This is a genomic window from Martinezella sp. CNPSo 3964, assembly GCF_057784375.1.
The window spans coordinates 115344-230686 of record NZ_JBXSOW010000008.1; the positions used below are offsets into that span (position 1 = coordinate 115344).

The 115343-nt window shown below is 58.9% G+C and carries 86 protein-coding genes and 4 pseudogenes (2 of these 90 cut by a window edge); 36 read left to right on the forward strand and 54 right to left on the reverse strand.

Annotation, left to right across the window (positions count from 1 at the left end):
* The 3 genes in view from AC13Q5_RS23755 to AC13Q5_RS23765 are tightly spaced (at most 11 nt apart) and all read left to right on the forward strand, a layout consistent with a single transcriptional unit that may run on beyond the window.
* Nucleotides 1-916, forward strand: the 3' portion of a protein-coding gene (locus AC13Q5_RS23755) for a type I secretion system permease/ATPase (protein ID WP_488503364.1). The gene continues 800 nt to the left of window position 1, outside the view; the window shows 916 of its 1716 coding nt (coding positions 801-1716); its start codon lies beyond the left edge, outside the window; it ends in the stop codon at nucleotides 914-916.
* 11 nt (nucleotides 917-927) lie between these two features.
* Nucleotides 928-2373 (forward strand): HlyD family type I secretion periplasmic adaptor subunit, encoded by a 1446-nt coding sequence (locus AC13Q5_RS23760; RefSeq protein ID WP_488503365.1) that lies wholly within the window; start codon nucleotides 928-930, stop codon nucleotides 2371-2373.
* Nucleotides 2374-2380: 7 nt separating this feature from the next.
* Entirely contained in the window at nucleotides 2381-2659 is a 279-nt protein-coding gene (locus AC13Q5_RS23765) for a transposase (protein WP_075854542.1), read from the forward strand.
* Between the two features lie 321 nt (nucleotides 2660-2980).
* On the opposite strand, the gene AC13Q5_RS23770 is transcribed toward AC13Q5_RS23765, so the two are convergent.
* From AC13Q5_RS23770 to AC13Q5_RS23830, 13 genes are all read right to left on the reverse strand, one after another.
* Nucleotides 2981-4060: an ABC transporter ATP-binding protein gene (locus AC13Q5_RS23770; RefSeq protein WP_075854543.1), complete on the reverse strand. Its 1080-nt coding sequence runs from the start codon at nucleotides 4058-4060 to the stop codon at nucleotides 2981-2983.
* Nucleotides 4057-4857: an ABC transporter permease gene (locus tag AC13Q5_RS23775; RefSeq protein WP_488503366.1), complete on the reverse strand. Its 801-nt coding sequence runs from the start codon at nucleotides 4855-4857 to the stop codon at nucleotides 4057-4059. Before AC13Q5_RS23775 ends, AC13Q5_RS23770 begins: the two co-directional genes overlap by 4 nt.
* A gap of 1 nt (nucleotide 4858) precedes the next feature.
* Nucleotides 4859-5731 (reverse strand): ABC transporter permease, encoded by an 873-nt coding sequence (locus AC13Q5_RS23780; protein WP_075854545.1) that lies wholly within the window; start codon nucleotides 5729-5731, stop codon nucleotides 4859-4861.
* A gap of 114 nt (nucleotides 5732-5845) precedes the next feature.
* Nucleotides 5846-6856 carry an ABC transporter substrate-binding protein gene (locus tag AC13Q5_RS23785; RefSeq protein WP_075854546.1) on the reverse strand — a complete coding sequence of 337 codons (1011 nt, stop codon included), beginning with the start codon at nucleotides 6854-6856 and terminating at the stop codon, nucleotides 5846-5848.
* Between the two features lie 54 nt (nucleotides 6857-6910).
* Nucleotides 6911-7225, reverse strand: coding sequence for an NIPSNAP family protein (locus tag AC13Q5_RS23790; protein WP_075854547.1), 315 nt, complete (start codon nucleotides 7223-7225; stop codon nucleotides 6911-6913).
* A gap of 5 nt (nucleotides 7226-7230) precedes the next feature.
* The gene (locus tag AC13Q5_RS23795) at nucleotides 7231-8694 is read right to left on the reverse strand and encodes an aldehyde dehydrogenase (RefSeq protein ID WP_457879254.1); all 1464 of its coding nucleotides are present in this window, start codon (nucleotides 8692-8694) and stop codon (nucleotides 7231-7233) included.
* Nucleotides 8695-8699: 5 nt separating this feature from the next.
* Nucleotides 8700-9740, reverse strand: coding sequence for an LLM class flavin-dependent oxidoreductase (locus tag AC13Q5_RS23800; RefSeq protein WP_075854549.1), 1041 nt, complete (start codon nucleotides 9738-9740; stop codon nucleotides 8700-8702).
* Entirely contained in the window at nucleotides 9737-10672 is a 936-nt protein-coding gene (locus AC13Q5_RS23805; protein ID WP_488503367.1) for a flavin reductase family protein, read from the reverse strand. The genes AC13Q5_RS23800 and AC13Q5_RS23805 overlap by 4 nt, the downstream gene beginning before the upstream one ends.
* A complete protein-coding gene (locus tag AC13Q5_RS23810) occupies nucleotides 10669-11496 on the reverse strand; it encodes an alpha/beta fold hydrolase (protein WP_425298691.1) in 828 nt (275 codons plus the stop codon). The genes AC13Q5_RS23805 and AC13Q5_RS23810 overlap by 4 nt, the downstream gene beginning before the upstream one ends.
* A 33-nt stretch (nucleotides 11497-11529) precedes the next feature.
* Entirely contained in the window at nucleotides 11530-12132 is a 603-nt protein-coding gene (locus AC13Q5_RS23815; protein ID WP_488503368.1) for an amino acid synthesis family protein, read from the reverse strand.
* Nucleotides 12133-12481: 349 nt separating this feature from the next.
* Nucleotides 12482-13393, reverse strand: coding sequence for an agmatinase (locus AC13Q5_RS23820; protein ID WP_488503369.1), 912 nt, complete (start codon nucleotides 13391-13393; stop codon nucleotides 12482-12484).
* Nucleotides 13394-13413: 20 nt separating this feature from the next.
* Nucleotides 13414-14109, reverse strand: a complete 696-nt coding sequence (locus AC13Q5_RS23825) for a GntR family transcriptional regulator (RefSeq protein WP_075854554.1) — start codon at nucleotides 14107-14109, stop codon at nucleotides 13414-13416.
* Between the two features lie 86 nt (nucleotides 14110-14195).
* On the reverse strand, nucleotides 14196-14897 hold the full coding sequence (locus tag AC13Q5_RS23830) for an ArsR/SmtB family transcription factor (protein ID WP_488503370.1): 702 nt from the start codon (nucleotides 14895-14897) through the stop codon (nucleotides 14196-14198).
* A 129-nt stretch (nucleotides 14898-15026) separates the two neighbouring features.
* Between AC13Q5_RS23830 and AC13Q5_RS23835 the strand changes: the two genes are divergently transcribed.
* The 8 genes from AC13Q5_RS23835 to AC13Q5_RS23870 all read left to right on the forward strand — a co-directional run bounded on the left by AC13Q5_RS23835 (nucleotide 15027) and on the right by AC13Q5_RS23870 (nucleotide 24128).
* On the forward strand, nucleotides 15027-15824 hold the full coding sequence (locus tag AC13Q5_RS23835; protein WP_488503371.1) for a metallophosphoesterase family protein: 798 nt from the start codon (nucleotides 15027-15029) through the stop codon (nucleotides 15822-15824).
* 102 nt (nucleotides 15825-15926) lie between these two features.
* The gene (locus AC13Q5_RS23840; protein WP_488503523.1) at nucleotides 15927-16505 is read left to right on the forward strand and encodes a tyrosine phosphatase family protein; all 579 of its coding nucleotides are present in this window, start codon (nucleotides 15927-15929) and stop codon (nucleotides 16503-16505) included.
* A 349-nt stretch (nucleotides 16506-16854) separates the two neighbouring features.
* On the forward strand, nucleotides 16855-17919 hold the full coding sequence (locus AC13Q5_RS23845; RefSeq protein ID WP_488503372.1) for an ABC transporter substrate-binding protein: 1065 nt from the start codon (nucleotides 16855-16857) through the stop codon (nucleotides 17917-17919).
* 90 nt (nucleotides 17920-18009) lie between these two features.
* A complete protein-coding gene (locus tag AC13Q5_RS23850; RefSeq protein WP_488503373.1) occupies nucleotides 18010-19776 on the forward strand; it encodes an ABC transporter permease in 1767 nt (588 codons plus the stop codon).
* Nucleotides 19769-20830, forward strand: coding sequence for an ABC transporter ATP-binding protein (locus AC13Q5_RS23855; RefSeq protein WP_075854558.1), 1062 nt, complete (start codon nucleotides 19769-19771; stop codon nucleotides 20828-20830). Before AC13Q5_RS23850 ends, AC13Q5_RS23855 begins: the two co-directional genes overlap by 8 nt.
* A gap of 148 nt (nucleotides 20831-20978) precedes the next feature.
* A complete protein-coding gene (locus tag AC13Q5_RS23860; protein WP_075854559.1) occupies nucleotides 20979-21650 on the forward strand; it encodes a response regulator transcription factor in 672 nt (223 codons plus the stop codon).
* Complete coding sequence (locus AC13Q5_RS23865) at nucleotides 21640-23031, forward strand: sensor histidine kinase (RefSeq protein ID WP_488503374.1); 1392 nt, start codon at nucleotides 21640-21642, stop codon at nucleotides 23029-23031. The genes AC13Q5_RS23860 and AC13Q5_RS23865 overlap by 11 nt, the downstream gene beginning before the upstream one ends.
* Entirely contained in the window at nucleotides 23028-24128 is a 1101-nt protein-coding gene (locus tag AC13Q5_RS23870; RefSeq protein WP_488503375.1) for an ABC transporter substrate-binding protein, read from the forward strand. The genes AC13Q5_RS23865 and AC13Q5_RS23870 overlap by 4 nt, the downstream gene beginning before the upstream one ends.
* A gap of 60 nt (nucleotides 24129-24188) precedes the next feature.
* Here AC13Q5_RS23870 and AC13Q5_RS23875 read toward each other — a convergent pair whose 3' ends face one another.
* From AC13Q5_RS23875 to AC13Q5_RS23885, 3 genes are all read right to left on the reverse strand, one after another.
* Nucleotides 24189-27269, reverse strand: coding sequence for an efflux RND transporter permease subunit (locus AC13Q5_RS23875; RefSeq protein ID WP_488503376.1), 3081 nt, complete (start codon nucleotides 27267-27269; stop codon nucleotides 24189-24191).
* 9 nt (nucleotides 27270-27278) lie between these two features.
* The gene (locus AC13Q5_RS23880) at nucleotides 27279-28400 is read right to left on the reverse strand and encodes an efflux RND transporter periplasmic adaptor subunit (protein ID WP_488503377.1); all 1122 of its coding nucleotides are present in this window, start codon (nucleotides 28398-28400) and stop codon (nucleotides 27279-27281) included.
* Between the two features lie 517 nt (nucleotides 28401-28917).
* Nucleotides 28918-29391 carry a VOC family protein gene (locus tag AC13Q5_RS23885; protein ID WP_488503378.1) on the reverse strand — a complete coding sequence of 158 codons (474 nt, stop codon included), beginning with the start codon at nucleotides 29389-29391 and terminating at the stop codon, nucleotides 28918-28920.
* 233 nt (nucleotides 29392-29624) lie between these two features.
* Between AC13Q5_RS23885 and AC13Q5_RS23890 the strand changes: the two genes are divergently transcribed.
* The 4 genes and pseudogenes from AC13Q5_RS23890 (at nucleotide 29625) to AC13Q5_RS23905 (ending at nucleotide 31912) form a co-directional block, all read left to right on the forward strand.
* Nucleotides 29625-30170: a DEAD/DEAH box helicase family protein gene (locus tag AC13Q5_RS23890; RefSeq protein ID WP_488503379.1), complete on the forward strand. Its 546-nt coding sequence runs from the start codon at nucleotides 29625-29627 to the stop codon at nucleotides 30168-30170.
* Between the two features lie 64 nt (nucleotides 30171-30234).
* Nucleotides 30235-30408: pseudogene (locus AC13Q5_RS23895) on the forward strand (integrase core domain-containing protein); the annotation flags it as partial.
* A gap of 113 nt (nucleotides 30409-30521) precedes the next feature.
* Nucleotides 30522-30710, forward strand: a pseudogene (locus tag AC13Q5_RS23900) (DDE-type integrase/transposase/recombinase); the annotation flags it as partial.
* Between the two features lie 581 nt (nucleotides 30711-31291).
* Nucleotides 31292-31912, forward strand: a complete 621-nt coding sequence (locus tag AC13Q5_RS23905) for a GGDEF domain-containing protein (RefSeq protein ID WP_488503380.1) — start codon at nucleotides 31292-31294, stop codon at nucleotides 31910-31912.
* 278 nt (nucleotides 31913-32190) lie between these two features.
* Here the strand turns inward: AC13Q5_RS23905 and AC13Q5_RS23910 are convergent, their stop codons facing one another.
* Nucleotides 32191-32685, reverse strand: a complete 495-nt coding sequence (locus AC13Q5_RS23910; protein ID WP_075854567.1) for a histidine kinase — start codon at nucleotides 32683-32685, stop codon at nucleotides 32191-32193.
* Nucleotides 32686-32956: 271 nt separating this feature from the next.
* On the opposite strand from AC13Q5_RS23910, the pseudogene AC13Q5_RS23915 reads away from it, so the two are divergent.
* The 3 genes and pseudogenes from AC13Q5_RS23915 to AC13Q5_RS23925 all read left to right on the forward strand — a co-directional run.
* Nucleotides 32957-33189, forward strand: a pseudogene (locus AC13Q5_RS23915) (integrase core domain-containing protein); the annotation flags it as partial.
* 465 nt (nucleotides 33190-33654) lie between these two features.
* The gene (locus AC13Q5_RS23920) at nucleotides 33655-34887 is read left to right on the forward strand and encodes an HlyD family secretion protein (RefSeq protein ID WP_488503381.1); all 1233 of its coding nucleotides are present in this window, start codon (nucleotides 33655-33657) and stop codon (nucleotides 34885-34887) included.
* Nucleotides 34869-36863: a glycosyltransferase family 2 protein gene (locus tag AC13Q5_RS23925; RefSeq protein WP_488503382.1), complete on the forward strand. Its 1995-nt coding sequence runs from the start codon at nucleotides 34869-34871 to the stop codon at nucleotides 36861-36863. The genes AC13Q5_RS23920 and AC13Q5_RS23925 overlap by 19 nt, the downstream gene beginning before the upstream one ends.
* A gap of 391 nt (nucleotides 36864-37254) precedes the next feature.
* On the opposite strand, the gene AC13Q5_RS23930 is transcribed toward AC13Q5_RS23925, so the two are convergent.
* Nucleotides 37255-55182, reverse strand: a complete 17928-nt coding sequence (locus AC13Q5_RS23930) for a T1SS-143 repeat domain-containing protein (protein ID WP_488503383.1) — start codon at nucleotides 55180-55182, stop codon at nucleotides 37255-37257.
* Nucleotides 55183-55423: 241 nt separating this feature from the next.
* Between AC13Q5_RS23930 and AC13Q5_RS23935 the strand changes: the two genes are divergently transcribed.
* Complete coding sequence (locus AC13Q5_RS23935) at nucleotides 55424-56635, forward strand: type 1 periplasmic-binding domain-containing protein (protein WP_488503384.1); 1212 nt, start codon at nucleotides 55424-55426, stop codon at nucleotides 56633-56635.
* Nucleotides 56636-56892: 257 nt separating this feature from the next.
* Nucleotides 56893-57843, forward strand: a complete 951-nt coding sequence (locus tag AC13Q5_RS23940) for a transglutaminase-like cysteine peptidase (RefSeq protein ID WP_488503385.1) — start codon at nucleotides 56893-56895, stop codon at nucleotides 57841-57843.
* 60 nt (nucleotides 57844-57903) lie between these two features.
* Here AC13Q5_RS23940 and AC13Q5_RS23945 read toward each other — a convergent pair whose 3' ends face one another.
* From AC13Q5_RS23945 to AC13Q5_RS23965, 5 genes are all read right to left on the reverse strand, one after another.
* Entirely contained in the window at nucleotides 57904-58557 is a 654-nt protein-coding gene (locus AC13Q5_RS23945; protein ID WP_488503386.1) for a ribbon-helix-helix domain-containing protein, read from the reverse strand.
* An 8-nt stretch (nucleotides 58558-58565) separates the two neighbouring features.
* Complete coding sequence (locus tag AC13Q5_RS23950) at nucleotides 58566-59870, reverse strand: HlyD family type I secretion periplasmic adaptor subunit (RefSeq protein WP_488503387.1); 1305 nt, start codon at nucleotides 59868-59870, stop codon at nucleotides 58566-58568.
* The gene (locus tag AC13Q5_RS23955; protein ID WP_488503388.1) at nucleotides 59867-62020 is read right to left on the reverse strand and encodes a type I secretion system permease/ATPase; all 2154 of its coding nucleotides are present in this window, start codon (nucleotides 62018-62020) and stop codon (nucleotides 59867-59869) included. The genes AC13Q5_RS23950 and AC13Q5_RS23955 overlap by 4 nt, the downstream gene beginning before the upstream one ends.
* A 29-nt stretch (nucleotides 62021-62049) precedes the next feature.
* Nucleotides 62050-63444 carry a TolC family outer membrane protein gene (locus AC13Q5_RS23960; protein ID WP_488503389.1) on the reverse strand — a complete coding sequence of 465 codons (1395 nt, stop codon included), beginning with the start codon at nucleotides 63442-63444 and terminating at the stop codon, nucleotides 62050-62052.
* Nucleotides 63445-64521: 1077 nt separating this feature from the next.
* Nucleotides 64522-65928, reverse strand: coding sequence for an FAD/NAD(P)-binding protein (locus AC13Q5_RS23965; protein WP_457879277.1), 1407 nt, complete (start codon nucleotides 65926-65928; stop codon nucleotides 64522-64524).
* 323 nt (nucleotides 65929-66251) lie between these two features.
* Between AC13Q5_RS23965 and cysE the strand changes: the two genes are divergently transcribed.
* Nucleotides 66252-67100, forward strand: coding sequence for a serine O-acetyltransferase (cysE, locus tag AC13Q5_RS23970; RefSeq protein ID WP_488503390.1), 849 nt, complete (start codon nucleotides 66252-66254; stop codon nucleotides 67098-67100).
* A gap of 102 nt (nucleotides 67101-67202) precedes the next feature.
* Here the strand turns inward: cysE and AC13Q5_RS23975 are convergent, their stop codons facing one another.
* The 7 genes from AC13Q5_RS23975 to AC13Q5_RS24005 form a co-directional block, all read right to left on the reverse strand.
* Nucleotides 67203-67493 (reverse strand): HU family DNA-binding protein, encoded by a 291-nt coding sequence (locus AC13Q5_RS23975; protein ID WP_075854762.1) that lies wholly within the window; start codon nucleotides 67491-67493, stop codon nucleotides 67203-67205.
* Nucleotides 67494-67881: 388 nt separating this feature from the next.
* Nucleotides 67882-69240, reverse strand: coding sequence for an LLM class flavin-dependent oxidoreductase (locus AC13Q5_RS23980; RefSeq protein ID WP_488503391.1), 1359 nt, complete (start codon nucleotides 69238-69240; stop codon nucleotides 67882-67884).
* Nucleotides 69241-69259: 19 nt separating this feature from the next.
* Complete coding sequence (locus tag AC13Q5_RS23985; RefSeq protein ID WP_488503392.1) at nucleotides 69260-70498, reverse strand: SfnB family sulfur acquisition oxidoreductase; 1239 nt, start codon at nucleotides 70496-70498, stop codon at nucleotides 69260-69262.
* 11 nt (nucleotides 70499-70509) lie between these two features.
* Entirely contained in the window at nucleotides 70510-71769 is a 1260-nt protein-coding gene (locus tag AC13Q5_RS23990; protein ID WP_488503393.1) for an SfnB family sulfur acquisition oxidoreductase, read from the reverse strand.
* 29 nt (nucleotides 71770-71798) lie between these two features.
* Nucleotides 71799-72452: a methionine ABC transporter permease gene (locus AC13Q5_RS23995; RefSeq protein WP_457879282.1), complete on the reverse strand. Its 654-nt coding sequence runs from the start codon at nucleotides 72450-72452 to the stop codon at nucleotides 71799-71801.
* The gene (locus tag AC13Q5_RS24000; protein ID WP_488503394.1) at nucleotides 72433-73596 is read right to left on the reverse strand and encodes a methionine ABC transporter ATP-binding protein; all 1164 of its coding nucleotides are present in this window, start codon (nucleotides 73594-73596) and stop codon (nucleotides 72433-72435) included. Before AC13Q5_RS24000 ends, AC13Q5_RS23995 begins: the two co-directional genes overlap by 20 nt.
* Nucleotides 73584-74387: a MetQ/NlpA family ABC transporter substrate-binding protein gene (locus AC13Q5_RS24005; protein WP_488503395.1), complete on the reverse strand. Its 804-nt coding sequence runs from the start codon at nucleotides 74385-74387 to the stop codon at nucleotides 73584-73586. The genes AC13Q5_RS24000 and AC13Q5_RS24005 overlap by 13 nt, the downstream gene beginning before the upstream one ends.
* 532 nt (nucleotides 74388-74919) lie before the next feature.
* On the opposite strand from AC13Q5_RS24005, the gene AC13Q5_RS24010 reads away from it, so the two are divergent.
* Nucleotides 74920-75609, forward strand: coding sequence for a hypothetical protein (locus tag AC13Q5_RS24010; protein ID WP_488503396.1), 690 nt, complete (start codon nucleotides 74920-74922; stop codon nucleotides 75607-75609).
* 360 nt (nucleotides 75610-75969) lie between these two features.
* On the opposite strand, the gene AC13Q5_RS24015 is transcribed toward AC13Q5_RS24010, so the two are convergent.
* Together AC13Q5_RS24015 and AC13Q5_RS24020 are read right to left on the reverse strand one after the other, a co-directional pair.
* Nucleotides 75970-77223 (reverse strand): allantoate amidohydrolase, encoded by a 1254-nt coding sequence (locus tag AC13Q5_RS24015; protein WP_488503397.1) that lies wholly within the window; start codon nucleotides 77221-77223, stop codon nucleotides 75970-75972.
* Between the two features lie 152 nt (nucleotides 77224-77375).
* Complete coding sequence (locus AC13Q5_RS24020) at nucleotides 77376-77864, reverse strand: Lrp/AsnC family transcriptional regulator (RefSeq protein ID WP_075854587.1); 489 nt, start codon at nucleotides 77862-77864, stop codon at nucleotides 77376-77378.
* A 113-nt stretch (nucleotides 77865-77977) separates the two neighbouring features.
* Between AC13Q5_RS24020 and AC13Q5_RS24025 the strand changes: the two genes are divergently transcribed.
* The 9 genes from AC13Q5_RS24025 (at nucleotide 77978) to AC13Q5_RS24065 (ending at nucleotide 86777) form a co-directional block, all read left to right on the forward strand.
* Nucleotides 77978-79198: a diaminopropionate ammonia-lyase gene (locus tag AC13Q5_RS24025; RefSeq protein WP_488503398.1), complete on the forward strand. Its 1221-nt coding sequence runs from the start codon at nucleotides 77978-77980 to the stop codon at nucleotides 79196-79198.
* Entirely contained in the window at nucleotides 79195-80382 is a 1188-nt protein-coding gene (locus tag AC13Q5_RS24030; protein WP_488503399.1) for a M20 aminoacylase family protein, read from the forward strand. The genes AC13Q5_RS24025 and AC13Q5_RS24030 overlap by 4 nt, the downstream gene beginning before the upstream one ends.
* A 73-nt stretch (nucleotides 80383-80455) precedes the next feature.
* Complete coding sequence (locus AC13Q5_RS24035; RefSeq protein ID WP_488503524.1) at nucleotides 80456-81556, forward strand: branched-chain amino acid ABC transporter substrate-binding protein; 1101 nt, start codon at nucleotides 80456-80458, stop codon at nucleotides 81554-81556.
* 146 nt (nucleotides 81557-81702) lie between these two features.
* Nucleotides 81703-82605 carry a branched-chain amino acid ABC transporter permease gene (locus AC13Q5_RS24040; protein WP_075854765.1) on the forward strand — a complete coding sequence of 301 codons (903 nt, stop codon included), beginning with the start codon at nucleotides 81703-81705 and terminating at the stop codon, nucleotides 82603-82605.
* A gap of 4 nt (nucleotides 82606-82609) precedes the next feature.
* Entirely contained in the window at nucleotides 82610-84004 is a 1395-nt protein-coding gene (gene livM, locus AC13Q5_RS24045; protein ID WP_075854590.1) for a high-affinity branched-chain amino acid ABC transporter permease LivM, read from the forward strand.
* Nucleotides 84004-84849, forward strand: coding sequence for an ABC transporter ATP-binding protein (locus tag AC13Q5_RS24050; protein ID WP_488503400.1), 846 nt, complete (start codon nucleotides 84004-84006; stop codon nucleotides 84847-84849). Before livM ends, AC13Q5_RS24050 begins: the two co-directional genes overlap by 1 nt.
* The gene (locus AC13Q5_RS24055) at nucleotides 84849-85577 is read left to right on the forward strand and encodes an ABC transporter ATP-binding protein (protein ID WP_488503401.1); all 729 of its coding nucleotides are present in this window, start codon (nucleotides 84849-84851) and stop codon (nucleotides 85575-85577) included. The genes AC13Q5_RS24050 and AC13Q5_RS24055 overlap by 1 nt, the downstream gene beginning before the upstream one ends.
* A 21-nt stretch (nucleotides 85578-85598) precedes the next feature.
* Entirely contained in the window at nucleotides 85599-85952 is a 354-nt protein-coding gene (locus AC13Q5_RS24060; RefSeq protein ID WP_488503402.1) for a DUF6867 family protein, read from the forward strand.
* A 66-nt stretch (nucleotides 85953-86018) separates the two neighbouring features.
* Nucleotides 86019-86777, forward strand: coding sequence for a sulfite exporter TauE/SafE family protein (locus AC13Q5_RS24065; protein ID WP_488503403.1), 759 nt, complete (start codon nucleotides 86019-86021; stop codon nucleotides 86775-86777).
* A gap of 198 nt (nucleotides 86778-86975) precedes the next feature.
* Here AC13Q5_RS24065 and AC13Q5_RS24070 read toward each other — a convergent pair whose 3' ends face one another.
* The 11 genes from AC13Q5_RS24070 to AC13Q5_RS24120 all read right to left on the reverse strand — a co-directional run bounded on the left by AC13Q5_RS24070 (nucleotide 86976) and on the right by AC13Q5_RS24120 (nucleotide 97413).
* Nucleotides 86976-87731 carry an SDR family NAD(P)-dependent oxidoreductase gene (locus AC13Q5_RS24070; protein WP_488503404.1) on the reverse strand — a complete coding sequence of 252 codons (756 nt, stop codon included), beginning with the start codon at nucleotides 87729-87731 and terminating at the stop codon, nucleotides 86976-86978.
* Between the two features lie 15 nt (nucleotides 87732-87746).
* Nucleotides 87747-88505, reverse strand: coding sequence for an SDR family NAD(P)-dependent oxidoreductase (locus AC13Q5_RS24075; protein ID WP_488503405.1), 759 nt, complete (start codon nucleotides 88503-88505; stop codon nucleotides 87747-87749).
* Nucleotides 88506-88514: 9 nt separating this feature from the next.
* Nucleotides 88515-89549 carry a proline racemase family protein gene (locus tag AC13Q5_RS24080; protein WP_488503406.1) on the reverse strand — a complete coding sequence of 345 codons (1035 nt, stop codon included), beginning with the start codon at nucleotides 89547-89549 and terminating at the stop codon, nucleotides 88515-88517.
* 12 nt (nucleotides 89550-89561) lie between these two features.
* Nucleotides 89562-91037: an aldehyde dehydrogenase family protein gene (locus AC13Q5_RS24085; protein WP_488503407.1), complete on the reverse strand. Its 1476-nt coding sequence runs from the start codon at nucleotides 91035-91037 to the stop codon at nucleotides 89562-89564.
* Between the two features lie 34 nt (nucleotides 91038-91071).
* Complete coding sequence (locus AC13Q5_RS24090) at nucleotides 91072-92322, reverse strand: NAD(P)/FAD-dependent oxidoreductase (RefSeq protein WP_488503408.1); 1251 nt, start codon at nucleotides 92320-92322, stop codon at nucleotides 91072-91074.
* Between the two features lie 22 nt (nucleotides 92323-92344).
* Complete coding sequence (locus AC13Q5_RS24095) at nucleotides 92345-93379, reverse strand: proline racemase family protein (RefSeq protein ID WP_075854600.1); 1035 nt, start codon at nucleotides 93377-93379, stop codon at nucleotides 92345-92347.
* A 91-nt stretch (nucleotides 93380-93470) separates the two neighbouring features.
* On the reverse strand, nucleotides 93471-94349 hold the full coding sequence (locus AC13Q5_RS24100; protein ID WP_488503409.1) for a dihydrodipicolinate synthase family protein: 879 nt from the start codon (nucleotides 94347-94349) through the stop codon (nucleotides 93471-93473).
* A gap of 30 nt (nucleotides 94350-94379) precedes the next feature.
* Nucleotides 94380-95045 (reverse strand): amino acid ABC transporter permease, encoded by a 666-nt coding sequence (locus AC13Q5_RS24105; RefSeq protein WP_075854602.1) that lies wholly within the window; start codon nucleotides 95043-95045, stop codon nucleotides 94380-94382.
* A gap of 9 nt (nucleotides 95046-95054) precedes the next feature.
* Nucleotides 95055-95717, reverse strand: a complete 663-nt coding sequence (locus tag AC13Q5_RS24110; protein WP_075854603.1) for an amino acid ABC transporter permease — start codon at nucleotides 95715-95717, stop codon at nucleotides 95055-95057.
* Nucleotides 95714-96511 carry an amino acid ABC transporter ATP-binding protein gene (locus AC13Q5_RS24115; RefSeq protein WP_488503410.1) on the reverse strand — a complete coding sequence of 266 codons (798 nt, stop codon included), beginning with the start codon at nucleotides 96509-96511 and terminating at the stop codon, nucleotides 95714-95716. Before AC13Q5_RS24115 ends, AC13Q5_RS24110 begins: the two co-directional genes overlap by 4 nt.
* Nucleotides 96512-96579: 68 nt before the next feature.
* Complete coding sequence (locus tag AC13Q5_RS24120) at nucleotides 96580-97413, reverse strand: substrate-binding periplasmic protein (RefSeq protein WP_457879302.1); 834 nt, start codon at nucleotides 97411-97413, stop codon at nucleotides 96580-96582.
* Nucleotides 97414-97609: 196 nt separating this feature from the next.
* Between AC13Q5_RS24120 and AC13Q5_RS24125 the strand changes: the two genes are divergently transcribed.
* Both AC13Q5_RS24125 and AC13Q5_RS24130 read left to right on the forward strand, forming a co-directional pair.
* Nucleotides 97610-98329 carry a GntR family transcriptional regulator gene (locus AC13Q5_RS24125; RefSeq protein WP_457879303.1) on the forward strand — a complete coding sequence of 240 codons (720 nt, stop codon included), beginning with the start codon at nucleotides 97610-97612 and terminating at the stop codon, nucleotides 98327-98329.
* 9 nt (nucleotides 98330-98338) lie between these two features.
* Complete coding sequence (locus AC13Q5_RS24130) at nucleotides 98339-99124, forward strand: pyrroline-5-carboxylate reductase (RefSeq protein WP_488503411.1); 786 nt, start codon at nucleotides 98339-98341, stop codon at nucleotides 99122-99124.
* 283 nt (nucleotides 99125-99407) lie between these two features.
* Here AC13Q5_RS24130 and AC13Q5_RS24135 read toward each other — a convergent pair whose 3' ends face one another.
* The 3 genes from AC13Q5_RS24135 to AC13Q5_RS24145 form a co-directional block, all read right to left on the reverse strand.
* Nucleotides 99408-100241: a carbohydrate ABC transporter permease gene (locus tag AC13Q5_RS24135; RefSeq protein WP_488503412.1), complete on the reverse strand. Its 834-nt coding sequence runs from the start codon at nucleotides 100239-100241 to the stop codon at nucleotides 99408-99410.
* The gene (locus AC13Q5_RS24140) at nucleotides 100238-101134 is read right to left on the reverse strand and encodes a carbohydrate ABC transporter permease (protein WP_488503413.1); all 897 of its coding nucleotides are present in this window, start codon (nucleotides 101132-101134) and stop codon (nucleotides 100238-100240) included. The genes AC13Q5_RS24135 and AC13Q5_RS24140 overlap by 4 nt, the downstream gene beginning before the upstream one ends.
* Before the next feature lie 132 nt (nucleotides 101135-101266).
* Entirely contained in the window at nucleotides 101267-102601 is a 1335-nt protein-coding gene (locus AC13Q5_RS24145) for an extracellular solute-binding protein (protein WP_488503414.1), read from the reverse strand.
* 235 nt (nucleotides 102602-102836) lie between these two features.
* Between AC13Q5_RS24145 and AC13Q5_RS24150 the strand changes: the two genes are divergently transcribed.
* Nucleotides 102837-103460, forward strand: a complete 624-nt coding sequence (locus AC13Q5_RS24150) for a GNAT family N-acetyltransferase (RefSeq protein WP_488503415.1) — start codon at nucleotides 102837-102839, stop codon at nucleotides 103458-103460.
* Nucleotides 103461-103486: 26 nt separating this feature from the next.
* On the opposite strand, the gene AC13Q5_RS24155 is transcribed toward AC13Q5_RS24150, so the two are convergent.
* The gene (locus AC13Q5_RS24155) at nucleotides 103487-105241 is read right to left on the reverse strand and encodes a glucosidase family protein (RefSeq protein ID WP_488503525.1); all 1755 of its coding nucleotides are present in this window, start codon (nucleotides 105239-105241) and stop codon (nucleotides 103487-103489) included.
* Nucleotides 105242-105612: 371 nt separating this feature from the next.
* On the opposite strand from AC13Q5_RS24155, the gene AC13Q5_RS24160 reads away from it, so the two are divergent.
* A complete protein-coding gene (locus AC13Q5_RS24160) occupies nucleotides 105613-106788 on the forward strand; it encodes an ROK family transcriptional regulator (protein ID WP_075854612.1) in 1176 nt (391 codons plus the stop codon).
* Nucleotides 106789-107214: 426 nt separating this feature from the next.
* Here AC13Q5_RS24160 and acnA read toward each other — a convergent pair whose 3' ends face one another.
* Entirely contained in the window at nucleotides 107215-109860 is a 2646-nt protein-coding gene (acnA, locus tag AC13Q5_RS24165) for an aconitate hydratase AcnA (protein WP_488503416.1), read from the reverse strand.
* Nucleotides 109861-109876: 16 nt separating this feature from the next.
* Nucleotides 109877-111229: an MFS transporter gene (locus AC13Q5_RS24170; protein ID WP_488503417.1), complete on the reverse strand. Its 1353-nt coding sequence runs from the start codon at nucleotides 111227-111229 to the stop codon at nucleotides 109877-109879.
* Nucleotides 111230-111374: 145 nt separating this feature from the next.
* On the opposite strand from AC13Q5_RS24170, the gene AC13Q5_RS24175 reads away from it, so the two are divergent.
* Nucleotides 111375-112448 carry a lactonase family protein gene (locus tag AC13Q5_RS24175; protein WP_488503418.1) on the forward strand — a complete coding sequence of 358 codons (1074 nt, stop codon included), beginning with the start codon at nucleotides 111375-111377 and terminating at the stop codon, nucleotides 112446-112448.
* Here AC13Q5_RS24175 and AC13Q5_RS24180 read toward each other — a convergent pair.
* From AC13Q5_RS24180 to AC13Q5_RS24200, 5 genes and pseudogenes are all read right to left on the reverse strand, one after another.
* Nucleotides 112439-113323 carry a GntR family transcriptional regulator gene (locus AC13Q5_RS24180; RefSeq protein ID WP_488503419.1) on the reverse strand — a complete coding sequence of 295 codons (885 nt, stop codon included), beginning with the start codon at nucleotides 113321-113323 and terminating at the stop codon, nucleotides 112439-112441. The two genes, AC13Q5_RS24175 and AC13Q5_RS24180, sit on opposite strands and share 10 nt — an antisense overlap.
* An 88-nt stretch (nucleotides 113324-113411) precedes the next feature.
* Nucleotides 113412-113594: pseudogene (locus AC13Q5_RS24185) on the reverse strand (ABC transporter substrate-binding protein); the annotation flags it as partial.
* A 350-nt stretch (nucleotides 113595-113944) separates the two neighbouring features.
* Nucleotides 113945-114754 (reverse strand): IclR family transcriptional regulator, encoded by an 810-nt coding sequence (locus AC13Q5_RS24190; RefSeq protein ID WP_488503420.1) that lies wholly within the window; start codon nucleotides 114752-114754, stop codon nucleotides 113945-113947.
* Nucleotides 114755-114769: 15 nt separating this feature from the next.
* Nucleotides 114770-115159, reverse strand: coding sequence for a RidA family protein (locus tag AC13Q5_RS24195; protein ID WP_075854618.1), 390 nt, complete (start codon nucleotides 115157-115159; stop codon nucleotides 114770-114772).
* Nucleotides 115160-115177: 18 nt separating this feature from the next.
* On the reverse strand, nucleotides 115178-115343 hold the final stretch of the coding sequence (locus AC13Q5_RS24200) for an amino acid ABC transporter ATP-binding protein (RefSeq protein WP_075854619.1). 605 nt of this gene lie beyond the right edge of the window; 166 of the gene's 771 nt are visible here — the last part of the coding sequence; the start codon falls outside the window, past its right edge — the gene reads right to left on this strand; the stop codon is at nucleotides 115178-115180.

Below are 115343 nucleotides of genomic sequence, written 5' to 3' on the forward strand. Positions count from 1 at the left end.
AGTGCTCGCGAGCAACAGCAGCCCCGGCATCATCTTCGTTGCGAGCCTGCTGCTCGGGCGCGGGCTCGCGCCGATCGAAGGCGCGATAGGTGCATGGCGCTCCTTCACGTTTGCTCGCAATGCCTTCAATCGCCTGAACCGAATGCTGATCGCCGTTGCATCGGAACGCGATGCCCGAACGGTGCCGCAACCGGAACCCAATGGCCTTATTCTCGATAACGTCGGCTATATTCAGCCATTCGCCAACAGGCAGATATTGACTGGTATCACATTGCACCTGGCGCCTGGCGATTGCATCGCCCTCATCGGCCCGTCGGGATCAGGAAAATCGACGCTAGGTCGCGTCATAGCAGGCGTTGTGCAAGCAACAAGCGGCTGCGCTCTTCTTGGTGGGGTAGATATTTCGGCTCTGCGCCTTTGCGGAGGGACCCACCACGTCGGATATTTGCCGCAGGACATCGAGCTCTTCGGCGGAGCAATCAAGGATGTGATCGGCCGGCTGGATGGAGGAGATCCCGCCAAAGCAATCGATGCCGCGAAGCTGGTTGGATTGCACGAGGCGATCATGCGGCTGCCAAAGGGCTACGAGACCGATATCGGCGAAGGTGGAAGCCTGCTCCTTCGCGCTCAGCGTCAGCAGCTGGGACTGGCACGGGCGGCCTATGGGAATCCGTCCCTCATCGTTCTCGACGATCCGAACTCGAGCCTCGACTATGACGGCGAACGCATGCTGTACAAGGCGATTGAGCGCATGAAATCGAGGGGGATGACCGTTGTTATCATAACTCATCGGATGGGTATCCTGCCAGTTACCAACAAGATTGCCATTATGCGCAACGGGACTGTGGCTGCCTTCGGCGACAGTGAGCGGATTTACGAAACTCATCTTCAACCGCCATCTCGAACAGGAACATAGGGAGAGACACCATGACCTTTGTTCAACTGGACGCAACGCTGGCGAGATTTTCAAATTCATCAAGAGCGAGCCAGCGGTTCGCGGAACGATCGATTGCGACGCCCAAGCAACTGGCAGCCTACTCGCCGGTGCTCGGGTCGAAGCAGCGCGGACCCGCCCCCCCTTCGCCCATGCCGGGGCTCAGGGGCGTTATATGGACCGGGAACCTGTTGATCGGCGTCTTCATAGTCGGATTGGGAATCTGGTCGGTTCTGGCGCCGCTGAAAAGCGCAGCGGTCGCATCGGGCGTGATCGAACCGGAGTCCAGCCGCAAGACCATTCAGCACCTGGAAGGCGGCATCGTGCGACGGATACTCGTCAAAAATGGCGATGCGGTCACGGCCGGACAAGTCGTGATAGAACTCGACGACACGAAGTCCCGCTCGGAGCGTGACAGTATTCAAGGGCAACTTTGGGACGCCGAAGGAAGCCGCGCCCGCCTGCTTGCGGAGCAGACGGGCGCTGACCATATCGCCTTTCCGCAGGACCTCAGGGCGGCAATGGACAAAGATCCTTCGGTCGGTACAATTATAGCCGGACAACGGAAGATCTTCGAAGCGCGTCGCCAGGTCATGCAAGCGGAAGCTGGTATCACCAACGAGAAAATCGCGCAGGTGCGCCAGGAAATCGTCGGACTTGGCGCACAGAAGGTAGCACTGACCGACAGAGCGGCAATCTCGCAGCAGGAACTGGATCAGGTTACGGCCCTCAACGCCAAGGGATTGGAGCGAAAGAATACCGTTCTCAACCTCCAGCGGGAAAAAGCAGACCTTGCTGGCCAGCAGGGTCAGGTGGAGGCGCAGATTTCCCGCGCCTACCAGGTAATCAGCGAGGCACAGGCCGATCTTGCAAAGCTTGAAAGCGATCGGTTGAGCGAAGTCGCGCAAGGCATGCGCGACACGGAAAACCAGATCATGCAACTGCGCGAGCGTTTGTGGGCGATCGACGACCAGCTTTCAAGGACCGATATCCGCGCCCCCGAAGATGGAACGATCATGAACCTGCGCATCCACACGGCTGGCGGAGTGATCGGCGCGGGCGAGCCGCTCGTCGATCTTGTGCCACGCAACGATCGCCTCATCGTGTCGGCCCATGTGAGACCGGAAGACATCAATCTCGTCCGCGCGGGGCTTGAGGCGCAGGTTCACCTTCTTCCATACAATCAGCGGCGCGTTCCACTGCTGAAGGGCCAGGTCGAGTATGTGTCGGCGGACCGTCTCACCGATGCGCAGAGCGGCCAGCCCTACTTTGCCGCGACGATCCGTGTGACGGACGAGCGGTTGGCGAAAATGAGCGATGTCGAACTGGTCGCGGGCATGCCCGCACAGGCACTGATCGAAACGGGCAAAAGCAGCGTGGCGTTCTATGCCATCAGACCGCTCCTAGACAGTTTCCACAGAGCATTTCGTGAGGACTGAAGCGGTGATGGGCAAGAGAAAATTCGACGACGACCAGATTACCGGCATTCTGAAGGAGCACCAGGCTGGGGTGACGGTAGCGGATGTTTGCCACAAGCATGGCATCAGCGAACCGACCTTCTATCGCTGGCAATCCCTACAGTTTAGAAGCTCTGGTCTCGATACCAAAAGAATGAGAGCATTGGAGGAAGAGAACCAGAAGCTCAAGAAGCTTTTGGCCGAAGCCATGCTCTCGGCAGCAACGCTGAGCGAGATGCTGGCCAAGACATCGAATGGGCGAAACTAACCTCTAATCATAGGATGCGGTCACCTTCGGGCCTTATATACTAGGGCACGGCAGCATGTTTTTGGACACGTGCCTCCGAAATGAAAGGTAAAGGAAAACGGTTCAAAAGTAGCAAGCGCTGTCTCGCCCGTGCCTCAAGAAGCCGACAACGCTTGTTGCCTATGGTCTGTCTCTCCAGCAAAGTCAGCGAAGCGCTTGCCAACAGGGATCAAGTATCGACAGGAAACCGTGGCTGCTACCGCAACTTTGGGGCTATAGGGGCGAGACAATCGCAAGCGTGGCCAGAACGGCCTTCGTGCAGGTGCTCCTTTCCAAGTAGTGCTAGCAGAACACATGTGCGGCGTCGGGATCGAACTCCAGATGCACATTGTCGCCGCGGCTAAGGCCGGAGATTGCTTCGTGGCCGAAGGGTAGGCGCACGGACAGGGTTTCGCCAGCAGCGATCCGCGTCGTCACATGCACGTTGTTGCCAAGGAAAGTGATATCGTTGACCGTTGCACTGAGGCCCTTGCTCGCACCCGCTTGGCGCCCGAGCCGGATGCGCTCCGGCCGTAGCATCAATGCCGCTTTGCTGCCCGACGCCGGCCTGCCATGCACTGGAATGCTGTCGAAAACGGTCTTGTCGCCGAGCGAGATCGTCGCCTGACCATTGTCCGAGGACAGCAGATGACAGGAGATGAAATCGCTGTCACCGATGAATTCTGCCACGAAACGGGTGCGGGGATTGGCGTAGAGTTCCGGGCCTGTGCCGATCTGGTCGATGACGCCCTTGGAGAAAACGGCGATGCGGTCGGACAACCGCAATGCTTCCTCCTGATCGTGGGTCACGTAGAGGATCGTCACTTCCGTCTGCTGGTGGATTCTTTTGATCTCGTGCTGGATCTCCTCGCGCAGCTTCTTGTCGAGAGCCGACAGCGGCTCGTCCATCAAGAGCACCGGCGGATCATAGGCGAGCGCCCTTGCAAGGGCGACGCGCTGCTGCTGGCCGCCCGACATCTGCGCGGGCTTGCGATCCTCGAAGCCCTCCAGGCGAACGAGGCGCAGCATTTCCCTGACCCGGCTGTCGACCTCGGCCTTGGACTTGCGGCGGACCTTCAGCGGAAAGGCGATGTTCTCGCCGACAGTCAGATGCGGAAACAGCGTATAGCGCTGGAACACCATGCCGATATTGCGCTTGTGCGATGGTGTCGACAGCAACGTCTCGCCGTTCAGCAGAATATCGCCCTTGGTCGGATTTTCGAAGCCGGCGAGGATATAGAGCGTCGTGCTCTTGCCCGATCCGGAGGGACCGAGGAAGGTCAGGAACTCGCCACGCTTGACCTCGAGATTGACGTCGTGGACTGCGACGACGGGGCCATACTCCTTGCGGATACCTTTGATCTTCAGGAAAGATTCGCTCATGATTTCAGAACCTTGCGTACAATCGCGGCCAGCGTCATCAACGTGACCGTCAACAGAATGAGAAGCGTGGAGGCAGCGGCGACGACAGGGGTCAAATCCTGCCTGAGCGTTGCCCAGACCTTGACCGGCAGGGTCTGCAATGTCGGGCTCGCCATGAAGATCGCCACGACCACCTCGTCCCAGGATGTCAGGAAGGAGAAGACGGCGGCCGAGAACAATCCGTGGCTGATGGCAGGCAGCGTCACCCTGATCTTCGCCTCGAGCGGAGAGGCGCCGCAAAGCACGGCCGCATCCTCGATCGACTTGTCGAAGCCCTCGAGCGCGCCCGAGATCGACAGAATGGAAAAGGGCAGCGCCAGCACAAGGTGGGACACCACGAAGCCGATCAAGGTGCCTCCAAGGCCAATTCGCAGGAAGAAGGCATAGAGCGCCACGGCGAAGACGACGACCGGGAGGATCATCGGCGTCAGGAACAGCGCCTTCAGCGCATCGCGAAACATGAACTTTCCGCGCACGAGGCCGAAGGAGGTCACCAGGCCGAGCAGCACCGAAAGCACGGTCACAATTAATGCGATCTTGAAGCTGGTCCAGGCGGAGGCCAGCCATTGCGGATCGGAAAGCAGCTCCACGTACCAGCGCCATGTCCAGCCCGGCGGCGGAAAGATCAGCCATTGCGACGAACCGAACGACAAGGCCGCGATGAAGAGGATCGGCATCAGCAGAAAAGCCGCCGTCAGGACCGTGATGACGAGCAGCACATATTTCCACCAGCCGAGGCGGTCGAAATTCAGCAGCATCTCAGCGCCCTCCCGTGCTCTGAACGCCGAAGAACCGCAGTTGCACGGCATAGAGCGTCAGCGTGACGACGAGCAGGACGAAGGCGGCGGCCCCGCCCATGCCCCAATTGACGAGCGACTGCACGAACTGCGCGATGAGTTCGGCGAGCATCATGTTCGCCGTGCCACCAAGCAGCGATGGCGTGACGTAGTAACCGAGCGACATGACGAACACCATCAGTGCACCTGCCATCATGCCAGGTGCCGCAAGGGGTATCAGAATGCGGGTCAGGCATTGCAGACGGCTGGCGCCGCACAGCGCTGCCGCCTGCAGCACGGCCGGGTCGATCTTCCTGATGACGCCGTAGAGCGGCAGGATGATAAAGGGCAGCATGATATAGGTCATGCCGATCGTGACGCCGGTGAGGTTGTTGACCAGCGCGAGCGGCTTGTCGATCAGGCCCATGCCGACGAGGATCTTGTTGATCAGTCCGGTGCGCTGCAAAAGCACCATCCAGGCATAGGTTCGCGCCAGCAGGTTGGTCCACATCGACAGCAGCAGGATCGCAAAGATCACCGAGGCCCATCGCGACGGCATGATCGCCAGCGTCCAGGCGACGGGAAAACCGATCAGGAGGGATATGATGGTGACGAGCCCCGACACGATGAAGGTGTTGGCAAAGATCTTGATATAGGTCGCGGAGCCCAACAGCTCGGCGTAATTGCCGAGGCCGAATGTCGGTTCCATCACGCTGCGCAGGAGCAGCGCGATGACCGGAAATATGAAAAAGATCGCCACGAAGGCGAAAGCCGGCGCCACCTGGGCAAAACCCGTAGGCCTTGCCGCCTTGCGCGCCGGTGCGGCCTCGTCCGCAACGTCCATATATGTCGACATGGCAATTCCTTCCCACCAGGGGCGCCGACGAGCAGCCTTGGCTGCAGCGACGCCCGGATCTCGCATTGCCCCGCCGCGGACCTCGATCCGCGGCGGCCCAGTTGCCTTAGGAGCTTACTTCGCCTGCCAGGCGTACCATCTCTTGCCGATCTCATCACGGTTCGCGGCCCAATAGCTCATATCGGCATTGACCTGGCTTGCCGTCTGCTGGTCGGGCAAAGTCTTGGCCGTCTCCGGATCCATCAGCTTCGCGGAGTCAACATTGATCGGTGCATATCCTGTCGCCTTCGCCATATCGGCCTGCGACTGCGCCGAGGTCGCGAGCGCGATGAACTTCATCGCCGTTTCCATGTTCGGGGCACCCTTGGGGATGACGAGGGAATCCGCCGCCGTAATGTTCTGGCTCCAGGACGTCTCCGTCTTGACGCCGCTATTGGCAAGCGCCGTCATGCGGCCGTTCCACAAGCTGCCGAAAGGTGCTTCGGCCGATGCCAGAAGCTGCTGCGACTGCGCGCCGCTCGACCACCAGACGATATCCGACTTGATCGTATCGAGCTTCTTGAAGGCGCGGTCGAGATCGAGCGGATAGAGCTTGTCGGCGGGAACGCCGTCGGCGAGCAGTGCGGCTTCGATCACGCCAGGCGCGGACCATTTGTAGAAGGTGCGCTTGCCGGGAAACTTCTTGGTGTCGAAGAGATCCGCCCAGGTCTTCGGGCAGGCGCTGACGGCATCGGCGTTGCATCCGATGACGAAGGAATAATAGAAGCTTCCGACCGAATAATCGCTGACGAAGCGCGGATCGAGCTTGGACTTGTCAATGACGGAAAAGTCGAGCTTTTCGAGCAGACCTGCCTTGCCGGCCTGCGCGGCATAATCGCCCTCGACGTCGACCACATCCCAGCTGACCTGACCGGCCTCGACCATGGCTTTCAGCTTGCCGTAGTCCGTCGGACCGTCCTGCATCACGCCGATACCGGTCTTTTCAGTGAACTGGTTGGCCCAGGCGACCTTCTGCGCATCCTGTGTGGTTCCTCCCCAGCTCGTGAAGACCATGGTGTCGGCCTTGGCGGGCATGGATGCGGCCATTATTGCGGCAAAGGCCGCGAGTGCAATTCTTGCTTTCATGTTCCCTTGTCCTTGTTTTTCAGTCTTTGAGGCATGCCTTATGCGGCCACCCGTTCACCCCAAGGGGGAGAAAGCGGCAGGCTTCATAATCTTGTTTTCCGCGACTTCGATCAGGTCGCGGATCTTCGGCAGGAAAGCCTGCCATTTGGGGTCCGCCGCCAGCCGCCCGCGCCGCGCTTCGCGGTCGTCGAGGCTTGTATAGGCCCAGATATGCACGATCTCGTTGATCACCCCGATCTCCGAATGGAAGTAGCCGACGAGGTTGCCGAGATGCGCCTTCTGGATGGCAATTCCTTCCTCCTCCACGACCTTCAGATATTGCGGGATGGTGCCGTTCTTCAGCCGGTAGGTGCGGATCTCGTAAAACATCGGTCTCACCTCATGACGAAGGGATCGGGGATCGGATCATCCGACGTCCGCAGCCAGATGGTCTTGGTGCGGGTATAGTCGAGAGCCGCCGCAAGACCGCCTTCCCTGCCGTGGCCGGAAAGTCCGAAACCGCCGAAGGGCGCGATCGGCGATACCGCGCGATAGGTGTTGACCCAGACGACGCCGGCGCGAATGCCCTTCATCAGGCGATGGGCGCGCGTGAGGTTCTGGGTGAAGACACCGGATGCCAGTCCGTAGCGGGTATCGTTTGCCAATCTCAGAGCTTCGGCTTCCGTCTCGAAGGAGACGACGGACAGGACAGGGCCGAAAAATTCCTCGGCGAGCGACGGCGAATTGACGCCATCGCAATCCAAGATCGTCGGCGGAAAATAGTAGCCGGCGCCGTCGGGCGTTTGCCCGCCAGTTATGAGCCGCGCGCCGCTTTTAATGGACTTCTCGACGAGAGCCGCGACATGATCCTGTTGGCGTTTCGTGGCGAGCGGTCCGACTTCGGTTGCCATGTCGAGCGGCGATCCAATGCGGATCGCCTCGGCCTTGCGCTTGAGGATCGACAGGAAGGTGTCCTTGACGCTGGCTTCGACGATCAGCCGCGAGCCGGCAACGCAGCTTTGGCCGGTCGCTGCGAAAATGCCGGCAACCTGCGCATTGGCGGCACTTTCGAGATCGGCATCGGCAAAGACGATAAAGGGCGACTTTCCCCCGAGCTCTAGGGATGTCGAGGCAAGGTTCTCGGCCGAATTGCGCACGACATGACGTGCCGTCTCCGGCCCGCCGGTAAAGGCGATATGCGCGACTTTCGGATGGCGCCCCAGCGTGGCGCCGCAGGACGGGCCGAACCCAGTGATGATGTTGACGACGCCGGCTGGAAAACCGGCTTCATGAACCAGGCGCGCAAATTCCAGAAGCGGCGCCGGCCCGTCTTCCGACGCTTTCACGACCATAGTGCAGCCTGCCGCAAGGGCCGGCCCGATCTTGACCGCGGACAGGAAGAGCTGACTGTTCCAGGGCACGACCATGGCGACGACGCCGACCGGCTCGCGACGCAGCCAGACATCCATGTCAGGCTTGTCGATCGGCAGATAGGAGCCCTCGATCTTGTCGGCGATGCCGGCATAGTAGCGATAATAGTCGGCGACATAGGCGATCTGCGCCGAGGTTTCGCGAATGATCTTGCCGGTGTCGCGCGTCTCCAGTTCCGCAAGCTTCTGCGCATTGGCCGCAACCAGGTCGGCGAGCTTATAGAGAAGCTTGCCGCGCTGCGTCGCCGTCATCTTCGACCACGGGCCTTCGTAGAGAGCCTTCTCGGCGGCATTGACGGCGCGGTCGACATCGGCCTCGCGCGCTTCCGGCATCTCCGCCCAGACGTCGCCGGTCGCGGGATCGATACTCTGGAAGCGGCCTTCCCCGTCCAGAAACTCACCGTCGATATAAGACTGGAAGCGCTGCATGACGTTCACTCCGCAAATGCCGGCATGACCTCGGCGATGAACCGTTCGAGCGAAGCTTTCTTGCGCTCGAACGACATGCCGGTGTCGATCCAGAAGGAATATTCGTCGTAGCCCATCGCCTCATAGGTCTTCAGCCGGGCAATCACGGTCGAGGCATCGCCGACGACATTATTGCTGCGCATGACCGCATCGGACAGCATGGCGTTGGCGCGGATATCTTCTTCGGGGATGCGCTCGATCAGGCCCTGATGGATCGGCTTCTCGTTCTTGAACCAGGCGAAGAAGTAATTGTAGTAGACGCTGAGCTCATGTGCGGCCCGTGCGATATCGTCCTCCGAGGAGCCGACATAGGTATGGCGCAGAAGCATGATCTTCGGCCGCTCGATATGCGCGTTCTTGGCGCAGGCATCGTTGAAGCGGCCCATCAGCGCCTCGACCTCGTCATCACCCTGCCAAAGCGGCGTCACCTGGACATTGCAGCCGTTGGCGACGGCAAATTCATGCGAATTCGGGTCGCGCGCCGCCACCCAGATCGGCGGATTCGGCTGCTGCAGCGGCTTCGGCGCCGAAGTCGTCGACGGGAATTTGAAGAACTCGCCCTCATGGGCGTAATCCCCCTGCCAGATACCTTTGACGGCCGGGATCAGCTCGCGCATGCGCTGGCCGGCTCCCCAGGCGTCGAGACCCGGCAGCAACCGTTCATATTCGAAAGAGTAGGCGCCGCGGGCAATGCCGATATCGAGCCTGCCGTCGCAGATGATGTCGGCCATGGCGGCTTCGCCGGCAAGCTTGATCGGATGCCAGAAAGGCGCGATCACCGTTCCCGTGCCCAATCTCGCCCGCGACGTGCGCCGCGCCAGATCGGCGATCGTGACGAAGGGATTGGGCGCGATGGTGAAATCCATCCCGTGATGCTCGCCCGTCCAGATCGCGTGCATGCCGCCCTTGTCGGCGATCTCGCAGAGCGCGACGAATTCCTCATAGAGGCTCTTATGGGTCTGGCTCGCGTCAAGGCGTTCCATATGGACGAAGAGAGAGAATTTCATGCCTGCACCGCCTTCCCGGAAACCGGCCGCACCATGCCGGAAGTCTCATCGCCAAAATAGACCCCGAAATTGCCGATCTGGCTTTCCAGCGCGAAGCGAGCGACGATGTCAGCCGTCGAGCTGGTCTTGAACTGTGCCGCCTTCAATGCATCAGGCTTGAGGAACCTGCCCTCGCGCGGCTCGCCCTGCGAGGCAAAGGCGCGATAGACGATGTGATGCTTGCCATCGCTCTTGCCTTCATAGACCGAGTAGAGAAAGCCGACCGTTACTGTCAGGCCGGTCAGCGCAGTCAGATACTGGCCAAGAATGTCGGCCGGGCTGCCCTCCCTGCCCTCGCAATTCGGAAGAGCAAGTACGTCCGTGCCAAGAAGCAGGATTTCGCCATCGCGCTCGACGACCGCGCCGAGCTCGATATTGCCTTCCGCAGCGGCAGAGACCGCCTTGCTCGCCAGGATCGGCGTGAAGTAGCCGCCGCGCGCATAGCCGAGACCATTGCGACCGCTATTGTCGAAGGAGACGATGCGCCCCATCAAAACGACGTGGTCGCCGGCTTCGATGACCTGTTCCATGGTGCATTCGAACCAGGCAGCGACATCGGAAAGGATCGGACAGCCATCCGCACCCGAATTCCACTCGACGGCGGCAAACCTGTCTTCGACGGGCCGCGCGAAGGTGTTGGAGACGGCCTTCTGTGTCTCCGACAGCACATTGATGGCAAAATGCTTGGTGCTCGTCATAGCCTCGAAATTGCGCGAGGTCTTTGCCAGACAGACAAGAAGAAGCGGCGGATCGAGCGACACCGACGTGAAGGAGTTTGCGGTAAAGCCGAGCGGCAGGCCCGCCCGATCGCGCGCCGTCACGACCGTGACGCCGGTCGGAAATGCGCCGAATGCGTCACGCAACGCCCTTGGATCGAAATCTTGTGTCGTCATCTTGCGTCCTCCCCGCATGAAAGCCACTCGGCGAGCAGCTCATTGACGATGTCTGGTGCCGTCAGGTTCACCATGTGGCGGTGACCCTCGACGATCCGCACCCAGCCTCTGGGTGCAGCGCTAGCCATCTGTTCGGCCATCAGCGGCGTCGAATTCGGATCGTCCGAACCCGTCAGGAACAGAGCAGGCGCCCCGATACCGGGCCAGCGATCCGCATAGGTCTCATCACCGCCGGCAAAAGCGGCATAGGCCGTGGCATAGCCCTGCGGATCGACAAGGCTCAGCCAGTTGCGGGTGAGCTCCCGCGCCACCGCGCTTTGGGCATCATCGCCAAACCAGCGCAGCAGCGGGCCTTCCTTGTCGACGCCGGCAAGCGGTATTGACGCTGCACGCGCAAGGACGGCCGCCTTGGCCTCGGGGTCGCGACGATAGACGCCGTTGAGATAGGCGATCCGCTCAATCCGTTCGCCGAAAGTGGCAGCCGCCCCTCCGGCGACAAGCGCACCCATCGAATGGCCGGCAACGTTGACCTTGCCGAGTTCCATCTCATCGAGGAAACCACCGAACCAGGCGACGAAGGCTTGCAGCGGACTTCCGGCAGGCAATGCGACGCTTTCGCCATGCCCAGGCATATCGACGGCTATGACGCGATGGCTTCCGGAAAATGCCTCGATCTGTGGCGTCCAGGCTTCAAGCCGCATGCCGACGCCATGGATGAGAACCAGCGGCTCGCCTTTGCCGACCTCATGATAGGCCGTGCCGCGCACTGTGTGTTTACGGAGCAAGCCTTCCGTCTTCAGATGATCGGGCTTGTTCTGGTCCATGGTTTCCATCGCCGGCATCCAGACATCCGATCCTTACACGCCGGCCGGATTGGAGACGTCTTGTCCCAGATCCTTGAGGTCCTGGTAACGATCGCCGATGCGATGATGCGGCCGACCGCCGACAGAGGCGCCAAGCGCCACGACGATCTCATCGGCGGCAGGCGCATCGGGAACCGAGGTCTGAATCGTCAGGTAATGCGAGCGGCGACCTTCATCGTTCTTGTCCATGAGCGGGATCATGATCGGCGCATTGGCAGGACCGCGCGTGTTGCAGAAGGCAAGATAGGACTTGGCGCCGACAGCATGGCGATAGTGATTGCCGAACCGAAGCGTGTGGATCAGCGCGGAGGCATGCTCGATTTCGCCATCCAGGCCAACGACTGCCGATTTTCCGTAGGCTTCGACCGCCTCACCCGATCCGACCGCGTCGATGATCATCTTGGTGAGCAATTCGCCGAGGACAGGCGCAGCAGCATGGATCTCGGACTTCAGATCCGCGACGAAGCCGCGACCAGCCCAAGGGTTTTTGACGATCGCACAGGCGGAGAAGAGCTTTAGCGGCGTGGCTGCCGCCTTTCCTCCTTCAACAAGCGTCGTTTCGATCTGCAGGACAGTTTTTCGGATCTGAAGGCTCATGGCTCTCTCTCATCTAAGATTAGATATGATGGTATGCCATAATACCAGACTGTCAAGCAGCTTTGAGCGACCGGACTGAAAAACCATGTCGCACCCCAAAAATAATCAGCTATAACAACGCCTTATTGACAGGAAACGACAAGCGCCCGCGAAAGCGATGCTTGCTCGCTGCATATCTTCAGCTGTCGATGTTCCGCTTTTGTATTAGTTATTATGGTATACCGTCACACTGAAGGTATGGGAGAGTCAACCCGCCTCGCCAGGCAAACGACAATTTGATGAGACATGTCATCGACATCATCCGGTGCCGTGCAAGTCGACCAGCCATCACGGCGGGAATTTGCCGGCTCTACCCCTGGCGGACGATGGCGCCGATCGCATTGACAACAATGCGCGCCGCGATGATGGCGGACAGGCCGTCGATGTCGGCAGGAGGATAGAACTCCACCAGATCGAAGCCCACAATATTAGCCCGCCGACCGAGACCCACAATCAGGTCGATGATCTGCGTATAGGTTAAGCCGCCGGGTGTCCGCGCCGCCACACCCGGCATAATGCCGGGATCGATGCTGTCGCAATCCAGCGTGACGACGACCCTTGCTCCCTCCGGAATATGCCGAAGAGCGGCTTCGACCCCTTGGGCGTGGATCTCGCGGGCCGTGACAAAGCGGCTGCCATAGCGCTGCGCCGCCTCGACGTCCGAAGGACGGGCACTGCCGACGCTTCGCAGGCCGACCTGCACCATTCCAGCCACATGCGGCATCTCGCTTGCCCGGCGCATCGGGCTTGAATAGCCATAGCGCTCGCCATGTAGCTCGTCGCGCCAATCGATATGGGCATCGATCTGCAAGATCCAGACCGGACCCTCATCCGCAAAACCGGCAATGAAGGGGATCGTGACGGAACAGTCGCCGCCAAGCAGGATCGGCACGGCCGGCAATGCCAGGACCTCGCGCATCTTCACCTCGATCCGGCTCCGGTTGCCGGCATTGTCATGCATGACGGTCTCAACGTTCCCCACGTCGACGCAGGAAATCGCCTTGCCGTCGAAGAGCGGGCCGCCGAGATCGAAATCCCAATGTTCGACAAGCCCGGCATCATCCTGGCTGGCGGCACGGATAGCACCGGCCGACAGGGCATAGCCGCTGCTGTCCTTGCCAGGATAGGTGCTGCCGTGGCCGGCACCAAAGATCACCACGCTCGGCAGGCGACCATCGTCAAGGCGGTCCGAAAAGCCGAGAAAGGAAGAGGAGGCGGTCATTTGGTTGCCTTGGCGAGAAATCAATCGATCGGCTGTCGCCCGGAAAGCACGGCCTGGGCAATGGCGCTTGCGCTGGTGACATGATCCATCGCCGCCTGATAGGCGCCATCGCCGTCGCCGCGCCTGATAGCATCGACGATACGCGCCATCTGGGCCGGCCCCTGGACATCGCGATTTTGCGTCTTGATCGTCATCGAGCGCAGGTGATTGATGCGCACGGTCAGAAGATTGACGACGCCCCAGGCCACATGGCGGTCGACCATGCTGAACAGTGTCTGGTAGAAGGAGGATGTGTGGGCGAGCACGCCAGCCATGTCCTTCTCGCGGTAGCTGTGCTTTATTTCTTCCAGCGACTTGTCGAGGGCATCGGCGATTGCGGGGTTGTTCTGCTCGGCGCAAAGCCGCGCCGCCATCCCTTCGAGCGCTGCGCGGATTTCGTAGATCTGCTTGGCTTCGTCATGATTGAGCTGAGCAACGATCGGCCCCTTGTTCGGAAGGTTGGCAACCAGACCCTCGGATTCGAGATGGCGTAGAACCTCGCGAACGATCGTGCGGCTGACGCCGAGCTGAGCGCAAAGATCGCGTTCGACCAGGCGGTCCCCCGGACGGAAATAGCCGTTGATGATTGCCTCTCGTACCTTGTCGAGCGCAAGCTCCCGCAACGTCTTGGTGGGACGCTCCACGCGAATTGCGGCGCCGTGCGCATCATCATTCATTTCCGCACCCTCGATCTTCGGATACCATAATATGGCCTACCAAAATCATCCATTGTCGAAATGAAGTCAATGCAGCAGAGCGGTCCTCAGAGCAAGGCCTGTTCGTGAATGCCGAGATGCTCCTTCAACACCTTCCAGCCTTTCGGCGTGACGTCAACGGCACGTGACGAGGGCGATCGCCGTATGCAGCCTTCCGCAAAGAGGAGGTTGGTCAAATGAACGCCAAGCGGTCCAGCAAGATGATGTTGCCGCTCCGTCCAATCGAGGCATTGCCGGGCAAGCCCGTAGCGCGTGGGTTTGATACTGGCCGTGTTCATGCCCATGCGGTCGAACCACTCTGCACCAGCCGCTGTGAGTTCGAACCTCTTCCTTTCGGCCGCAATAAGGAACCCCTTTTCCAACAATCCATGGGTTACGGCGATCCCGACGCGGCCAGCCAGATGATCGTAGCAGCAACGAGCGAATCGAAGCTTTTGCGCGTCCCGGGTCAGCGGCTTTCGTCGCACGGATTCCGCTGGGCCGATCGAAGCCAGGGTCTCAAGCACCAGCGCAACATGGGGACCGGCAAGACGATAGTAACGGTGCCGCCCTTCGGTTTCCACAGCCAGAAGCCCGCCGGCCAACAGCTTTCCGAGATGAGAACTGGCCGTCTGCGCCGTCACGCCGGCAGAATAGGCGAGCTCGCCGGCCGGTCGAGCCCGGCCATCGAGGAGCGCCGACAGCATGGCAACGCGCGCAGGATCGGCAATCAGAAAGGCAACGGCGGCTATATTCGGCTGGGTCGTCATGTCTAGGCCTCTTCATCGCAGGCAGCATCATAGCACCGAAATAGTTCGCATGTTTCGACACGCGTCGAAGCATTGGAGCAGGTTGCCGGCTTAGACTGGGCACACAAGCAATTGGTACGGAATATACCCATGACCAAAGAAATCCTCGCCTTTTTCACCGACACGCATCTCGGCCAGAAACTGGTCGCCAGGAGTGAAATTGCTGGCGACAAGATGGGCTATGAGGAGACGCCGCGAGAGCACGAGCATAACCTGCGCATGGTTCTCGACGACATCGCCGGCAAAGGCATTTCCAGGGTCGTCTTCGGCGGCGATATCGGCACGGCACATTCGGTCGACGGCTTTTTCGAACTCCTGCGCGATTATACCTTCGAAGTGTCGCTCATCCTCGGCAACCACGACACCTATGGCAATGTCGCGCCGTACTGCGACATGGGCGGCAATATCGTGGCAGGGAAACTGTGTTACTCGCGGCAAGATCCGCATCTGAAGCGGATTTTCCTCGATACGTCCGACAACGCCGTCGGCGACGGCCAGCGCAAGTGGCTCACCCGCGAACTAGAGAGTGTGAAGCGGGCCGCAATCTTCCTGCATCATCCGATCCTGCCGCTCGACACGCCGGTCGATCGAACCGGTGCCGCCTTACGCGATCGGGATGAGGTCAGAGCGCTTCTGATCGGCACTGATTGCGAGATATCGTTGTTCTGTGGCCACTACCACATGATCGACGAAGCCCGGGAAGCAAACATCCGGCAATATGTCTCGCCGGCGGTCTCCTATCAGATCGTCAAGCAATCCGCGCGTCTGGAGGCCGATGCAGGAACGTTCGGCTATCGCATTCTCGAGATGGATGAAAAAGAGATCAAAACGCAGGTCGTTCTGTTTTCAAAGACCCAGGCGACGCGGACATCTCGTGGCGCCATCTGACGGCCGCAAGGAGCAAAAGCACTTTCACTCCAGAGCGATGACACTATATCGTATTGAGGCGGTGCGGAATCGCCAGCTGATTTGAAGGATATGACAATGGGCATGCTTCTTTCTCCCGAACTCACGGTTTGCGGCATTGAGGAGCTGCCCGATCAACGGGTGCGAAACGTTACCCACGTGCTTTCCCTCCTCGATCCGGAACATCCCGAGCTCGATGTCTTCCACTCCTATGCCCGGCATCATCGCACGACGCTGCGCTTTCACGATATCATCGCGACGGCTCCAGGCCGCGTGATGCCGCAGCCGGAGCATGTCGACGCGATCCTGAAATTCGGCTCCGAGTTTCAGGCGCAACAAGATCCCGACGCTTCGAGCCATCTGCTGGTCCATTGCCATATGGGCGTATCGCGCTCGACGGCGGCCATGCTGTCGTTGATGGCGCAAGCAAACCCCGACGAATCCGCCGAAAGCCTGTTTGCCCGCCTTGTCGCCATCCGCCCGCAGGCCTGGCCGAACTCCCAGATGATCGGCTTTGCCGACGAGCAGCTCGGCAGGAAGGGCGATCTGAACGCGGCACTCGCCCGTCACTACGGCCGGCAGATCAAGGGGCGACCTGACTTTGTCGACTGGATGACGCGTCTCGGACGCCAGGCGGAACTGAATATGGCGATCCCTGCGTAAGGAGCACCTCTCCTACCTGAGGACTGGCCGCCGGCACGACGACCTCATTATACATCTTCTTCCACCGTGACAGTTCCCTGACAGGAATCGATGTCACCTTGGCTGCAATCTGTAGAGGACAGAGACGGTCGGCTCATGAGCCGGCTAGCCATTGGGGAGGAGATATCATGAAAACCGCGCTCGGTCGCGACTAGCGCCTGTCATCCGGCATCCATCGCCGGTCATCACCAGCCAATCATATCCTATTCACCGGCTTTCCGTCAGGAGGGCCGCGCCGTCGGAGCATGTCCTCAATTCGGGGATGCAGGCAGCAATCGAAATCATGCAGCAGTCAACGGGAGGAATTCAAATGTCACTGCTATTCAATAAATTCAGCATCGTAGCCGCGATCGCCATTGGCCTCAACGGCACGGCCTTGGCGGCAAGCGACGAGCTTGTGACCGCCGCCAAGAAGGAAGGCGTTATCGCCATCTACGCCGCGACCGATCTGTCGCAGGCCCAGGCGCTGCTCGATGCCTTCACGAAGAAATATCCCGGCATCCGCATCGACTACAACGATATCGGCACCAACGGCGTCTACAATCGCATCATTTCCGAAGCCGCTGCCGCACAAGTCGGCGGAGATCTCGTCTGGACGTCGGCGATGGACCAGACGGTGAAGCTTGCGGCGGATGGCTATCTCGCTTCCTATGCCTCGACGGAAATTGGCGCGCTGCCGAGCTGGGCCGTCTACGACAAGACGGTCTATGCCACCACGCTAGAGCCGATCGGCATGATCTACAACAAGCTCGCCCTGAAGGAGGATCAAGTTCCTCGCACCCGCGCGGCCCTGATCGAATTCCTTGGCAAGACGGATGTCGCCGGCAAGGTCGCGACCTTCGATCCGGAAAAGTCCGGCGTCGGCTTCATGATCCAGACGAACGACTCCAAGCAGCGCAGCGACTATTGGGATCTGGTTACGGCATTCGGCACCGCCAAGGGCAAGACCTATTCCTCGACAGGCTCCATGCGCGAAACGGTGGTTTCGGGCGAGAACGTGATCGCCTTCAATCTCATCGGCTCCTATGCGCTCGATTGGGTAAAGAGCGCTTCCAATCTCGGCGTCGCCTTCGGTCAGGATTATACGCCGGCCTTCTCGCGCGTCGCCGCCGTCATCAAGAACGCACCGCACCCCAATGCCTCGCAGCTCTTCCTCGATTTCATGCTGTCTCAGGAGGGCCAGAACGCCATCGCCTCGAAGGGCATGCCGTCGCTGCGCACCGATGTCGACCAGGGGTACAATATCAACACCATCAACGAACTGGTCGGCGGCAACCTCAAGCCCATCGCGCTCGATGACTCGCGCCTGGAGTTCATGGACCCCATGAAGCGCCTCGACTTCCTCAAGAAGTGGCGCGGATCGGTCAAGAGCTGACGCGACGCCCAATCACCTGAGAGCATTCTCGCAGCCCGAACAGAAGCGGGAATGCTCGAAAACAACCACCATCGAGAAGGAGGCGCGCCGATGTCGGCACCGTCGACACCCGTATCGACCCTGTCTCACGCCGGACGGCGATCGGTTCACGCGAACCAGACATTCACATCGATCCCGCAGCCGGCCAATGCCCTTGGCTTCCGGCGTATCGTCATCGGCCTGCTCGCCATCGTCGTGCTGGCGCCGATCGTCCTCATCATCTACCAGAGCCTGCTCGACGGGCCGTTCTTCGCGCCGAAGAGCAAGCTCTCGATAGAGGCCTATCGCTATATCCTGACCGACGAAATGTTCTACGACGCGCTCTGGAACACGGTCATCATGGCGGTCGGCATGGTGGCGATCGCGGTGCCGCTGGGCGCCGCACTCTCCTTCCTGCTGACGCGAACAGACGTCAAGTTCCGCAAGGCGCTCGAGGTCGTCGTCCTCGTGCCCATGTTCATTTCGGCAATCGTGCTTGCCTTCGGCTACACCGTTGCCGTCGGTCCCGCGGGCTTCCTCACCATGCTGTCACGCGACATCTTCGGGGCAGCACCTTGGAACCTCTACTCCCTGACGGGGATCGTCATCGTAACCGGGCTTGCGCACGTGCCGCATGTCTATCTCTACGTGTCGGCCGCCATGCGCAACCTGCCCTCCGATCTGGAGGAGGCTGCCCGATCGATGGGCTCGCCGATCTGGCGGGTCTGCCTCGACGTGACGCTGCCCATGGTTTTGCCAGCACTGGTCTTTGCTACCGCGCTGAACCTTTTGATCGGCTTTGAAATGTTCGGTGTCCCCTATGTCCTCGGCGACCCCAGCGGCATCATCGTTCTGACGACTTACGTCTACAAGCTCACGACGCTGTTCGGCGTGCCGACCTATCAGCTGATGGCCGTCGTCGTCGTGCTGCTCGTTCTCTTGACGCTGCCGCTCGTCTGGTATCAACGCCGCCTGCTGCGCCATAGCCGCCGCTATGCCGCGCTCGGAGGCAAGGGGCCGCGAACGACCGTGATGCGGCTTGGACCGACCGGCCAGATCGTCGCGCTGTCCTTCATCGGCTTCTGGCTCTTCGTCTCGGTCGCACTGCCGATCGGCGGCATCGTGCTGCGCGCCTTCGTCGATGCGTGGGGCCAGGGCGTCAATCCGCTGGCGCATCTGACGGTCGCGCATTTCGCGACGCTGATGGAGGTGCCGACGCTGTTTCGCGGCATCGTCAACACGGTCGTCCTTTCCGTCGTGGGCGGGGCGGCGGCCGTCGCGATCTACCTCCTGATCGGGCTTGCCGGACACCGCCACAGAGGCATGTCCAACACCGTGCTCGACTATATGGTGCTGCTGCCGCGCGCCATGCCGAGCCTGATTATCGGCCTTGCCTTCTTCTGGCTGTTCCTCTTCGTGCCCTTCCTCATTCCACTGAGAACGACGCTGATCAGCCTGTTTGCAGCCTATGTCATCGTCGGCCTTTCCTATGGGCTGCGCCTGCTGCAGGGCACGCTGATCCAGGTCAGCCCGGAGCTCGAAGAAGCAGCACGGACCACGGGCGCAACCATTGGCCGGAGCTGGCGCGACATTGTCATCCCGATCATTCGGCCCGGCCTCGTCGGCGCCTGGGCGCTCATCATGATCGTGTTCCTACGCGACTACGCCACCGGCATCTACCTGATGAGCGCCGGCACGGAGGTCATCGGCTCTCTCATGATGGCGCAGCTCCAGTCCGGCGCCATGGATACGATTGCCGCACTCGCCTTTGTCAGCATCCTTCTTACCGGCGGCGGCCTTGCCCTCGCCCTTCGTCTCGGAGCCAAGATCCATGACTGATCTCATCGTTCAAAACGTCCATAAATACCTCGGCGGTCTGCATATCCTTCAGGGTGCCTCGTTTACCGCCAATCGCGGATCGATCGTCTCGCTGCTCGGGGCTTCGGGCAGCGGCAAGACGACGCTGCTGCGCTGCATTGCCGGTCTCGAACAGCCCGAAGTCGGTCAGATCAAGATCGGCGGCTCGGTGGTCTTCGATGGCGACAAGCGCGTCACCGTCGCGCCGGAAAACCGCAATATCGGCCTGGTTTTCCAATCCTATGCCCTGTGGCCGCACCGCTCCGTCGCGGAAAATGTCGCCTATGGCCTGAAACTCAGGGGCGTCAACAAGGCTGATGCAGAAAAGCGCGTCCTCGACACGCTCGGCAAGATCGGCCTTGGCCACCTCGCCGAACGTTATCCGGATCAGCTTTCCGGCGGACAGCAGCAGCGCGTCGCCATCTGCCGCGCCCTCGTCTACGAGCCGAAGATCCTGCTCATGGACGAGCCTTTGTCCAATCTGGATGCGAAATTGCGCGAAGAAGCCCGCTACTGGATCCGCAAGCTCGTTCTCGATCTCGGTATTTGCGGCGTCCTCGTCACCCACGATCAAGCCGAAGCGCTGGCGGCTTCCGACAATATCCTGCTGCTGCGCAACGGAAAGGTGGCGCAGGAAGGCCCGCCGCAGGATATCTATTCAAAGCCCTCGAGCTTCTACGTCGCCGATTTCCTCGGTGCGAACAATGTTGCCGCGGGACGCATCAAACGCGATGGCCCTACAGCCAGCATTCATGGTAGCAACTGGCAGCTCGATGGCGTGATGATGGGGGATGGGGCGGAAAGCCAAGGCAAGGCCGTCATCCGTGTCGAGCAGGTGGCCGTTCACGACCAACCGGCACCGGGCCGTATCGAGATGCAGCTGGAGGCGTGCCTGTTCCTCGGTGACCGCTGGGAATACCGTCTGTCCTACGGCGATTTCAAGGCCAAGGCATTCGGCCCGAAGCTGATGGCGGCAGGCACGGTCTGGGCGGAGATCCCGCGCGAAAGCGTCTGGCTCTACCCGGAAGCGGCCTGAAGCAGTTCCAGGAAACATACGCAGCGGCTTTCCTGGAGCTGCATGAAAGCAAGAGAGAGCGGTTCGGAGTTCCACGAAGAACCGAACCGCTCGGAAAAGGGAGGAGCTTTGCATCAGGAATTCATGAGGATCGGGCAGGACGGTCGGCATGCGCATTCTGCTCGTTGAGGATACGCAGGATGTCGGCGAGGCAATCTGCCGTCGCTTTCAAGCTGTCGGCCATACGGTCGACTGGCAGACGAACGGCCGTGTGGCTGCCGAAATCCTGGCCTTCACGGACTATGATCTCGTCATCCTTGACGTCATGCTACCTGATCTCGACGGCTTCGAAATCCTAAAGGGGCTGAGGCGCGCCCGCGTGACGACACCCGTCCTCATGCTGACCGCGCGCTCCGAGGTCGATGATCGCGTCGGCGCCCTCGACCTCGGCGCCGACGACTATCTTGTCAAGCCTTTCGACTTTCGCGAGCTTGAAGCCCGAGCCAGGGTGCTGCTACGCAGACGGAGCGGCGACGCCACCAACCTCGTCACCTGCGGCGACATCGTGCTTGATCGCACCAGCCGCTCGGTGAAAGTCGGCAAGCGTGAGGTCCAGCTGAAGCGCAGGGAGATGACGCTACTGGAAATATTTGCTTCGCGGCCCGGGCGCGTGTTCAGCAAGCAAGAGCTGCTCGACCAGCTCTACGGTTTTGACGAGGCCGTCAGTGCCAATGCGATCGAGCTCTATGTCGGGCGGCTGCGCAAGAAGCTCGAAGGGGCAAAGGCGCGCATCGTCACGCTGCATGGCATCGGCTACCAGCTGGTCTCCGATGACGCTTGAACGCTCGCTTTTTGCCCGCCTGGCGGTCGTCATGTCGGTTCTTCTGACCGCCGGCGCGGCAGTGCTCATAACCACAAGCTGGTATTCCGCACGCACGGCGGCCGATGATGCCTACGACCGGGTACTGGTCGGCGCGGCATTGCAGATCGCGGATGGCCTCGCCGTTCAGGAAGGCGCGCTGATCGTCGACCTCAGAGCCTCGGCATTCGAAATGCTGGGGCTCGCCGACCGCGACCGCATCTTCTACCGCATCGTCGACCCCACGGGAAAGACGCTCACCGGACACCGCGATCTCGAAACGAAAATCGATCTTGCCACGGTTCACCGCGAGCCAATCTTGAGCTCCGGCCTTTATAAGGGCGAAGCGGTGCGCATCGCGGTCGTCGGACGCGCCCTCTCGGACCCGGCGGCCTCGGGCTGGGCACATGTGATCCTCGCCCAGACCGTCGAAGCTCGCCGGGCGCTGACACATGAGCTGACGCTTGGTGCAGCAATCACCATCATCATCATGTGCTTCCTGGCGCTCGTGGTGATGATCCTTTCCATCCGCCAAGCGCTGCGACCAGTCAACCAGCTGGGTGGAGCGCTGCGCCGGCGAGATCCGCAGGATCTCACGCCTCTTTCCGTATCGGTGCCGCGTGAACTCCGTCCCTTCGTCGGTTCCATCAACCATTTCATGGGCCGCCTCAACGAACGCGTCGTCCTGCTGCAGCGGTTCATCGCGGATGCAGCGCACCAGATACGGACGCCGTTGACGGCACTTACCGCTCAGCTCGACCTCTTGAACAATGACAAGCTGGACGAGGCGGACAGGCAGCATCTCGGCCGCGTGCAACAACGCACCGATGAGCTGGCGAGGCTGACCAATCAGTTGCTGAGCCATGCCATGGTCATCCACCGTGCCGAATCCGTGCAGCTCGAACCCGTCGACCTCAACGAAGTCGCCAGGCGCGCCTTTCGTGTGGCGGTACCGATCACGGTCGATCCGGATATCGTCGTCTCCTTCGAGGAGGCTGATGTCGAGCTTGCCGTCCTCGGTGATCCCGTCAGCCTGCGAGAGGCGATCGTCAACGTCATCGACAATGCCCTTCGCCACGGAACCCTTTCCAGGCTCGAAGTACGGGTGCGCGATGCCGGCCCCCTTGCCCATGTCGAGGTCGAGGACGACGGCCCGGGCATTCCCTCCGACGAATGGTCGCGCGTCACGCAGCGCTTCCAGACATCGAAAGCCGGCGAAGGAAGCGCCGGGCTTGGCTTTGCCATAGCATCGGAAGTCGCGGCCGCGCATGGCGGGGCGCTGCAGTTTCGCGCCAAGGAAGAGGATGCGCATGGCTTCACCGTCATCCTTGCCCTGCCACGCATTCACCGGGAGGGAAAATGAAAGCTCGACGCCTCCCCTTCTGGCTTGGTTTCGCGGCCCTCGCTCTTGCACCGACGCTCGCAATGGCCGTCGAGGGCACGTCAAAGCTCTTTCCAGCCGTCAATGGCGAAACGGCACGCCTGTCGATCCGTGGCGCGGCCGATCTCCAGGCCATGGAGCCATTGATTCAGGATTTTCAGGCGACGGCGCCGGATATTGCGATCGAATATTTCGACTATGTCACGAACGACCTTCATCAGAAGGCGGGTGTTGCCTGCGAGCAGAACGCGCCGCTTGGCGATCTGTGGCTTTCCTCCTCGCTCGATCAGCTCGTCAGCCTGGCCAATAATGGCTGTGCCTCGGCCTATCATTCATTGGAAACCGCCCAGGTACCCAAATGGGCCAATTGGCGCGACGAGGTCTTCGGCTTCACCTTCGAGCCGGCGGTCTTCGTCTACAATGCGCGCCACGTGCCGTCGAGCGACGTTCCGCGCACCCGCGCCGAGCTTGCCGATCTGCTGCGCCGCAGGCTCGACTATTATGGGGGTCGAGTGGGTACCTTCGACATCAGGACGTCAGGCGTCGGCTATCTCCTCGCCTTCAGCGATGCCCGCCAGGCGACCGCGACCTATGGCCGCCTTCTCGAAAGCATGAGCCGCGCCGACGTCAAGGTCAGCTGCTGCACCGGGACCATCCTGCAGGAGATCGCCAGCGGACGGATCTACCTCGCCTACAATATGATCGGGTCCTATTCCTATGCGGCTGCTCAGGCCAATCCCGATCTCAGAGTCGTCATTCCACGTGACTACACACTGATCCTGAGCCGCGGCGTGCTGATACCGAAGACTGCACAGCGGCCGGACCTTGCCCGGCGCTTTCTCGATTATCTCCTCTCCAAACGTGGGCAGGATGTGGCGCGGCGCAAGGCCTTTTTCTTTGCGGAGAAAGGCAATATCCCCGAAGGGGTCGATGGCCCGTCGACCCTCGGGGAGTTAAGCTTCGTTCAACCGATCCGTATCGGCCCCGCATTGCTTGCCGCACAGGACGAAGCGCAACGGCGTCGCTTCATAGACGACTGGAGCCACTCGATGCTGAACCAGCCGGCGTCATCACCCTGAGCAAGGAGGTGATGCTGGTTACCTACCCGATCATCGCAACGGCCTCGCCGGCCGGTACACTCAATGTGCAGGGGTCGGCTCTGCTTCTGTTTCACGCGCATCCTTCTTGTGATGGTCGGCTGCGAGCAGCATGTAGACTGCCGGCACGACGAAGAGCGTGAACAGCGTGCCGATGGCAAGCCCGGTCGCGATCACGAGGCCCATGTTGAAGCGGGCGGCAGCACCGGCGCCGGTCGCCAGGATCAGCGGCACGACGCCGAGAACCATGGCGCCCGTCGTCATCAGGATCGGCCGCAAGCGGATGCCGCAGGCGCCTTCGATCGCTTCGCGTTTGGTTTTCCCTTCGGCCTGCAGCGTGTTCGCCACTTCGACGATCAGAATACCGTGCTTGCTGATCAGTCCCATCAGCGTCACCAACCCGACTTGGGTGTAGATGTTCATCGTCGCGCCGCCGATGCCGAGGCTGATGAATGCGAGCGCGCCTGCGATAGACATCGGCACCGAGACGAGGATAATGAACGGATCTCGGAAGCTGTTGAACTGCGCCGAAAGCGCCAGGAACACGATGATCAGGGCAAGGGCAAACGTGGTCGCCATGCCACTCGATTCCTGCACGTATTGGCGCGACTGCCCGCCGTAATCGACCGAGTAGCCCTGCGGCAACGTCCGTGCCGCGATCGATTTCAACGTATTGAGCGCATCGCCGACGGCAACGCCCGGCGCCGGCACGCCGGAGATGGTGGCCGAGTTCAATTGCTGGAAGTGCGCGACCGAGCGCGGCGTGGCCTGGAGCTTCGCAGTGGCGATCGCCGAGAGGGGAATCTTGTTGCCGTTCACGTTTGCGATCGGATAGTTCATGATCTGATCGATGGTCTGGCGCGACCGTTGTTCTACCTGCGGGATCACCTGATACGAGCGGTTGTCGATACTGAAATAGTTGACATAGCCGCCACCCAGCATGGAGGCCAGCGCCGAACCGACATTGTTCATGGACAGCCCGAGAGCGGATGCCTTACTGCGGTCGATCTGGATCGAATATTGCGGATTATCGACGTAGAGATCCTTCGTCAGGAAGATGAACTCGCCCGACTTCTGTGCTTCCTGCAGGAAGGCGGTGGAGACCTCGTTGAGTTGTTCGAAACCGCTCGTGCTGCCGATGGCAAACTGCACCGGGAGGCCGCTGGCGCCAGGCAGAGGCGGTATCTGGAAGACCACGGACTGTCCGCCGGCGATCTTTGCCAGATCGGCCTGCACCAGCGGCTGCAGCTGATCTGCAGTTCTCGTGCGCTGATCCCACGGCTTCAGCACCATGCCCTCGAAGGACGTGCCCGGCACCTCGACCTGCAGGGTCTTGTCGGTCTCAGGGAAACTGCGGAAGATCTTGGTGACCTGGTTGGAATTGAGCAGCTTTTGCTGAAGCGTTGCATTGGGAGGGTTCGTCACCTGTGCGGCCAGGAAGCCCTGGTCTTCATTGGGCGCCAGTTCGGTCTTGGCGCTGGTGTAGAGGAAATAGATGCTGCCAAGCACGATGACGGCAAAGACCAGCGCCACCGGCACAGTGTTCAAGCTGCCATGCAGCATGCGCACATAGGGGCGATGGATTTCCGAAAAGCGGCGGTCGATGAAATCTGAGATACGCTCTTCCCAGCCGCTGCGATCGGTCAAATGCGGCTTCAGGATGCGCGAGCACATCATCGGCGTCAGCGTCAACGCGATGATCATGGACACAGTCACGGCGCCGACCAGCGTGAAGGCGAATTCCGTAAACAATGCGCCCGTCAGACCGCCCTGGAAACCGATCGGCACGTAGACGGCAATCAGCACCACCGTCATGGCCAGGATAGGCCCGACCAGCTCGTGCGCCGCGTCCAACGCCGCCCTCATCGGCGTCGATCCCTCTTCGATGTGACGGTTGACGTTCTCAACCACGATGATGGCATCGTCGACGACGAGGCCGATCGCCAAAACCAGGGCAAGCAGTGTCAGAAGATTGATAGAGAAGCCGAAGATCAGCATCATCGCGAAGGTGCCGACCAGCGATAGCGGTATGGCGACGACCGGAATGGCGACCGATCGCGGCGAACCGAGAAAGGCGAAGACCACGAAAATGACGATCAGGAGAGCCTCGACCAGACTCTTCACCACCTCATCGATCGACGTGGTGACGAAGGTGCTGGAATCGTAAACAATGTAACCTTCGAGACCCTGCGGCAATTGTTCCTGGATGCTCGGAAACACCGCGCGCACGCCGGCGATCACATCGAGCAGGTTGGCCGTCGGCGCGATCTGGATACCCATGAACACGCCGTCCTGCCCATCGAAGCCGATCTGGACATCGGGATTTTGAGATCCGAGGGCAACGGTCGCGACATCCTTCAGCCGCACGATCGTGCTGCCGATCTGCTTGACCACCATCTCCCTGAATTCGTCAGCCGAATGCAGGTCGGTCTGCGCCGTCAACACCGTCTGCGTCATCTGGCCACGCGTGGTGCCGATGCCTGAGATGTAGTTGTTGGCTCCGAGCGCGGTCCAGACATCACCGGCCGACAGGCCATAAGCGGCAAGCTTGTCCGGCTGCAGCCAGGCTCTCAAGGCAAAGGTCCGCGCGCCGAGGATTTCGGCCGTCTGGACACCATTGACCGCCTGCAATTTCGGCTGGACCACGCGCGTCAGATAGTCGGTGATCTGGTTGCTGGCCAGAACGTCGCTTCGGAAGCCGATATACATGGCGTCGATCGACTGGCCGATGGAAACCGTCATGATCGGCTGCTGCGTGCCCGTGGGCAGCTGATTGAGAACGGAGGATACCTTGGCGTTGATTTCCGTCATCGCCGCATCGGCGCTGTAGTTGAGCCGGAGGTTGACGGTGATCGTCGACGTGCCGCTGGTGCTCGTCGATGTCATGTAATCAATGCCGTTGGCCTGCGCGATGGCATTTTCGAGCGGCGTCGTGATGAAGCCGGCGATAACGTCAGGTGCCGCACCAGGATAGGTGGTCGTCACCGTGACGACCGCATTCTGCGTCTGCGGATACTGGCGCACGGTGAGCGAGCGGAACGACTGGTAGCCGATGACGATAATCAACGCGCTGACGACGAGAGCGAGAACGGGGCGTTTGATGAAGATATCGGTGATATTCATCGTCACACCTCAGTTGGGGTTTGCCGGGTTCGCGTTGGGATCGTTCGACGGCTGCACCTCGTTGTTGATTATGACAGGCGAGCCGTTGTTCAATTTCAGCTGGCCGGAGGTCACCACCACTTCGCCCGCGTTCAATCCCTTGGTCACGGCGATCTGGTCGCCGCGCGCCTGTCCCGTGCTGACGAACTTCTGATTGGCGACAAGCTGCGGCTTTCCATCCGCGCCATTGCCCTTGTCGGTCACCACATAGACGACATTGCCATAGGGATTGATGGTAACCGCAGTCTGAGGCAAGGAGATATACTCCTTCGGCTCCCCGACCACCACCGTTATATTGCCGAACATGCCGGGCAGCAGCTTGCGATCTGGATTGGGAAAGGTTGCCCGAATGGTGATATTACGGCTCTGGGTATCGACGAGCGGGCTGATGGCCGTGATCTTGCCGTCGAAAGTCCGGTTGCCGTAAGCATCGACCGTCGCCGTTACCGCCTGTCCGACCTTCAGCTGCGACAGGGCCTGCTGCGGCATCGAAAAATCGAACTGGATCGGATCGAGCGACTGCAACGTTACGACGGCGGTTCCCGCGGACAGATACTGACCGAGACTGACCAGCCTGATGCCGAGATGGCCATCGAAGGGGGCGCGGATCGAATATTGGTCGATCAATGCCTGCTGCGACGCGACCTGCGCCTGCGCCGCCTTCCAGGTCGCCAGATCGCTATCGACCTGGCTTTGCGCAATGGTGTTCGCCTTGATCAGCCTGGAATCACGATCATAGGCGATTTGAGCATTGGCCATCGTCGCCTTGTATTGATCCAGCGTCGCGATCTGCTGATCGGCAAGCAGCTGCACGATGAGATCACCCTTCTTGACGTCCTGGCCATCCTCGAAGCCGATCTTCTGGACGATGCCCTGGACCTGAGCCGAAAGATTGGCACCTTCGACGGCATTGAAGCTGCCGATCGATTGCAGCGTCGTCTGCCAGGGGCTCATCGCCGCGGTAATGGTCGAGATCGTCTGCGGTGGCGACTTGAGATTAGCCAGATAGGCCGCAATCATGCGGTTCTTGAATGCCTGGAAGCCGAAGATCCCGCCAAGGATCAGGCCTATGATGATCAGCATGATTATCATGCGTTTTATCATGAGTGGTAACTCTACTCTTCGGGAACTGGTCGGGAGAAATTCTGGCGGCGGCGCGACAGGATTTCACGGCAATCCTCTCAGAAACCCGCTGACGCCAAAGCGGTCGCAAGCACATGGTTGCCTGCAGCCAATCTCTGTACGGAAAGCGGCGATTATGGGGACTGGCAGGTTCGATCAGCCAAATTCCTTGGCGAAGACCCTCGCCAGGCAACGGAGCATTTCGCCCGCTGAAGACGGCGCTGACCTTGCAATGATTCCAGCTGGCGGCGTTCCGTGTGGCCATCCTCTGTAAACCTCACCAGTCAAACGCCATTGGCCTGCCTCTGCATTCGATCAAGGATAAGTTGTTATTATCCGATCCACAACAGCCGATTTCATATGCCTAAATGCATATTTAATGGAGTCTTGAATAAAAGCAATCATGGCTCCCATACGGTTGCCATCCCAAATCGCCGCAGCATCAGCAACCTTGATGCGATATGCGCCGGGCAAGCCGCTTCAGCCCTCAGCCATGCCGGGCCGCGTCGATCGCTGCCACATCGATCTTCTTCATGGTCATCATCGCATCGAAAGCGCGCTTTGCCTGATCGCCGCCCTCGCGAAGCGCATCCATCAGAATACGCGGCGTGATCTGCCAGGAGACACCCCATTTGTCCTTGCACCAGCCGCATTCGCTCTCCTGGCCGCCATTGCCGACAATGGCGTTCCAATAGCGATCCGTCTCTTCCTGATCCTCGGTGTAAATCTGAAACGAAAAGGCTTCGTTGTGTTTGAACACCGGGCCGCCGTTCAGGCCGACGCAAGAAATGCCCGCGACCGTGAACTCGACGACCAGCACATCGCCCTGCTTGCCCTCCGGATAGTTTCCCGGTGCGCGGATGGCGGCGCCCATCGCGCTGTCGAGAAAAGTCTCGACATAAAAATTGGCGGCGGCCTCTGCATCCTTGTCGTACCACAAGCAAATCGTGTTCTTTGCCATCCTCTGGTCCTCCTGCTCTCCGTTTCCCGTCTCTCTGAAATAGGCACCAGATCGCACTTCTCCACCCTCATCAGCGCCATTTCGGCTGGGCAATGACCGGCTTCTTGTCGTAGCCTCGACATCCGGCGGACCGTTGAAGGGTTCGGTCATGTCGCGATCGCGCTGCGAGAGATCATGGCAAGGCTGCGGAAAAACAGGCGTCTCTCCAGCCCGAAAACCGATTGGAGTTCACGATGCTAGTCAACATAAGCGGATGGCCAGGCGTTGGTAAGTTCACAACCGGCCGCGAATTGCAGGCGATTCTGGGCGGAAAGCTACTCGACAACCACACTATTTTGAATGTAGGGCGCGCTTTGGCCGAAGGCGGGACAGCGGAGTATTACGATTTAGTCCGTGCCGTCCGATCTGTCGCGTTCGCGGCAATTCTAAGACTACCGCCAGCTCTGCCCATCATTTTGACAAGCGTTGTTGCCCGCGGAGGATCGAACGGATTTCTCGAGGAAAACTGGCAAGCGATCATCGATCTCGCGCAAGCACGAAATTGCCCGCTCTTCTCCGTCACGCTGACATGCTCGCCCGTCGAGAATGTTCGCCGCATCGTCAGCGAAGATCGCGGCAGGCGCGGAAAAAGTCAAAAGGCGGCGATTTTAAATAGGCTTGTCGCCGAGCTCTCGCTTTTCGACGATGGGGCGACATATCGGACGAGCATCGATAACACGACCTCGTCCCCCCGGGAGACTGCGCAACACATTCAAGATTGGATTAAGACTTTCCAATAGGGTTTGTTGGTCATGATCGGCCAGCACGTTCAGCACGGCTCTCAGACGCCATGTCTGCCTGCCTCCCAGCTTCGAGCATGTCGATAATGGCAGCAAATTCATCTCGCAAGACTTGGATCTCTGGGCCTACCACAAGGGCATAGTGCTCGACTTCTCCCGACCGGGCAAGCCGACGGACAACAGCTACATCGAGTCATTCAATGGCAAGTTCTGCACCGAGTGTCTGAACGCTCACTGGCTCCATAACGCCACACCATAGCAACGCGATGGCGGATGACAACGCCCGCTTGAAGATGGAGGATCGATGCGGAGACTATGACGAGCTCCCCCCACACATGCGGTCTGGCTGCTGTGCTCAGCCTGCTGAAGAAGCAAAGCCTGGCTCCGAAGCGCATCGTCACTTACAAACTGCGCCCTTACGAAGCTGCAACGCGGGATGTGGTGCCTGCGATCAAACATCGATTACATAAGGGCCTGAACAATCATACGGAGAATTCTCATATATCACTTCGAGAATGAGAACGGATGATGCGGAGCTTCTGATCTGTCAGCGGTTTAGAACGTTTTGTCTCGGTCTTTTCAGCAGTTATAAACGAATCGCTCTTGATCGGAGTAGAACCTTCGGCACCGCCTGCGAGTGACTAATCCTCTGAATTGACAGCCTTCTGCCGAATCAATGCCGCTAGACAATCAGCGAATAAGCATCAAGTAATGACCCCGGACGCTGCAGCGAAAACAATTGCTTGTTGTGCCTGTCCGCATAGAGACCCCGTATCGACTCAGACGCTGAAGATAAAAAACGCCCAGGACCGTGAATCGAGACGGAGCACTGGAATTCTACAGCAATCCGAGCACCAAGCGCAGAAAACAGTTAATTCTTGAAAACAACGGTGCAAAGCAGCAAATTTTACAGGATTTCTTAAGCCGGTTTTTTCCGGCCGCTGTTTAGCTGACTCAGGATTAGGAACGGGTATGATTCCGATATGATTCTACAACAGCTGCATCCCTCCGCTACCATTTTCAAAGCCCTGCGGAGGGCTATGCTCGGCACGCTGTGCGCCATGGTCGGCTCCGTTGGTCTTTTACTCCTATTAAACCTGTTGATGCCGGATCGACCATTTTTGGTCGGATTTGTCGGGGCAGCACTCGTTTCCGCATTTGTGGCCTTTCCGCTGCTCTTTGCCTTGCAGCTCAACAACAGCGCCATCCGCAAGATGCAGGAAAACGTCACACAGGCGGCGCGCTACGACAGCGTGACGAAGACACTGAACGGCACCGCCTTTGCCGCAGCCGTCGAGCACTTTATCGACCGGCGCAAACATGCTGCCACCGATGCCGGCGGCATCGTCATCGCCGTCATCGTCGACACCTTCGACGACATCAGCCGCCGCTACGGGCCGCAATGGGCCGATACCGTGATGCAATCGCTTGCCTCGATCATCCAGTCCTCGGTTCGTCGCGACGATCTCGTGGCGCGGCTTGCCACCAACGAACTCGGCATCTTCCTGCCTGGCGCCACGATAGAGGACGCCCACGACATCGGCACCCGCATCCGCACGCGCCTCTCGGAGGCCACCTTCAGCGCCGACAGCGGGCCGCTTTCCGTCGCCATCCGCCTCGGCGGCATCTCCTTCGACGGCCCGGCCGACTTCAACCAACTCCGCCAGCTCGCCGACCAAATGGCCATCGAGCGCGGCGACGACAGCGACGAGATCCCGATCATCGTGCTGCCGGCCGCGTGAGGCTGGCGACTCTACCGTCGCGGCAGCAGCCTAGGCTTAAACGGCAAGACCCGTCTTTGATGCGGCGTCAAGGCAGCTAGGATTTCGGTTGGCCCTGTCGATCCGCCGAGGCTGATCAGACCTCGAAGGATGAGGTGTCGGTGTGGGGGTCTCGTTAAACAGCCCTGGAGACGGAAACCTCGCCGCCCAGCCGAGCCGGGCGGAAAGAAGGTCAAATCGGGGCTGAATTCAACAGCCCACGGGCAGCGGCGATAGGTTCACCGCTGCCACAAACTAGGTCACTCAACCGGCTTGATCGAGGCTACGATTGCCTTGACTTCGGCATCATGCTTGTCTTCTTCGCCCTTGTCTCCCCAGTACGTCACCACGAGAGCGTTGTCGGCGCTCACCTGGACGATGAGCAAGCCGACGCTGATTGGACCGTTTTCATCCTTACCATCCCACTCCAGGGTGGCCATCTGCATACCGTTGACCTCGGTGGCGGGCGTCTCCTTTTGAGTAGAGGGGTCGATCGTCACTTTGTTTTTTGCAAGAAAATCGATCGCACCGGTAACAACTTTCTCCATGGATTTGTCGCTGGCGACCTCGGCTGAAAGATAGACCGCAGAATCCTCCGAGGTTCCCTGGACGCCGCCGTCGGTTTCCTCCGGCTTCCAGCTATCTGGAATGGTGATACTTGCGACAGGCTTGTCACCAGGGAATGTCAAGGTCGCAGCGTGCGCCGTGAGAGGAGACGTTAATACAAGCAGGGCCAATGCGATGATTTTCTTCATGGTATAATCCTTAGAGCTTAAAACCGATATACAAAACGGCCATGAGACTTCTAAATACAACATGTTAAGATCGTGACTACCTGGCGAAAAAAGTAGCAATATTAAAGGGAACGTACCCAAAAAAATACGCTATTGTTACTAATTCTATTAGTTATACATCAATCTCTAGTAGCAGTTCGAACCTTCATACTCGGCAGTTGCACAAGGATAGTTGGGTCGCTGATGTTAAATTCCATATTAAATTCACACTATTTCGCTGCCTGACGAGCACGTCAGTTGCGAGTTGGACGGGATTGCCTTGAGGACCGGCTATCCTTGCACGATCGTGTCGGACAACACACGGAACTAACGTCGAACGTCATCCTCAAATGGCAGCAAGACCATGCTGGCGAGTGGCTTTACATTGCTCCGGGCAAGCCGATGCAAATCGGCTTTGTCGAGAGCCTCAACGAACGCTCGCGCGACGAATTTCTCAACGAGAGGCTCTTCGCCAGCTACCGCCATACGAGAGAGAGTATCAATGATGGCGCCATGATATGGCTTCCTTCCCTAAGAAATCTGGTGGATTGGCGCACTTTAGGGAAACAAAAGGCATGCTGATTGGGCGCGGCTACCGAAAATGGCCGCACGCCGGTATCTTTGGGCCTGCCCGGATAAAGGCAAGAGGCCTTAGGATCACAGCAACGCTGCCTGTATTTCTCGTCGCAAACTTGTCGCAGAACCGGTGGTTCGTAGCAGGTTTAGACGAAATCATCCCGATCATAGGGCTGGGGTCCCATTGATTTGACAGATCGGGAACAATCTGGGCGATCGCAAATGAGACATCATTGCGTCTTTTGTTAATATAAGCCAACGCTCACCCTTGCCTGCTAAATTTCGCCACGCTAAATTACGCAAGATTTAGTTGTATTTTGCCGACAGCAAGGTCGGTGCCCGATCACCGCTAATCCGATGGCCTTTTAAGCTGACATGATTTGGAATCATCGCATTACCCGTATCACTGTCGGCCTGCTGCTGCTGGCGCTCGCAATCGTGGTCTCCTTGCCGGCAATAACAGGCTATACAAGCCGGGATGGCACCGTCAACGCCCGCCTGGCACTCGTCAATGCTCCCATCGATGGCGTGATTTCAGGTGAGCCGGCAAAGGTGGGCACTCCTGTCAAAGCCGACGAAAATCTTGCAGAAATCAGCAATCCACGCGTGAATCGTGCGGTCCTGGCTTCACTCGAGGCTGCACGCAATACCGCCCATGATCGTGTTATCGCCCTGAAGAAGGAACGTGATGATCTTTCGCAGCTGCGTGAGCAACTGGGCAATCGATTGGAAATCTTCAAGCAGGCGACAATTTCGAATCTTGAGCGGGAAGTCGAGATCCTCCAAAAGAAAGTAGAAGTTTCACAGGCTCAGGATCTAGCCGCACAGGTGGATCTCGACCGCCGGAAAGAACTTGAAGCTAAGGGCATTCTCACACAAAGGATGGTCGACGCCGCACGCGCCGCTGGTGCGGCAACCGGTGGAGAGGTCGAGGTGAGCAATCTGACCGTCGATCAGTTGCAACAACGGTTGAATGCCGTCCGTCAGGGGATTTTCGTCTTCGGAGACGGTCAAAATGACGTGCCCTATTCTCGCCAGCGCCAGGACGAGGTTATCGTTCACATCAGCGATCTGAACACACGCATCGCCGAGAACGAAACACAGGCGGCAGAGACCGAAAAGCAGCTCACAGAAGAAGGTATCCGCGTTAGCAGCCTCGAATCCGCAACTGCGGTAGCGCCATTCGACGGCGTTGTTTGGAGCAGAAACATCGTGAACGGCTCCAATGTTGTGCTTAACAATGAGCTCATGCGAATTCTGGACTGCCGGGAGCTGTTCGTCGACATCCTTGTTCCCGAAGTTGATTATGACGAAATCTATCCCGGACTGGCCGCGCAGGTTCGGCTGCTTGGCCGCAGCGATGTTTTCAAAGGTTCGGTCGTTTCGGTAAAGGGCAGCTCGGCGGCCACAGAAACCGATTCATTTGCGGCCAGTCTGCCGATTACATCACAACGCAATGCCCGCATCAGGGTTCGTCTCGAACCTTCCTTCATGAATAGTGACTTCGAAAATTTCTGCCAAGTGGGACGTTCGGTCCAGGTCCGCTTTCCAAGGCATGGATTCGGCTTTTCGAATTGGGTCAAGAACCTGTGGTTCAGTATCTTCTAGCGCTCGCTCCGACTTTTCTCGTGATGGCCTTCTTTCTCCTGGGACCATTCAATTGGTCGCGCCATCATAGTTGGACGAGGACAGCCACCTGCGGGTTCGTCGCGGTCGTCGCATTGCGCTACATGCTTTGGCGGTTCACTCAAACCGTTCTTCCCTATCCGTATGGCGGAGCAAATTTCTATTGGGTCTGGCTCGTTTTTATCGTCGAGATATTGGCCTTCATCGACGTCATACTTTTTCTCGTGCTTATGAGCCGCTACGTCAATCGAAGCGCCGAAACCGACGAGCTTGGAAGCATCTTTTTTTCGCGTGACGAGTACGAGCTGCCGACAGTGGACGTCTTCATACCTACTTACAATGAGCCCCTCGACGTATTGGAACGAACAATCGTCGGCGCATTGTCGCTCGATTACCCAGCCGACAAACTCAAAGTCTACGTGCTCGACGACCAGCGTCGTGATTGGCACAAAACCTTTTGCGAACAGAAAAATGCCATTCATGTCACGCGCAGCAACAATGCTCACGCCAAAGCCGGCAACATGAATAATGGCCTGCAAGTCAGCTCGGGCGAATTCGTGGCTGTATTTGATGCCGATTTCGTGCCCTATAAGCACTTTCTTAGCCGAACATTGCCTTTCTTTTCCGACGAAAGCATCGGCATCGTCCAGACGCCCCAGCACTTTTTCAATGCCGATCCCGTCCAGACGAATCTGGGCCTTGAGAACATATGGCCGGACGAGCAGCGCCTGTTTTTCGACGAAATCGCGCCCAGCCGCGATGGGTGGGACGTCAGTTTCTGCTGCGGTTCATGTTCGATCGCCCGGCGGACGGCAATCGACGCGATCGGCGGCTTTCCGACAGAGTCCATCACAGAGGATCTGCTCACCACACTTTCCATGCTCAACAAAGGCTATAAGACGCGCTATTTGAACGAACGCCTGTCGATGGGGCTCGCTGCGGAAAACCTGACCGGCTATTTTGTGCAACGCGAACGATGGTGTCAGGGTGGCATTCAGACGCTCTACTTGCATAACGGCCCGTTGCGCGGCCCAGGACTGTCCGTGTTTCAGCGGATCATGTTCCTGCCGGCTTCATGGATAGTCCAGTATCTAGTTCGCGTGATGATCCTGGTCATCCCGATCGCCTATCTATGGTTCGGACTGCTACCACTTTATTTCACGGATATTGCTGACTACGTATCATACCAGGTTCCGCTGTTGACGGCCTATTTCCTTCTGATGCTTTGGATAACGCCAACACGATATTTGCCGATAATCTCGAGCGCCGTTGGAACCTTCGCCACTTTCCGAATGCTGCCGACCGTCGTGTCGAGTCTGATTAGACCATTCGGCAAGCCCTTCAGGGTGACGCCGAAGGGTAGCGGCAATCAGGCCAACCAATTCGACAAATATACATTTGCCTGGATCGCAACCTTGATCACGATCACGGCCCTCGGGCTGCTCATCGATATTGTCCCCGAGACCACGCAGATTCAGGCGCAATTTTCGCCAATCGCAGCTTTTTGGGCGGGCATCAACATTCTCGTTTTGGTCATCGCCTCTCTGATTTGCTTTGAGAAACCCCAACGATTGTTTCACGCCTTCAAGATGGATGAGCCGGCCGTGGTAGACGATATTCCTGGCCGGCTTGTCAGTCTGGCTCTTGATAAGGCGGTTGTCGCAGTCCCTTTCGACGCACGCTTCGAATCAAAATTGGTCTCCCTGCACCTTGAAGGCTTTGCGCCTTTCGACGCTGAACTGAAGCAGGTCACACAGCGGCGCGGAAGCATTAGCCGGGGCGGAGACAAGCAAGCCTACTATCTCCATCTTCATTTTGGCCTCGACGGTACCATTCGGGACGAAATGATCGTAAAGCTCTATACTGGAGAATATTCGCAGGACATTCACGACATCGACAAGGTCGCCGTATCGGTCAATCTGTTGCTACGCTCCTTTGGTCGAACACGGACATTCTAGTCGATATCGGCATCCAGTCGGCCCTGGCCGATGGTTCAAACGGATCCTTTATGAAATCGGGCTGCAGCACGTCGATCAGTTCCTTCGTGCCCTCGATAAGCGTTCGATTAACTTTACCGACGCCGATTGAAATTGGTGTTTCCAAGCATTCTCGTGTGGCTTTACCGTCGAACTGATGAATAGTTCATCGGAGCAATTGCCTGAATCATAGAAACCCGGACAGTCACACGACTCGGTAAAATAGCCGCCTGAAAGCCAATCTGACGAACGCCGCGATCAGGCATGCTTCCCGATCGACCCGTTGCCGGATCATCGCTGCAACGTCGACTTCAATGAAAAGCGGCGCCTTCAGGAAGCGCCGCTTCGAGATTTGGGTTCGGACAGAAAGCCGTCAGGCGCCAGCGGTCTGCGTATGGGTTGCCAGCTGCTCATCGTGGTTATTGAACAGCACATGCACGGCGTCGTGACCTGTCGGCGTGTAGTTCTGCAACGTGGCGACAACATGGGTTTCCGAACCGGTATTGACGCTGATCTTCGTCGAATTGGCTACGGTATCGACCTCGGCCGTCATCGACGCGACAGCGCTTGCCGCCGTCATGCCCGGATGTTCGCCAACCAGTGCGTTGAGCAAGTTCGAGACATCCAGCTTGTCGCCCTCTCCCTTCGGGCTGAAGTCGGTGATGACGTCGGCCATGTTGAGGTTGTGCAGGGCCTTGGCATCGAGAACGAAGGTATCCGCACCAGCGCCGCCGGTCATTGTATAACCGCCGCCACTCGTCAGCGTGTCGTTGCCGTCTGTCCCATAAAGGTGGCCGATCCCACTGAAGTCGATCTCGGCAGACGCACCGTCGTGACCCAGCGAGAAGTCACTGGCCGAATACTCGCCCGTAAGACCGACCGAGGCGGTATGGGTGCCATCGGTGACGGTCAGCACGCCGCCGGTCTTCGCCGCGTTCTCCGCATAGGAGAAGCTGGCGGTCGCGGCCGAGATGTCGCCGAACCGCAAGGCGTCGTTGCCGTCGAGGCCGGCGATCGTGCCGCTGAAGGCGGCGGCGTGGTCGATGGTGATCGTGGCCTGGGCGTCCTTGCCAAGCGTGATCGCCTCGTTGAACGAGCCGCCGATTTCAAGGTTGGCGTGGCCGGACAAGAGCACGGTGCCGGTGCCGCTGACATTGCCATCGAGATTGACGTCGCCGCCGTTCGCCCAGAGCAGGCCGTTATTGACGACATCGCTATGGATATGGAGACCACCCGTCCCGGTCGCCTCCAGCGTGCCGGTGTTGCTCACCGCATTGACGCCGGTGTCGATGACGAGCGCGTGGCTGCCGTCGGCAATGATCGTGCCCGCATTGACCAGCGTCAGGTGGCCGTCGCCGATCTGGCCGGCGCCGGAGATGGTGTTGTCGACATTCGTCAGCGTAACGTGGTCGCTGCTGCCGAAAATGACATTGGATGCGTTATCGGACAGCGTCACCGTGCCGCCACCGGTCAGCGTGAGACCTTGCTGGACGATTTCGAAGTCCGTCTCGCTGCCAGCCGAAGAGATATGGATGCTGCCGGTGTTGTCGAGCGTACCGCTGAATGGCATCAGCGCACCGTCGGCAACCACCATGTCTCCGGTATTGTGCGTTACAACCGCTTCGTTGAAGACGAAGTCGTCTGCGGTCAGCGCCGCGGCGCTGACACCTGCCAAGGTGATGGTCTCGCCATTGCCGAGCGTGATGACGGCATTGCCGGCGGCGTCACTGGACAGATGAGCCAGAACATCGGCGAAACTGTTGAAGCCCGCAAAGCCGATAAGGTCGATCTTGTCATGCGCCACATCGAAGTTGTGCACGACATCTTTGCCGATGGTGTTTGCAAAGACAAGCGTGTCGTTGCCGCTCGATGCGGTCAGCGTGTCATCGCCCGACCAGGCAAAGATCGGCGAACCCTTGGCATAGGCTTCGACGTTGTCGGCCACCGTGGCCATTCCCGTCGAGCCGTCGGCATTGGTCCAGGTCTCGGTGACCTGGAGAACCACCGCACCGGTTACGCCATCGGGCGAAGTCACCGTCAGCGAGGACGGATTGTTCGTCACCACGGTCCAGGTGCCGTCGGCGTTGTGTGTGCCTTCGCTGAGCACCCAGCCTGCCGGAAGGCCGGCGACGTTCACCGTGACCACGCCGACGTGGTGCGACGGATCTGCAAGCGCTAGGTTGATGGCCTCGCCGGAGGTGCCGGCAGGCATACCTGGGGGCTGCAGCGTGACGTTCGCGGAAGCTGATCCACCATCCCCGTCAGTGATGGTGAAATTGACAGTCCTGCTATCTACCGAATTCGCGGTCGATTTGTATTGAATGTCTTTTAGCAGTGCCGTTATCGCAGTGGGTGTAGCGCTATTCGAGGTGAATGCAATCGTCAGCGTCGAGTTACCATTGCTTAACGTGTAGGTGCCGATTTTCGTCCCGCCGTAATATATATTGCTTCCAATCACACTGATCTGACCTTGATTCGGAATGCTCAATTTGTCCGAAGCATCCGGCGCAGTAACGGTGAGAGTTCCACCATTAAAATTGGACGAGTCGGAGTCCGTGACAAGAGCACGCGGCGCCAGATTAACGGTGGTCTGCCTTGTGTAAGTCAACAGTTCATCGCTTCCGCTCGCTGCGGTATCCAGATCCAACACCGGCGCCACATTTACATGTGGAGCAACGGTGATCGTCGTCGTACTTACACTACTATCGATTGTTCCATCATTGACAGACCAGCTGATCGTCCTGGTGGCCGTGCTAGAACTCGTAGATGAGAACATCACGCTGTCCAAGACTGCTTGGTAATGCGCCAGTGTGTCGTTGCCCGTCAACGTCAGTACACCGGTTACAGCATTGTAGCTTGCAGTAATCGATGTTCCCGCTACGGTTGCTGTCAGTGTGTCACCGCTGATAAAGCCACCAGATACGGAAACCTTGGCCGATGCCAGTGTCGTATTGTCGACGTCATTTGTGGTCGTCGTGCTTGACAGCACTATCGCGGCATTTCCTGCATTATAGGAGGCTGTCGCGGCAACATTGCTCAGTGTCGGCGCATCATTTGTTCCATTCACCGTCACGACGACATCCTTGGTGACCGTTCCGCCGTGACCATCACTGAGTGTTAGAGTATAAGTCTGATTGATATGATCATTGGCGCCCAGTGATTGGATCGCACTATCGTTGACACTGAACGTCCAGTTAACCTTGTTATTCGTGTTGTCGACGCTAGCGGCAAACGTACCGTAGTAGCTACTGCCAGCAGGTGTCGCATAGCTAACCGTATGGGTATAAGATGCATGCGTATCCGTGAATGCGATCGACCCCGTCGTCGTCTCAATACCTGGTGTTCCGGAAACCGCCTTTACCGAGACATCGTCGATGTTGAACGAGCCGAACGGCTGATACGGAGACCAGAATTTAATCAAGGTGCTCGAGTTCGTTGCAACGAAGTTGATCGTATAGAGTACGTAGGGACTATTGCTGGAGTTAGAGTACGTATAGCTGATGGCCTGCGTTTGAGATCCTGTCGTGACATCGAAAATTGCCGCTGCCCCGCCGGGTAGGCTAGTGGCAAAATCCTGCATGTAGAAGCTGAGCTGATATGTCTGCCCAACAACCGTCGATATTGTCTGCGAAAGCGAGTTGATGGAACTGGTATTTGAGACAAGCATTGCTGACGTGGAATCAAGCCGGCCGCCATTCACATCGTAGACTGACCCGGTGAGTGACCAGTTGGTTGGATAGCTGTGATTTCCGGAGAAGTAATAATTCTGGAAATCACCATTCGTTATCAGCTCCGAACCCACGCTGTACGACGCATCCTCCGTCACCGACCCAGTCGTCGTTCCCGTGCCAAACACCGGCGGGTTATCGACGCCCGTAATCGTGACGGTGACGTTGTGCGGCGTTCCGTCGGCCGAGGTCACGGCCAAAGTATCAGTGAGCTTGGCGCCAGCCGTCAGCGCTTGAACCGCCGTGTCATTGTTGTTCAGCGCATAGGTCCAAGTTCCAGTCGCGGAACCATCATTGGTGAAGGTGAATGTCCCATGCGCGCCCGCGATCGAGTTTGAAGACGCGGTCGTGAAGGCGCTTTGGTTTGCATCGACGTCAGAGACAGTGATCGCGCCGCTGATCGGGGTCGTGCTGCCCTCCAGAATGCCTCCGGTATCGCCGGTAAATGTCGGCGCATCGTTGGTGCCGTTGATTGTCACATCGACCGTCTGAGTCGTGACGCCGCCATGGCCATCGCTTACCTGGACCGTAAAGACGTCATGCTTATGATCCGAAGCCGTCAGCGGATCGGCCTTCGACTGATCCAGGACATAGGTCCACTTGCCGGTCTGATCGACGCTCAGCGTGCCATAAGTACCAACCTCGGAACCGGCGCTGTTGGCGCTGTTCTTCGGATCGACAACCGACCAAGTTAAGGACGTATCGTCGACGTCATTCGCCGTCAGAGAGCCCGAAGCCGTGCCCGCACTCACGTCAACATTGACGCCGGCTTCCGAGACCGAACCGGTCGCCGCACCGCTGATCACCGGAGCATCGTTTGAGCCGAGGACGGTGATATTGACCTGCTGCGTCGCAACACCGCCATGGCCGTCCGCGACTCCGACCGTGAAGCTGTCGATCTTCTGATCGCCAAGCTGCAGCGAGTTGGCCGCCGTTTCGTTGATCGTGTAGGTCCACTTGCCGGTGCTCGCATCCATCTGCAGCGTGCCGTAGGTGCCCTGCATCGACGACACGGTCGTCTGGCCCGAAACGATCGACCAGGTCGCGGTATCGCCATGGTCGACATCGCTGCTTGCCATGACGCCCGAAACGGACGATGTCCCAACCGCGGGGCCGGTCGCATCCAGGCCCTGCTCGACGACCGAACCGGTCGTCTGGCTCGATGCCAGGATAACGGGGGCATCGTTGGTACCGGTAACCGTCAGCTCGTAAACCCCGGAGGTGACGCTGCCGTTGCGGTCCGTCACTTCGAAGGGAATGCTGATCTTGGCGATCTCGCCAGCGCCGAGCGCGTCAAAGGCCGTGCCCGGGCTTACCGTGATGGTCGAGCCATCGAAGCTCAGCTGCGGCATGCCGAGGGCAATACCCTGTGGGCCGGAGACCACGGCATGCGTGGTGTCGAAGGTGAGCGCACCCGTGGTGCCTTGACCGTCGGCGCCGTAGTTGAACTGGGCCGAGCCGAAGGTGAAGCTATGGGTATCGTTCTCGTTCATCGCATCGGCGATAACAGGCAGAGACGTTGCCGATGCGGCGGTCAGCGAGACATTAGCGAGATAGGTGCCGATGTTGTCGCTGGCAGTGCCGACTTCGACGAAGGAGATCGTGTTGTCGGTGCCATGTGCCGTCAGCGGCAGGGTGATGGTCGACAGAGGCCCGGCGCCAGGCGTCGGGTTCAGCGTATCGACCAGCTCTCCATTCCACCAGACCTGGACTGCTGCGGTGCCGTTGGCCGGCGTGCCATACTCGAAGCTTAGAACATAGCTTGCGCCATCGGTCAGACCGTGAACGGTCTGCGAAATCGCGATATTGCCCGGAGTAGCGCCGAGATCGACCATCGGCGCGCCATTAGACGAAGTGACATTCTCATAACCGCTGGCAATTTCTTCCAGGCGGACGCCGGTCTGGCCGGGCTCGGTGCCGGAAATCGTCCAGCCGGTGCCTTCCGTCGCCCAGGTGAAGCCGCCGCCATTCGTCCAGGCGGATGCCGTTGCATGGGCGAAATCGCCGTCGACCAGAAGGTTCGAGGCAACGGCATGACCAGCTGCGTCCTGCGCGCCGATGATGACCGGGAAGTCGTCGGAACCGTTGATCGTCACCGTCAGCGTCTGCGTGCTGGTGCCGCCGTGATTGTCGGTAATCGTGAAGGTGAACTTGTCGGTCAGCGTCTCGTTCGGAATGAGATGCTGCACGGCCGGATCGGCATTGTTCAGGACATAGGTGTATGCACCGGTGGTGCTATCCCAGGTCAGCGTGCCGTAGGTGCCGGCGACGCCCGCATGGCCGTCGCTGACGTCACCGACCTTGGCGACCGAGAGGATATCCAGGTGATCGACGTCGCTGGCTCCCGCAAGAAGGCTGCCGGTCGCCGTGACTGCTGTGTCCTCGGTCACCGAAGCCGTCTCGGCAACGGCGATCGGCGCATCGTTTGTGCCGATGACATTGATCGTGAGCGTCGCGGAGCTTTGGGCGCCATGAGCGTCCTGAACCGTATAGTCGAAGACCTCCTTGACCTGTTCGCCCTGGCTGAGGGAGTTGGTCGCATCCTTCGTGTCATCCAGCGCGTAGCTGTAGGTGCCGTCGGCGTAGATGGTCAGCTTGCCATAGGTGCCGTCGACGACGGTTCCGTTGGAGCCCGTCACATTGGCAACAGCAGACGGCGTGGTTCCCGCGCTGATGCCGACGACCGTCAGCGTATCAAACTTGTTGGTGTTCGCATCCGTTGCATGGTTGCCGTGCAGAATGAAACCTTCGACACTCTCGGTGGAGCTGTCTTCGGTTACCGGGCTCAAGGCGGTGAAGTTGTTTGCCACGGGCGCGACGTTCATCAGCTGGCTAAGCGACAGCGTGCCGCCGGCACCGCCGTTTTCGCCCATGAAGGTGAACTGCTCGACATTGGTGACGGTGATCGTCTCGGTGCCGTTCGTCAGCGTGTAGCTGCCGGTGCCGTTGTCGGCACCGTCGTGAGTGACTGTCCAGTCGGCCCATTTGCCGGCAAGCTTCAGCGTGTCGGTGTCGCTGCCTGCGGTTGCAACGGGATCGCTGTCGTTGATGACGATGTGGACATTGCCGGTGAGGCCGGTCATGTCGAACGTATCGTTGCCGCTGCCGCTGTTGACGACGATCGTGTCGGGTGCCAGCGCGGTATCGCTGACATTGCCGAAGACGATCGTGTTGCCGGCGCTGCCGCCGAGATCGAGGTAAAGGTCCTCGATGCCGTCCGCACGGACGCTGCCGCCGCCACTGATGCCGATGGTCAGATCGGCATGGTCGTCAGCCGACGCAATGTTGCCGGCATCGCCAAGGGCAATCTCGCCGATCGTGTAGGTGTGACTGTTGCCATCGCTCACGATGTGCAGTTCGTCGGTGTCGGTTTCCTTCCCGTTCACCAGGGTCGCACCGCCATCGATGCGGTCATTGCCGGAGCCGACGATGTAGTAGATCTTGTCGCTGCCGGTGCCGCCGAGGATCGTGTCGTTGCCCGTACCGGCGACGATGGTGTCGTTGCCGGTGCCACCGATCAGCGTGTCGTTGCCGGCACCGCCGAAGATGACGTCGTCGCCCGCGCCGCCGTCGATGGTAACGCCCCCGCCCGCTGCATCGCTCGTGTAGGTCTTGGAGACTGCGATCAGGTCGTTGCTGTCGGTGCCAACGATGTGTTCGACGCCCTGGAGTTGCAGGCCCGAGGTTGAGCGGTAGTCGAGGACATAGCCGTTAGAGCCGGAACCCTGCAGATAGAGCGTATCGTCGCCTGCACCGCCGTTGACGCTGTCGCCGGTGCCGGACATGTGGTCGAGCGCGACATCGATCTTAATGCCAGCACCGATGTCGAAGCTGCGCGGACCATAGGCCGCGGCATCGGCAATATCGGCGGACATATAGATCTTGTCGTTGCCGGCGCCGGCATCGATGGTGTCAGAGCCCGTGCCGGCCCTGATGATATCGTCGCCGGAACCGCCGATGATGGTGTCGCCGTGGTTCGAACCGACCAGGGTTACGCCGGTCGCATTGCCGGCATTGGTCAGTGTCCAGCCATTGCCGCCCGCCGCCGACAGGTCGATGTTATGGCCGTTGGCATAGATCGTTGCCGTCCCGCTGTTGACCGTGTCGCTCGTTGCGGTCCAGTCGCCGGTGGCGGTGATCGCTGCGGTCGCGCCGTTCAGAACCTTGACGATGTCCTTGTCGTGGAGGTCGGTGACGGTGACCGTTCCGCTGGCGGCCACGAAGGTGTCGTTACCCGCGCCGCCCGTCAGCGTATCGCCGGCACCGCCAATTAGCGTGTCGTCGCCGCTGGTGCCGACGACATGCGTCATACCGGCTACATTGTCCCTGCCGACAACATGGACCGCGCCGGCATCCGTTGCCGTGTTGGCGACGATCGTCTGCGAGCCGACGGTCTGGCTGACGTCGGAGAGGTTGACGGTAACGCCGGTGGAGATGGCCGAGTAGTCGATCGTCTGAGCGGTTACCGTGCCGGCTGCGTTCACTTCGACCGTGAAGCTACCGCTTGCCGTATCATTGTCGCCGTCCGTGGCCGTGTAGCCGAAGGTCAGATCGATCGCATGGCTGCCATTGGAAGCGATGGCGTCGGAATGATCGAGCGGCTGGAGGAGCGTGAACGTATAGGAGCCGGAGAGTGCGAGCGCCACGGTGAAGACCACATTGGCCGCATCCGCCGCTATCGGCAGAGATCCCGTATAGGCCACCAGCAGGCTGCCGATGAAGGCATAGGCCAGCGGCTTGCCGTTCGACGACAGACCGCTCGGGCCTGTCACGTTGCTTGCCGCGGATGCGTTGCTGAAGGCGACGCTCTTGGCGCCATCGGCGCCGAAGCTGATCGCCAGCGAGCCCGTGGCAGTCGGATGCGTCGTTGCCAGGCCGTTTTCACCCACGCCGCCGAGGGTCACGCTGCCAATGGTCGGAACATCATCCTTGAAGGTGATGACGCCGGACAGGTCGGCAGACTTGCTTGCCGTATCACCGTCGCCGTCGGTCACCGTCACCACTGCGCTCAGGGAGCCGGTGGCAAGGTTCAGGTGGTCGACCGGGTTGTTGTTGACGATGTCCTTCAATGCCACGTTTTCCGTGACGCTGAGCGCGCCGCTGCCGGAGTCGATGGAGATCGTAAAGGCAATGTGCGTCTTGCCGTCGGAGCCGGTGTAGACGCCGTTGACCATCCCTGCCGACTGCTGCTGCAGCGTGATCGCATGATTGTCGATGGTCGAGAGGCCGGAATTCCCATTGTTGCCGACCTGCAGAGAATAGACCTGCGAGGCAAGGCCATCGGCGCCGGCATTGACGACCGCTGAGACGATCGAATGCGTTCCGGTCGTGGCGCTGACCGGGGAGGACGGCGTCAGGCCGTGTTCGTCCACGGTGATCGCCTGGCTCTTGTCGACCACGAAGGACGAGATGGACGGGCTGTCGTCGGTGACATCGACCGAGAAGCTCTGCGTGCCGGTCGTGGTGTCGCCGTCGCCGTCATGGCCGGCAACCTGGAAGGTCAGCTTGATATCCGAAAGGTTGGCTTGGCCGTTGACGTCGTCGAGCGCCTTGTAGAGCGTAAAGTTGTAGGCGCCGCTGGCGTGAGCACTATCCTGAGACAGGTCGACCTTGAAGACCCAGCTCGACTGATCGGCGGCATTGCCGCCGGTGTAGGCGATCAGCGTCATGCCGTCGCTGCTGACCGCATAGGACAGCGCATGGCCGCCGGAGCTGAGCTTGGTCGCATCGAGGCTCTGATTGTTGCCGTAGCTCGCGGTGAAATAGCTGCCGTTCGAACGGGCGACAAAGGTAACGGCATGAGCGGCCGGACCATCGGCACCGAAGGCGAAATTGAGCGCAACCGCGCCGGTGCTGACGCCGGAAGGCGAGATCGTGCCCGAATTCGTGACAAGGCTATGCTCGGCAAGTGTCTTCGTCGAGACGGCGTTACCGATCGACGGGCCGTCATCATCGAAGCGAATGCTGCTGCCGATCGAAACGGACTTGCTGACGGTGTCGCCGTCGCTATCGGTCGCGCTCAGCACTGCCGAAAGCTTGCCGGTGAGATCGACCGTATCGCCGTCCGACTTCGACGTGTTCGGGTTGGCAAGCGCCATGTACTGGGCGATGCTGACCTTGCCACTGTCATCGATGCGGATCGCAAAGGCGATCTCTCCGTCCGCGATCTTGCCGACAACCGTGCCGTCGGCGAGCTGAGAGAGCGTGATCGTCTGACCTGCCGTCGTCGTCAGGCCGGAGTCGGCATTGTCGATATGGAGCGTCAGGCTGCTTGTCGCGCCGGCTGCATCGTCGGCGCCCATCGAGACCGACGGAGAGACGACGCCATGCTGTGCGTAGACCGTCGACATGTGAGGATCGTTGCCGCCGGTGATGCCGGCAAACAGGCCTCTGATCGAATTGCCGGCGCTGACGTCGTCATCGCCTCGGCCGCTCTCGTCGATCGTGATCGAGCCCGTCAGGGCAAGACTTACCTTCGGTACGTCGTCAACGATCGTGACGTTCAGGGCACCCTTTAGCGTCACGCTGTCGCCATCACCATCGGTCGCCTGGATGACGGAGCCGAAATCGATGGCCGAGATCGAACCATTGCCGGAGCGCAGGTCGTTGCCGGGGCCGGCGACATTGTCGAGCTGGTCGTACTGCTGGAAGGTGAAGCTGCCGTCGCCTGACAGCGTCAGGGACAGGACGGGCCGGTCGAAAAGCGGATTGAAGCCGCTATGGTGATCGTTATCGACATAGCCGATGATCACATTGTTGACGACGGCATAGGAGAGCGCTTCGCCACCCGAAGTCAGATGCAGCGCGGCAAGCGTCGATGTCGCATTGGAGGTGAAGCTGAAGCCGCCGCCGGCAGCTGCGCCGTCGGCGCCGAAGGAGACGGTGGACGCAACGGAGCCGGATACGGTGGCGGCAAAGCCGAAACCAATCAGAGCAGGCTGCGAGGACGATCCGTCATGCGTGCCGTCGAGCGGGCTGTTGCCCTGCGACAGGGCGTTGTAGATATCGCCTTCGTCGGCCCTGACCGCAACGGTCGTGCCGGAAGCAACCGGGACATCGTCAGTGATCGCGATCGCCAGCGAACCCTTCGCCGCATCGCCGTCGCCATCCGTGACCGTGAAGCCGAAATTCAGCGTCAGGCTGTCTTCGGTGGTCGACGAGGTCGAATGGACAAGCGGCGCATCCGCGGTGAAGCTGTAAGAACCGTCCGAATTGATCGTCAGAACTGCGACGGTGGCATGGCTGGAGGCGCCAGTTGCCGTCCAGGTCGTCACACCATTCGCCGCAGACGACGTCCAGGTGACGCCCTCCTGATGACCGATGCCGTGGCTGTCGAGGTAGATCGCCTTCAGCGTCGGGAGGCTGTCCATCGACACGCTCTTGACGCCATCGGCGCCAGCGGAGAACAGGGCTCCCGCATTGCCGTTGATCGTGTTGACGTCCGCGGTGCCGCCGTCGAGGTTGCCATGTGCCTGTGCGTCGTCGTTAAGCGGCGTCGAGGTGGCATCAACCTTATAGGCGATCGGTGCGTCGTCCTTGACGGTGACCGTGAGCGCGCCGCTGGCCGTATCGCTGTCGCCATCGGTAACAGTGAAGTTGAAGGTCAGATCCTGGGTATTTTCCGCAGTCTGGCTGGCGCCGTGAGCGACCGGCGCACTCAGCGTGAAGCTGTAGGAACCGTCAGCGCCGATCGTCAGCGTCGCGACCGTCTGGCCGCTGTCCTTGCCCGTTGCGATCCAGATCGTCTCGCCGCCCGCCGCCGTCGTCGGGCTGCCCCAAACGACCGACTCGACATGGGCAAAGCCGTCCTTGCCGGTATAGATGGCGCTGAAATCCGTGGTCGCTCCGAGCGTTACCTGATGAACGCCGTCCGCGCCGCCCGTAAAGAGCGTGCCGCTTGCGCCGCTGACCGTATCGGTATCGGCGACACCGACCGTGTCCGGGTTTCCGCCCTTCAGGGCGTCATCGTTCAACGTCACGCTGGTGACGGTGACGGTGTTTGCCAGCGGCACATCGTCCGTAACATGCAAAGTCAGCGAGCCGGTCGACGTGTCGTTGTCGCCGTCCGTCACCGTGAAGGTGAAGGTCAGCGGTAAGCTTTCTTCCGTCGTGCCGGAGGTCGGATGGACGAGCGGCGCACTGGTGCTGAAGCTATAGGAGCCGTCTGCATTGATGGTCAGCGTAGCGACGGTCTCGTGATTGGCGCTGTAGGCAACCCAGGTCGTCGCACCGCCGGAAACCGTCGGCTTGCCCCAGGTCACGTCTTCCTGCTGCGCGAAACCATTGGCATCGACATAGATCGTCTTCAAGGCCGGCAGGCTGGACTGGTCGATCGAGACACTCGCAAAACCATCGGCACCAGCGCTGAACAGGGCGCCGGCAGCGCCCGAGACGCTGTTCGTGTCGGCGCCGTTGCCGTCCAGGTTGCCACCAGTCTGCGCATCGTCGTTGACCGATGAGGCAGTATTGTCAACCGTGTGAGCGATCGGTACGTCATCCTTGACGCCAACCGTCAGCGAGCCCGTTGCCTTGTCGCCATCGCCATCGGTGACGGTGAAGTTGAAGGTCAGGGACAAGGTCTCTTCATCGGCTTGCGCGGTCGGATGGGCAAGCGGCGCGCCGGTCGAAAACGTGTAGGAACCATCGGCATTGATGATCAAGGTGGCGACGGTCTCATGATGTGCGCTGCTCGCAACCCAGGTGGTGCTGCCATCAGCGACCTGCGCCTTGCTCCAGCTCACGGCTTCCTGATGCGCAACGCCATCCGCATCGGTGTAGATCGTGGTCAGCGTCGGCAGATCCGAATGAGCAATCGCGACCTTCTTGAAGCCATCCGCGCCCGTGTCGAACAGACTGCCCGATGCGCCGCTGACGCTGTTATATTCATCGGTCTTGTCGGGGTTGCCGCCCGTGAACATATCGTCATTGAGGAGATGCTCGGCTGTGACGGTGCTTGCGGTCGGAAGGCTGTCGGCGACATTGAGCGTCAGCGAGCCCGTCGACTTGTCGCCGTCACCGTCGGTGACTTCGAAGCCGATCTTGAAGTTCTCATTGTCAGAGCCCTTAGCGTCGGCGAAGGCGCCGGACTGAACATAGGTGTAGCTGCCGTCGGCATGCACCGTCAGCGTGAAGATGACGTGGCCGGAATCCTTGCCCGTCGCCGTGTAGACCGTGTCGCCGGAGTCGTCACGCGAGGTGCTGTAGCTCAGCCCTTCCGTATGCGCGACGCCATTTGCATCGATGTTGATGGCCTTGAGGCCGGTCGGATTGGTAAAGGTCAGTCGTGCGAAGCCATCGGCGCCCGTGTTGAACAGGCTGCCCGATGCGCCGCTGACGCTGTCGGTGTCGCTCGACTGTTCGGCAAGCGGCTGGACGGGAGGCGTCGCCGAGGAAGTCGAGGTGGTGTCGTGCAGACTGCCCGACTCGACCGTCACATTGTTGGCGACCGGAAGGCTATCGGCGACGTTGAGCGTCAGCGAACCCGTTGCCTTGTCACTATCGCCGTCGGTGACTTCGAAAGCGATCTTGAAGTTCTCGTTGTCGGAGCCCTTGGCATCGGCAAAGGCGCCGGACTGGACGTAGGTATAGCTGCCATCGGCGCCAACGGTCAGCGTGAAGAGAACCTGGCCCGACTCCTTGCCGGTTGCCGAGTAGATGGTATTGCCCAGATTGTCCGTCGTGGTGCTAAAGGACAGACCTTCCTTGTGAGCGACACCATTGGCATCGATGTAGATGCCCTTGAGGCCGGTCGGATCGGTGAAGGTGACCTGCTGGAAGCCATCGGCGCCGGCAGTAAACAGGCTGCCCGATCCACTGCTGACGCTGTCGGCGGGACCTTCCGGCGACGTCGGCCCTTCGCTCAGCTCGACGAGCGGGCGGAGCGGCATCTGCTCTGCAGGTGTCGTGTCGTATAGGTTGCCGGTGCCGACCGTGACGTCGCTGGCAACAGGCTTGTCGTCAGCAACGGTGACCGTGAAGCTGTTCGTGGCGCTATCGCCATCAGAGTCCGTTGCCGTGTAGCCGAAGGTCAGCTTGATGGCATCGGAATCCTTGGCGTCGTCCAGCGACTGCACAAGCATGAAGTTATAGTGACCGTTGTCGGTATCCGAGACCGTGGCGTAGAAGACAATGTTCGAGCCCACCGCACCCTTGGCATCTGCGACGGCCGTTGGAGCGACGTCGCCGGTGTAGCCGACCAGCGTACCGTCAGCAAGCAGCACCGTGTGAACGGCAAGACCGTGCGAGCTCAGCGCCTCGCCTTCCTGGCCTTCCGTCGTCACTGTGGCATTGGTGAAGGCGACCGTGCGATCGCCAGCCCCACCTTGGTCGGTGTTGGCGTTATCAGCACCCCAGGAGATGTTGAGCGAGCGGGTCGCCGACGCATCGCTTTCGGAATGCGGAGTCTCGTTGCCATTCGCAAGCGCACCTTCGGTGACGGAGCCGGCATCGCCGGTCGAGGCGACCGGCTTGTCATCCGCAACGGTGACGGTGAAGCTGTTCGCAGTGCTATCGCCATCAGAGTCCGTTGCCGTGTAGCCAAAGGTCAGCGTGATGGCATCCGAACCCTTGGCGTCATCAAGCGACTGCACAAGCGTGAAATTATAATGGCCGTTGTCGGTGTCGGAGACCGTCGCATAGAAGACGACATTGGTGGCGGACGTTGCCGTGGGAGCAGTCTCACCGGTGTACCCAACCAGCGTGCCGTCAGCCAAAAGCGCCGTGTGAACGGCCAGACCGTGCGAGCTCAGCGCTTCGCCGTCTTGACCTGTTGTCGTCACCGTAGCGTTGGTAAAGGCGACCGAGCGGTCACCGGCGCCACCCTGATCCGTGTTGGCGTTGTCAGCACCCCAGGAGATGTTGAGCGAGCCAGTAGCACTCGTATCGCTTTCGACGTGAGGATTTTCATTGCCGCTTGCCAGCGCGCCTTCCGTAACGGAGCCCGCATCACCGGTCGAGGCTACGGGCTTGTCGTCGGCAACGGTAACGGAGAACGTATTCGCGGCCGTGTCGCCGTCGGAATCGGTTGCCGTGTAGCCGAAGGTCAGCGTGATCGCATCCGAGCCCTTGGCGTCGTCGAGCGACTGGACCAGCGTGAAGTTATAGTGGCCGTTGTCGGTGTCAGAGACCGTGGCGTAGAAGACGACATTGGATGCAGAGGTTGCCGTAGGAGCAGTCTCGCCGGTGTAGCCGACCAATGTGCCGTCGGCCAAAAGCACCGTATGAACAGCAAGGCCGTGCGAGCTCAGCGCCTCGCCATCCTGGCCCGTCGTCGAAACTGTGGCGTTCGTGAAGGCAACCGAGCGATCGCCGGCCCCACCCTTGTCGGTGTTGGCGTTGTCGGCGCCCCAGGAGATGTTGAGTGAACCAGTGACCAAAGCGTCGCCTTCGAGATGCGGAGTCTCGTTGCCGTTTATCAGCGCGCCCTCGGTGACCGAGCCGGCATCACCGATTGCTGCGACAGGCTTGTCGTCAGCAACGGTGACTGTGAAGCTGTTCGTAGCAGTATCGCCATCGGAATCGGTAGCCGTGTAGCCGAAGGTCAGCGTGATCGCATCGGAGCCCTTGGCGTCGTCGAGCGATTGGACCAGTGTGAAGTTGTAGTGGCCATTGTCGGTGTCCGAGACTGTCGCATAGAAGACGATGTTCGGGCCGACAGCGCCCTTGCCGTCCATGGCGGCGGTCGGAGCGGTCTCGCCGGTATAACCGACCAGCGTGCCGTCCGCCAAAAGCACCGTGTGAACGGCAAGGCCGTGCGAGCTCAGCGCTTCGCCATCCTGACCCTGCGTCGTCACCGTAGCATTGGTAAAGGCGACAGAGCGGTCGCCGGCGCCGCCCTGGTCGGTGTTGGCGTTATCAGCGCCCCAGGAGATATTCAGTGAACCCGTCGCGGTCGCATCGCCCTCGACATGCGGGGTTTCATTGCCGCTTGCCAGTGCACTTTCGGTGACCGAGCCTGCATCGCCGGTTGCGGCAACAGGCTTGTCGTCGGCAACGGTAACGGAGAACGTATTCGCGGCAGTGTCGCCGTCAGAGTCCGTTGCCGTATAGCCGAAGGTTAGCGTGATCGCATCCGAGCCCTTGGCGTCGTCGAGTGACTGAACCAAGGTGAAGTTATAGTGGCCGTTGTCGGCATCCGAAACCGTCGCATAGAAGACGATATTCGAGCCAACTGCGCCCTTGGCGTCTGCGATCGCCGTTGGAGCGGTCTCCCCGGTGTAGCCAACCAGCGTGCCGTCAGCGAGCAGCACCGTGTGAACGGCCAGACCGTGCGAGCTCAGTGCCTCGCCATCCTGACCCTGCGTCGTCACCGTAGCATTGGTAAAGGCGACAGAGCGGTCGCCGGCGCCGCCCTGGTCGGTGTTGGCGTTATCAGCGCCCCAGGAAATGTTGAGCGAGCCAGTAGCACTCGCATCGCTTTCAACATGCGGGTTCTCATTGCCGCTTGCCAGTGCACCTTCGGTGACGGAACCGGCATCGCCGGTTGCGGCAACAGGCTTGTCGTCGGCAACGGTGATAGTGAAGCTGTTCGCGGCAGTGTCGCCGTCGGAATCGGTTGCCGTATAGCCGAAGGTCAGCGTGATCGCATCGGAGCCCTTGGCGTCATCAAGCGACTGCACAAGCGTGAAGTTATAGTGGCCATTGTCGGTGTCAGAAACCGTGGCGTAGAAGACAACGTTTGATGCGGAGGTTGCCGTCGGAGCAGCATCGCCAGTGTACCCGACCAATGTGCCGTCAGCCAAAAGCACAGTATGAACAGCAAGGCCGTGCGAGCTTAGCGCCTCGCCGTCCTGGCCCTGCGTCGTCACGGTAGCGTTGGTGAACGCGACGGACCGATCGCCTGCCCCACCCTTGTCCGTATTGGCGTTGTCGGCACCCCAGGAGATGTTGAGCGAGCCGGTAGTGATGGCATCGGTTGCGACATGAGGGTTCTCGTTGCCGTTCGCCAAAGCACCTTCGGTGACAGAACCGGCATCGCCGGTTGCTGCGACAGGCTTGTCGTCGGCAATGGTAACGGAGAACGTATTCGCGGCCGTGTCGCCGTCGGAATCGGTTGCCGTGTAGCCGAAGGTCAGCGTGATCGCATCCGAGCCCTTGGCGTCGTCGAGCGACTGGACCAGCGTGAAGTTATAGTGGCCGTTGTCGGTGTCAGAGACCGTGGCGTAGAAGACGACATTGGATGCAGAGGTTGCCGTAGGAGCAGTCTCACCGGTGTAGCCGACCAAAGTGCCGTCGGCCAAAATCACCGTATGAACAGCAAGGCCGTGCGAGCTCAGCGCGCCATTGTCCTCACCCGTCGCCGCAACGGTGGCATTCGTAAAGGCGACCGAGCGATCCCCGAGGCCGCCCTTGTCCGTATTGGCACTGTCAGCGCCCCAGGAGATATTGAGCGAGCCGGTGGCCGTCGCGGCGCCGGTGTCATGGGTCAGGGCTGCGTTGCCCGAAGCCAGCGCCGCCTCGGTGAGCGAACCAGCCGTACCGACAGCCGCAACCGGCACACTGTCTGCGATGTCGACGTTCGCGACGGCCGAAACCGTGTGGCCACTCGTGTCGGAGACCGTGTATCGAAATTGCAGTTCGAGCACATCGCTGGCCGAGTTGGCGCCGCGTGGATGATCGAGGGCAGCGAGCTGGGTGAAGGTGTAGGCGCCGGTCGAGGCGTTGAATACCAGCGTGAAGACAGTAACGCCATTGGCGGTGCCGGTGACGGTCTGGCCGTTCTGGGTGACAACAACCGCAACACCGCCGGAGGTCAGGCCTGACAGCTGTTGTGTGCCGCTGCTGGTGGTTTCTGCTTCGCCGACCAGCGTGACAGTGGTGATCGAGGCGTTGTTGCCGCCGAAGCCGAAACGACCGGTGCTGCTTGAGGTGAGGAAGGCGCCGGTGCTGCTGCCGCGTTCGACCAGCGAAGCCGTTTCGGTCGCCTGCGGGTCAATGAAAGGAACACGGGTCTGAGTGCCGGACAGATTGCCGCCGCTACCACTGCCAAATCCGCCGCCGGGACCGAGGAGACCTAGCAGATTCAGCGGCGTACGGGCATTCCCGGCCTGGCTGTCCGTGAACTGGTGGCCGGAGTCCGTGCTATTGCCGGCGTGAACCGAACCATCGGGACCTTCAGCGACGTTGATGCCCTGCTGCTGAAGCGCTGCAACGACGGCCTGCTGCGGCAGCGTCACTTCACCGATCAGGAAGGTCGGAACGTGCAGCGCACCGTTGATGATGACGATGCGGGTGCCATCGGCCTGGATGAGAACAAGGTTGCGCCCCTCGACGTGAATGTCGTCGATCGAGGTGTTCGGCGGCAGATGGACGACATTGCCCTGATCCGGCACGATCTGGATCGGCGCCGCGGCGGGAGCATTTTGCGGCTCGTTCGCAGCAAGACGCCCCGTCTTGCCATTCGCCTGTTGCTCTTCGGCTTGCGCTACTTCGAAGGCTGCGACATCTGCATTTTGCGACAACGGCAGCGGTTGATTGGCACTGATATCGGCTGCATTGCCCTCGTCTCGGCCGCTTGATGCAAAATCATGCGAAGCAGCTTCGTGGTCTACGGTCGAAATGCGCAAGTCGTCCATGGGTCTGACTCCCGGTGTCTCTCAATTTGCTGCAATCAATTACGGGAGCGGGTTGATTGCAATACTTCATTAACCGCAACGATATAGCCGGTTATGCAGCATCGCAGAATTATTTTACCGATGGTTAACTTAACCAAAGAACAACTCGTTAAGTATACCGCTTGACTTTGCGTCAGCCGCGGTGTGCAAATGCGGCCCCGTAGGCTGTTGCGGCCTGCTGTAGAGAATCGGGGGAGTCGTTGTGCCGTTTGCGATCAGCCTTTCGTTGAGCCTTTTGACCGAGTGGCTGCCGCGCAAACCGCATCGGCGACCGGCGCGCGGTGCGGCCCTGATCCTCTGTGCTGGCCTCGCCAGCTGTCAGATGGACGGCGTCGGGCTGGAGAACAACAGCAAGAAGGACGACATAAAAATGCCGTCCACCGCCATTGAAGAGACCTACGGCGGCGACAGCGGCACGGAAATCACGCTGCTGCTGCGCAAGGGCGCGGCCGGTCTCTACGAAGGTGCATCCCGCGACATACGCGACGGGGCGGTGCTTGGCGTCGGCGAACTCGGCAACAATCAGGTTCGACTACGTGTCAAGGATGTCGGCCCCGGCCTTGCCGGCGTCACCGCACAGGTTACGGCGGCCAAGGGCCGAAATGCCGCTTTGATTGTCAGCTATCTGCCGCCGGCCGAGACTGCTTCCATAGCTGCCATCCCCCCTGCCCAGCGCCCGCCGTTACTTAACCTGGCGCGCGCGACGGCGACGACCGGCGGCGACGTTTTCAACCTCGCCTCGGACGAGATCGACAGCGCAACGGAAGGCGTCAAGGTGGCCGGTCCCGGCGGTCACAAGAAGGTATCGGCGCTGGTGCCCGCCGACTTTTCTCAAGCCGATACAACACGATTGGGCAGCGCCATCTGGAACAGCGGCAACACTTTCATGGGCTTTGGCCGCTACGGCTCAAGCGACCAGGCCGCTGATATCCTGACCAAGAACCGGCCGCTCATACAGTCGGCAGAGATAGTGGTCATCCTCGGTGATACAGCGGAAATCGGTATGGTGGCAAGCGCCGTGCGCAGCGCCGCCATTCCCGGCCAGGCGCTGGTCGGCACCAACGACTGGCCGCAATCGGTCTATGCAACGCCGGCTGTGACGGGTGCCTTCGTCGCGACCGACGATACGCAAAGCAGCGGGCTCATTGCCGAGCGCTATCAGCGCCACTTCAACCACCCGCTGACGACGTCCGCTGCCTACGGTTATGACGCCATGGCAATCGCCTCCGGCCTCATCCGTTCGCAGGGACCACAAGCCGTAACCCCCGCCAACCTTATGAACAAGGTCGGCTTCCGCGGCACGACCGGGCTCTTCCGCTTCTCTGCCTCCGGCGCGGTGGAGCGCAAGATGGTGATCAATACGATCGACGGCGGCAAGCTGAAGGTTTCCAAGCAGCCCTCGCAGTCGTTCTGAAGCAAACCGGTCTCACAGAGCGCCCAATGTGTTGCGGTGTGGCGCCATTGCGATAGCGCCGCTTCAACGACCCGGCGTCCTGCGGAAAGATCACTTTGGCACTCCGGACGATATCATCCTTAATAGTTTCCAACCGAAGACCGTCGAATTTTATACTTATTTGATCGCTTAATTTATACTTAATTTATCTACGTTTTCGAACGTCATATTCAGAAGTGTCACGCATTATTCTCTCAACCAGGGAGAACAATGCGCCGATGGAACGCAAGAACAAAAAAAATATACTTGCAGCACTTGCTGCAGCTTCCTTTGCCCTAGGTCTATCGTCACCGACCATCAGCATGGCGGCAACCGGCGATACCGTCCGCCCTGTCATCAAGCTGCTCCAAGACCCGCTGGTCGATACTGCCATCGATCTCTTTGCGCCTACCATCGGAAACGCCGCCAAGGCAATCAGCGGCGTCGACCTGGCTGCTTTGAACCAAAGCTTCACCGTCGCGCCGGGTGGCCTTCCACACAATGACCTGACCGCATCCGAGCCGGTGCGTCCCGCAAAGCCGAGCAACGCTCCCCTCGGCGACTCTGTGTTCGGAACTGTCGCCATTCCCTTCAAACATCTTGCCGCGCTTAACAATTTCGCAGGTCCGCTCGCCGAAATCCGGTCGGGCAAATCGCTGGATTGCGGTGCAAATGGATGCAACGCCGCTGCAACCGCCATCGCGAACGCTGAGGCGAAGATTGCCGACGCCTCGATCCGCGACAAGATCAACACCATCAATTTCACCGTCAACCATGCGATCCGCTACGCGAGCGACATGCAAACCTATCATGTGGCGGATTACTGGGCGAAACCGAGCGAAGCTCTGTCGCATCAGCAGGGCGACTGCGAGGACTACGCCATCCTGAAGATGGCCGCACTCTACAAGGCGGGCGTCGATCTCGACCACATGACTCTGGTCGTCCTCTTCGATCAGCAGCGCCATTTCTACCACGCCGTCCTGTCGGTCTCCGTCAACGGCAACAATCTTATCCTCGACAACATGCGCGACGAGGTTTTGTCCGACAAGCGGATTGCGGAATATCTGCCGCTCTATTCGATTGTCGCAGGTCGCGGCTATCTGCACGGTTCGCGCGATCCTCGTGCACAAGCGGTTGCCGCCGCAATGCCGCTCGCCAAGGTGATCCCCGGCGAAGGTGAGGTCCACTGACCAAACTCGCCTCCCGGCCTTCCGGGGCGAGCGCGGCGCGTAACTAAAGCGATCGCATTCTCAATAGACGGAAAGATAGCCGATCAGCATCAACGCCTCGTGCGTCGGCGCCAACGCCAGATTGATCTGGCCTGTCAGCGATTGCGAACCCAGGCCAATCTTGAAACCAGTGTTCAATGTCTTACCGCGATTGAGCGATAGGACGGAGAGCACCTCCTGGATCTGGGTGTCGATCGACAGGCGCAACGTGCGCGCCGTCTGCTGGACATCGTCGATCAGCGGCAAGCGATGGCGCAGCATCTTCAGGAAGGCATCGTTGAAGAGCTTGATCCCGCGCTCTTGCGTCAGCACCACGGCGGGCGTCGGCGACGCCTGAAGGACGGCGTTGAGATTGGTTAGCGACGCGACATCCTCGATGGCATCGAGACGGTTCAGCGCCCATTTGAAGCTCAGCACGCGCAGCAGGGACGTCAGATTGCCCGTTTCCGGCATTTCAGCGGCCGTGTTGGAAACCAGATCACCGATGCTGATGCCGCCAGCCTCCGACATTCGTCCGAGACCATCCCAATAGATACGTTCCAGGCGAATGCCGCGACGCTCGCCGCCGCCGGTTACGGCGCGGAAACGTGGCTCCAGCTCATCACCATCGACCGATGGCAAGGCTTCTTCCCGGACTATCATCGCAGCTTCGTCTTTCCCGGCTCCCTTGCGCATGACCGCCCTCACCGTTCCGTCAGCGCTTCGGAGCGCGCCTTGTTGATCGGCTTCATCAGATAGGTCAGGATCGTCTTGCGACCGGTCATGATCTCGGCCGAGGCCACCATGCCGGGGATGATCGGATACTGCTTGCCGTCTCGCTCCAATGCCGATTTGTCGGTCTTGATGCGCACGAGGTAATAGGTTTCATTCTTGTCTTTTTCGACGAGGCTGTCGGCCGAGACGTTGACGACTTTACCGTCCAGAGCACCGAAGATCGAGAAATCATAGGCCGAGATCTTGATGACTGCCGGCTGGTCGATGCGCACGAAAGCAACGTCGCGCGGTGAAATCTTCGCCTCGATCAGCAGAGTGTCCGCTGTCGGGACGACACCGGCGATGACCTTGCCGGCGTCGACATAGGCGCCGATCGTGTTGACCTCCAGCGTATTGACGATGCCATCGACCGGAGACCGGATATCCGTATGTTTGACCCGATCGGATGCCCCGCGGATCGTCTCGTCGACGACGGAAAGTTCAGACAGTGCCTGCCCCTTGTCGGTCAGGGCCTGCTGGCGCAGCTGCAGTCCAAGGTCGGTAGTCTGCAGTGTCGCCTCCTTGACGGCCGCCTGCAAGCGATCGAGGCTTTCGACATAGACTTTAAGCTGTCCCTGCAGGTCGACAAGGTCTCGTTGGACCTTGAGAACTTCAGTTTGGGCAACGAGCTTTTTCTCACCGAGAGGTTTCAGCAGATCATATTGCTTCTGGGCGCCGGCGATATTCTGTGTCAGGCGATCTATGTTGGCGTGGGCTTCATCCAGCTCGTTCTGATGTTGCTTCAGGCGCTGATCGAGAACATCAAGCTTGTTTTTATAGGAAGCACGATCGGCCTCGAAGAGCTTTTCCTCGTTGTCGCAGACGTTTTTCGCTGCGGCAAGAATATCGGCCGGGCAGACGAACTGTGCGTCGAAGGCGCCCGCCTCCTCCAGGGCCAGGCGCTCAACTTTTGCACCGAGTGTGCGAGCCTTGGCAACCGATTCACCAAGCGTCGATGCTGTCGTTGTATTGTCGAGCTGGACCAGAATATCGCCCTTGTGGACGATCTGGCCGAGATTGACATTGATCTGCTGGACGATACCGGGCTCGGACGATTGCACGATCTGCGTCTTCGATACCGGTATCACCTTCCCCTCGCCGCGTGCGATCTCGTCGATGTCGGCGAAGGCGGCCCAGGCGACGAAAGCAACGATCATCAAGGCGCAAAGGCCAAGGATCAGCCGCGCGAACAACGGAGGATTGTCGTGGACATTGCTGTGAGAGGCACGCATCATTGCACCGCCTTGCGCTGCATCGCCTCGATGACGGCGTTTTTCGGTCCATCGGCGATGATGCGGCCCTTATCGATGACGATCAACCGGTCGATCAGCTCCAGCATGCTGTGACGATGGGTTGCTACCAGCAACGTCGTTTGCGGGCCGAATGCATTGGTCAGCTTGCTGATCAGATGACGTTCACTCGCCAAATCCATTGCCCCCGACGGCTCGTCAAGAAAGACGATCTTCGGCCGCGTCAGGAGCAGGCGGGCTATGGTCAATGCCTGCTTCTGGCCGTTCGAGAGGTTTGCGCCGCGCTCGCCGACCGGCATGTCGAAACCGCGTGGGTGAAGAGCAACGAACTCTTCGACGCCGGTCATGCGCGAGACAGCCAACAGTTCCTCGTCGCTGGCGTCAGCCCGGCCGAGCAGCAGATTTTCCTTCACTGTGCCCGAGAACAGGTCCGACGATTGGCCGGCGACAGCTACAGCGGAGCGCACCTCCGCCACATGATACTGGCGTATATCGACGCCATCGATCAGGACGCGGCCGCTGGCCGGCTGGAACAGCCCGTCGAGAAGCCGGCCGAGCGTCGTCTTGCCTGAACCGATGCGGCCGATGATCCCGATCTTTTCGCCGGGCGCAACCGTGAAGGAGAGCTGATTGATGACCGCCTGGTCAGAGCCTGGATATTGGAAGGAAACGTTCTGGAAGCTGAATCCGCCGTTACGGATCTCCCGGTTGACGAAGCCGACGGTCGACGGGCGATCATCAGGCTGCTCCATGATCTTGTCGAGAATGCGCAGCGACATGGTGGCCTGGCGGAAGCGGGCCAGCGTCATCGCAATCTGCCCGAAGGGTGCACCCGCGCGGCTCGCCAGCATGACTGTCGCGACGATCGCACCCATGGCGATTTTGCCGTCGGCAAATTCATACGTACCCGCAACGACGATGAGTACGCTGACCATCTGCTGCAGGAACATCGTCATGTTCATGGCATTTGACGAGATGTGCTTGATGTCCTCGCTGGTGCGGCTCGAATATTTCGTCAGTTCCTGCCAGCGACGCAACATCGTTGCCTCCGCGCGCAGGCTCTTTAACGTCTCGATCGTCGAGATGGTCTCGACGAGCAGCGACTGACGGCGCGATGCCTCGTTCGTCGCCGTCGCCATGCGCTTGCCGATCTGGGCCTGGGCGACGAGGCCGATTACCACCGACAGGACGAAAGCGACGGCTGGAATGACCACGAGCCAGCCGGCGATCAAATAGATGACGATCAGGAAGATCACGACGAAGAGGCTGTCGATCAGCACGCCGATCGTGCTTGAAGTGAAGAATTCGCGCACGAATTCATATTGCGTCACGCGGTTGGCATATTCTCCGGTCGACATCGGGCGGGAGGCCAGCGTCGAATTCAGGATCTTGTCGAAGATCAGCTGCGACAGCCGCAGATCCGCCTTGCGACCCGCATAGTCGATCAGCGATGCGCGGGCTGTCTTCAGCAGAAAATCGAAGAGATAGGCCAGCGAGATGCCGGCGGTCAGCACCCAGAGCGTGGGGAACGCCTTGTTTGGCAGGACCCGATCGTAGACGTTCATGGTGAAGAGCGGCGACGCCAGCGCGATGACATTGATGAACAGCGCCGCCAGCATGACGCGGGCATAGGTGCGCCAGTAGGGCACCAGCGCCGTTGCCAGCCAGTGCCGCTTCTCGATCTCCATCGCATGGCCGACGCGCGCTTCTTCCGAAGAGTTCTGATAATAGAGCGTGAAGGCAAATGCCGATTGCGGATTGAGCGCAGCGAGCTCCTCCCGCGTCAAACGGGTTGCAGTGCCGGCGACCGGTGCAATATCGGTAACGTAAGAACCGCTTTCGGTCATTTCGAGCAACGGCAGAACGCCACCATCAGCAAAGGTGACGATGGCGGGACAGTCGAAATTGCCCAGACGGCAATCTCGTTCCGTATGCTTCAGGACCTGCAGCCCGACGCGTTCCGACAGCCGTTCGACATCGTCCAGTTCCATGACTTCCAGAATTTCGTCCGGAGTGCCCGAAAACAGCACAGTATCCGAGTTCGGGCGACCATAGAACGCAGCGACCGATTTAAATGCCGACTTGAAAGTCCGCAAAGATACGTCCGCAGACACGTCAGGTGCTACGTTTAACATGGAGGACTATCCAGTTCGGAACGCAACGATTAACGAATCGGCTCGAGCAGATCCATCGGCAGGCCGGGCTTCTGATGCGAGTCGTATTTTGTATACCCGGGATCAGCCGTATTCGACGAAACAGCGAACTGATCACGGGCATAAGGCGTCGCCTGATCGACCGGCTTCAGCTTCATCGTCGACAACAGGCTGCCTGATGCTGCAAGGATCTTGTATTCGGCAAAGAGCGATGCGACTTCCGCCGTCTTGGCCAAAACCTCGGTGTTGAAGCGGGTGTTCTGGGCATCCAGCAGATCCAGCAACGAGCGCTGACCGACCTTGAATTGCTCGCGATAGGATGTCACGAGCTGAGCATTTGTCTTTTCCTGCCCATCTAGTATATGAGCCAGCTGGCCCTGGTTGGTACGCTCGCTCCAGGCCGAGCGGACAGATTCATCGACTTCACGGTAGGTCTGGCTCAGCGCGAAACGCTGTTCGGCCGCACGACGAACCATCTCCTGCTGATGGGCCGTATCGATACCACCGTGATAGAGGTTCCACTTGGCGACAACACCGACCTGGACGTCGCTGGTGTTACCCTTGTTGCCGTCGACATCGTCACCGATGCGGGCGCTGCCGACGAGGTCGAGCCGCGGCAGGAATGCAGACTTGGAACCGCGGACATCGGCGTCGGCGGCATTGACGTCAGCCTTGGCCGACGAAATCTGCGGGTTGTTCTTCTGGGCGATGAAGACCGCATCATCGAGCGTCTTCGGCAGGTAGCGGGACACGGATGCCGGGCGATTGGCATTGCTGATCGGCTCGCCGACGACCTGAAGGAAGCGGATCTTCGTCGCGTCGAGCTCTTTCTTTGCTTCCTGAAGACGGGCATTGGCAGCCTGCAGGCGCTCACGGCCCTGAAGACGATCGGCATCGGTCAGGGCACCGCCCTTGATGCTATCCTCGATGTTGCCAACCATCTGCTTGTGGAAGCCGACGTTCTTTTCAGCAGCCGCGACGATCTCCATCTGCAGCTGATATTCAAGATAATCCTGGGTCACTTCCAGCGCTAAGGCTTCCGAGCGCTGTTGAACACGAAAGGATGCACCGTCGACACGAGCGGCCTGCTTGTCCTTCTGTGCCTTGCGGTCGCCGCCGTCAAACAACGTCTGAGTAATGGTCAAGCTTACGTCAGAGGGATTCAGGTAATCATGGGTGCGCGACAACGCTCCGGACGTGACATCCGAGAGTCTACGGCGACCATAGCCAGACTCGAGGTCGACCGATGGCAAGTAAAGCCCCCTCGCTTGACGCAGCTGAAACTCGGTTGCTTCCCGATCCTGCGCCGCCTGCATGATCTGCGGGTTGGTTTTCATGGTCTTTTCAATCGCCTGCTGCAGCGTCATAGCGCCAGCAGAACCACTGGATAAAGGACTCATGGCCATCGAAATCCCGATTGCCGCCATCAATCGCATCTTATAAGCCAAAACTGCGTTCCTTCCCCAAACTATACTTTGTAGATACATTCTATAAATCTTATTCATCTACAACCGTAGACGAACTCACGTATATTTGCAAAATAGATTCCACTTTAATCTCCTGAAACAGTTAATATCGGAGACCGCAAGCCTTTGCGGTAGAAATCTATTGACTATTTTTGGACTATTCACAGTCATTATGTCCGTGTTGCATGGACGCAACAAGCATACCATTCAACCATACAGAGAATTTACATGATCTACGCTACCACGCCGCGTCACAACTAAACTTAAGCACTAAGAAAGCTCAGAAATATTAGAAAGGACTCATCGGCATACGGATCTACCCTGATGCATGGGCGACATCGAAGCGCGATCCACCACACTTCGAAGACTGAAGGGGCCAAAACCTCCTTGGATATAGCCGCCCCAACCCAAGATCCGTAAGTCGGGCCTATTGTATCGGCCATTGACGCAGGCCACATCATCTCCAAACGAAGCGGCGATGCCGCCGAAGCAGGGATCCCCAATGAACAATGTGGGCGTGGCGCCGCCGTTCGACCCGCTGGTGAATGTCGAAGCGCCACCACCCTCGGGTCGATTAACAAGGTGAATGGCAGTCATATTACGAATTCCTTCGACACTGAAAGACTGAGCGAACCGAATCGCCCCACCGACTTTCACCGTCGCGATCCGTCGATTGCCGCGACGCTAAGGCCAGCGACGTTAACTGTCGCCGTCCATTTTTGATCGGACCAAGATTTTTGGATCTATCGCCTTAGGAGAGCGCCGAAGCTCCGGGACGACGACAATTCGATCGTTGGATACCTGCATCAGCTCTTGGCTCGCTCGCCATACAGCCCGAGTTGTGCCGCTCGCGCGGCTTGCGGGTATTAACCGACAACAAGCCACACACCTTCTTACAGGCGTGACCGAAGATCAACAAATTCGATGCCCGGTACCAAGTCCATTCTAGTTGGCTCTTGAACCGATACGAACCATGCACGTTCTTCAACGTGACGATGGGATCACTTTGAAAGCATCCTATGTCTGGCGCTGTGGCGAAAATCCCTTGGCGGGCAGAGGCTCACGCGCTTGGTCGGCGAGCCACGCATTGACCGATACCGCTGCCAAGCAGCTTTGTTCAACAATCTGAGGCACCAGGTCGACGTCGGGCACGCTGCCCAATCCGAGTGGCCCTATCGCAAACAAACCTCGACGCGATTTGGGAGCATCTTTCGTCTGCCCGCATTCGTCGACGATGATGCCGATCCCGAGTTCGTCGCTCGTTGCCAGACCAGCCTCAACGATTGCGCGGATCAAGGCGCTCTCGGTGCCTGCCGAGCGGAGGCGGCAATCGATAACAACATCTGCGGCCATGACCTCAAAATCGGCAGACGTGGAAACCAACACGCCATTGACGGCAATTCGATCCACCCTGCCTCTTTTGACGGCGAGCGTACCCTCATCAATTGCCCGATGCAGCCGTTGATAATGTTCCGGCGGCAAGCGATTGCGATGGCTATCGTAAACGGCCTGAACATGGCGTTTGAAGCGTCTGCGCTCGTCTGGCGTCAGATCGTGCCAAAGCTCGCGAGCCTGCAAGCGAAAGCCGTTCATGATACCTTGCCACCCGAGACCCTGGCTATCAGCGCTTATTGCAGCCTGTCGCAGAAAGCGAAACGCGCCGCGCAGGGTCCGGGGAATGGCTTGTGCAGCCAGGAGCGAGCCCTGGGCCTTGCTGGCATGCGATTGAGGCAAAAAGCCTGACTCCGAAATCAAGGTAACCTGAGATGCCTCACCGCCGTCCAGCAGCGTCAAGGCCTTGTCGACCGCCTGGATGCCCGCACCTATGACGATTGCGCGATGAGCACCGCCGCTTGGCACTGCCGAAGTACCCGATCCTTCTCGGAGCCCATATCCGGTGCACAGGAAGACCGCATCGAAGCGAGCGTTCTGGCCTGCGTCGGTCAAGACTGAAAAGGCACCGCCTTCCCCTTGCTCGATCGAGGTAACCCTGTCGGGCAAGAATTGTATGACCACGTCGATTCGTTTTGTCAGCGCCTTGGAAAAGCGATCATAGACATAGGTCCGAAAAATCTCGCCTGGCACAAATAGATCGTCGATTTCCTCAGTATCGATGGCGCGGTTATGATCGTCTTCCGCCTCCTCCTGTAGCCAGCGGCGAAAATCAGCCGGATCGGCGCGGTCAACGGAGAGATCGCGAACACGGCTTGTCAAAACACTCGTGGAGGATTGCCGCAACGCCTCGCCAATGTCGATCTTCGGTCGGGGATCGAATAGTACCAGGTGGAAAGGACCTTCAACATGCCGCAACAATGCGATTGCTGTCATGATCCCGGAAAACCCTCGGCCGACGATAGCGATCTTCGCTATGCGACCAACATCCTCATTTTGCGAGTTCGAAATATGCGGCGACAGAAGTGTCATGGTTCGGCCCTTCCCAAAGCTGCCCGGCATCAATCTCTATAAAAATTATAGAAATTATTTATTCGTCGGCAAGCCCTCCTTCCAAGTGCATGTGGAAACCATGGCGGCCGACAGTGAACGATCGGAAACTGGCCGCGGCTGCGCATAGCCCTGTGCCGATAATCCGCCGATGGCGTGAAATAGAGAAAATAAATTCTCGAGCTTCGACAACTATAGGCGATCCGTGAGATCCCTTTTGTGCCGCAGCCGCTAATATTGCTTAGGCGGATGCCAGGAACATCGTTCGCTGTTATGAAACAAACTGAAATGGAAAAGAGATTTCAATGGCAGGTCTTCTGTTTGGCCTGAGCAAACTGTCCGCTGAACCCTCGCGGTCGCCGCAGGTGGCCGCTGTGTGGAGCGAGCTCTGCCGCGAGGCCGTTTCAGCCTCCCACAGCGATCCGTCACTTACCCGAGCTCTGAATTCTTCCATTCTCTATCATGCGAGTTTCGCTCAGGCATTGGCGCAACGTATCGCGCTTAAGCTTGCCAATCATGATCTCGACCATGACGAGCTGATTTCAGTGGTCGCGCAGGCCTTTGTCGGCAAGGCCAATCTCGTATCCGATGCTGCCGCGGATCTAGTTGCCATCAAGGACCGCGACCCTTCCAACAGCGAAATTCTTGTGCCGTTTCTTTATTTCAAAGGCTTTATTGCTCTTCAGGGACAGCGCGTCGCCCACTGGCTCTGGCACCATAACCGAGTACACTTGGCAAGGCATCTTCAGAGCCGAATTTCAGAAGTGTTCGGCGTCGATATTCACCCCGCGGCAAGGATGGGCAGGAGTGTAATGCTCGATCACGGGAGCGGGCTGGTTATTGGTGAGACTGCGGTCGTCGAAGACGACGTATCCATCCTGCAAAATGTTACCCTGGGCGGCACGGGCAAGGAGGCCGGCGACCGTCATCCGAAAGTTCGCCGCGGCGCACTCATCGGAGCGGGAGCCACGATTCTCGGAAACATCGAGATTGGCGAAGGTGCAAAAGTCGGAGCCGGCAGTGTCGTCGTCAGCTCCGTCGAACCATATACCTCCGTTGCCGGTGTCCCTGCCCGTCCCGTGGGAAAACGGCACTCCGTCCTGCCAGGCATTACTATGGACCAGACATTGCTGGAACCGGAATATGTCATTTGAACTACATGCACTTTTGGATTCCTTGAGGGGCTATTCGCGCCGGTCGCAGCTTGCGAGGCACCCAAAACCGCAAGGAAACTCCGCGACCAGCACTGATAGTTCCTATGGCAGCGGGTCCTGATTGAGCCGGTCAAACAGGTTCTTTCCCATGCGAAAGAAAGGAACCCATTTCTCGTCGACCAAGACCTGCTGACCGTTCTTCGGGTTGAGAGCAGGATGCGCCGATCTGTTGCGAACGGAAAAAACGCCAAACCCACGCAATTCAACCCTTCCGCCTTCGGCAAGGGTCTCGGTTATTTCATCCAGTACTGTCTCGACGATAAGCTCTACCTCCTGAAATCGAAGGTAGGGATGGCTAGCCGCAACGCTTAAAACAAGTTCAGATTTCAGCACTTGCGACCTCATCGAACGCGCGGCATCAGACGACGCTGGTTTAGCTGTTGTGAACGCGGATCAAACCTGTCGCGAGCCAGTGTCAGGCCGAACAATATGGCTGACATTGCGATATTCCCGGAGACAATGATCCCTGTCAGATAAAACCCACGCATGGCGCCCGCCTCTATAGTCTATAATTTTAATAGACTATAGAGGCGGGCACTGGATCGGCATATTCCATTCTGTGCTAACTTGTGTGGCGGTTTGGAAATCGCGTTCCAATTCCGGCCCATTCATTGTCCCTGATCGCGTCCACGTTTGCATTCGTAACGGAAACGTCATGGCCGGCGATCCGCGGCTTCCAGGGACCTGCAGTCACTGCATGCTCGTTACAGGCTTGGGCCGATCATCGGCGAAAGGATGAACCTATGTGGTGATCTGGCAATCTGTCACCTTCACCGAAAAGCTTTCTGCGAAGCGAGCCCTGTTCATAACCGGTTTTATAGAGACCGCGCTCTTGAAGGACCGGCACCACAATGTCGATAAAGTCCTCAAAGCTCTCCGGCACCACCGTACGGGTGAGATTGAAGCCGTCGATCTCGCCTTCATCCATCCACGACGAAAGCTCGTCGGCAACTGCCGCGGCATCGCCGACGATGACCGGATAACGCCCACCCATGGCAAGCTCCTGCAACAACTGCCGCTTTGTCCAGCCACGCTGTTGAGCGATCTGCGTTGCCGATTGGCTGGCGTTGGACTTGCCGTAGCTGATGGTCTCATCGAGATCGTATCGCGAAAAATCAATGCCCGTACTGGCCGAAAAATGCGCAAGCCCCGCCTCCGGATTGGCATAGCGCAGATACTCTGCATGCTTCTCCCGTGCCGCCGTGGCGGACCGATCGGTTATCACGGTGATGCCGAGGAAGATCTTTATGTCTTCCGGCTTTCGGCCCGCCGCGACAACGGCTTCGCGCAGCGAACGAGAGGCCGCCCGGGCTGCGCTCTTGTCGGGGGCGGCGATGAAGATGCATTCCGCGTGGCGCGCTGCAAACTGCTTCCCGCGGCCAGAAGTTCCAGCCTGATAGAGAACCGGCGTGCGCTGGAGCGACGGTTCGGCCAGGTGATAGGCCTGCGAGCGGTAGAACGGCCCTCGATGGTCGATCGCATGCACCTTTGATGGATCGGCATAGATACGCTTTTCCTTGTCGATCAAGACCGCGTCGTCCTCCCAGCTTCCCTCCCAGAGCTTGTAGAGCAGATCGAGATAGTCGTCGGCGCGATCATAGCGGCCGTCATGCTCGATCTGGCTCTCAAGGCCCAGCCCACGCGCAGCGCTGTCGAGGTAGCCCGTCACGATGTTCCAGCCGATGCGGCCGCTGGTCAGATGGTCCAGGGTCGAGATTCGCCTGGCGAAAATATACGGCGCGTCGGCGCTGGCATTGACGGTGACACCGAAACCAAGGTGTTGCGTCACAGCAGCCATGGCGGAAACGAGCAACAGGGGATCGTTGACCGGCAATTGGATGGATTCACGCAGTGTCAGATCGACGGAGCCCTGGTACACGTCGTAGACGCCCAAGATGTCGGCAAGAAAGATGCCGTCGAACAGCCCGCGTTCGAGCGTGGCGGCAAGCGACGTCCAATAGTCTAGTGTCTTGTAGCGATGGGATTGGTCCCTTGGATGCGCCCATAGCCCATGATTGATGTGCCCGACACAGTTCATGTTGAACGCATTGAGCAATATCTGCTTTTTCTTGGCCGTCATCTTGTTCGCTATTCCGATTTCAGATCGCGCCATGGCGCGGTGGTCGTTTGCCATTGAGATAGTAATTGCCGATGGCCTGATATTTCCAGCGCACCGGGTCATGCAGCGTATGTGTGCGGGCGTTGCGCCAATAACGGTCGAAATTGTCGTCCGAAAGCGTCGACGACGTACCCGACAGTTCGAACAGCTTGTTGGCGGCAAGCAGGCTCGCCTTGGTCGCCAATATCTTCGCTTCGGCGACCGCGATCGAGGCACGCGCAACGCTATCCTCTGTCATATCTGCGCGAGCCGCATCCGTCAGCTCCGCGGCTCGTCTCAGCAAGCCTTCCGCCGCACGCAGCCGCAACCAGACATTTCCAACATTTTGCAGCGTCAGCGGATCTTCGGACGCTTGTTCGACCTTGGAATCCAGCCAGGGTCGAGCCCGTTCGCGGATGAACCGCAACATTTCCCGATAGGCGCCCTGCCCTATTCCGAGATCGATGGCCGCATGCATGATTTGTGCGACCGGGCCGATCGTCGTCGGTCGCTCAAAAGATGATTGAAACGGGACAATCCATTCGGGCTCGATCTCAACCCTGTCGAATTCGACAGAGCCACTTCCGGTAACCCTCTGACCGAAACCGTCCCAATCGTCGATGACCGTCACGCCGGGTGCACTCCGCGGAATGAAGGCGAGGTAGGTGACGTCTTTCTCATCCTCTTGCGCAATGACAAGAGTCGGAATCCAGTGTGCGTAAATCGCCCCCGTGCAGTAAAATTTCCGTCCGTGAACAAGCCATTTTCCCGTCTCGCGAAAGAGCCGGGTTCGCCGCTTGAAATCGCGCTGACCTATTTCCGCCAGCGCGTTGCCGAAGCGTTCACCCGCCAGCACGCGCCCGAAGAAAAAACGCTGCTGCTCAGCCGATGCTCCGACCCGCAGGACTTCAAGCGCGTAGAAATGATTTTGGGGGATCTGCGCCAGCGATCCATCGGCGGCACCGATAATGGCGATCGTCTTGGACAGTGTGTGCGTCGATGCTCCCGCACCACCAAATTCGCGCGGCACGGTGATGCCCCACAGGCCAGTTTCGCTGAAACGCTCCAGTTCACGCCATGGCAGGATGCGATCCCTGTCGCGTTCGGCGCTGCCGGCGGCAAGTTCCGTAGCCAAGGCAGTCGCAACCTCGATGGCCTGGTCGTCACCGGTGATGAGATCAGGTTGCCGCAGCGGTGCCGGCGCGGGTTCGACCGGGATGCGAAAATCGGTGTCGGTCACGGCTTTCCTCGCTAGTTCCATTGATGGTGGGCTGGGAATATGCCGTTGAGCTGATAATTGCCGAGCAGATGATATTTCCAGCGTACGGGGTCGTGAAGCGTGTGCACGCGCGCATTTCGCCAATGCCGATCAAGATTATGGGCCTCCCGCGTCGCTGCCGATCCTGCGACATCAAAGAGTTTTTCGGCCGCCTGCAATGCGACTTCCGTGGTCAATATCTTGGCCTCGGCAACGGCGACGGACGCTCTGGCACTCCCCGCCTCGGTAACAGGCACCTTTGCCACCTCATCTATAACAGCCGCGGCTTCGTAAAGAAGTGATTGCGCTGCGTGTAGATCCGTATGGAGGTCGCCGATTTCATGGAGGATCGTCGGATCGTCGCAGGCCGACTGAAGGCCCGAATCCATCCAGGGCCTTGCGTGATCGCGGACAAAGGCCATGGCCTCGGTGACCGCGGCCGCCGCTATGCCGGAATCGATCGCTGCTTGAATGAGCTGCGAGACGGGACCGGATACCCCTGGCCTGTTCGCATAGGACCAGACGGGGAAAACCAGGGCTTCGTCCACCGGTACGTCGGTAAACTCTACCGATCCGCTCGCCGTCGTGCGCTGGCCGAAAGAGGACCAGTCGTCGATGACGCGCACGCCCGGCGCATCGAACGCGGCCCAGACCTGGACTGCCCGCCCGTCATCGTCTACGGCGCGCGTCGGAATCCAATGAGCAAAGATGGCGCCGGTGGAGTAGAAGCGCCGCCCGGTCAATCTCAACCCATCTGCCCGGCGAATGAGGCGAGTTGAGCTGTGGTTGACCGCCTTCTGCCCACGCTCCGGTCCGGCATTGCCGATACGATAGCCGGCAAGAATATCGCCGTAGATACGGGCCTTCTGCTCCTGCGAGCCCACATCGCGCAGCAGCGCCAGCACGCCGAACTGGTTCTGCGGAATCTGACCGAGAGCGGGATCGGCCGCACAGAGGATTTCGAAGACCCTGGCAAGCGTTACGCAGGAAACTTCGGCGCCTCCGAATTCCTTCGGCACGGTGATACCGCCGAGGCCGCTTGCGGTATATTCCTCCACTTCGTCCCAGGGAAGACGACGATCGCGGTCACGCTCGGCAGCACCCACGGCAAAACGCGCCGCCAGGTCATGAGCGATCTCCAGCGCCTCGGCATCCGAGCGGATCAAATGCGGAGTGCGCGGCGGCAACGGGCGCCTGACGGCACCTTCCTCTTGCGACCCGGTCGCAGCCGGCACAGCATCGCGTTCAGTCATGGGATTCTCCGGATACATTATCGCTGATCTTAGCGCGCTCGCAGGCGCCGCACGGCATAGTCGCCCGCAAACTGCACCAAGCAGACCATGGCGATGAGCACGACGATGACCACCGCCATGACGGTGGTATCGAAGCGCTGATAACCATAGCGGATCGCCATGTCGCCGAGACCGCCGGCGCCGACCGCACCCGCCATGGCCGAGGCGCCGATCATGCTGACGATGGTGATGGTGAAGCCACCGACTATGCCGGGAAGCGCTTCAGGCAGAAGCACATGGCGCACGATGTGCCAGCGGCGGCAGCCGATCGCCTGCGCCGCCTCGATGAGCCCGCCGTCGACCTCACGAAGGCTGACTTCGGCAATGCGCGCAAAAAACGGTGTTGCGCTGATGGAGAGCGGCACGACGGCGGCCCATACACCGATCGTTGTTCCGGTGAGCAGTCGCGTCAATGGCAACAACGCCACCAGGAGGACGATGAATGGGGTCGCGCGAAAGCCGTTGATGACGGCAGCGAGAATGCCATGTAGCCGCGGTGCATGAATGAGGCCACCGGGCGCCGAAAGCACCAGGAAGACGGCAAGAGGAATACCGGCGGCAAATGCGATCAGAGCGGAAACGCCGACCATCGCAATCGTATCAAAAAGCGCCTGCCACAGGCGCTCATACATCATGGTCGACATAACCCAATATCCTGGCTTGATGAGCAAGACCGGCAAATTGCGCAGGGAGCATCGTTTCACCCGCCACCCGGCGAGCTGCAATCAACAACCGGCCATGGACGCGACCCTGAATACGGTCGAGCGCACTCTGCAGCAATCGCACAGAAGCACCGGTCGCGCTGGCTATCCGAGACAGGTCCGGTTCCAACCCGTGCTCACCCGTATAGGCCAGTTCCAGAATGGTCTCCGAATGCTCGTCGCGCGGCGAAGATCGCAGATGCTTGGCGATATCCTCCGGGATATCGCGGTTGAGTGGTCGCAGCAGTGCCTGGGTGGCTGGATGCTGCGGATTGCCGAAAATGCGCCAAACCGGCCCAGCTTCAGCAATCTCGCCTTGCTCCAGAACGAGCACGTGATCACAGATCTCACGGATGACGCTCATTTCATGGGTGATGAGAATGATGGTCAGCTTGAGACGGCGGTTGATGTCCTTCAGCAGGCCGAGAATGGCGAGCGTCGTCTCGGGATCGAGCGCCGAGGTCGCCTCATCGCAAAGGAGGATTTCGGGCCGATGCACGAGTGCGCGCGCAATACCGACACGCTGCTTTTGACCGCCCGAGAGGCGCGAGGGATACGCGCGCTCCTTACCCTCCAAACCCACCAGCGAAAGGACTTCGGCGACCCTCTCTTCAATCTGGCGGCGCGACACGCCGGCGACGATCAGCGGCAGAGCCACATTCCCCCAGACAGTCTTGGCGGAGAGAAGATTGAAATGCTGGAAAATCATGCCGATGCGCCGCCGCAATGCGACCAGCGCATCTTCATCGAGCACCGAAATGTCCTGCCCGTCGACCAGGACCCTTCCGCCAGTCGGCTTTTCCAGGCGATTTATGGTCCGCAGCAAGCTCGATTTGCCGGCACCGCTTCGTCCGATGATGCCATAGATCGCCCCGGCAGGCACATCGAGACTGATGCCCCTGAGGGCGTGGATCGGACCAGCCAGTGACGAATAGACCTTCTCCACACCTTCGAAGGCGACCGAGCCCGCGGAAGAGCCCGGACGCGGCTCGTCACCGACGACCGCGGCGCGCTGCGATGCGTGGCCGCCACTCGGCACCGCACTAGGCTCCAGGTCCCGCCTTACCCGTTCGATCAGTTCAGCCATGGGAGCGTATAAAGCTTCTGATCGTTGGCGAATGCCTTGCCAATTGCCGCGCGCACGGCCGGCGAATTCTGGTAAATCGCCACGAGCTGCTTAATCCCCGGATCATCTGCCTTCTGCTTCTGCACTGCGAAGATGATGGCAAATTGCTTGTCGTCGACACCGGAATAAATAAGGCCCGAGCTGGGATCGAAGGCCTTGGACGCGACAATGAAGTGCGGATAGCCCTGTGCCAAATCCACATCGCCGGTCACGCGCGCCAGCTGCGGTCCCTCGACCTCGTTGAAGGTCAACTTCTTCGGGTTGTCGACGATGTCGTCGAGCGTGCCCTTGAAGCCAACGCCATCCTTGAGTTTGATAAGGCCCGCCTTTTGCAGCAGGAGCAGCCCGCGCCCCTGATTGACGGGGTCATTGGCGATCGCGACCTTTCCGTTTTCCGGCACATCGGCAAAATCCTTGTGCTTCAGCGAATAGATGCCGATGTTGGCAAGAACGCCGATGCCAGCGCTGACAAAATCATAGCCCCGTTCTTTGATTGCATTGTTCAGGAATGGTTGGTGCTGGAAATAGTTGACATCGATATCGCCAGATTGAAGCGCGATATTCGGCGTCGTCCAATCGCTGAATTCGACAACCTGGATATCCAGGCCCTTGGCCTTTGCCTCGGGGATCACCGCTTCGATGGAATCGGCATAGACGCCCGGCACCACGCCCACCTTGATCGTCTCCGCCCGCACGGCCCCTGTCGCTGCAAGAAGAATTGCGGAAATAAGACCTGCAATACGAATTTTCATGTCATCCCCTCGGTTCAATGACATGGGAAGATAAAGATGACAAATTTTATAGGCAAAGACGGAAATACTCGCCGGCCGGCTCAAATGGAATATTTTTTCCCGGACCCGCCCGATACGCCATCATGTCTTTCAGGCGATAGGCGTTCCCTGATGAAAGACAATTTTCCACCCGTCAGTGGTTCGCCGCCAGATGGTCGAACGGCGTGTAACACGTTGCGGCTCGCCCAGGGTGTAGGAGAGCAGGAATAGGCTTTCTGCAAAAGCCATAATAGAGAGATCCCGACAGGGCCAGTCGTGGGGTTCCGGTCCGCTCTCATAACGCTCCAAAAGCGTTTCAATCACAAAGGCGCGCGGATAGATCTTTCAAAGTGTGGTCCAATTGCAAATTGCTCATCTCCACATCATCCCGCGACAGAGTCAGCACCACAATTTAAAAGGAGCTGTTGGCTCCTGGATGATCGGGCACATCCTTCAGGCTCGTTGCGACGGGTCTGGCGCTGCGAGACCTATACGCCACTGATAAGGCGGCGGTGTGCCCATCCTGCGGATGGCGGAGGCCCTGTTCGGCCTGCCGTCCGGCGAAGCAAGCTATGGTTTTTTCACGGGTGAGATCGTCATCCTGCCCTGCGTGGTGGGAGACGATATCGGGACTGTGCCCAAAGGGCTGCTCAGCTGGCGGCAAGACGGTATCTCCGGCCTGGAGGATGCCGGTCCGATGCGGTTTCGCTATGCCCAATCGGACTATTTCGCCCAGACGAAGAGCCAGATCGGCCTTGTGTCGGCGGCGTCCGACCAGGGCGCCGCTCATGCGAGGCTGGAAGCGCGATCGATCGGCGAAAACGAAGCGCTCATAGACATCGTCGTGACATTGGGCGAGAAGTTTCGGATCGATCTCGGGCAGGCCCTGCGCGGCCACCGCTTCGCTTATCGCCCGGCGGTTGAAACCTATGCCGTTCGCTTCGCCGAGCCCAGTGACGAAGCGCCGGTCACGCACCCGCTTTCGGACCTGTTGTCGCTTCCCGAGATCGCAACAGCCGACAGCGGAATCCATATTATCCAACTCCCGGACGATCCGCTTGCCAGCCTTGCGATCCTGGGCAAGATCTATCTGGAAAACACCATCATAAGGGGTGAGGCATCCTGGGACGAAGTGGGACGATCGGGCAAGAAATATGGCGCCCGCTTTGTTCTGCAGCATCGAAGCGCGCTCGAATCCCGATGATCGTCTCGGCAGCAAAGAGCAGAAAGAAGATGCCGTGCAATATTATAGGCTGGTATCCGGCGATACCCAAGCGTTCGCTTCAGCCGCGATTCCGACAATGTCGTATCGAGAACTTCCTGATGAAGGATTGGTCGCGGAGATCCTGACCGCAGCCCTTTATGGAACCGTTCCGCCTTCTGCCATAAAGTCTTGAGCGGGGCCAACGGCGCGGAGGCCTAAAACAGCTTACAACGATGTTCCAATCCTATATTCGCGCGCAAAAGGCACATGTTAACCAGCCCGAGTAGCCAGCTCATTTGTGGACTGCGGCGAGAGGCGACGAGAAACCACTTGGTATCCACCTCAATCTGACTGCCGGAATCAAACTTCTGCCGTCTTACTCGCCTTGGCCAGAGACGCTACGACATCAAGCAGCATATTCGCCCCCGCGACCAAGTCTGTATCGTGCGTCTTTTCTTTCGGATTGTGGCTTATTCCTCCGATGCTGGGTACGAATATCATGGCTGAGGGAGCCATACGCGCGATCATCTGCGCATCGTGACCCGCGCCGGAGGTCATGCGTCTGCATGTATGACCTCGACGGCTTGCCGCGGCTTCGACCAATTCTACAATCTGCCGGTCAAACTTGACGGGCTCAAATCGGGCAAGGCGTTCGACCTCGATCAAAACGTCTTCGTCTCTGGCGACCTTTGCCAGGAACGCCTCCAGCGCCGCCTCCTCTTCCCTGAGGCGATCTTCGTCAGGATCACGGAGATCAACGGTGAAGACCGCGCGTGACGGAATGACGTTGATCGCATTCGGTTCGAAAGTCATGCACCCCACCGTCGCGACAGTGGGAGTGTTCGAGCTCCGGGCACGATCCCTGAGAAACGTGATCACGCGGGCTGCGGCGTGACCAGCATCGCGCCGCATGGAGATGGGAGTCGTTCCCGCATGATTCGCATCACCATTGACCGTCACACGCTGCCAGGAGATTCCCTGCAGGTTTTCGACGGCACCGATCTGTATTCCTTCACGCTCGAGTACCGGACCTTGCTCGATATGAAGCTCAATGTAAGCATGGGGTTGGATGAACCCTGGTTCCATGTCTCCATCGTAGCCGATACGGCGAAGCTCGTTACCCAAGATGGCGCCGTCGATACCCGTGGTGGCAAGGGCAACGTCCACATCAAGACCTCCCGCGTAGACAAGCGAGCCCATCATATCCGGTGCAAATCGCACACCTTCCTCATTGGTGAATGCTGCGACAACGATAGGGCAATCCGGCCGAAACCCGCTCTCTTTCAGCGTCGCGATGATTTCGAGACCCGCAAGCACGCCATAGCAGCCGTCATAGATGCCCGCATCAATAACGGTGTCGATATGAGACCCAAGCATGAGCGGTGCGTTATCGGCGACACCTTCCGGCCGCCAGATGCCGAAGATATTGCCAATGCGGTCGACGGCCACCTCGATCCCGGTTTCCTTGAGCCATGCAACAAACTGATCGCGACCTAGCTTTTCGGTATCCGATGCCGCGAGACGGGCAAGCCTGCCATCTGCGCCGCGTCCGATCTCGCCGAGTCTCTGAAGTCGGCCGAGAAGGCGCTCGTCATTGACGGAAAGACTGTTCATCGGGGTATGGCTCCTTGTGGCTGAAATTGCACCTTCCTGTTGGCGCCATAATAATTCGGAGCGCTGTAAATTTGCGCTGATTTTTCAAGGTCGGCTTGCAACTTTGTATCGTCAGACCGCCAATCGCGAACTTTTGATGCGTCGGATCGTCGTCAACCCAATGGGATTGACAGCCCCACTTTGACGCGATCCATCGCCACGAATGTCCGGAAATGCTTCACGTTGTTGTTCTGGAAGAAAAGGCGCCGGGTCAACGCTTCATAGTCGCTCATCGATCTCACCGAGATCACCAGCATGAAGTCTGCCTCTCCCGTGACATAGTAGCATTGCTGTACCTCAGGCGCCGCCACGAACGAGCGCTTCGCCATTTCGTAAAGGTCGGTCCTCTCGCTCTCCATCGCGACCTGCGCGAAGAGAATGATCGGCTGCCCCACCTTCGCCGGATCGACGATGGACACGTTCGCCTGAATGACACCCGTATCCTCGAGCCGCTTGATCCTGCGCTGCACCGCGGGGGCGGAAAGGTTTACCAGTTCCGCGATCTTGCGTTGGGACATCTTATTGTCGCGCTGGAGAAGATTGAGGATCGCCTTATCCGTCCGATCAAGCGTGATTTCATCGTCTGTGGAATTTTCGCTCATTTTGACCCCGTTTAAGTAGGCATTTCATCAGAAACAGGCGCAAGTTTAAGCGCAAATTCGATCTCGAATGCAATATATATTCATTAACATTTTCCTGACGAGTGGACTGAGAGATGCTTCTGCTGAACGAAAACGCAGACTACCGGACGAAGTTGGATCCGATCGACGCGGAAACCTTGAGCCTTGCTGCTGCATTGGAGGTCGAACGCTTCCTCAACCATCGGGAAGGACATAAGGAGACGCCGCTGGTGGCGCTCCCCGGGCTGGCACGAGAGCTTGGTGTCGCCTCGATCCACATCAAGGACGAAGGTCACCGCCTGGGACTCGGGAGTTTCAAGGCACTCGGCGGCTCGTATGCGGTCATCCGTCTTGTCCTCGAAGAGGCTGCACGCGAATTCGGCAGGGACGTGGATATTTCGGAGCTGCATACTCCTGAAGTCAGAGCGGTCGCGCGCAAGCTTACGGTAGCCTGCGCGACAGACGGTAACCATGGAAGATCCGTGGCTCAGGGTGCCCAGCTTGTCGGTGCAAACTGTGCGATCTTTGTCCATTCCGGTGTCAGCGCCGAGCGCATAGCAGCCATCGCTCGTTTCGGAGCAAAGATCATCAGCGTCGATGGAAACTACGACGGCTCCGTCGCCGAGGCATCTCGCGTCGCTGCCGCTGAAGGATGGCAGACGGTCTCCGATACCTCCTGGCCTGGCTACGAAAGAATCCCCGGTTTCGTCATGCAGGGTTACACGGCCCTTCTAAGGGAGGCCGTCCGGCAGATACCGCAACCCCCGACGCATGTCTTCGTCCAATCGGGCGTGGGTGGCATCGCCGCAGCCGTCGCCGGTTACTTCTCGCTCCTTTACGGCGACGACCGCCCCATCCTCACAGTTGTCGATCCGTCTCGTGCGGCATGCTTGGTCGAGAGCGCCCGGGCTGGAAGGGCCGTCAAGATCCAGCATGGCGAACCGACGGTCATGGCGATGCTTGAGTGCTATGAGCCCTCGCTTGTCGCCTGGAGAATCCTTTCTCGCTGTGCCGACGCCTTCATGACCGTCGATGAAGACGACGCTGTCGGCGCAATGCGCCGGCTCGCCGACCCGGAAGGCGGAGATCCAGCAATCGTCTCGGGCGAAAGCGGCGGTGTCGGCCTTGCCGCCCTCATCAAGGTGTCGGCAGAACAGGATCTGCGCTCCAAGCTCAAGCTCGGCAAGGACAGCCGCGTGCTGCTGATCAATACAGAGGGTGCGACCGATCCCGCGCTCTACGAAAAGCTTGTTGGGGCGTCACCGGAAAATGTGGCCGCCCGGTCCAACACTCAGATGGCAGGAGCACGGGGATGACTGATCTACAGAAGCTCCACGAAGAGACGACCGGATGGAGGCATGACATCCATCAACACCCGGAGTTCGGGTTCGAAGAGAAGCGCACATCCGCATTCGTCGCATCGAAGCTTCGTGAATTCGGACTCGACGTTGCGGAGGGTCTCGGAGGAACGGGCGTTGTTGGAACATTGACGCGTGGGACCAGCAATCGGTCAATCGCGCTCCGTGCGGATATGGACGCCCTGCGCATAACCGAGCAAAGCGATTTGCCCTACAGATCTGCCAATCCGGGCGTCATGCACGCCTGCGGCCATGATGGTCATACGACCATGCTGTTGGGTGCTGCCAAGTATCTGGCCTCAGAAGGCGGTTTCGACGGCACGGTCCGCTTTATCTTCCAGCCCGCCGAAGAATGGGGCAGAGGCGCGCTCTCGATGCTCGAAGATGGATTGATGGACCGCTTTCCATTTGAGGAAATCTACGGGATCCACAACATGCCCGGCGTTCCGGTCGGCGTGCTGCAGACCAAGCCGGGCGCGATGATGTCGGCCGAGGACAACTTCGAGATCGTTCTTCACGGTGTCGGAGGCCATGCCGCCCGTCCCCACTGGGGCAATGAGGTGCTGGTAGCTGCGTGTGCGATAGTTACGAACCTTCAGACGATCGTCTCGCGAAGGATCAGCCCGACGGATATTGCGGTGGTCTCCGTGACCGAACTCCTCACGGACGGCACGCGAAACGCACTCCCGGGCATGGCACGGATCCTCGGGGACGCCCGAAGCTTCAAGCCCGAAATCAGCCAGTCAATCGAGAGGCAGATGCGCATCATCGCGGAGGCCACTGCGGCGGCCTACAATGTGACCGCGGACGTTAAATACACGCGTGAATTCGTTCCGCTCATCAACGATACAGAACTGGTGCAGGAGGTGTTTGCGGCTGCGAGAACCATCCTTCCCGCGGATAATGTCATTGAGGTCGCAGAGCCTGTCACTTCCTCCGAAGATTTTGCGCATTTTCTGAGCCACGTACCCGGTTGCTTTATGAATCTTGGCAACGGTGAAACGTCCGCTCCCCTTCACAATCCCAACTTCGACTTCAATGACGCAGGACTTATCCATGGCGTCAGAACCCATGTCGCGATCGTGCGACGTCGCCTTCCCGAGGTTCCTACATCGGAGGACGCAAATCTCCGGCTCTCGTGAACAGCAACAGGAGAGCCGAGCGAAAAGCTCTGATCTAACTCACTGTCTAAACATTCAAAAAAGGGGAATGACGATGAAGAAGCTACTTTTGGCTGCGACGATGCTTGTTGCGATCGGTACGCCGGCTTTCGCTGACATGACGATCGGCTGGGGTGGGCCGATCACGGGCGGCAGTGCCGCGGTCGGCGAACAAAACCTCAATGGCGTGAAGCAGGCACTCGAGGACATCAACGCATCGGGCGGCATCCTCGGCGAGAAGCTTGTCCTTCAAGTCGAAGACGACGCGGGCGATCCAAAGCAGGCTGTCTCCGTTGCCAATCGTCTTGCTGCAGCCGGGGCTCAGTTCGTAATCGGCCATCAGAACTCCGGGGCATCCATCCCGGCATCGGATATCTATGCCGAAAATGGCATGCTGCAGGTTACTCCTGCTTCCACGAATCCAAAGTTCACAGAGCGAGGTCTCTGGAACACGTTCCGCACCTGCGGCCGGGACGATCAGCAAGGTACGGTCGCCGGAAACTATCTGACCCAACACTTTGCCGGGAAGAATGTCTTCCTCGTCCACGACAAGACTCCTTACGGACAGGGTCTCGTCGAAGAGGTTAAAAAGACAATCAACACGGGCGGCCTGACCGAAGTTGGCTTCGAAGGAATCAACGTCGGCGAGAAGGACTTTTCAGCCCTGATCGCGAAAATTAAAGAAACCAAAGCCGACGTGATCTATTTCGGCGGGGTCTATACCGAAGGCGGACTCATTCTGCGCCAGTTGCACGATCAAGGCATCAAAATTGCGATGGTCGGTGGCGACGCGATGTTTTCCACGGAATTCGCGGCAATCACCGGCCCTGCTGGCGAAGGTACCCTGATTACATTTGGTCCGGACGCCAGCAAGAACCCGGCTGCGGCGGACGTTCTTAAGAAGTTTGCCGAGAAGAAGATCAATCCCGAAGGCTTTACGCTGTATGGATATGCAGCCATGCAGGTCATCAAGGCCGGTATAGAGGCTGCCGGCAAGGCCGATCCTCAGACTGTCGCCGACAAACTTCATAGCGGCATGTCGATCAACACCGTTATCGGCCCGCTTGCCTACACTCAAAAGGGCGATATCACTCGCCTTGATTTCGTCCTTTACGAACTCAAGAACGGCAAGTTCGAGGAACAAGCGACGAAGTAACGCTTCGCTCCGGCTCATCGGCTGTGTCTGGCGCGCATGTCAGTAACCATGCACGCCAGACACAGCCCTATCATCGCTGACATCGATAAAAAATCGAACCCTATCCAGGGCAGTGGCAGTGCATGCTTTTCTTCCGGGAGGACACCTTGGAATACTTCATTCAACAGCTCTTCAACGGGCTGACCCTCGGGTCGATCTATGGCCTCATCGCCATCGGATATACGATGGTCTACGGCATCATCGGTATGATCAACTTCGCCCATGGCGACATCTTCATGCTCGGTGGTTTTGCCGCGATGATCGTCTTCCTCGTGCTCACTTCGGTTTTCGCAGGCCTGCCGGTAGCAGTCGTGCTGCTGGCGATGCTCGTGGTCGCGATGCTCACAACCAGCCTCTGGAACTGGACGATCGAGCGCGTCGCCTATCGACCGCTTCGAGGATCGTTTCGGCTGGCTCCGCTCATCACCGCAATCGGCATGTCGATCGTCGTCTCGAACTTCATCCAGGTCGTGCAAGGGCCGCGCAACAAGCCGATCCCGCAGCTTATTGGCGATGTCTACCATATCGGCGCGATCACCGTATCACTGAAGCAGATCATTATCATCGCCCTGACCTCGCTGCTTCTCGTCGTCTTCTGGTACATCGTCAACAAGACTGCACTCGGCCGCGCTCAACGCGCCACCGAACAGGATCGCAAGATGGCGGCACTTCTCGGAATCGACGTTGACCGCACGATCTCCGTCACCTTCATCATGGGCGCGGCACTCGCTGCCGTCGGCGGCACGATGTTTCTGGTTTACTATGGTGTGGCCAATTTCACCGACGGCTTTGTTCCAGGCGTGAAAGCATTCACGGCCGCCGTCCTGGGTGGCATCGGCTCGCTACCGGGCGCGGTCCTCGGTGGCCTCCTGATCGGCCTCATCGAGTCTCTTTGGTCGGCCTATTTCACAATCGACTACAAAGATGTCGCGACATTCGCAATCCTGGCTTTCGTCCTGATCTTCAAGCCGACCGGCATCTTGGGGCGGCCGGAAGTCGAGAAGGTATAAGGTCATGCAACACACATTGCGCCCCACCACCATCAAGCGCAGCGACGGGCTCGTATTAAGAGGCATCCGTGAGGGTGTCTTCGCTGGCCTCATCTCGCTCGGGCTCTTTGTCCTCTACATTGGCCTTGGCACCCAGCAGAACATGAGCAACCAGTTGATCCTTGTCCAACGTTGGGGTCTTCTTGGGATATTCGTCGCGGTCGCCGCAGTCGGTCGCTTCGCCATGGTTGCTTTCATCCAGCCCAGCATCGACAAGCGGAAGTTGGCCAAGGCGAAACGCGACGAGCAGGAACTCTCAACGGGCCAGAGCTTCTTCCGGCAGCATTTCCTGAAGATCGCACTCGTTACACTTCTGCTCTACCCGATGGTTATCTACGCACTCGTCGGCGCTCAAGGCTCGTTGAAATGGGTCGACAACTTTGGAATACAGATCCTCATCTACGTCATGCTCGCCTGGGGCCTGAACATCGTCGTCGGTCTCGCGGGTTTGCTCGATCTCGGCTACGTCGCATTCTATGCTGTCGGCGCATATTCCTACGCCCTTCTTTCCAGCTACTTCGGCCTATCTTTCTGGCTGCTGCTGCCGCTCTCCGGAATCTTTGCTGCTCTCTGGGGTATGGCCCTTGGGTTTCCGGTGCTGCGTCTGCGCGGCGACTATCTGGCGATCGTGACACTTGCCTTCGGCGAGATCATCCGCCTCGTCCTCATGAACTGGACGGAGGTCACCAAGGGCACCTTCGGCGTCTCCGGCATTCCGAAGGCAACACTCTTTGGCATTCCTTTTGACGCCTCTGCGGGCGGATTTGCCAAGCTCCTCGGTCTGCCTATTTCGGCCGCTTACTACAAGATTTTTCTCTTCTATCTGATCCTAGCGCTTTGTCTTCTCACGGCTTACGTCACAATCCGGCTTCGTCGGATGCCCATCGGCCGCGCTTGGGAAGCGCTGCGCGAGGATGAGATCGCCTGTCGCTCGCTCGGCATCAACACGGTCACGACCAAGCTCACGGCTTTCGCAACCGGTGCGATGTTTGGCGGCTTTGCGGGGGCTTTCTTTGCAGCCCGCCAAGGCTTTGTCTCTCCCGAGTCCTTCGTATTCATGGAATCGGCGGTAATCCTGGCGATTGTCGTTCTCGGCGGCATGGGGTCGCTGACGGGCATCGCGATCGCCGCGATCGTCATGATCGGCGGTACGGAACTGCTCCGGGAAATGGCATTCCTGAAGGCCGTCTTCGGTCAGGACTTCACACCTGAGCTCTATCGCATGCTGCTCTTCGGTCTAGCCATGGTCATCGTCATGCTGTTCAAGCCTCGAGGGTTTGTCGGCTCGCGGGAACCAACCGCCTTCCTGAAGGAACGCAAGGCGGTGTCCGGAAGCTTTACCAAGGAAGGACACGGCTAATGTCGAGCGATACCCTGCTCAAGGTCGAGCACCTGTCGATGAGGTTTGGGGGACTGATGGCCATCAGCGACCTGTCCTTCGAGGCCCGACGTGGCGAAATCACAGCGCTGATCGGCCCAAATGGTGCGGGCAAGACCACCGTTTTCAACTGTATCACCGGATTCTACAAGCCGACGATGGGTATGATCACACTCACCCGGAAGACCGGCAAGCAGCATCTGCTGGAGCGGCTACCGGACTTTCGCATTACTCGTGAAGCCAAGGTCGCCCGTACTTTCCAGAATATTCGTCTATTCTCAGGCCTCACGGTTTTGGAAAATCTCTTGGTTGCTCAGCACAATGAACTGATGCGTGCCTCGGGATACACGATCCTCGGCCTGCTTGGGATTGGAGCCTACAATCGCGCGTCTGCGGCCGCCATCGAGCGCGCCAAGCATTGGCTGGAAAGGGCCGATCTCATCGATCGTGCCGATGATCCCGCGGGCGATCTATCGTACGGCGCTCAGCGCCGCCTGGAAATTGCCCGCGCTATGTGCACAGGCCCAGAACTGCTCTGCCTGGACGAGCCGGCCGCAGGCCTGAACCCTCGAGAATCCCTGGCTCTCAACGGGCTGCTGCAGGGCATTCGCGCCGAGACGGGCACATCGATTCTGCTCATCGAGCATGACATGTCGGTTGTCATGGAAATTTCCGACCACGTCGTCGTTCTCGAATACGGTCAGAAGATCTCCGACGGCACGCCTGAGCATGTGAAAAACGACCCGAAGGTCATCGCAGCCTATCTGGGGGTCGAGGACGAAGAAGTCGAAGCGGTTATTGCGACTGTAGAAGGGGGCATACTTTGATGGCCGGGAAACAGCTTCTCAAGATTCAGGGGGTCGAAACATATTATGGCAACATTCGCGCCCTGGCGGGGGTCGATGTCGAGGTCCGTGAAGGCGAGATCGTCAGCCTGATCGGCGCGAACGGAGCAGGCAAGTCGACACTGATGATGACGATCTGCGGCAGTCCACATGCGCGCAGCGGGTCGATCGTGTTCAACGGCACAGACATCACGCACATGCCGACGCATGAGATCGCCCGTCTCCGGATCAGCCAGTCGCCGGAAGGCCGCCGCATTTTCCCACGGATGACTGTGACTGAGAACCTGCAGATGGGAGCCGGGCTCGACAATCTCAAATTCTTCAGGGAGGACGTCGCAAGGGTATTTGCGATATTCCCGCGCCTGAAGGAGCGTCAGCACCAGCGGGCGGGAACCATGTCAGGCGGCGAGTTGCAGATGCTTTCGATCGCCCGCGCATTGATGGCGCGACCGAAGCTCCTGCTTCTCGACGAACCGTCGCTCGGTCTCGCACCGCTTATCGTCAAGGGCATTTTCGAGCAAATCAAGAAGCTCAACGAACAGGAGGGCCTGACAGTCTTCCTCGTCGAGCAGAATGCGTTTGCAGCCCTCAAGCTCTCACATCGCGCCTACGTCATGGTGAATGGCAAGGTCACGATGAGCGGTTCGGGCAAAAATCTTCTCGCCGATCCGGAAGTTCGCGCAGCCTACCTTGAAGGCGGACGGCACTAGGAAAGAGACAAGGATACGGACATGCAAGGACTATTCTTCGAACCGGACGCAGGTGTCCATCTGATCATCCGCGGCTTTGTCGTTCTCCTCGGCTTGTGGACGGCCTGGCGCGCTGGCAAGGCGGTGGCGGACGCTTGGAGCAGCTATCCTCTTGTACTCTGCCACACCTTTCTCATCGTCTGGGTAATGCAATTCCTCCATCACGCGCTGTTCAGCGGCCCGATGCTCAGCGTATCTTTTTACTTCATTGATTTTGCACTGCTGCTCGTTTTCTCGACGGCGGGATTCCGATTCCGTCGCACCAGCCAGATAGTCAACAATTACTATTGGCTGTACGAAAAGACATCTGCCTTTTCATGGCGCGCCAAGGTCTAAGTACCTTCAAATGGAAGCAACGACGTAGAGTTTTTGCTTTCCATACGTTCTAAGAGAGACTCATCAATGACATTCGATCAAGTTCTTCTTGCTGCCGCCGCATTCGGTGCAGGAGTCCTCAATTCGATCGCCGGAGGTGGAACATTCCTGACCTTCCCGGCTTTGGTCTATACCGGCGTGCCTGTCGTTGCGGCCAACGCCACGAGCGCTGTCGCGGTGTTCCCCGGGTATCTGGGCGCGATTGGTGGTTTTCGCAAAGAGATTACGCAATTCGAGCGGAGCAGGTTGATGAAAATTACTTTGCTGACGATAGTGGGAGGACTCGTTGGATCTCTGCTGCTCCTGGTGTCCTCAAACCAGGCTTTCTCCGTTGTGGTTCCTTTTCTTCTGGCCATGGCGACCCTGGCTTTCGCCTTCGGCGGCCATATCAGACGATGGTTAGCAGATCACAGCGACAGTTATTCCAACAGCCCGCTGAGTATAGTGTTCGTCGCGGTCTATGGCGGCTATTTCAATGGTGGACTCGGGATCGTACTGCTCGCGCTATTCTCGCTCTGGGGAATGCGTGATCTGAACCTGATGAATGGGCTAAAGAACCTTGTCTCCTTCATCATATCGGCAATCTCGGTGGCGACGTTCGCCGCGGCGGGGATTGTCGCCTGGCAGCCGGCGATTTTGATGGCAGTCGCGGCAGTACTTGGCGGCTACATGGGTGCCCCGCTCGCAAGGGTTCTCCCGGTCACCGTTGTCCGGACTATCGTGATCTTGGTTGGATCCGTTCTCAGCGTCGTTTTCTTCCACCGGGCGTTCTTCGCGATCGGATAGGAGAAACATGGATCCACCGTGCCAACACTCACGTCGCAATCGCGATCTCGTCATCGGCTCAAGCCAGCAGCGCGGCTTCCTTCATTCAATCATATCCCATGTCCGATTCCACCAGCACTCAGGTGGCAGCAAATCTTCCCATAGCGGCGAAGACGAGCGGAATGCGGATACCGAGCACAGATCGAAGTTTCCAATATCCTAAGCCACTGCTTGCGCCCCGGTGATCTCAACCAGAGAGCCGCAGATGAAGGCAGCCTCGTCTGACGCCAGGAATGCAACCAATGCGGCAACTTCCTCGGGCTTGCCGATGCGCCCAAAGGGCACGAGCTTGTCCAGGTCCGCAATCGTGCGGCCAGACCGCCTTATGCCCGCTTCCAGCATTGGCGTATGGATTTCGCCCGGGCAAACTGCGTTGACCCGGACCTTGTCTGGCGCATAGTCGCGAGCCAGATTCTGGGTGAATGCCGCAACGGCTGCCTTCGTCGTGTTGTAGGCAATGTGGTTCGGTGCTGGATAGAGCCCCCATTGCGAAGCCGTGTTGACGATCGCCCCGCCCCCGGCCGCAATCATGTGCGGAAGTACGGCACGGCATATGTGGAACATCGAATCGAGATTGACGGTGAAGCTGATGTCCCAATCCTCATCCGACAAGGACAGCAGATTGCCGCGTCGGTTGATGCCGGCATTGTTCACGAGGATATCGACACGATCCTGCAAGCCAAACGCCTGCTCCACGAGATTGAAGCACGCGTCCTTCCTTGCAATATCCGCCGCAATCATCGTCGCAGTGCCTCCCTCGGCCTTGATACCGTCAACGACCTGATTAGCGGCTTCGGCGTTCACGTCCGTCACGACGACGAGTGCCCCTTCGCTCGACAGCCGCCTGGCGATGGCCGAGCCGATCCCTCCGCCTGCTCCCGTAACGATCGCAACCTTGCCCTCAAAACGCTTCATGGGAATCATCTCCATTTATCGAATATAGCTTCCGCCGTTGACATCGAGCGTCGCCCCGTTCAGCGATGACTGGCTCGGGCGCAGGACGAATGCGACGAGTTCAGCCACTTCCGACGGCGTGGCCATTTCGCCGATCGGAATATCCGCAACGGCGGCGGCCTTCCCGTGCGCGGCGATGAAATCTTCCGCCATCTCCGTACGCACCCAGCCGGGAGCGATCGCGACCGCGGTCACGCCTTCACCGCCGAAACTGCGAGCGATCGACTTCGTCAGATTGACGAGTGCCGCCTTGGTCGCCCCATAGGGCATCGCATCGGCTGCGTAACCGCGCTGTCCGGCCCGGCTGGCGATGTTGACGATACGGCCACCGCCATTTGCCCTGAAGTGAAGGATCGCCTCCTTGCAAAGGTCGGCTGCACCGAAAAAATTGATCTGAAACTCCCTCTGCCACGCCGCTCGCCAATCGGCCTGCGAGGCATTGATGGACACCTCCGTCCGAGTGCCGGCATTGTTGACGAGCCCGTTCACACATCCGGCAAGGTCGACCGCCCCTCGCCAGAGTTCGAACGGCCCTTCCGCCGTAGAGAGATCGGCCTGGAGGATCCAGCCGTGACCGCCGATGCGCGCCAGCAAGGCTTCCGCCCCTGCCTTGTCTCGGCCGAAGTGAATGATCGGTCTTGCGCCTTCTGCAGCAAGCCGCTCGACAATCGCGGCACCTATTCCGCCGGATGCCCCGGTAACCAATACGGTCTGTCCTTCAAGTGATCTCTCCATGATTGCCTCTCACCGCAACAGGTCGACCTGCGGTCCCCATGTATCGGAGAGCGCGAAGCCGGCCACGAATGGATCGTCTTCCGAAAAGCGCAGTTGCGAGCGGCCATAGACATAGCCGCGGCCGGTGATGCGGGGAAGGATCGCCTTGCGGCCGCCGACATGCGTTTCGCCGATCACCTCGGCCTTGAACTCCCCTCCAATGATCGAACGCGATGTGCGGATATCTCCGACCGAGACGGCGCCTCTTGCGTAAAGGGCGGCAAGATTGGCGGAGCTACCGGTCCCGCAGGGCGAGCGATCGACGCGGCCGGGCTGCAGCGTCGTGCAGGTTCGAACGGCCCTGTCTGGCTCCAGGTCACGGAACATGACATAGGCAATCTCGGTGATGCCCGGCAGCGTCGGGTGAGCGACCTTGATCTGCTCCCCCACCAGGCGCTTCAGCTCGATGCCGGCTTCAGCCAGCGCGCGCGCATTTCCCGATTCTATTTTGAGCCCGATCTGGTTCACATCGACCAGCGCATAGTAAACGCCGCCGAAGGCGACATCGATCTCGATCCGTCCCCAGGCAGGCGTTTCGATGTCGTGGTCGAGCAATTCCGCGAAACTTGGCACATTGTCGAGGCTCACGCCGAGACAACGGCCGCTTTCGCACCATGCGCGGGCGACGATCAGACCGGCCGGGGTGTCCAGCCGAACCACGGTTTCCGGCTCGCGCATCGATATACGGCCGCTTTCCAGAAGAGCCGTGACCACACAGATGCAGTTGCTGCCTGACATGGGATGCGCACGGTCGGCCTGCAGCACAATGAATCCGGCGTCGGCGTCGGAGCGCGTCGGAGCGACGAGCAGGTTGACGGACATGGCGACATTGGCGCGCGGCTCGAAAGTGACGAAACGCCTGAGACTATCGTCGACCGTATTGATGTGGTTCATCTTGTCGAGCATCGTTCCGCCGGGAATGTCAGGAGCACCGTCAACGAGGACGTGGCCAAGCTCGCCCTGGCAGTGAACGAGCAGCAATTCGAGAGATCTGTCGAAACGCATCCGATCGCGCCTTTACTTGATGTACCAGCCCCAAGGCTTATCGGTGACATATTTGGTGATCTGCTTGGTCTCGAGATAGTTTTCGAGACCCCAGCGGCCGAGCTCGCGGCCGATCCCGGATTCCTTGTAGCCACCCCATGGCGCCTCGGTGAAGGTGGGCTGGGAGCAATTGATCCAGACGATGCCTGCCCGGAAGGCTGCCGCGACGCGCTCGGCACGAGCGTCTTCCTTCGACATGACGGCGGCAGCCAGACCGAAACGGGAATCGTTTGCAAGCTCGATCGCTTCCTCTTCGGTCTCGAAGGGCCGGATGCACACGACGGGGCCGAATATCTCCTCAACCCAGGCGTCGCTGTCGAGCGGAACATCCGTCAATATTGTCGGGCGAAGATAATAACCTTTGTCGAACCCTTCCGGCCGCGTTCCACCGCATGCGACAGTCGCTCCTGCCCTCCGAGCGCTCTCGATCGCGGCAACGATCTGCTCGTACTGGCGCTTGGAAACCAGCGGCCCCAGCAGGGTACCCTCTTCCAGGCCGTTTCCGATCTTGATCTTATTAGTTTCCTCGATCAGGCGCGCAAGAAGGCGCTGGTAAATGGCCTTCTGCACGAGAACGCGCGACGTTGCCGAGCAAACCTGGCCCTGGTTCCAGAAGATGCCGAACATGATCCATTCCACCGCCTCGTCGATATCGGCATCTTCGAACACGACGAATGGCGACTTGCCGCCGAGCTCAAGGCTCACTCGCTTGATGTCACGGGCAGCCGCAGCCATGATCTTGGAGCCAACGGGGCCTGAGCCGGTGAACGCCAGCTTGTCGACGCCCTTGTGGTCGATGATGGCCTGTCCGGCGATCGAACCAGAGCCGGTAAGGATGTTCAGGACACCCGGAGGTAGCCCAGCCTCATCGGCGATGGCGGCGAGCTCCAACGCGGTCAGCGACGTCAGCTCGGCGGGCTTGAGAACGACCGTGCAACCCGCGGCCAGAGCGGGAGCAACCTTCCAGGCGGCCATCAGCAACGGATAGTTCCAGGGAATGATCGCACCCGCAACGCCGATGGGCTCCTTGACTGCCTTGGACGCAAAGCGGTCGTCGGCGAGCGTGATGATTTCCTCCGGATTGTTATCGAGCTGCTCGGCAAGGCCGGCATAGAAGTCGAAGCATCCTGCCGCATCGGCGATATCCCAGTCGGCCTCTGGGAAGGGTTTGCCGTTATCCAGAACCTCCAGTCGGGCGATGTCGGCCTGGCGGGCGCGAATACCACTGGCGATAGCCCTGAGATATTGTGCACGTCGGGCACCGGAGAGCTTCGGCCATCCATCCTTGTCGAAGGCACGGCGAGCGGCCTTCACAGCGGCATCGACATCCTCGGCGGTCGCTGCGGCGATCGTCTGCATGACCTCTTCGGTGGCCGGGTTGACGACGTCGCACGTGCCGTCCTTGATCGGCTTCACCCATCGTCCGTCGATATAGAGTTCGCTTCGCATGTTCTTCCCTCTTTCCTTGCCGTGGCCGCCTGGCTCAAAACCGGTCGACGCGATAGGGTTTCATGTCCACGGGTGGTTCGACGCCCGTGATAAGGTCGGCCATCAACCGGCCGGTGGTTGCTGCATAGGTCAAGCCGAGATGTCCGTGACCTGTGGCGTACCAGACGTTCTTGCGCTTGGCCGACCGCCCCATGACCGGAACCGTGTCAGGCAGAGCCGGGCGGTGTCCCATCCATTCACTCGTCTGCTCGGTTCTCAGCTCGGGCAGTGCCTCCTTGGCGCGTCTGACCAGCACCTTGGCGCGGCGATAATCCGGCGGCGCGTCGAGGCCTGCCATCTCCACCGTGCCGCCAACGCGTATCCCGCCGGCCGTCGGCGTCACCATGAAGGCGCGCGCCGGCCATATGATCGAATGACGCATGGAGATGTGCGGCGCCATGATCTGCGTGTGATAACCTCGCTCCGTCTCGAGCGGGATCGGTTCTTTCAGCATGGCGGACAGGCGGGCGGTGAAGGCGCCGGCTGCGAGCACGAAACTGCCTGCTTCGATCCTGCGCCCGTCTTTCGTTCTGAGCGCTTTAACACCTGTATCTGCCTGCTCGAAACCCACAACTTCGCCCTCTTCGATGCGCCCACCGAGGACCTGGAATTTTTCCGACAGGGCAACGACCAGTTCGTGAGGATCGGCAATCGAGCGGTTGTCGGGAAAAAGCGCGGCCTTGCCGATCTTCGTGGTCAGCGACGGTTCGAGATCGCGGATGGCATTACCGCCAAGGATTTCGTGCCGGAAGCCAAAGCGTTCGAGCATTTCGATATGCTCGCGGTCGGCCCGAAACTCGGCCTCATCGCTATAGAGGCTGAGACATCCCTCCGCACTCAGCATGTGCTGAAGGCCAGTCGTCTTGAGGAGCGCCTCCAGATCCTCGTGGGCGCGCGTGCACAACGTCGCGCCGGCTTCTTCAAGCTCCCTCAACTTCGATGGACGGCTTGCAGCCAGGAAGCGTAGAAACCAGGGAATCAGCCGCGGCACATAGGAGGGCCGGATGCGAACAGGCCCTTCGGGATCAAGAAGCCATTTGGGCATCTGTGCCCAGATACCGGGACGCGAGGCCGGCAAGAATTCCGTCACGGCAATGCTCGCCATGTTGCCATAGGATGCGCCCCTGCCCGGGCTGTCCTTATCGATGATCGTCACGCTCGCGCCGCGACGCTGGAGCTGGTAGGCGATGGCCGTGCCGATGATGCCCGCGCCGACGACCACCAAAGGCGTCTTATTTTCGCTCATATTCGTTCCAGACCCGTGCGCTTCAAACCGTCGTCATCCATGTGTCGGCTACGGTGAACCCCTGCTGGTACGGATCGGTCGGATCCAAACCCATCTGATAAAGACCGGTGATCCATGCCTGTCCGGCGATCGCCGGTATGACGGCGTTATATTTTCCGACCTTGGCGAGTCCGTCGATGGTGCAGGTAAAACGACTGCCGGTAATCGATTCATGGATGAGGGTCTCGCCTGGCGCGATCAGACCTTTGGCATGCAACAGGGCAAGGCGCGCCGAAGAACCGGTGCCGCATGGGGAGCGATCACAACGGCCAGGGGAGACAACCACGCAATTCTTCGAGACGAGTGCATCGTTTTCCCGGCGAATAGGTCCCATAAACTCGGTATTGGTAATGCCGGGGATCGCCGGGTTTTCCGGATGCTCCACCGCAAGCTGCTCGGCTGCGGCAAATTTGAGCTTCTGCCCGACCTCACAAAGGTCCCGCGCCTCCGATGGATCGATCGAAAATCCAAGAGCGGCGGCATCGACCATCGCATAGGTCATTCCGCCGTAGACGATGTCCACACGAACCGTTCCGAAGCCCTCGACCTCGATACTGCTGCCAAGGTGGTAGCAGAAAGCGGGTTGGTTCACGAGCCTGACGCTCGTGACTTTACCATCCGCACATTCGCACCGAACTCTGATGAGGCCGGCCGGCGATTCCAGAACCAGGTGCGTCACCGGCTCCTGCATCGGAAGGATGCCGGTCTCAAGCAGAACGGTCGCTACGCACATGGTGTTCGAACCCGACATCGCCGGATATTCGGTGGTTTCAAGGATCACATAGCCGAAGTCCGCTTCGGGATGATTGGAGGGCAGAACAATATTCGCATTGTGCCAGACGGCGCCACGCGGTTCGAAAAGAACAATCTTGCGGATATCGTCCATATGGGTCTCGAGATGGACCCGCTTGTCAAACATGGTCTTGCCGGGCACTTGGCCGACACCGCCCACGATCACCTTGCCGCTCTCGCCTTCCGCATGGCAGTCGACGACGGACAGCACTTTTTTGAACCGCATAGTCCAATCCTCCTCACTGTTTCGGCCAAACCAAATTCGTTTTGGCTCCGGCCGCCGAAGCGGTCAGAGCTCCCAGCCAAAAATCAGGCCCTCACCAGTTGAGAATTGGCTGCATGGCAGCCCTGAACTCAGCCTTCTCCTCGACCGTCAGTTCGCCGAGGGGTGCGCGGCCGTTGCCGACGGCCAAGCCTTGAAGTTCGCAGCCATATTTGACCTTCTGAACGAACTTGCCGCTCTCGAGGATGTTCATCGCGCGATAGAGCACGATCATCTTCTCGCGCGCGGCTGCGAGATCACCCGAGCGGAAGGTTCGATCGAGATCGACACAAGCCTTTGCCATGCAATTGGCGGGTCCGCAGATCCAGGCATCAGCGCCCCAGAACATGAAGTCGAGAGCGATGTCGTCCGAGCCGGAGATCAGGTCGATGCGGCCCTTGTAACGGGAATGGATGTCGATCGCACGCTGGAGGGAGCCGGAGCTTTCCTTGATGCCCAGGACACGGGGATCGTCCGCGAGCGCATCGAGGATATCAAAGCCGATCTCGACGCCGTCCTTGTAAGGATAGCTATAGAGCACGAGATTGATACCGGTCGCATCGAGCACATTGCGAAAATGAGCGAGCAATTCGTCCTGCGTCGGGCGTGTATAGAAAGGCGTCGCCAGCAGGACGGTGTCGTAACCGATCTCCTTGGCCCGAAGCGTATTTTCAATGACCTCGCGGCTTGCAGGCGCGTTCGTGCCGGCGATCAGGGCTTCGCCTTCCCTGGCAAAATCCTTGACGAACCTCAAGACGTCGTCACGCTCCTCGTTCGACAGCGCGGAATATTCACCGGTCGATCCCATGGGGACCCACCCGGTCACTCCGGCGGCACGCAGCGCCGTGAGATGCCGTTCGAAGGCTTTGAAATCGACCTTGCCGTTCGCGTCGAAGGGGGTGATGAGCGCAGGCATGACGCCGGACAGTTTCATGGAGGTCTCCTGTATGTGAAGCGATTGCGTTTAGATGGCGAGTTTCTTCAGGATGCGCGCCTCGATGAGAGAGACGGCTCGCGTCAGCGGAAATGCGATGACGAAATAGATCAGGGCGACGACCGTCAGCACCTCGACGGGCCTTGCCGTGTTGTTCGAGATGTTTTGGCCGACGAACATGAGGTCCGCCATCCCGACGGCGGAAACCAGGGCGCTCTCCTTGAACAGGCTGACGCAGTTCGACAGCAGCGTCGGAATCGCACGCAACACGGCCTGCGGCAGCACGACATTGACCACCTGGATATTGCGCGGAAGTCCAAGCGCGACGCAGGCGTCCAGTTGCTCAGGTCCGATCGATTTCAGGCTCGCCCGGAAGGTCTCGCTGGTGATCGCCCCCATGTAGAGGGTTAGCGCAATCACACCCGATGCAAGGTTCGACAGTTCGACACCAAGCAGCAAAGGTAGGCAAAAGAAGATCCAGAAGAGCTGAATGAGTACCGGCGTACCACGGAAGAACTCGACATAGACGCTGGAGACAGCTCTTAGCGCCACATTGCTGGAGGTTCTGGCAAGACCCACCAGAAAGCCGAGAGAGCATCCGAGCGCGATGCAGATGACTGTCAATTTGACGGTCATCCAAAGGCCGAGCAAAAGCGCGTGCTCGAAGCGGAGAAGAATCGAGAAGTCGAGCGTCATCCTGGCCTCCTAGCTGACGAGAAGCAGCCGGCGGCGTTCCAGGAAGCCGACGATCTGCGTGATCGGAAAGGAGACGACGAAATAGATCAGCGCCACGACCGTGAATGTTTCGATCGGCCGGTATGTTTCGGTCGCAAGCGTCTTTCCCTGGTACATGAGATCCTGGATCGCCACGATCGCAACCAGCGCACTCTGCTGGAAAATGACGATGCCGTTCGTCAGCAAAACGGGGATGGAAGCGCGAAATGCCGTCGGGAAAACGATGTAGAATACCCGCTGCAGCGGCGACAGGCCGAGCGCGATACCGGCGTCGAGCTGCTCGCGCGGAACTGCCTGGATCGCCGCGCGATAGGCTTCGGCATTGAAGGCCATGAGGTTCAGCCCGAGCGCCATCACACCCATTGTGATCGGGTCGAGAAAGACGTCGAAGATCATCGGAACGCAGTAGAAGATCCAGACGATCTGAATGATGGCGGGCGTGCAGCGGAAAAATTCGACGAACAGCATGAACGGCAGACGGACTAGCCGGTAAGGACTCATGATCAAAAGAGCGAGCACAAATCCCAGACCGATGCCGATGACATTGGCTGCCGCCGTCAGCTCCAGAGACACCCATAACCCCTTGAGCAGCGGCGCGATCGAGACTGCGTTGAAGTCGAAAGTGTAACTCACGCAACCGCCCCCTGCTGCTTGATGTGGAACACGCGGTCGATGAATTCCTTGGTGCGCTCTTCCCTGGGAGAGCCGAGCACCTGTTCGGGAGGGCCATCCTCGACGACGACTCCACCGGCGCAAAAGATCACGCGCGAGGCAATATTCTTCGCAAACCACATGTCGTGGGTGACGATCATCATTGGCATGTTCTGCGATGCCAATTGGAGGATCACCTGCTCCACCTCGCTGACAAGCTCAGGGTCGAGTGCCGAAGTCACCTCGTCGAAAAGCATCAGCTTGGGATCCAGCATCAAGGCGCGGGCAATCGCGACGCGCTGCTTCTGACCGCCGGAAAGCTGGGCGGGGTACGCATTGGCCTTCGCACCAAGTCCGAACCGCTCAAGAAGGGTTTGGGCACGAGCCATAGCCTTCGATTTTGCCTCGCCGCGTACCTTGCAGGGCGCAAGGATGAGGTTCTGGATGACATTCAGGTGCGGAAAGAGCGTGTAGTGCTGAAAGACCATGCCGATCGATCGGCGGACTTCCGTATCGATGAGGGTCTTCTTGCCAAGGCCTTGAGACGATATATAGGCCTTCCCATCAAAGCCGATCGACCCGCTATCTATCTGCTCAAGGCCCATCATTACCCTGAGCAGCGTGCTCTTGCCGCCGCCGCTCGGGCCGATGACAACGACGCGTTCGCCAGGTTTCATTTCGATGTCGATGCCTTTCAGCACCTGGATGGCTCCGTTGCCATAGCTCTTGTGGAGCGCCTGCATTTTGACGAGGGGGAGGCTGAAGGACATGGTCATGGCCGATCTCGGTTTGTCTGAAAAGCGAGAGAATGCGTCGGCGGCTAGGCGCCGACGCCGGACGGGACTTATTTTGCGCCCTTGAGGACTTCATCGACGGCCTTGTGGATCAGCTCGTCGACATGGCCAGTCGCGACCTTCTCTTCGAGAAAGATGTTCACGACTTCGACGTCTGAAGCCGACATATTATGCGGCAGACCGAAGGATACGCCTTGCTTGGCAAGGGCGGGCTTCGGGTTCAGGGCGATGGCCCAATCAGGATTAGCCTGGGTCAGAAGCTGGTTGGTATCGGAGGCGTCGACCAGGATGTCGGCTCGCTTCGAGGTAAGGGCCAGACGTGTCTCGTCATTGCCCGGAAGCCGCATGATCGTGGCATTCTTCACGGCTGCGGAGATTGCCTTGTCCTGGGCAGTTCCAGACATGACGGCGATCGTCACGCCAGCCTTGTCGAGATCGGCCACCGAGGCTGCCGTCGCCGGGATTTTCGGATTGTTTCTATTGTAGGCAAGCGAGATTTGATACTCCATCGCCGGGATGGAGAACTGGACAGCCATGGCGCGCGTCGGCGTCCGGTTCAGTGCCAGCGAAACGTCCCATTTTCCGGCCTGAAGGCCGGCAACGATATTGTCCCAGGTCGTATCGACGAATTGCGGCTTCACCTTGAGAACGTCGGCGAATTCCTTGCAAAGATCGGCAAAGAAGCCTGAATACTCGCCCGTTGCCGGGTCGCGCATGACATAAGGCGGCGCCACGGCCGCGCCACACCTCAAAACCCCTGCCTTCTGCACGCCCTGCCAATAGCCGTCGGCGGTCTGAGCGTGAGCGGTAGTGGCGGAAAGACCCCCCATCAGGGCGAGCGCAGGCAAAGCCCGCAAGGCGGACGTGATCAACTTCGAAAGCATCGGCATTCCTCTTTTGCTGTGCGCGAAGCGCGGTTCCACTCGTCGGCTTTAGCCGTTTCTTTGTGTTTTTTGTCGGCTGCGTGTCGACTGACAAATTTATGTCAACAGCGTGTCGACAAAGTCAAGCGGAAATTTTACATTGCCGACACGCTGCTTTTCTGGCCCAATGCCGCATACGCAAATGAAAGGGACTTAAGTGTCTGACGAGACTGAAGTGAAAAGGGTTCGGGGAACCGGTTGGAAAAGCGTCTATGATACGCTGCGAAACGAAATCCTCGCGCTCACCTTGCCGCCGGGGCAGCTTCTCGACGAGATGAGCCTGGCCGAACGCTTCGACATGTCGCGATCACCGGTGCGGGAAGCCTTGATCCGCCTGGGTGCGGAAGAGCTGGTCGTGACGCTTTCCAACCGCAGCACGATCGTTGCGCCGATCGAAGTCGCGACCTTTCCGAAATATGTGGAAGCGCTCGACATTGCGCAAAGGATGAACACCCGTCTAGCTGCGGCACTGCGAACCGATACCGACCTCAAGCTCATTGCCAAACGGGAAAAGGCATTTGCGACCGCCGTCAAGACTGGAAATCATCTGGCGATGTCGGAGGCGAACAAAGAGTTCCACATGGCGATCGCCTATGCCGGCAAGAACCAGTATCTGGCCTCTTTCTACGACAAGCTTTTGTCCCAGGGTCAGCGCATGCTGCACCTGCATTTCGAATATCTGGAGCGTACCCACGAGGGATATCTCCTCACGGACGAGCATAGCCTGATGCTGGAGGCGATCCGGGATAGGAACGTCGATCTGGCGGATGAGCTCGCCCATGCTCACACCCGGCAATTCCAGGACAACTTCATCAATTTCATGCGCGAGAACTACACGACGGACGTTTCCCTCGGACCCGCGCGAGCGGCTGAATAGGTGGCGCGGATGAAAGTGATCGGTTTTGTCGGCACCGGCGCGATCACGGAAGCCATGGTGGAGGGCCTCCTGGCCGAGCCGGCACACTCCTTCAATATCCATGTCTCGCCTCGCAATGCGGAAATCGCCGCAAGGCTTTCCACCAAGTTCGACAAGGTAACTGTCGCGGCTGACAACCAGGCAGTCGTCGATCAGAGCGACATTGTTGTTCTCGCCATCCGTCCGCAGATTGCCGAAGACATTATTCGCGGGCTTCGTTTCAGAGACGGGCAAAGCATCATCAGCGTCGTCGCCACAATGGAGCGCCAAAACCTGCTCGACTGGATCCAGGCCGATACAGAGCTCGTACAAGCGATCCCTTTGCCATTCGTTGCTAATCGTCGAGGCGTGACCGCCATCTACCCTCCCAATCAAGAAATCGCCGCCCTGTTCGATGCGCTTGGTACGGCCGTTCAATGTGCATCCCGCAAGGAGTATGATCTTCTTGCCGCGGCCAGCGCCATGATGTCGACCTTCTTCGGTATCATGGAGTTCACGAACGACTGGCTGGAAAAGAACGGGCTCGATCGAACGAAGGGCCAAGCCTATATCGCACCGCTTTTTGAAAGCCTGGCGCAGCGGGCCAATGAGAAGACTGTCCATTCGTTTCATTCGCTCAGCAAGCAATTCGCCACAAGGGGCGGGCTGAATGAGCAGGTCCTATCAGATTTCGAGACGAAGGGCGGGCACACCATATTGGTCTCGGCATTGGATCGGGTACTGGCTCGTATCGAAGGACGCGGTGGCGACATCTGAGGGCATGGCCCGTTATAAACGAACTTACCTTCAGAACCCCACGTTATTGCACCGGCTACATTTCCGGCAAGCACTAAACATTTTGCTCTTGAAGGGATAAGAACCAATGATCCTGTTATTGCAAATTCCGTTCGCAACGCATTCATTAGGTGAGCCAAGAGCCTGACCCTGCCGGAATGACTGATTTGAGGTGGTGAACATGGAATGTTGCGAACAAAGATACTCGCCGCATCATGGCGCCCGAGTGCGCGCCGATCTCTTCAGAAATAAGATCAACACAGTTTTATTTTGTCGCTCCGGCCGTGAGGCCCGTGATGAGTTTCCGCTGGAATAGCATGTAGGCAAGAATGAGCGGCCCGATGACGATAACAGCGCCCGCCGTTAACACAGGGGTATTGACCGTATAGCGCCCCTGGAAAAACAACATGCCAATCGGCAGGGTCCGATAGTTATCATCATTGACGAGGACAAGCGGAATAAGAAACTCGTTCCAAGTCCAGATAAACAAGAACAATGCCAGCGTAGACATTGACGGCAGCATCAAAGGGACGATGACCTTGGAAAGAATGTATCGTCTGGATGCCCCGTCGAGAACTGCCGCTTCTATAATTTCCGACGGCAGCTGTTGCATCGCGCTGGCCATGAACATGGTCGCAAAAGGCAATGACATGGCAATTTGAGGAAGGATCAGCGCAGCATAGGTGTTGATGAGGCCGACATAGCGCATTTCATAGTAGAGCGGAATGATGAAGGCCTCGGTCGGCACCATCATGCCAACTGTTAAAAGGACGAAAATGGTGCGCCTGAACGGAAAGGTCAGGAATGCGAACCCGAATCCCGTTAACGTGCCAAGTATGATGCTAATGACTACCACCGGGAAAACAATCATGACGGAATTCAGGAAATAGACATTAAACCGCCCATCGATCCAAGCGTTTGCATAATTTTCGAAGTGGGGATAGGCCGGCAATACGAATGCGCCCTGCAGGAGATCCGTACGACTCTTCAAAGAAGTAAGTATCAGAAGAGCAAAAGGAACAACAGTCAAGATCGCGAACAGCCAAAGAATGACACGCGAGGGCAAGACTGCGCCTATTCCATGAGAAGCTCGGCTCACGATGCACCCCCTTCATTCACCGGCCGCACCAGTCGATGAACGGCATAGTTGATTGTAAAGACCAGAATTGCGCCGATGATGGCAACGGCTGAGGCATATCCATAGCGATTCAATTGGAAACCAAGCTCGTACATATAAATGTTGGGAACGAGGGTCGCATTGGCCGGGCCACCCCGCGTCATCGTAAAGATCAGATCAAAACTCTTGATAGAAGAAATGATAGTGAGAAGGAGCGCGATACGTATCTCGGGCAGGAGGAGCGGCAGTGTGATGAAGAAGAAAATCCTGCTCCCACTGGCACCGTCGACCCTTGCCGCTTCAAACAGCGCCGGATCAATCCGCTGGATGCCGGAAAGAAACAGGACCATGCAGAAACCGAAGAAATACCAGCTTGCGACAAGGCCAACGGCGGGCAAGACAAAGGTGAAGTCGCCAAGCCAAGGTAAAGCGATCGAACCCAAGCCAATCAGCTTCAGCGCCTGATTGATGGGACCGAAAGCGGGATTGTAAAGCCAGTGCCAAATGATGCCAAGGACGGCGGTAGGCATGATATAGGGCAGGAACAGCAGCGTACGTAGCGCGAACTGCTCGCGTTGCCTAAGCGTCCAGACCATCGCAGCAAATGAAAGGCCAACGACAATCGGAATGACGCAGTAAAATACCATGAAAAAAGCATTATTTTTCAACGCTATATAGAACGTCTCATCTGAAAGCAATTTTGCATAATTGCCAATCCCGATCCAGTTGGGCGGACTGATCCCATTCCATTCAGTGAAGCTGATACCGATTGCCGCAACAATAGGACCAAGGACAAGAGCAAAATAGAGCAGCAAACCGGGCAGAATATAAATGAGATTTCTGCTGGCCTTTGCGTCAAGTGGCGAGCGTTTCATGCACCATCTCGGAAATATGCCAGACGCCGAATTGTACTGCTCTGGCCGTGATCAGGATAGACGTACCGAAGTTTCCCGCCGCTGCTTTTCGTCAATGGAGTAGCGCGGCGGGATAGGTGTGCACCGTGGTAATCACTTGCTCTTCATGTAGGCGGCGTAGTCCGCATCGAGCTTGCCGACCAGTTCTTCTGGTGTTTCCTTGTTCGCAAGCAGCAAAGGCGTGTTTTCGTCAAACGTCTTGAGCATGGTCGGGCTCGCCCAATCGGGATAATGTCCAAGGGCATTGTTATCGTTCAACGACTTCCACATTGAGATGCCTTCTTTCAGGAGTGGGGAAGCGCTGACCCCGGCATCCTCCGGAACCGGAGTTGCAGGTAGATAGCCGGCATGGACCCAGGTAACGGACGCGTCCTTGGAGACCATATAGTTAATGTATTCGCCGGCCAGATCCTTCATTTTGTCACTCTTCGCCAGGCTCGTGATCGCCCAGGCAAGGTCGACACCACCAACCGAGAGCGGATGCTTGATGCCGGCGGGTGCCGGGATCGGCATGAAATGGATATCTGGATTGTTTTGCATCTCGCCAAAGTACCAGGTCCCCGAAATCAGGAAGGCTCCCTGGCCAGCGACAAACAGTTGAACGGCATCATCACCTGAGATTCCCTGGTAGCCGTCGAAGAAATAACCGTTCTTTGCCCAGTTCTGGACAAGTCTGGCCGATTCCAGATTACCGGGCGTATTCCAGGTGCCACCACGGCCGTAAATCAAGTCATCGAGCGCTTTTCGATCAGATGCATCGATATGCGCTTGACTGATCCCCGCCAGCATATGGAGCGCCAGGTGGCCCTTGGCGGTACCGATCGTGAGCGGTGCGGTGCCTGCCGACTTGACCTTATCGAGGGCGGCAAGGAAATCGTCAAAGCTCTTGAGCGGAAGTTCGACGCCAGCGGCTTTCAAGACCTTTTCATTGTAATAAAGGCCGACGATTTCGGCGAGCGACGAGATGCCGTAGGTCTCACCGACACCGAACTCGCCCTTGCTCGACCAACGGTCGCGCGCCAGCAGACTATCAGACTGATTTTTATCCCATCCATATTTCTTGAGGTAGGTATCGACAGGAACGAGAAGGTTTTCCTTCACCATCGCCCCCATCGCGCCGGCTCCCTGGTTGACCTTGGTCACCACTGGGCCGTCGCCGGAGGAAACGGCGAGCTTAAGCGTAAGATTGAGATCCTGGAAATCGCGTACGGTGTGGTCAAGCTTAACGTCGGGATGCGCCTTCTGGAAATTGGCGTTGAGCTCGGTCATCACGGCGGCTCTCGACTCCGAATCGTGGTCGTCCCAAACCGTGAGTGTGTCGGCAAAGGCAATAGTCGATATGCCGAACCCCACGAAAGTGACGCCCGCCAAAATTCCTGCCTTCTTTAGAATGAATGCTGCATTGATGGAGATGAAATCGCTAAACATTGATTGGTTCCCTCTAGCTGCGTTTTGGCAGTTTCTATCGATTCCAACCGGCCGGTCTTACTAAGACATGCCGAATGTCTTGCATTGTCAGGCCTTTACTGGCCCAACGAATTTCCTTATTCTTTCCAAAAAGTTTGTGGGCTCTGAGCCCTCAGATGCAGTCCTCAACCTTCTCAGTTTTACCGCCGCTTGACATCAGTTCGCACCGAGCAGCGGCCAGCAAATCGATGATGCCATGCCTCCTAAGATCGACGATTGTTTCATCCGTCCGGCCAACGAGGACGACGTTGACGCCCTCTTCCATATTTGCCTGATGACGGCCGACGCCGGAGCCGACGCGAGCGCGCTTTACAGCAATCCGCGCCTTCCCGGTTATGTGTGGGCCGTGCCCTATCTCAAATTTGCTCCGGATTTTGCGTTCGTTCTCGCCAAAGACGAGCGGGTCATAGGCTATGTTGTCGGTACGCCGGATACTGCAAGCTTCGATGAAGCGCTCGACAGAAACTGGTGGCCGCTTGTTCGGCGAGAGATCGCTGGCCTGACACCGAGCGCTGCAAAAGACGCCGATGTTCTGGAGCGAATCGCCAACCCTCATAGCGGAACGTCGGGTCTTGAAACGACCTACCCTGCGCATCTTCATATCAATATTCTGCCTGAGGCCCAATCGGGTGGGTGGGGACGCCTGATGGTCGAGACCATGCTCAACAAGCTTTCGGGCCACGGCGTGCCTGCGGTCCATCTTGGCGTTAGTCCCGCAAACGAACGCGCCAAGGGCTTCTACAGGCATCTCGGTTTCGAAGAACTCAGCCACAACGACCACCTTGCCTTCGTCATGAAACTGGCTAGGCCGGCAGTTTAAACGCAAGTCCTGCCCCCATCCGCTCATCACCTGTTCTCCGCGTTCGCAGCTTCTAAGCCATATTTAAGGACAACAGCCGCTGGCATCGCGCTCCATCCCTGCAGCAGAGAGCCGCGTCCGTAGGGTGGCGAGAAATACTCGACCGCACCTGCCCAACCATTTGCCAGGCAGGCCTCCCACCAGCGTATAAGCGCATAACGCGCTCCACCAAGGCCGCGGCGTATTCTTTCTTCCGCATAGACGCCGTCCCAATAAGGCCAATCCGATCCATTGTGGTAACGGAAAGGGAAAGCGGTCTTCGATCTCACGTCACTTGCCCGTTTAAATGGTGGGAACGCGCAAAGGACGCCCCAATCGCCATAGGGCTGCTGCTTGTTATTTCGAGCTTCCAGGGCCGCTTCCATCGCCTTCAGGAGGCCAGCGGCGCGCGTCGGCGAAATGGCCCCATAACGGGAGAGCGTCAGGCTGTCGAGCACGAGATGATCTTCAACAAATCCATCAGGGGTGATGAAATCGGCGTAACCGTTTCTGCTCGGGACAAAGAGCTTATCCTCGATTTCGGCACGAGCGTGCTGCGCTGTTTCGCTTGCCTTCCGTGCCAACGCGGGATCGTGCCCCGCCCCCAACTTAGCCACGGCATCTAAAGCGCCGACGAAAAGGCCGAGATTATAGGAGACGAGACCCTCCCGATAGACGTTGTCTGCCCAGTCCCTGTCATTTCGTGGCTTGAGCGGCAGTACGCTACCAGGGCCTGCAAAACCCAGATATCGTTCAACGATAGCCGTGACGAGTGGCCAGTGCAGCAGTGCTTCTGCCGTATCCCCCGTGGCATCCACATAGTCGACGAGAAAGAGGATGAAGAAAAGCGGGCTGTCAAAATGATCGCTCCACCAATCACCTGGACGATTGTGATGCTCCGGAACAGCCTTTCCGTGATATTTTTCGGGGTTCAGCCTGCAATCGAGAACGAAGTTCTGCCAGGCGCGCGATTGCGCCGGTCCGGTCACGATCACGCCGCTTGGCGCCTCCCCGTCGGGCTGGATTCCCTTGGCCAAAAGTCGAATTTCATCGCGTACAGCTTCTGGCGCAAGCTTCAGCAGTATTTGCATCGTCCAGTAGCCATCGCGATAATAGGTGCGTGCGGGCGCGCTGTAGGCCTGCCCAGCAGCCAGGCCGGCAAATACGCCATTCTCGTCAAGACGGATGCTGGAAAAGGCGGCATGCGCGCCCTGCATCACCATGCTGCGCATCACGGGATCGGCCTTGGGCGCGACGTCGCACCGGGCTACATAATCCGCAGCTTCCGCTACGATAGCATCGCCTGCAAGACCAAATGCGGCTTCAGCCTCCTCTTCGGAGGCACCGGCAGCGACACGGATATCACCATTGCTGACCTCAATGATCATCGCTCCCCAGCCGGTTACGACCGTGCGGCGGTTATTGCGTTTGATAATCTTGGCCCGCGGACTGTCCTCGTCAATCTCATGCCACCAGGCACCACGACGAGCCGGATAGATTCCTTCCAGGCGAGCATTGCGGATCAGGAGGATGGGCTTTGACTGGGCCACGAAGATGCCGCCCGCTTCGGCAATGATCCTGTTTGGACCATAGACGTACGGTCCGGCCAGCTTGGAAAAACGTATGCGCCCCAGGCGGCCGCTTCCCCAAAGAGCGAGATCAAGATACCCGTCGGGATGCGCGTCCGCCTGCAGCCGAGGCGCCATGATCGGCAGAATGACCGGGTGCCTGCTGATGATTTCGCCTTGGGACGTGGGGGTCATCATGGCAAATCAAGCACCTTTCACTGCGCGGTGTCGGGAATGGGATGACGTGTGAAATCCAGGCTGCGATATCCAGCAACCTTGCCAGATTGGAGCGCGATGAAGTCCGCAGCGAATGCGGGACTATATCTCCCATCCTTTGACCTCGCTTTCATTACCCCTCCGCAATTTGCTCAGCCATTGGGCAAGTCTACAAATTGGGCGCTTAATTTGTCAATGACATGGACAAATTAAATGATTTGGTTTAGCCAGATAACTGAGATTCACTTGAATTTCAGGACTTTTTCACTTGAAATTGGCACAGCCGCAGCGCGAGATAGATGAATTAGGAAAAGGTCCCGAACTAATTAAGGGTGGAACGCGTGCCAGCAATGATGCCTAATGCGAACCAGACACCGATAGCGCGAAAAATCTCAACAAATTCCGTTATTCGGACCATACTTGCAAAAGGCCCTATTTCCCGCGCGGATATTGCCAAGCAAACGGGCTTGTCCAAACAAACGATTTCCGACGTCGTTCGCAATTTGGAGAACAATGGTTGGTTGAAGCCGAGCGGATATACCGATGGGCGCCTGGGGCGAACTGCAATAACCTATGAGCTTGATGCAAGTGCGGGTTTCGCAGCATCCATCGATCTAGGCGGAACCAAGATTGCCGCCATCATCTGCGATCTGGTTGGTAACATCGTCGCCGAAACCAAAGTGCCCACAAGTTCGCTCGGCGGGGTCCATCTGGTCGATCAATTCCACGCCATTATACAGGACCTTGCTCGGAGCGCCTGCATCGATCTGGCCAAATTGCGCGTCATAGTGCTGGCTACGCCAGGTGTGCTTGATCCGGCCACCGGACATATCAATGTCGCCCCGAACATCCCGGGAGTCGAAACAATTGACTTGCGCGGCCTCTTGAGTGACCGGATGGCAATCCCGGTCATCATTGAAAACGACGTCAATCTTGCCGCACAGGGAGAACGATGGCGAGGGCACGGTTCCACATCAGATAATTTTGCCTTCGTGGCGCTAGGCACTGGTATCGGCATGGGCATCATTGCAAATGGCAGCCTCATGCGCGGCGCACGCGGCGCCGCCGGGGAGATCGCCTATCTACCTCTCGGCGGAGAGCCATTTGATCCGGGTGGCTTTACCCTCGGTACTCTTGAAAGCGCTGTGGGTAGTGCTGCAATGGTGCGGCGTTATTCTGGATATGGTGGGCAGGGTGAGGCAACTGTAGCGGATCTTTTTTCGGCTCTGGCGGCTGGCGAGCCAGCCGCTGTTGCCGTGATCGAGGAAACTTCGCGATCGATTGCGCTTGCCATTGCCGCAATCGGTGCAACGCTTGATCCAGAACTGGTGATCATGGGCGGCAGTATCGGCGCGCGCCCCGAACTTGTCGAAGCTATTCGCAGGTATTTGCCACGTTGCACGCCTTACCCACCCCGTATCGAGATCAGTCAGTTTGGCAATCGGGCTGCTCTCGTCGGCGGCATCGGCATTGCAGTCGAGCACATGCACCAAGAGCTGTTCGGTGTTGATTTGCAAGATCCATGAGATGAGCATCGTATCGCGCAAATGAATTGCTAGAAGACGAATTCAACAGGCAGAGATTGAGGAGATAGCGAGCTGCCGGCGAGTGGCCACAAGAGATATACGAACAACTAGGGAATGCGCAGCCGCGCCCTGCTTGTGTGATTGCACGCCGGACGGAGGCACGGTTATTCGACAGCTGCGCTCACGACAACAAGATTGGGCGACCATATCATCTTGAATAGATTTGGTTCTTCGGCGATCCATCCATCGCTGTACAGCTGGTGCGCCGATATTGCACCTAGCTGATCTTGAAAGGGGCGGAACCGCGGGCTCGCTCGTCTTCCTCCGGCATCAATCAAAATTCTGGCTCTTGATCTTCAGATTGTCGATATCAGGATCCGGGTTGCCCTGCCCCAGGGACCCGTGGGCGCCTTTTAGGGTTCTTCCTTATTGTGGAACGGCCCCATTAAGCCGCCTCCGTATCAGGGGCGCTGTCGGGGGCTGAAGCGCGTTATGCAGGATAAGTGGGAGGATGCCACCGGCTCGGAGAATTTCGACCTCCGCGCTGGTTTCGATCGCTGCTGTCGCGACAAGCTGCGTCTGTTGCCCATCTTTACGTTTCACGACAACCCCTATCTGGCAACGCGGATCGACGCGAGCCGCATCCGCGGAGATCTCGATAACGTCACCCGACACAAGCGCGAGCTCGTCCGGACCAAAACCATCCGGCAGCCGCAGCGGCAGGATGCCCATGCCGATCAGGTTCCACCTGTGTATCCGCTCGAAGCTCAGGGCGAGAACCGCCCTTACCCCGAGCAAGGCAACTCCCTTCGCAGCCCAGTCGCGCGACGATCCCATGCCGTATCGCTCGCCCGCGACAATGACGACGGATCGATCGTCTTCAGAATAGCGTTGAGCCGCCGCCCATAGGGACATCATATCGCCCGAAGGGGCATAGACGGTCAAGCCCGGCGGGATATCCGCGCCGATCAGGTTGCGGACGGTCTTGTTGGTAAACAGGCCGCGGACCATGGTTTCCCAGTTTCCCCGGCGGGAAGCGAAGACGTTGAGATCGGTCGGGTTCTCTCCTCTCTCGACGAGATAGGTCCCCGCATCGCTGCCGACTGAAACGGCGCCGGCCGGAGAAATGTGATCCGTGGTAATATCGTCACCGACGACCAAGATGGGATGAGCCTGATAATTGCCCAGCAACGTGCCCTTACCGAAGCTTGCAAAGGGTGGCCGGCGAATATAGGTCGACTTCTCGTCCCATGGAAAAATGGTCGTGGTCGGCGCATCGAGCTCGCGCCACGCCTTGCTAGCCTCGGCTTTCTCATAGGCAGGTGCGAAGTCCCAGACATTCGCAGCCCGTGCCAGGGCCTTGTCGATCTCCGACGCCTTCGGCCACAGCATCGAAAGCGTGACCGGCATTCCTTCCTGCGAAAGACCTATGGAGTCTGAGAGTATGTCCAGCTCAACGGTGCCGGCCAGAGCAAAGGCGACGACCATCGGCGGAGATGCCAGAAAGCCTGCCTCCAGCTGCGGATGCACGCGCCCAGGGAAATTCCGGTTTCCCGACAGCACCGCCACGGGCAGGATGCCGCGCTCGGCCATGGCCTTTGCGACAGGCTCCGTCAGCGGCCCGGAATTGCCGATGCATGTCGTGCAGCCATAGCCGACGATCCCGAAACCCACCGCCTCAAGATCTTCAAGCAGACCGGCGCGCTCGAGATAGCGCCCGGCAGTCGGCGAGCCCGGCGCCAGCGAAGTCTTCACCCAATGCGGCGGACATAGCCCGTAGGCGCGCGCCTTGCGCGCGAGCAGGCCGGCTGCAACAAGCAGTCGGGGATCGGAGGTGTTCGTGCAGCTCGTGATCGCGGCGATCGCGACGGCGCCGTTGTTTGGCTGTCCCTCAACTTCCACCGATACCTTCATCATGTCGGCGATGGCATGCGCCGTTTCGCCGACAGGGATGCGGTCCTGGGGACGCCGGGGACCAGCGAGACTCGGCTCAATGCTTGCGAGATCGATTTCGAGTGTCGAGGTATATCGTGGCTCGCACGACGGGTCGAACCAGATGCCCACGCGTCTGGCGTAACGCTCAACGAAATCGACATGACCCTCGCTTCGCCCCGTCGCTCTCAAGTATTGCATCGTGTGGCCGTCGATCGGGAAATAGCCGCTGTTGCCGCCGAACTCCGGCGTCATGTTGGCAACGACGGCACGATCGCCTGCTGTCAGCGTCGAAACACCCGGCCCGTAGAATTCGACGAACTTGTCCTGAAGATCGATCTGACGCAGCAGATGGGTGACCACCAATGCCAGATCGGTGGCAAGAACACCCTCGCGCAGGCCGCCGGTCAGGCGCACGCCTACGACATCCGGCACGCGTAGCGTCACCGGCATGCCGAAAAAGACGCTTTCCGCCTCCAAGCCGCCGACGCCCCAGGCAAGCACGCCGATGCCATTGATCATCGGTGTGTGGCTATCCGTGCCGATCAGCGTATCGGGAACGGCCCAGCGCCTGCCGTCCTTCTGCTGGTCGGTCACGACCGTGGCAAGCCGCTCCAGATTGAGGGTATGCATGATGCCCGTCCCGGGGGGATGGACCCTAAAGCCGGAGAGCGTATTGGTCGCCCATTTCATGAAGCTGTAGCGCTCTGCATTGCGCTCATATTCCCGCACCATGTTCCGCTCCAGCGAAGCGGAGCTGCCGAATGCATCGACGGCAACCGAATGATCCGTCGAAACATCCACCGGCACCACCGGATTGAGCAAGGCGGGGTCACCGCCGGCCTCGGCCAATGCCGAGCGCATGCCGGCGATATCGACGAGCGCCGGCCCGCAGGTCGTGTCGTGCATCAGCACGCGGTTCGGCAGGAAGGGGATTTCGACCTCGCTCCTGCCTTCGTCGAGCCAGGCGATGATCGCCGCTTTCGCGCGTTCGGCATCGCCTCCCCCCGTCCGGAGCACGTTCTCCAGCAGGATGCGATGGATATAGGGCATCCGTCCAAGGAGCGCGCCTGCTACCTGCGGCAGATCGATGATATCGTACTGGATGCCGTTTGCGTCGAATTTGCTGATCGTCGTCATGCTCTGAAACTCTGCCTCAGGTTTTGGGTTGCCTGGCGCGCGCGATATGAAACTGCCCAGATGGTCCAGCGTCCTCCGCCGTCTCTCCGTTGGAGACCCGCATGAACCATGTCATCAGGAAGGACAGGAACAGCAGTGCGGCGAGGAACATGAGCCCACCGAGAGCGCTGCCCGTCCAGGTCTTGGCTGCGCCCATGGCGTAGGGACCGACAAAGCCGCCGAGATTGCCGATGGAATTGATGGCGGCAATCGAGACTGCCGCGGTCGAGCGGCTGAGGAAGAGACCGGGCAACGACCAGAAGGGCGACTTGAAGGCATAGATGCCCGCAAGCGCCACGGAGATAAGGCCGATAGCGATATAAGGATCGCGGGTCAGGCCCGTGGCCGCCAAGGCGACACCGGCAATCAGCAATGGTGCTGCGGTATGCTTCTGACGCTCGCCGGTGCGGTCCGAGCTGCGCGACCACAGGACCATGGCGATGGTGGCAACCGCATAGGGCACCATCGCGACGAGGCCGATCTGAAAATGGCTGAGATTAGCGCCGAATCCCTGGATGATCTGCGGCATCCACAGTCCGATACCGAGATTGCCGACCTGATAGATGAAATAGATGGCCGACAAGAACAGCACTTTGGGATTCGAAATCGCCTGCCACAACCCGAGATGCTTGACGTTCTTATGGCTCGCATGATCGGCGGCCAGCTCCTTCGTCAGCCAGTCGCGCTCCTCCGCAGTCAGCCATTTCGCCTTTTCGGGGCGGTCGGTCATGTAGAAATAATTGAAGATGCCGGCCGCAACCGCGGGAACGCCCTCAAGAATGAGCATCCATCGCCATCCAGGAAGGCCGAAGCCGCTGACATTGTCCATGATCCAGGTGCTGAGCGGCGCACCCATCAGATAGGAAACGGGAATGGCGGCCGTGAAGAACGCCACCGTCGTCGCTTGCTCCTTCGAACGGAACCAATAGGTCAGATAGATGATGATGCCGGGGAAGAAACCGGCTTCGGCAACGCCGAGAAAAAAGCGCAGGATATAAAGCTGCATGGCGTTCTGGGCAAAACCGGTCAACACGGCAACGGCGCCCCAGGTCAGCAGGATGCGCGAGATCCAGATGCGCGATCCGTATTTCTGCAGGGCGATGTTGCTCGGCACCTCGAAGAGAAAATAACCAATGAAGAAGATGCCGCCGGCAAAGCCAAAGGCTTCGGCAGACAGCGCCAGATCCTTGTTCATCTGCAATGCCGCGTAGCCGAGGTTGGCGCGATCCAGATACGAGATGACATAAAGCAGGAACGTGTAAGGGACGATCCTCCAGAAGACCTTCCGCATCGTCGTCTTTTCTAGCGCGCTTGTCGCTGTATCGGTCATTGCTACCTCCCAGAAGCATTGATGGCGGCCCGAGGTCAACTCGAGCGCATGTGGCCTATTTACACAATATGATTATAAAATGCAATTGCGACGATGTGCGTGCCGCGCTATGATTTTGGACACAGCATTCAGGGAGGATGTCCGCATGACTGGAGAAAGGACGAGGATCGCCTATGTCGGCACCCGCACGACGAGGGCTCGCAATGCGCGCGGCAACGGGTTGAACGTCTATCGGCTGGCGCAGGATTTGAGCTGGGAGCATCGTCAGCTCCTGGAGATGGAAAACCCTTCCTTCCTCGCCTTCGATCGAACGGGGCATTTCCTTTATACCGTTCACGGCGATTCCGATCGCGTCAGCGCTTTCTCCATCGACCCGGCATCAGGACGCCTGACCTTCCTGAACAAGCAATCGACCGAGGGGCGCAACCCTGTGCATCTCTCGTTCGATCCATCGAACCGGTTTCTGATCGTCGCAAACCACGTCACGTCCACGCTCGCCGTTCTTCGCCGCCAGGAAGATGGGCGACTTGGTTCGGTCGAGAGCCTCACCACCATCGAAGGAGAAGTCGGCCCGCATCGGGTCGAACAGCCTTTCGCCAAACCGCATCAGGTGGAATTCGATCCTTCGGGAAACTGGATTGCGGTGCCGGACAAGGGATTGGACAAGATCCTCGTTTACCATTTGGATCCCGCTTCCGGCATGCTGACGGAAGTGGCGTCCTGCCGCTCCCGGGAAGGCGCAGGCCCGCGTCACATCGCCTTTCATCCGCAGGGGCGCCTTGCCTATGTGATCAACGAATTGGACTCGACCGTCGCGGCCTATCGCTTCGACCCGGCAACGGGCAGCATCGAGCCGTTCCAGATCCTGTCTTCGCTTGCCGACAGCTTTACCGGCAACAGCCGCGGTGCCGAAATCGCGGTTTCCGCCGACGGCCGCTTCGTCTACGCTTCAAATCGCGGCAGCGACACGATCGCAGCCTTCTCGATCGGCGAAGACGGACGCATGACACCCCTGGGCTCGTGGGCCACGGCAGGAAGGACGCCGCGCTTCTTTGCCATGCTCCCAGAGGGCCGGACATTGCTGGTCGCGAATGAGGACAGCGATACGATCACGGCCTGCAGCATCGACAAGGCAACCGGGCATCTCTCGCCGATATCGAGCACCCTTGCCGTTGGCAGCCCCGTCTGCATCCTTTTCAAGGATCTGGATCAGACCTGAGGCGTTTTGATGCGGCTTGCCCCCATAATGTGGGTGTAGAGAAACGCTGCCGCCTCATTGCGGCGGCCATCTTCGACCAGATCGAGAATATGCAGGTGTTCGGTCGTCTGCCGCGGAAGCCGGCTTCTGTCGATCGTGATGTGATATTCGATCAGCCGACGCAGGCGGTTTATGCGTCTGATCGCATCGAGGAAAAACTCGTTGCGCGAGCAAGCCACGAGCATTTCGTGAAACTCGTTGTTTGCCTTGAATATTTCGGCACGGGACCACGTTTGATATCCGCCCTGCCCGAGCTCCGTCTGTACCTGTCTCGCGTGTCTGAAACCTTCGGGGTCGGGCCTGAAGCTCGGCAGCAACATGGCCTGTTGCTCGATGACGGCACGGAAGGCATAGCCATCTTCATAACTCTGGCGTGACGTCAAAGTCTGGCGGAAAGACCAACCGTTGCCGGGCAGCCGCTCAACCCATCCCTCATCGGCAATGCGGTGCAGGATCTTCAGCAACCGGCTTCGCGGCAGATCGTAAAGGCGCATCATTTCGCTTTCACTGAGTCGCTCGGCGAGCTTGCCGGAAAAACGGTCCTCTGCGATCCGGAAATAGATGACTTCATCACCGTCGCCGTCCTTCGGACCATCTGGCCTTGATAATTCCAGATCGTCGCCGTCAACGGCCAGAAAATAACCCCTATTCGGCTCCGCGCGCACAATACCCCGACCCTCCAGGCTCCGCAGCGCACTCATGATCGGAGCGCGGGAGACGCGGAATGTATCAGCCAGCATCTGGAGAGGCAGATGCTGGCCTTTGCGCATCCCATTCGCTTTCACGAATTCGATGATATTGCCGCTGATCTGCGGTGTGAGGCTGCTTCTCGCCATGACTTCCGATTCATCGCTTTCAATACGGGTTTTTTATCACCGCAGAAAACATCAAGACAGCCCTAACGATGCCTGAACCCGATCTTCTTCACCTGGCGTTTTTGACGAATTCCGTCGTATACGTCCTTGAAAGATCGATTTGCTTGCCTTTGACATTCTTGGAGAATTCCGAAGGAATCGTCAGAACAGTTTCGGGGCCTCACTCAGGCATCATCCCGTCCGGCGTGAAGATGCCCTTGCTTGCCTCGAGCGCATTCACATATCCGTCCTTGTGATAATTACTTTAGAAGCCCTCAAAATTGCATTTTATAATTATATTATTTATTTTTAGAACAGGGTGACGAAACGCATTCTGACGGCACCGGATAAATAATTTACGCGACACAAGACTTTAGGTTTCGGCTCGCCCTTGTCGCTTGCCGTCTGGCGATAGCCCGACACTCCGCGTCATCGATCGCAGATCCTCGTTGGCAATCCCGCTGTATCCGACATGCACAAGACCTTCGCTCCTTTCGTTGCGATTGCGACAATCGCCTGGTCAGATGGACCTCGCCACGTCATGAGCCTTCTTCCTGCAGGGCCTGCGAAGCGCATTAATTTTTCAAGCCTCAAGCAGTGAGACTAACGCCGCGCACCAGCACCACGATACTGATCCTGGCCATAACCAAGCTTTTCACTAATCTCACCAGCGGCACGCAATAGGCTGTCAAGGTAGTCATCTCGGTTGCGCACCCCATCCTCCCGAGGAGTGACCAGGCACAACGTAGCAATACAGTTACCGCCTGCTTGATAGATAGGGACGGCAAAACAGCGGGTAAAATTCTCCACCTCGCTATTGAAGGTGAAATAGCCGTCCTGGGCAGCCCCGCGCACCTGCGCGATGAAATTCGCCGGATCCAGACGCCGGCCGTCTGGCAGGATGAAATCCTCAGGCGGGATGAAGTCGACAATCTGCTGGTCGGACAGATGGGAAACGAGCAATCGCCCGGACGCCGTCCAGGGGATGGAAACGAGTTCACCAACATTGGACGAGATACGGAACGGGCGAATACCTTCGCGCATCATGGCAACGGTGTATTTGTTGCCCTCAAGAAGGCACATTTGTGCAGTCTCGCGGGTCTCCTCGGCAAGGTGGGTCAGCATACGCTCGCACTCGCGCATGAGATCGAAATGCTCGGCATAAGCTGTTCCGAGGAAGTAGAGGCGGCGGCCGAGAAATACTCGCCCTTCGTCGCCCTGGTAGTCGAGCATCCCGTGGCTGAGCAAAAGATTGACCAGTTCATACACGGACGACCGCGGCGCACCGATTTCCGCCGCGATCTCGTTGGGTCGCATCGGCTGCCGCTTCACGCGCAGGAATTCGAGTATCTCGAATGCACGATCCAATCCCCTGGTGCGTCGTGCTGCGATCTCGACAGCAGCCTCGGCCATGCATTTCTCCAATCTTCAGGCGCGATCCGCGCGATACGCGACACAATCCACTTCGACCTTGCAGTCGACCATCATGCGTGATTGCACACAAGCTCGGGCAGGAGGATTCTCGCTGAAATATTCGGCATAGACGCCATTGAAGCTCCAGAAGTCCCGCGGATCATCGAGCCATACACCGACGCGTACCACGTCCTGCAGGCGGTAGCCCGCCTCCTCAAGGATGGCAATCATGTTTTCGATGGCCTTGCGGCTCTGGGTGATGATGCCCCCGGGAACGATCTCGCCCTTTTCCATTGGCACCTGACCGGAGACATAGAGCCAGCCGGCGGCTTCGGTTGCTCTGGCGAAGGGAAGCGGCTGACCGCCAGCCCCCGTTTCTCCCGCGCCATATCGCTTGATCGTCATGATATTTCACTTCCCTGCTTAGTTGAAACTTGAAGTCTTCAGAAACTCGGCGAGCCGCTCGGTCCTGGGCTTCACGAACATTTCCCTGGGGTCGCCTTCCTCGCAGATGACCCCCTGGTTCATGAAGATGACCCTTGACGACACCTCGTAGGCAAAACGCATCTCGTGGGTCACGAGCAGCATC

Excerpts from the sequence above, each read along its gene's own strand:
- AC13Q5_RS23760 (WP_488503365.1), top strand. The coding sequence starts at position 928 with ATGACCTTTGTTCAACTGGACGCAACGCTGGCGAGATTTTCAAATTCA.
- AC13Q5_RS23765 (WP_075854542.1), top strand. The coding sequence starts at position 2,381 with ATGGGCAAGAGAAAATTCGACGACGACCAGATTACCGGCATTCTGAAG.
- AC13Q5_RS23770 (WP_075854543.1), bottom strand. The coding sequence starts at position 4,060 with ATGAGCGAATCTTTCCTGAAGATCAAAGGTATCCGCAAGGAGTATGGC.
- AC13Q5_RS23775 (WP_488503366.1), bottom strand. The coding sequence starts at position 4,857 with ATGCTGCTGAATTTCGACCGCCTCGGCTGGTGGAAATATGTGCTGCTC.
- AC13Q5_RS23780 (WP_075854545.1), bottom strand. The coding sequence starts at position 5,731 with ATGTCGACATATATGGACGTTGCGGACGAGGCCGCACCGGCGCGCAAG.
- AC13Q5_RS23785 (WP_075854546.1), bottom strand. The coding sequence starts at position 6,856 with ATGAAAGCAAGAATTGCACTCGCGGCCTTTGCCGCAATAATGGCCGCA.
- AC13Q5_RS23790 (WP_075854547.1), bottom strand. The coding sequence starts at position 7,225 with ATGTTTTACGAGATCCGCACCTACCGGCTGAAGAACGGCACCATCCCG.
- AC13Q5_RS23795 (WP_457879254.1), bottom strand. The coding sequence starts at position 8,694 with ATGCAGCGCTTCCAGTCTTATATCGACGGTGAGTTTCTGGACGGGGAA.
- AC13Q5_RS23800 (WP_075854549.1), bottom strand. The coding sequence starts at position 9,740 with ATGAAATTCTCTCTCTTCGTCCATATGGAACGCCTTGACGCGAGCCAG.
- AC13Q5_RS23805 (WP_488503367.1), bottom strand. The coding sequence starts at position 10,672 with ATGACGACACAAGATTTCGATCCAAGGGCGTTGCGTGACGCATTCGGC.
- AC13Q5_RS23810 (WP_425298691.1), bottom strand. The coding sequence starts at position 11,496 with ATGGACCAGAACAAGCCCGATCATCTGAAGACGGAAGGCTTGCTCCGT.
- AC13Q5_RS23815 (WP_488503368.1), bottom strand. The coding sequence starts at position 12,132 with ATGAGCCTTCAGATCCGAAAAACTGTCCTGCAGATCGAAACGACGCTT.
- AC13Q5_RS23820 (WP_488503369.1), bottom strand. The coding sequence starts at position 13,393 with ATGACCGCCTCCTCTTCCTTTCTCGGCTTTTCGGACCGCCTTGACGAT.
- AC13Q5_RS23825 (WP_075854554.1), bottom strand. The coding sequence starts at position 14,109 with ATGAATGATGATGCGCACGGCGCCGCAATTCGCGTGGAGCGTCCCACC.
- AC13Q5_RS23830 (WP_488503370.1), bottom strand. The coding sequence starts at position 14,897 with ATGACGACCCAGCCGAATATAGCCGCCGTTGCCTTTCTGATTGCCGAT.
- AC13Q5_RS23835 (WP_488503371.1), top strand. The coding sequence starts at position 15,027 with ATGACCAAAGAAATCCTCGCCTTTTTCACCGACACGCATCTCGGCCAG.
- AC13Q5_RS23840 (WP_488503523.1), top strand. The coding sequence starts at position 15,927 with ATGCTTCTTTCTCCCGAACTCACGGTTTGCGGCATTGAGGAGCTGCCC.
- AC13Q5_RS23845 (WP_488503372.1), top strand. The coding sequence starts at position 16,855 with ATGTCACTGCTATTCAATAAATTCAGCATCGTAGCCGCGATCGCCATT.
- AC13Q5_RS23850 (WP_488503373.1), top strand. The coding sequence starts at position 18,010 with ATGTCGGCACCGTCGACACCCGTATCGACCCTGTCTCACGCCGGACGG.
- AC13Q5_RS23855 (WP_075854558.1), top strand. The coding sequence starts at position 19,769 with ATGACTGATCTCATCGTTCAAAACGTCCATAAATACCTCGGCGGTCTG.
- AC13Q5_RS23860 (WP_075854559.1), top strand. The coding sequence starts at position 20,979 with ATGCGCATTCTGCTCGTTGAGGATACGCAGGATGTCGGCGAGGCAATC.
- AC13Q5_RS23865 (WP_488503374.1), top strand. The coding sequence starts at position 21,640 with ATGACGCTTGAACGCTCGCTTTTTGCCCGCCTGGCGGTCGTCATGTCG.
- AC13Q5_RS23870 (WP_488503375.1), top strand. The coding sequence starts at position 23,028 with ATGAAAGCTCGACGCCTCCCCTTCTGGCTTGGTTTCGCGGCCCTCGCT.
- AC13Q5_RS23875 (WP_488503376.1), bottom strand. The coding sequence starts at position 27,269 with ATGAATATCACCGATATCTTCATCAAACGCCCCGTTCTCGCTCTCGTC.
- AC13Q5_RS23880 (WP_488503377.1), bottom strand. The coding sequence starts at position 28,400 with ATGATAATCATGCTGATCATCATAGGCCTGATCCTTGGCGGGATCTTC.
- AC13Q5_RS23885 (WP_488503378.1), bottom strand. The coding sequence starts at position 29,391 with ATGGCAAAGAACACGATTTGCTTGTGGTACGACAAGGATGCAGAGGCC.
- AC13Q5_RS23890 (WP_488503379.1), top strand. The coding sequence starts at position 29,625 with ATGCTAGTCAACATAAGCGGATGGCCAGGCGTTGGTAAGTTCACAACC.
- AC13Q5_RS23910 (WP_075854567.1), bottom strand. The coding sequence starts at position 32,685 with ATGAAGAAAATCATCGCATTGGCCCTGCTTGTATTAACGTCTCCTCTC.
- AC13Q5_RS23920 (WP_488503381.1), top strand. The coding sequence starts at position 33,655 with ATGATTTGGAATCATCGCATTACCCGTATCACTGTCGGCCTGCTGCTG.
- AC13Q5_RS23930 (WP_488503383.1), bottom strand. The coding sequence starts at position 55,182 with ATGGACGACTTGCGCATTTCGACCGTAGACCACGAAGCTGCTTCGCAT.
- AC13Q5_RS23940 (WP_488503385.1), top strand. The coding sequence starts at position 56,893 with ATGGAACGCAAGAACAAAAAAAATATACTTGCAGCACTTGCTGCAGCT.
- AC13Q5_RS23945 (WP_488503386.1), bottom strand. The coding sequence starts at position 58,557 with ATGCGCAAGGGAGCCGGGAAAGACGAAGCTGCGATGATAGTCCGGGAA.
- AC13Q5_RS23950 (WP_488503387.1), bottom strand. The coding sequence starts at position 59,870 with ATGATGCGTGCCTCTCACAGCAATGTCCACGACAATCCTCCGTTGTTC.
- AC13Q5_RS23955 (WP_488503388.1), bottom strand. The coding sequence starts at position 62,020 with ATGTTAAACGTAGCACCTGACGTGTCTGCGGACGTATCTTTGCGGACT.
- AC13Q5_RS23960 (WP_488503389.1), bottom strand. The coding sequence starts at position 63,444 with ATGGCCATGAGTCCTTTATCCAGTGGTTCTGCTGGCGCTATGACGCTG.
- AC13Q5_RS23965 (WP_457879277.1), bottom strand. The coding sequence starts at position 65,928 with ATGACACTTCTGTCGCCGCATATTTCGAACTCGCAAAATGAGGATGTT.
- cysE (WP_488503390.1), top strand. The coding sequence starts at position 66,252 with ATGGCAGGTCTTCTGTTTGGCCTGAGCAAACTGTCCGCTGAACCCTCG.
- AC13Q5_RS23980 (WP_488503391.1), bottom strand. The coding sequence starts at position 69,240 with ATGACGGCCAAGAAAAAGCAGATATTGCTCAATGCGTTCAACATGAAC.
- AC13Q5_RS23990 (WP_488503393.1), bottom strand. The coding sequence starts at position 71,769 with ATGACTGAACGCGATGCTGTGCCGGCTGCGACCGGGTCGCAAGAGGAA.
- AC13Q5_RS23995 (WP_457879282.1), bottom strand. The coding sequence starts at position 72,452 with ATGTCGACCATGATGTATGAGCGCCTGTGGCAGGCGCTTTTTGATACG.
- AC13Q5_RS24000 (WP_488503394.1), bottom strand. The coding sequence starts at position 73,596 with ATGGCTGAACTGATCGAACGGGTAAGGCGGGACCTGGAGCCTAGTGCG.
- AC13Q5_RS24005 (WP_488503395.1), bottom strand. The coding sequence starts at position 74,387 with ATGAAAATTCGTATTGCAGGTCTTATTTCCGCAATTCTTCTTGCAGCG.
- AC13Q5_RS24015 (WP_488503397.1), bottom strand. The coding sequence starts at position 77,223 with ATGAACAGTCTTTCCGTCAATGACGAGCGCCTTCTCGGCCGACTTCAG.
- AC13Q5_RS24020 (WP_075854587.1), bottom strand. The coding sequence starts at position 77,864 with ATGAGCGAAAATTCCACAGACGATGAAATCACGCTTGATCGGACGGAT.
- AC13Q5_RS24025 (WP_488503398.1), top strand. The coding sequence starts at position 77,978 with ATGCTTCTGCTGAACGAAAACGCAGACTACCGGACGAAGTTGGATCCG.
- AC13Q5_RS24030 (WP_488503399.1), top strand. The coding sequence starts at position 79,195 with ATGACTGATCTACAGAAGCTCCACGAAGAGACGACCGGATGGAGGCAT.
- AC13Q5_RS24035 (WP_488503524.1), top strand. The coding sequence starts at position 80,456 with ATGAAGAAGCTACTTTTGGCTGCGACGATGCTTGTTGCGATCGGTACG.
- livM (WP_075854590.1), top strand. The coding sequence starts at position 82,610 with ATGCAACACACATTGCGCCCCACCACCATCAAGCGCAGCGACGGGCTC.
- AC13Q5_RS24050 (WP_488503400.1), top strand. The coding sequence starts at position 84,004 with ATGTCGAGCGATACCCTGCTCAAGGTCGAGCACCTGTCGATGAGGTTT.
- AC13Q5_RS24055 (WP_488503401.1), top strand. The coding sequence starts at position 84,849 with ATGGCCGGGAAACAGCTTCTCAAGATTCAGGGGGTCGAAACATATTAT.
- AC13Q5_RS24060 (WP_488503402.1), top strand. The coding sequence starts at position 85,599 with ATGCAAGGACTATTCTTCGAACCGGACGCAGGTGTCCATCTGATCATC.
- AC13Q5_RS24065 (WP_488503403.1), top strand. The coding sequence starts at position 86,019 with ATGACATTCGATCAAGTTCTTCTTGCTGCCGCCGCATTCGGTGCAGGA.
- AC13Q5_RS24070 (WP_488503404.1), bottom strand. The coding sequence starts at position 87,731 with ATGAAGCGTTTTGAGGGCAAGGTTGCGATCGTTACGGGAGCAGGCGGA.
- AC13Q5_RS24075 (WP_488503405.1), bottom strand. The coding sequence starts at position 88,505 with ATGGAGAGATCACTTGAAGGACAGACCGTATTGGTTACCGGGGCATCC.
- AC13Q5_RS24080 (WP_488503406.1), bottom strand. The coding sequence starts at position 89,549 with ATGCGTTTCGACAGATCTCTCGAATTGCTGCTCGTTCACTGCCAGGGC.
- AC13Q5_RS24085 (WP_488503407.1), bottom strand. The coding sequence starts at position 91,037 with ATGCGAAGCGAACTCTATATCGACGGACGATGGGTGAAGCCGATCAAG.
- AC13Q5_RS24090 (WP_488503408.1), bottom strand. The coding sequence starts at position 92,322 with ATGAGCGAAAATAAGACGCCTTTGGTGGTCGTCGGCGCGGGCATCATC.
- AC13Q5_RS24095 (WP_075854600.1), bottom strand. The coding sequence starts at position 93,379 with ATGCGGTTCAAAAAAGTGCTGTCCGTCGTCGACTGCCATGCGGAAGGC.
- AC13Q5_RS24100 (WP_488503409.1), bottom strand. The coding sequence starts at position 94,349 with ATGAAACTGTCCGGCGTCATGCCTGCGCTCATCACCCCCTTCGACGCG.
- AC13Q5_RS24105 (WP_075854602.1), bottom strand. The coding sequence starts at position 95,045 with ATGACGCTCGACTTCTCGATTCTTCTCCGCTTCGAGCACGCGCTTTTG.
- AC13Q5_RS24115 (WP_488503410.1), bottom strand. The coding sequence starts at position 96,511 with ATGACCATGTCCTTCAGCCTCCCCCTCGTCAAAATGCAGGCGCTCCAC.
- AC13Q5_RS24120 (WP_457879302.1), bottom strand. The coding sequence starts at position 97,413 with ATGCTTTCGAAGTTGATCACGTCCGCCTTGCGGGCTTTGCCTGCGCTC.
- AC13Q5_RS24130 (WP_488503411.1), top strand. The coding sequence starts at position 98,339 with ATGAAAGTGATCGGTTTTGTCGGCACCGGCGCGATCACGGAAGCCATG.
- AC13Q5_RS24140 (WP_488503413.1), bottom strand. The coding sequence starts at position 101,134 with ATGAAACGCTCGCCACTTGACGCAAAGGCCAGCAGAAATCTCATTTAT.
- AC13Q5_RS24145 (WP_488503414.1), bottom strand. The coding sequence starts at position 102,601 with ATGTTTAGCGATTTCATCTCCATCAATGCAGCATTCATTCTAAAGAAG.
- AC13Q5_RS24150 (WP_488503415.1), top strand. The coding sequence starts at position 102,837 with ATGCCTCCTAAGATCGACGATTGTTTCATCCGTCCGGCCAACGAGGAC.
- AC13Q5_RS24155 (WP_488503525.1), bottom strand. The coding sequence starts at position 105,241 with ATGACCCCCACGTCCCAAGGCGAAATCATCAGCAGGCACCCGGTCATT.
- AC13Q5_RS24160 (WP_075854612.1), top strand. The coding sequence starts at position 105,613 with ATGATGCCTAATGCGAACCAGACACCGATAGCGCGAAAAATCTCAACA.
- acnA (WP_488503416.1), bottom strand. The coding sequence starts at position 109,860 with ATGACGACGATCAGCAAATTCGACGCAAACGGCATCCAGTACGATATC.
- AC13Q5_RS24170 (WP_488503417.1), bottom strand. The coding sequence starts at position 111,229 with ATGACCGATACAGCGACAAGCGCGCTAGAAAAGACGACGATGCGGAAG.
- AC13Q5_RS24175 (WP_488503418.1), top strand. The coding sequence starts at position 111,375 with ATGACTGGAGAAAGGACGAGGATCGCCTATGTCGGCACCCGCACGACG.
- AC13Q5_RS24180 (WP_488503419.1), bottom strand. The coding sequence starts at position 113,323 with ATGGCGAGAAGCAGCCTCACACCGCAGATCAGCGGCAATATCATCGAA.
- AC13Q5_RS24190 (WP_488503420.1), bottom strand. The coding sequence starts at position 114,754 with ATGGCCGAGGCTGCTGTCGAGATCGCAGCACGACGCACCAGGGGATTG.
- AC13Q5_RS24195 (WP_075854618.1), bottom strand. The coding sequence starts at position 115,159 with ATGACGATCAAGCGATATGGCGCGGGAGAAACGGGGGCTGGCGGTCAG.